The sequence below is a fragment of the Pseudomonas sp. BF-B-26 genome (assembly GCF_019956495.1).
Taxonomy (GTDB): domain Bacteria; phylum Pseudomonadota; class Gammaproteobacteria; order Pseudomonadales; family Pseudomonadaceae; genus Aquipseudomonas.
In genome coordinates, this window is sequence record NZ_JAHBDP010000058.1 from 57093 (window position 1) to 169444 (window position 112352).

At 57.2% G+C, this 112352-nt stretch carries 114 protein-coding genes, 4 tRNA genes and 3 pseudogenes (1 of these 121 only partly in view); 70 read left to right on the top strand and 51 right to left on the bottom strand.

The window, feature by feature from the left end; translation table 11 throughout:
* Positions 1–2671: the 3' portion of a DEAD/DEAH box helicase gene (locus tag KGB03_RS07070; RefSeq protein ID WP_223526766.1), read on the top strand. It extends 635 nt beyond the left edge of the window; the window shows 2671 of its 3306 coding nt (coding positions 636–3306); the start codon falls outside the window, past its left edge; its stop codon occupies positions 2669–2671.
* Positions 2672–2811: 140 nt separating this feature from the next.
* Here KGB03_RS07070 and KGB03_RS07075 read toward each other — a convergent pair whose 3' ends face one another.
* From KGB03_RS07075 to mfd, 3 genes are read right to left on the bottom strand one after another with little or no spacing between them, the layout of a single operon-like run.
* Positions 2812–5502 carry a DEAD/DEAH box helicase gene (locus KGB03_RS07075; RefSeq protein WP_223526654.1) on the bottom strand — a complete coding sequence of 897 codons (2691 nt, stop codon included), beginning with the start codon at positions 5500–5502 and terminating at the stop codon, positions 2812–2814.
* A gap of 10 nt (positions 5503–5512) precedes the next feature.
* Positions 5513–6079, bottom strand: a complete 567-nt coding sequence (locus KGB03_RS07080; protein ID WP_218537369.1) for a CsiV family protein — start codon at positions 6077–6079, stop codon at positions 5513–5515.
* A 10-nt stretch (positions 6080–6089) separates the two neighbouring features.
* Positions 6090–9539 (bottom strand): transcription-repair coupling factor, encoded by a 3450-nt coding sequence (gene mfd / locus KGB03_RS07085; RefSeq protein ID WP_223526655.1) that lies wholly within the window; start codon positions 9537–9539, stop codon positions 6090–6092.
* A 362-nt stretch (positions 9540–9901) separates the two neighbouring features.
* On the opposite strand from mfd, the gene KGB03_RS07090 reads away from it, so the two are divergent.
* Positions 9902–11365 (top strand): glyceraldehyde-3-phosphate dehydrogenase, encoded by a 1464-nt coding sequence (locus tag KGB03_RS07090; RefSeq protein ID WP_218537371.1) that lies wholly within the window; start codon positions 9902–9904, stop codon positions 11363–11365.
* A 171-nt stretch (positions 11366–11536) separates the two neighbouring features.
* On the opposite strand, the gene KGB03_RS07095 is transcribed toward KGB03_RS07090, so the two are convergent.
* Complete coding sequence (locus KGB03_RS07095; RefSeq protein ID WP_218537372.1) at positions 11537–12838, bottom strand: MFS transporter; 1302 nt, start codon at positions 12836–12838, stop codon at positions 11537–11539.
* Between the two features lie 258 nt (positions 12839–13096).
* Here KGB03_RS07095 and KGB03_RS07100 point away from each other — a divergent pair, with 258 nt between their 5' ends.
* On the top strand, positions 13097–14083 hold the full coding sequence (locus KGB03_RS07100; RefSeq protein WP_223526656.1) for an FAD:protein FMN transferase: 987 nt from the start codon (positions 13097–13099) through the stop codon (positions 14081–14083).
* A gap of 207 nt (positions 14084–14290) precedes the next feature.
* Entirely contained in the window at positions 14291–15685 is a 1395-nt protein-coding gene (gene sthA / locus KGB03_RS07105; protein ID WP_074875140.1) for a Si-specific NAD(P)(+) transhydrogenase, read from the top strand.
* A gap of 42 nt (positions 15686–15727) precedes the next feature.
* Here sthA and KGB03_RS07110 read toward each other — a convergent pair whose 3' ends face one another.
* Positions 15728–16450 (bottom strand): glycerophosphodiester phosphodiesterase, encoded by a 723-nt coding sequence (locus tag KGB03_RS07110; protein ID WP_111450580.1) that lies wholly within the window; start codon positions 16448–16450, stop codon positions 15728–15730.
* 14 nt (positions 16451–16464) lie between these two features.
* Complete coding sequence (locus KGB03_RS07115) at positions 16465–17046, bottom strand: PilZ domain-containing protein (protein ID WP_218537374.1); 582 nt, start codon at positions 17044–17046, stop codon at positions 16465–16467.
* A gap of 94 nt (positions 17047–17140) precedes the next feature.
* Between KGB03_RS07115 and KGB03_RS07120 the strand changes: the two genes are divergently transcribed.
* The 3 genes from KGB03_RS07120 to KGB03_RS07130 all read left to right on the top strand — a co-directional run bounded on the left by KGB03_RS07120 (position 17141) and on the right by KGB03_RS07130 (position 20391).
* Positions 17141–18391 carry a lipoprotein-releasing ABC transporter permease subunit gene (locus KGB03_RS07120; RefSeq protein WP_008151382.1) on the top strand — a complete coding sequence of 417 codons (1251 nt, stop codon included), beginning with the start codon at positions 17141–17143 and terminating at the stop codon, positions 18389–18391.
* 7 nt (positions 18392–18398) lie between these two features.
* Complete coding sequence (lolD, locus tag KGB03_RS07125) at positions 18399–19082, top strand: lipoprotein-releasing ABC transporter ATP-binding protein LolD (protein WP_165934003.1); 684 nt, start codon at positions 18399–18401, stop codon at positions 19080–19082.
* Positions 19083–19146: 64 nt separating this feature from the next.
* Entirely contained in the window at positions 19147–20391 is a 1245-nt protein-coding gene (locus KGB03_RS07130) for a lipoprotein-releasing ABC transporter permease subunit (RefSeq protein ID WP_111450576.1), read from the top strand.
* A 123-nt stretch (positions 20392–20514) separates the two neighbouring features.
* Here KGB03_RS07130 and KGB03_RS07135 read toward each other — a convergent pair whose 3' ends face one another.
* Positions 20515–21864 (bottom strand): heavy metal sensor histidine kinase, encoded by a 1350-nt coding sequence (locus KGB03_RS07135; protein WP_218537376.1) that lies wholly within the window; start codon positions 21862–21864, stop codon positions 20515–20517.
* A complete protein-coding gene (locus KGB03_RS07140) occupies positions 21864–22544 on the bottom strand; it encodes a heavy metal response regulator transcription factor (RefSeq protein ID WP_223526657.1) in 681 nt (226 codons plus the stop codon). Before KGB03_RS07140 ends, KGB03_RS07135 begins: the two co-directional genes overlap by 1 nt.
* Positions 22545–22699: 155 nt before the next feature.
* Here KGB03_RS07140 and KGB03_RS07145 point away from each other — a divergent pair, with 155 nt between their 5' ends.
* Entirely contained in the window at positions 22700–23230 is a 531-nt protein-coding gene (locus KGB03_RS07145) for a plastocyanin/azurin family copper-binding protein (protein ID WP_223526658.1), read from the top strand.
* 61 nt (positions 23231–23291) lie between these two features.
* The gene (gene queF / locus KGB03_RS07150) at positions 23292–24122 is read left to right on the top strand and encodes an NADPH-dependent 7-cyano-7-deazaguanine reductase QueF (protein ID WP_218537379.1); all 831 of its coding nucleotides are present in this window, start codon (positions 23292–23294) and stop codon (positions 24120–24122) included.
* A gap of 173 nt (positions 24123–24295) precedes the next feature.
* Here queF and KGB03_RS07155 read toward each other — a convergent pair whose 3' ends face one another.
* Together KGB03_RS07155 and KGB03_RS07160 are read right to left on the bottom strand one after the other, a co-directional pair.
* Positions 24296–24559, bottom strand: coding sequence for a DUF4404 family protein (locus KGB03_RS07155; protein ID WP_008151367.1), 264 nt, complete (start codon positions 24557–24559; stop codon positions 24296–24298).
* 110 nt (positions 24560–24669) lie between these two features.
* Positions 24670–25290 (bottom strand): HAD family phosphatase, encoded by a 621-nt coding sequence (locus KGB03_RS07160; protein WP_218537380.1) that lies wholly within the window; start codon positions 25288–25290, stop codon positions 24670–24672.
* Positions 25291–25492: 202 nt separating this feature from the next.
* Here KGB03_RS07160 and KGB03_RS07165 point away from each other — a divergent pair, with 202 nt between their 5' ends.
* The 3 genes from KGB03_RS07165 (at position 25493) to rssC (ending at position 28200) form a co-directional block, all read left to right on the top strand.
* Positions 25493–26182 (top strand): VacJ family lipoprotein, encoded by a 690-nt coding sequence (locus KGB03_RS07165; protein WP_218537381.1) that lies wholly within the window; start codon positions 25493–25495, stop codon positions 26180–26182.
* A 354-nt stretch (positions 26183–26536) separates the two neighbouring features.
* Positions 26537–27718 carry a two-component system response regulator RssB gene (gene rssB, locus KGB03_RS07170; protein WP_010456296.1) on the top strand — a complete coding sequence of 394 codons (1182 nt, stop codon included), beginning with the start codon at positions 26537–26539 and terminating at the stop codon, positions 27716–27718.
* Positions 27718–28200 carry an anti-sigma factor antagonist RssC gene (gene rssC / locus KGB03_RS07175; protein ID WP_007935262.1) on the top strand — a complete coding sequence of 161 codons (483 nt, stop codon included), beginning with the start codon at positions 27718–27720 and terminating at the stop codon, positions 28198–28200. Before rssB ends, rssC begins: the two co-directional genes overlap by 1 nt.
* Before the next feature lie 237 nt (positions 28201–28437).
* Here the strand turns inward: rssC and tal are convergent, their stop codons facing one another.
* Together tal and dusA are read right to left on the bottom strand one after the other, a co-directional pair.
* Positions 28438–29364 (bottom strand): transaldolase, encoded by a 927-nt coding sequence (tal, locus tag KGB03_RS07180; protein WP_008151357.1) that lies wholly within the window; start codon positions 29362–29364, stop codon positions 28438–28440.
* Between the two features lie 178 nt (positions 29365–29542).
* A complete protein-coding gene (gene dusA / locus KGB03_RS07185) occupies positions 29543–30553 on the bottom strand; it encodes a tRNA dihydrouridine(20/20a) synthase DusA (RefSeq protein ID WP_223526659.1) in 1011 nt (336 codons plus the stop codon).
* A 102-nt stretch (positions 30554–30655) separates the two neighbouring features.
* Between dusA and KGB03_RS07190 the strand changes: the two genes are divergently transcribed.
* Entirely contained in the window at positions 30656–31780 is a 1125-nt protein-coding gene (locus tag KGB03_RS07190) for a site-specific integrase (RefSeq protein WP_223526768.1), read from the top strand.
* A gap of 1 nt (position 31781) precedes the next feature.
* On the opposite strand, the gene KGB03_RS07195 is transcribed toward KGB03_RS07190, so the two are convergent.
* The 10 genes from KGB03_RS07195 to KGB03_RS07240 are packed head-to-tail and all read right to left on the bottom strand — an operon-like array spanning position 31782 to position 35363.
* On the bottom strand, positions 31782–32057 hold the full coding sequence (locus KGB03_RS07195) for a pyocin activator PrtN family protein (RefSeq protein ID WP_223526660.1): 276 nt from the start codon (positions 32055–32057) through the stop codon (positions 31782–31784).
* Positions 32054–32596, bottom strand: a complete 543-nt coding sequence (locus KGB03_RS07200) for a hypothetical protein (RefSeq protein WP_223526661.1) — start codon at positions 32594–32596, stop codon at positions 32054–32056. Before KGB03_RS07200 ends, KGB03_RS07195 begins: the two co-directional genes overlap by 4 nt.
* On the bottom strand, positions 32593–33135 hold the full coding sequence (locus KGB03_RS07205; protein WP_223526662.1) for a phosphohydrolase: 543 nt from the start codon (positions 33133–33135) through the stop codon (positions 32593–32595). Before KGB03_RS07205 ends, KGB03_RS07200 begins: the two co-directional genes overlap by 4 nt.
* Positions 33132–33353, bottom strand: coding sequence for a hypothetical protein (locus KGB03_RS07210; protein WP_223526663.1), 222 nt, complete (start codon positions 33351–33353; stop codon positions 33132–33134). Before KGB03_RS07210 ends, KGB03_RS07205 begins: the two co-directional genes overlap by 4 nt.
* The gene (locus tag KGB03_RS07215; protein ID WP_223526664.1) at positions 33350–33769 is read right to left on the bottom strand and encodes a hypothetical protein; all 420 of its coding nucleotides are present in this window, start codon (positions 33767–33769) and stop codon (positions 33350–33352) included. Before KGB03_RS07215 ends, KGB03_RS07210 begins: the two co-directional genes overlap by 4 nt.
* Before the next feature lie 59 nt (positions 33770–33828).
* Positions 33829–34146: a pyocin activator PrtN family protein gene (locus KGB03_RS07220; RefSeq protein ID WP_223526665.1), complete on the bottom strand. Its 318-nt coding sequence runs from the start codon at positions 34144–34146 to the stop codon at positions 33829–33831.
* On the bottom strand, positions 34139–34279 hold the full coding sequence (locus KGB03_RS07225) for a hypothetical protein (protein ID WP_223526666.1): 141 nt from the start codon (positions 34277–34279) through the stop codon (positions 34139–34141). The genes KGB03_RS07220 and KGB03_RS07225 overlap by 8 nt, the downstream gene beginning before the upstream one ends.
* Positions 34280–34304: 25 nt before the next feature.
* Positions 34305–34589, bottom strand: coding sequence for a phage antirepressor KilAC domain-containing protein (locus tag KGB03_RS07230; RefSeq protein ID WP_223526667.1), 285 nt, complete (start codon positions 34587–34589; stop codon positions 34305–34307).
* Positions 34590–34599: 10 nt separating this feature from the next.
* Positions 34600–35190 carry a hypothetical protein gene (locus tag KGB03_RS07235; RefSeq protein ID WP_223526668.1) on the bottom strand — a complete coding sequence of 197 codons (591 nt, stop codon included), beginning with the start codon at positions 35188–35190 and terminating at the stop codon, positions 34600–34602.
* Positions 35187–35363: a hypothetical protein gene (locus KGB03_RS07240; protein WP_223526669.1), complete on the bottom strand. Its 177-nt coding sequence runs from the start codon at positions 35361–35363 to the stop codon at positions 35187–35189. The genes KGB03_RS07235 and KGB03_RS07240 overlap by 4 nt, the downstream gene beginning before the upstream one ends.
* Before the next feature lie 373 nt (positions 35364–35736).
* On the opposite strand from KGB03_RS07240, the gene KGB03_RS07245 reads away from it, so the two are divergent.
* Positions 35737–36744, top strand: a complete 1008-nt coding sequence (locus tag KGB03_RS07245; RefSeq protein ID WP_223526670.1) for a DUF4917 family protein — start codon at positions 35737–35739, stop codon at positions 36742–36744.
* Between the two features lies 1 nt (position 36745).
* Here the strand turns inward: KGB03_RS07245 and KGB03_RS07250 are convergent, their stop codons facing one another.
* Positions 36746–37477, bottom strand: a complete 732-nt coding sequence (locus KGB03_RS07250; RefSeq protein ID WP_223526770.1) for a LexA family protein — start codon at positions 37475–37477, stop codon at positions 36746–36748.
* A 79-nt stretch (positions 37478–37556) separates the two neighbouring features.
* Between KGB03_RS07250 and KGB03_RS07255 the strand changes: the two genes are divergently transcribed.
* From KGB03_RS07255 to KGB03_RS07435, 37 genes and pseudogenes are all read left to right on the top strand, one after another.
* Positions 37557–37817, top strand: a complete 261-nt coding sequence (locus KGB03_RS07255) for a hypothetical protein (protein ID WP_223526671.1) — start codon at positions 37557–37559, stop codon at positions 37815–37817.
* A gap of 334 nt (positions 37818–38151) precedes the next feature.
* The gene (locus tag KGB03_RS07260; protein WP_223526672.1) at positions 38152–38670 is read left to right on the top strand and encodes a phage regulatory CII family protein; all 519 of its coding nucleotides are present in this window, start codon (positions 38152–38154) and stop codon (positions 38668–38670) included.
* Positions 38663–38890 (top strand): TraR/DksA family transcriptional regulator, encoded by a 228-nt coding sequence (locus tag KGB03_RS07265; protein ID WP_223526673.1) that lies wholly within the window; start codon positions 38663–38665, stop codon positions 38888–38890. Before KGB03_RS07260 ends, KGB03_RS07265 begins: the two co-directional genes overlap by 8 nt.
* Positions 38880–41096, top strand: a complete 2217-nt coding sequence (locus KGB03_RS07270; protein ID WP_223526674.1) for a VapE domain-containing protein — start codon at positions 38880–38882, stop codon at positions 41094–41096. Before KGB03_RS07265 ends, KGB03_RS07270 begins: the two co-directional genes overlap by 11 nt.
* Entirely contained in the window at positions 41089–41451 is a 363-nt protein-coding gene (locus tag KGB03_RS07275) for a hypothetical protein (protein WP_223526675.1), read from the top strand. The genes KGB03_RS07270 and KGB03_RS07275 overlap by 8 nt, the downstream gene beginning before the upstream one ends.
* Positions 41452–41978: 527 nt before the next feature.
* Entirely contained in the window at positions 41979–42323 is a 345-nt protein-coding gene (locus KGB03_RS07280) for a phage holin family protein (RefSeq protein ID WP_223526676.1), read from the top strand.
* 164 nt (positions 42324–42487) lie between these two features.
* Complete coding sequence (locus tag KGB03_RS07285; protein ID WP_223526677.1) at positions 42488–43045, top strand: terminase small subunit; 558 nt, start codon at positions 42488–42490, stop codon at positions 43043–43045.
* A gap of 4 nt (positions 43046–43049) precedes the next feature.
* The gene (locus KGB03_RS07290) at positions 43050–45071 is read left to right on the top strand and encodes a phage terminase large subunit family protein (protein WP_223526678.1); all 2022 of its coding nucleotides are present in this window, start codon (positions 43050–43052) and stop codon (positions 45069–45071) included.
* Between the two features lies 1 nt (position 45072).
* Positions 45073–45279: a phage head-tail joining protein gene (locus KGB03_RS07295; RefSeq protein WP_223526679.1), complete on the top strand. Its 207-nt coding sequence runs from the start codon at positions 45073–45075 to the stop codon at positions 45277–45279.
* The gene (locus KGB03_RS07300; RefSeq protein ID WP_223526680.1) at positions 45279–46760 is read left to right on the top strand and encodes a phage portal protein; all 1482 of its coding nucleotides are present in this window, start codon (positions 45279–45281) and stop codon (positions 46758–46760) included. Before KGB03_RS07295 ends, KGB03_RS07300 begins: the two co-directional genes overlap by 1 nt.
* On the top strand, positions 46757–47911 hold the full coding sequence (locus tag KGB03_RS07305; RefSeq protein WP_223526681.1) for a head maturation protease, ClpP-related: 1155 nt from the start codon (positions 46757–46759) through the stop codon (positions 47909–47911). Before KGB03_RS07300 ends, KGB03_RS07305 begins: the two co-directional genes overlap by 4 nt.
* A 2-nt stretch (positions 47912–47913) precedes the next feature.
* On the top strand, positions 47914–48258 hold the full coding sequence (locus KGB03_RS07310; protein WP_192407230.1) for a head decoration protein: 345 nt from the start codon (positions 47914–47916) through the stop codon (positions 48256–48258).
* Between the two features lie 63 nt (positions 48259–48321).
* Complete coding sequence (locus KGB03_RS07315; protein ID WP_223526682.1) at positions 48322–49317, top strand: major capsid protein; 996 nt, start codon at positions 48322–48324, stop codon at positions 49315–49317.
* 2 nt (positions 49318–49319) lie between these two features.
* Positions 49320–49640 (top strand): hypothetical protein, encoded by a 321-nt coding sequence (locus KGB03_RS07320; protein ID WP_223526683.1) that lies wholly within the window; start codon positions 49320–49322, stop codon positions 49638–49640.
* Positions 49637–50302, top strand: coding sequence for a phage tail protein (locus KGB03_RS07325; RefSeq protein WP_223526684.1), 666 nt, complete (start codon positions 49637–49639; stop codon positions 50300–50302). The genes KGB03_RS07320 and KGB03_RS07325 overlap by 4 nt, the downstream gene beginning before the upstream one ends.
* Positions 50295–50810, top strand: coding sequence for a hypothetical protein (locus KGB03_RS07330; protein ID WP_223526685.1), 516 nt, complete (start codon positions 50295–50297; stop codon positions 50808–50810). The genes KGB03_RS07325 and KGB03_RS07330 overlap by 8 nt, the downstream gene beginning before the upstream one ends.
* Before the next feature lie 29 nt (positions 50811–50839).
* On the top strand, positions 50840–51373 hold the full coding sequence (locus tag KGB03_RS07335; protein ID WP_223526771.1) for a phage baseplate assembly protein V: 534 nt from the start codon (positions 50840–50842) through the stop codon (positions 51371–51373).
* Between the two features lie 54 nt (positions 51374–51427).
* Complete coding sequence (locus KGB03_RS07340) at positions 51428–51679, top strand: hypothetical protein (RefSeq protein ID WP_223526686.1); 252 nt, start codon at positions 51428–51430, stop codon at positions 51677–51679.
* A gap of 5 nt (positions 51680–51684) precedes the next feature.
* On the top strand, positions 51685–52011 hold the full coding sequence (locus KGB03_RS07345) for a GPW/gp25 family protein (protein ID WP_108183283.1): 327 nt from the start codon (positions 51685–51687) through the stop codon (positions 52009–52011).
* Positions 52008–52889: a baseplate J/gp47 family protein gene (locus KGB03_RS07350; RefSeq protein ID WP_223526687.1), complete on the top strand. Its 882-nt coding sequence runs from the start codon at positions 52008–52010 to the stop codon at positions 52887–52889. The genes KGB03_RS07345 and KGB03_RS07350 overlap by 4 nt, the downstream gene beginning before the upstream one ends.
* A gap of 1 nt (position 52890) precedes the next feature.
* Positions 52891–53502: a phage tail protein I gene (locus tag KGB03_RS07355; RefSeq protein WP_223526688.1), complete on the top strand. Its 612-nt coding sequence runs from the start codon at positions 52891–52893 to the stop codon at positions 53500–53502.
* Entirely contained in the window at positions 53495–55861 is a 2367-nt protein-coding gene (locus KGB03_RS07360) for a phage tail protein (protein ID WP_223526689.1), read from the top strand. Before KGB03_RS07355 ends, KGB03_RS07360 begins: the two co-directional genes overlap by 8 nt.
* A 10-nt stretch (positions 55862–55871) precedes the next feature.
* Positions 55872–56486 carry a phage tail assembly chaperone gene (locus KGB03_RS07365; RefSeq protein ID WP_317851228.1) on the top strand — a complete coding sequence of 205 codons (615 nt, stop codon included), beginning with the start codon at positions 55872–55874 and terminating at the stop codon, positions 56484–56486.
* Positions 56487–56590: 104 nt separating this feature from the next.
* Positions 56591–57757 carry a phage tail sheath family protein gene (locus tag KGB03_RS07370; protein WP_223526690.1) on the top strand — a complete coding sequence of 389 codons (1167 nt, stop codon included), beginning with the start codon at positions 56591–56593 and terminating at the stop codon, positions 57755–57757.
* A gap of 12 nt (positions 57758–57769) precedes the next feature.
* Positions 57770–58273, top strand: coding sequence for a phage major tail tube protein (locus KGB03_RS07375; RefSeq protein ID WP_223526691.1), 504 nt, complete (start codon positions 57770–57772; stop codon positions 58271–58273).
* Positions 58274–58287: 14 nt separating this feature from the next.
* Positions 58288–58563: pseudogene (locus tag KGB03_RS07380) on the top strand (phage tail assembly protein); the annotation flags it as partial.
* A 39-nt stretch (positions 58564–58602) separates the two neighbouring features.
* Positions 58603–58887 (top strand): phage tail assembly protein, encoded by a 285-nt coding sequence (locus KGB03_RS07385; RefSeq protein ID WP_223526773.1) that lies wholly within the window; start codon positions 58603–58605, stop codon positions 58885–58887.
* A 150-nt stretch (positions 58888–59037) separates the two neighbouring features.
* Positions 59038–61911: a phage tail tape measure protein gene (locus tag KGB03_RS07390; protein WP_223526692.1), complete on the top strand. Its 2874-nt coding sequence runs from the start codon at positions 59038–59040 to the stop codon at positions 61909–61911.
* Between the two features lie 9 nt (positions 61912–61920).
* Complete coding sequence (locus tag KGB03_RS07395) at positions 61921–62766, top strand: phage tail protein (RefSeq protein WP_223526693.1); 846 nt, start codon at positions 61921–61923, stop codon at positions 62764–62766.
* A complete protein-coding gene (locus KGB03_RS07400; RefSeq protein ID WP_149417768.1) occupies positions 62741–62947 on the top strand; it encodes a tail protein X in 207 nt (68 codons plus the stop codon). The genes KGB03_RS07395 and KGB03_RS07400 overlap by 26 nt, the downstream gene beginning before the upstream one ends.
* 83 nt (positions 62948–63030) lie before the next feature.
* Positions 63031–64074 (top strand): phage late control D family protein, encoded by a 1044-nt coding sequence (locus KGB03_RS07405; RefSeq protein WP_223526694.1) that lies wholly within the window; start codon positions 63031–63033, stop codon positions 64072–64074.
* 49 nt (positions 64075–64123) lie between these two features.
* Positions 64124–64687: a glycoside hydrolase family 19 protein gene (locus tag KGB03_RS07410; protein WP_223526695.1), complete on the top strand. Its 564-nt coding sequence runs from the start codon at positions 64124–64126 to the stop codon at positions 64685–64687.
* The gene (locus KGB03_RS07415) at positions 64669–65211 is read left to right on the top strand and encodes a lysis system i-spanin subunit Rz (RefSeq protein ID WP_223526696.1); all 543 of its coding nucleotides are present in this window, start codon (positions 64669–64671) and stop codon (positions 65209–65211) included. The genes KGB03_RS07410 and KGB03_RS07415 overlap by 19 nt, the downstream gene beginning before the upstream one ends.
* 150 nt (positions 65212–65361) lie before the next feature.
* On the top strand, positions 65362–66156 hold the full coding sequence (locus KGB03_RS07420) for a DNA adenine methylase (protein ID WP_223526697.1): 795 nt from the start codon (positions 65362–65364) through the stop codon (positions 66154–66156).
* A 260-nt stretch (positions 66157–66416) separates the two neighbouring features.
* Complete coding sequence (locus KGB03_RS07425; RefSeq protein ID WP_223526698.1) at positions 66417–68609, top strand: ATP-binding protein; 2193 nt, start codon at positions 66417–66419, stop codon at positions 68607–68609.
* The gene (locus KGB03_RS07430) at positions 68606–69805 is read left to right on the top strand and encodes a hypothetical protein (protein ID WP_223526699.1); all 1200 of its coding nucleotides are present in this window, start codon (positions 68606–68608) and stop codon (positions 69803–69805) included. Before KGB03_RS07425 ends, KGB03_RS07430 begins: the two co-directional genes overlap by 4 nt.
* Before the next feature lie 19 nt (positions 69806–69824).
* The gene (locus tag KGB03_RS07435; RefSeq protein ID WP_223526700.1) at positions 69825–70484 is read left to right on the top strand and encodes a hypothetical protein; all 660 of its coding nucleotides are present in this window, start codon (positions 69825–69827) and stop codon (positions 70482–70484) included.
* A gap of 95 nt (positions 70485–70579) precedes the next feature.
* Here the strand turns inward: KGB03_RS07435 and KGB03_RS07440 are convergent, their stop codons facing one another.
* Together KGB03_RS07440 and KGB03_RS07445 are read right to left on the bottom strand one after the other, a co-directional pair.
* Positions 70580–71647, bottom strand: coding sequence for a DNA cytosine methyltransferase (locus KGB03_RS07440; protein ID WP_223526701.1), 1068 nt, complete (start codon positions 71645–71647; stop codon positions 70580–70582).
* Between the two features lie 60 nt (positions 71648–71707).
* Positions 71708–72025, bottom strand: a complete 318-nt coding sequence (locus KGB03_RS07445; protein WP_223526702.1) for a hypothetical protein — start codon at positions 72023–72025, stop codon at positions 71708–71710.
* 193 nt (positions 72026–72218) lie between these two features.
* Between KGB03_RS07445 and KGB03_RS07450 the strand changes: the two are divergent.
* Positions 72219–72371, top strand: a pseudogene (locus KGB03_RS07450) (LexA family protein); the annotation flags it as partial.
* Between the two features lie 132 nt (positions 72372–72503).
* Here KGB03_RS07450 and KGB03_RS07455 read toward each other — a convergent pair.
* The 6 genes from KGB03_RS07455 to KGB03_RS07480 all read right to left on the bottom strand — a co-directional run bounded on the left by KGB03_RS07455 (position 72504) and on the right by KGB03_RS07480 (position 77027).
* Positions 72504–73334 (bottom strand): DUF3825 domain-containing protein, encoded by an 831-nt coding sequence (locus KGB03_RS07455; RefSeq protein ID WP_223526703.1) that lies wholly within the window; start codon positions 73332–73334, stop codon positions 72504–72506.
* Between the two features lie 57 nt (positions 73335–73391).
* Positions 73392–74177 (bottom strand): hypothetical protein, encoded by a 786-nt coding sequence (locus KGB03_RS07460; protein ID WP_223526704.1) that lies wholly within the window; start codon positions 74175–74177, stop codon positions 73392–73394.
* Positions 74174–74635, bottom strand: coding sequence for a hypothetical protein (locus KGB03_RS07465; protein ID WP_223526705.1), 462 nt, complete (start codon positions 74633–74635; stop codon positions 74174–74176). The genes KGB03_RS07460 and KGB03_RS07465 overlap by 4 nt, the downstream gene beginning before the upstream one ends.
* A 112-nt stretch (positions 74636–74747) precedes the next feature.
* Entirely contained in the window at positions 74748–74957 is a 210-nt protein-coding gene (locus KGB03_RS07470; protein WP_223526706.1) for a hypothetical protein, read from the bottom strand.
* Between the two features lie 278 nt (positions 74958–75235).
* A complete protein-coding gene (locus tag KGB03_RS07475; protein ID WP_223526707.1) occupies positions 75236–75796 on the bottom strand; it encodes a hypothetical protein in 561 nt (186 codons plus the stop codon).
* Between the two features lie 91 nt (positions 75797–75887).
* Complete coding sequence (locus tag KGB03_RS07480; protein ID WP_223526708.1) at positions 75888–77027, bottom strand: PD-(D/E)XK nuclease family protein; 1140 nt, start codon at positions 77025–77027, stop codon at positions 75888–75890.
* A gap of 797 nt (positions 77028–77824) precedes the next feature.
* Here KGB03_RS07480 and KGB03_RS07485 point away from each other — a divergent pair.
* From KGB03_RS07485 to KGB03_RS07495, 3 genes are all read left to right on the top strand, one after another.
* On the top strand, positions 77825–79297 hold the full coding sequence (locus KGB03_RS07485) for a PAAR domain-containing protein (protein WP_223526709.1): 1473 nt from the start codon (positions 77825–77827) through the stop codon (positions 79295–79297).
* Positions 79294–79683 carry a hypothetical protein gene (locus tag KGB03_RS07490; RefSeq protein WP_223526710.1) on the top strand — a complete coding sequence of 130 codons (390 nt, stop codon included), beginning with the start codon at positions 79294–79296 and terminating at the stop codon, positions 79681–79683. The genes KGB03_RS07485 and KGB03_RS07490 overlap by 4 nt, the downstream gene beginning before the upstream one ends.
* 123 nt (positions 79684–79806) lie before the next feature.
* Complete coding sequence (locus KGB03_RS07495) at positions 79807–80205, top strand: hypothetical protein (protein ID WP_223526711.1); 399 nt, start codon at positions 79807–79809, stop codon at positions 80203–80205.
* Between the two features lie 102 nt (positions 80206–80307).
* On the opposite strand, the gene KGB03_RS07500 is transcribed toward KGB03_RS07495, so the two are convergent.
* The 4 genes from KGB03_RS07500 to KGB03_RS07515 all read right to left on the bottom strand — a co-directional run bounded on the left by KGB03_RS07500 (position 80308) and on the right by KGB03_RS07515 (position 83096).
* Entirely contained in the window at positions 80308–81210 is a 903-nt protein-coding gene (locus tag KGB03_RS07500) for a DUF2971 domain-containing protein (RefSeq protein WP_223526712.1), read from the bottom strand.
* 342 nt (positions 81211–81552) lie between these two features.
* Positions 81553–82293 carry a hypothetical protein gene (locus KGB03_RS07505; RefSeq protein WP_223526713.1) on the bottom strand — a complete coding sequence of 247 codons (741 nt, stop codon included), beginning with the start codon at positions 82291–82293 and terminating at the stop codon, positions 81553–81555.
* A gap of 232 nt (positions 82294–82525) precedes the next feature.
* Complete coding sequence (locus tag KGB03_RS07510; RefSeq protein WP_223526714.1) at positions 82526–82672, bottom strand: hypothetical protein; 147 nt, start codon at positions 82670–82672, stop codon at positions 82526–82528.
* Positions 82673–82826: 154 nt separating this feature from the next.
* Positions 82827–83096, bottom strand: coding sequence for a short-chain dehydrogenase (locus KGB03_RS07515; protein ID WP_223526715.1), 270 nt, complete (start codon positions 83094–83096; stop codon positions 82827–82829).
* 474 nt (positions 83097–83570) lie between these two features.
* Between KGB03_RS07515 and KGB03_RS07520 the strand changes: the two genes are divergently transcribed.
* A complete protein-coding gene (locus KGB03_RS07520; protein WP_218537387.1) occupies positions 83571–83789 on the top strand; it encodes a hypothetical protein in 219 nt (72 codons plus the stop codon).
* Between the two features lie 76 nt (positions 83790–83865).
* On the opposite strand, the gene KGB03_RS07525 is transcribed toward KGB03_RS07520, so the two are convergent.
* The 8 genes from KGB03_RS07525 to KGB03_RS07560 form a co-directional block, all read right to left on the bottom strand.
* Positions 83866–84651, bottom strand: a complete 786-nt coding sequence (locus tag KGB03_RS07525; protein WP_223526716.1) for a transporter substrate-binding domain-containing protein — start codon at positions 84649–84651, stop codon at positions 83866–83868.
* Between the two features lie 85 nt (positions 84652–84736).
* A complete protein-coding gene (locus KGB03_RS07530) occupies positions 84737–85006 on the bottom strand; it encodes a heavy-metal-associated domain-containing protein (protein ID WP_111450562.1) in 270 nt (89 codons plus the stop codon).
* 99 nt (positions 85007–85105) lie between these two features.
* Positions 85106–85507, bottom strand: coding sequence for a hypothetical protein (locus KGB03_RS07535; protein ID WP_192407293.1), 402 nt, complete (start codon positions 85505–85507; stop codon positions 85106–85108).
* Positions 85508–85793: 286 nt separating this feature from the next.
* Positions 85794–86729 (bottom strand): copper homeostasis membrane protein CopD, encoded by a 936-nt coding sequence (copD, locus tag KGB03_RS07540; RefSeq protein WP_223526717.1) that lies wholly within the window; start codon positions 86727–86729, stop codon positions 85794–85796.
* 3 nt (positions 86730–86732) lie between these two features.
* Complete coding sequence (gene copC, locus KGB03_RS07545; protein WP_192407297.1) at positions 86733–87104, bottom strand: copper homeostasis periplasmic binding protein CopC; 372 nt, start codon at positions 87102–87104, stop codon at positions 86733–86735.
* 55 nt (positions 87105–87159) lie between these two features.
* Positions 87160–88071, bottom strand: coding sequence for a copper resistance protein B (locus KGB03_RS07550; RefSeq protein WP_223526718.1), 912 nt, complete (start codon positions 88069–88071; stop codon positions 87160–87162).
* 11 nt (positions 88072–88082) lie between these two features.
* Positions 88083–89780, bottom strand: a complete 1698-nt coding sequence (locus KGB03_RS07555) for a copper resistance system multicopper oxidase (RefSeq protein WP_218537392.1) — start codon at positions 89778–89780, stop codon at positions 88083–88085.
* A 113-nt stretch (positions 89781–89893) separates the two neighbouring features.
* On the bottom strand, positions 89894–90595 hold the full coding sequence (locus KGB03_RS07560; protein ID WP_192407302.1) for a murein L,D-transpeptidase catalytic domain family protein: 702 nt from the start codon (positions 90593–90595) through the stop codon (positions 89894–89896).
* Between the two features lie 82 nt (positions 90596–90677).
* Between KGB03_RS07560 and KGB03_RS07565 the strand changes: the two genes are divergently transcribed.
* The 4 genes from KGB03_RS07565 to KGB03_RS07580 all read left to right on the top strand — a co-directional run bounded on the left by KGB03_RS07565 (position 90678) and on the right by KGB03_RS07580 (position 96912).
* Positions 90678–92435 carry a murein L,D-transpeptidase gene (locus KGB03_RS07565; RefSeq protein ID WP_223526719.1) on the top strand — a complete coding sequence of 586 codons (1758 nt, stop codon included), beginning with the start codon at positions 90678–90680 and terminating at the stop codon, positions 92433–92435.
* Positions 92436–92628: 193 nt separating this feature from the next.
* Positions 92629–93420, top strand: coding sequence for a lipopolysaccharide biosynthesis protein (locus tag KGB03_RS07570; protein WP_223526720.1), 792 nt, complete (start codon positions 92629–92631; stop codon positions 93418–93420).
* A gap of 370 nt (positions 93421–93790) precedes the next feature.
* Entirely contained in the window at positions 93791–95362 is a 1572-nt protein-coding gene (locus KGB03_RS07575) for a GGDEF domain-containing protein (RefSeq protein WP_218537393.1), read from the top strand.
* Positions 95363–95505: 143 nt separating this feature from the next.
* A complete protein-coding gene (locus KGB03_RS07580) occupies positions 95506–96912 on the top strand; it encodes a DUF1254 domain-containing protein (RefSeq protein ID WP_218537394.1) in 1407 nt (468 codons plus the stop codon).
* Between the two features lie 32 nt (positions 96913–96944).
* Here the strand turns inward: KGB03_RS07580 and KGB03_RS07585 are convergent, their stop codons facing one another.
* Both KGB03_RS07585 and KGB03_RS07590 read right to left on the bottom strand, forming a co-directional pair.
* The gene (locus tag KGB03_RS07585; protein ID WP_223526721.1) at positions 96945–97283 is read right to left on the bottom strand and encodes a hypothetical protein; all 339 of its coding nucleotides are present in this window, start codon (positions 97281–97283) and stop codon (positions 96945–96947) included.
* Positions 97284–97410: 127 nt separating this feature from the next.
* On the bottom strand, positions 97411–97983 hold the full coding sequence (locus tag KGB03_RS07590) for a GNAT family N-acetyltransferase (RefSeq protein WP_008151313.1): 573 nt from the start codon (positions 97981–97983) through the stop codon (positions 97411–97413).
* A gap of 169 nt (positions 97984–98152) precedes the next feature.
* On the opposite strand from KGB03_RS07590, the pseudogene KGB03_RS07595 reads away from it, so the two are divergent.
* The 3 genes and pseudogenes from KGB03_RS07595 to KGB03_RS07605 form a co-directional block, all read left to right on the top strand.
* A pseudogene (locus KGB03_RS07595) lies at positions 98153–98641 on the top strand (EAL domain-containing protein); the annotation flags it as partial.
* A 99-nt stretch (positions 98642–98740) separates the two neighbouring features.
* A complete protein-coding gene (locus KGB03_RS07600; RefSeq protein ID WP_223526722.1) occupies positions 98741–99535 on the top strand; it encodes an exodeoxyribonuclease III in 795 nt (264 codons plus the stop codon).
* A 110-nt stretch (positions 99536–99645) separates the two neighbouring features.
* Positions 99646–100473, top strand: a complete 828-nt coding sequence (locus KGB03_RS07605; RefSeq protein ID WP_223526723.1) for an arylamine N-acetyltransferase family protein — start codon at positions 99646–99648, stop codon at positions 100471–100473.
* Between the two features lie 3 nt (positions 100474–100476).
* Here the strand turns inward: KGB03_RS07605 and KGB03_RS07610 are convergent, their stop codons facing one another.
* The gene (locus KGB03_RS07610; protein WP_111450550.1) at positions 100477–100962 is read right to left on the bottom strand and encodes a hypothetical protein; all 486 of its coding nucleotides are present in this window, start codon (positions 100960–100962) and stop codon (positions 100477–100479) included.
* A gap of 239 nt (positions 100963–101201) precedes the next feature.
* Between KGB03_RS07610 and KGB03_RS07615 the strand changes: the two genes are divergently transcribed.
* Positions 101202–102719 (top strand): nucleobase:cation symporter-2 family protein, encoded by a 1518-nt coding sequence (locus KGB03_RS07615; protein WP_223526724.1) that lies wholly within the window; start codon positions 101202–101204, stop codon positions 102717–102719.
* 122 nt (positions 102720–102841) lie between these two features.
* On the opposite strand, the gene KGB03_RS07620 is transcribed toward KGB03_RS07615, so the two are convergent.
* Positions 102842–102917: transfer RNA gene (locus KGB03_RS07620), tRNA-Asn, on the bottom strand.
* Positions 102918–103144: 227 nt separating this feature from the next.
* Between KGB03_RS07620 and KGB03_RS07625 the strand changes: the two genes are divergently transcribed.
* Positions 103145–103375 carry a hypothetical protein gene (locus tag KGB03_RS07625; protein WP_008007186.1) on the top strand — a complete coding sequence of 77 codons (231 nt, stop codon included), beginning with the start codon at positions 103145–103147 and terminating at the stop codon, positions 103373–103375.
* On the opposite strand, the gene KGB03_RS07630 is transcribed toward KGB03_RS07625, so the two are convergent.
* Positions 103372–103572, bottom strand: coding sequence for a hypothetical protein (locus KGB03_RS07630; RefSeq protein WP_192407320.1), 201 nt, complete (start codon positions 103570–103572; stop codon positions 103372–103374). The genes KGB03_RS07625 and KGB03_RS07630 overlap by 4 nt on opposite strands.
* Before the next feature lie 231 nt (positions 103573–103803).
* Complete coding sequence (locus KGB03_RS07635; protein ID WP_218537400.1) at positions 103804–105000, bottom strand: amino acid aminotransferase; 1197 nt, start codon at positions 104998–105000, stop codon at positions 103804–103806.
* 351 nt (positions 105001–105351) lie between these two features.
* Here KGB03_RS07635 and uvrB point away from each other — a divergent pair, with 351 nt between their 5' ends.
* Positions 105352–107367 (top strand): excinuclease ABC subunit UvrB, encoded by a 2016-nt coding sequence (gene uvrB, locus KGB03_RS07640; RefSeq protein WP_111450547.1) that lies wholly within the window; start codon positions 105352–105354, stop codon positions 107365–107367.
* A gap of 142 nt (positions 107368–107509) precedes the next feature.
* Here uvrB and KGB03_RS07645 read toward each other — a convergent pair whose 3' ends face one another.
* Positions 107510–109060: an MDR family MFS transporter gene (locus KGB03_RS07645; RefSeq protein WP_223526725.1), complete on the bottom strand. Its 1551-nt coding sequence runs from the start codon at positions 109058–109060 to the stop codon at positions 107510–107512.
* Positions 109050–110099 carry an HlyD family secretion protein gene (locus KGB03_RS07650; protein ID WP_218537402.1) on the bottom strand — a complete coding sequence of 350 codons (1050 nt, stop codon included), beginning with the start codon at positions 110097–110099 and terminating at the stop codon, positions 109050–109052. The genes KGB03_RS07645 and KGB03_RS07650 overlap by 11 nt, the downstream gene beginning before the upstream one ends.
* A gap of 219 nt (positions 110100–110318) precedes the next feature.
* Between KGB03_RS07650 and gltX the strand changes: the two genes are divergently transcribed.
* The 4 genes from gltX to KGB03_RS07670 all read left to right on the top strand — a co-directional run bounded on the left by gltX (position 110319) and on the right by KGB03_RS07670 (position 112350).
* The gene (gltX, locus tag KGB03_RS07655; protein WP_223526726.1) at positions 110319–111800 is read left to right on the top strand and encodes a glutamate--tRNA ligase; all 1482 of its coding nucleotides are present in this window, start codon (positions 110319–110321) and stop codon (positions 111798–111800) included.
* A gap of 190 nt (positions 111801–111990) precedes the next feature.
* A tRNA-Ala gene (locus KGB03_RS07660) sits at positions 111991–112066 on the top strand.
* A gap of 79 nt (positions 112067–112145) precedes the next feature.
* A tRNA-Glu gene (locus KGB03_RS07665) sits at positions 112146–112221 on the top strand.
* Between the two features lie 53 nt (positions 112222–112274).
* Positions 112275–112350: transfer RNA gene (locus KGB03_RS07670), tRNA-Ala, on the top strand.
* The last annotated feature ends 2 nt before the right edge of the window (positions 112351–112352 follow it).

The following is a 112352-nucleotide window of genomic DNA, read 5'->3' on the forward strand; positions in this document are numbered from 1 at the left end:
CCTGCAAGGCAGCAGTGGTGCCGAAGTTCTTCAATTGGCATTGAAAACCTCACGCCTGTATCTCGACTTCGAACAATTGCAGCCGCTGGTGCCTGGAAAGAGCAGGTCTGCGCAGTTTGTCTGGATCGAGCAAGCCAGCGGCAGCTTCCGTCCTCGGTGGTGTAGTGACGATGCTCCTGAAGAAACGATTCTGGCGCTGGAACCTCTGTACTACCTGGATCGCGAACGGATGGAAGTTGGGCCGCTGCTTAGCGAGCTAGACGAAAAGCTAGCCTGCCATCTGTCATTGGTCCCTGACATTCCCGCACGTCAGGCCATGCAATTCAGCCATCGGATGAGTGCGGTGACTCGAGTCGTGCCTCCACCGCATGCATTGATCGAGCGGATCGTCGATGACGTCGAACCCAAAGCCTTCCTGACGCTTGCAAGCACCAACCGTTACAGGAGCTGGAAGCACGAAGTTGAACATCGCGCGGCATTGGCGTTTACCTACAACGGGCACATGGCGGCGGATAAAAAATCCTCAGAAGTACTGATACTGTCCGGCACCGAAACCCTGCGCATTCAACGCAAACCCGCGGCTGAAAAAGCTTTGCGCCAAGCCTTGCAAAAACAGGGCTTCAAAAAGGCCACCCGTAAAAGTGATGCGCTACCCGACAGTGCGGGCGAAATGTTCGATTTGCCGGACGACTCGGCCTGGCTGGCTTTTGTGCAGTCCGTAGTCCCGGCGCTCAGAGAGGCAAATTGGCAGATCCGTATCGATGAGGGCTTTCATTTCAATGTGCAGCCCGTAGATGAATGGTATGCCGATGTCGAGGAGTCTCCGGGGCGCGAGTGGTTCGATCTGCAGTTGGGTGTCGTCGTCAATGGCGAGCGCCACAGTTTGCTGCCCATCCTGCTGCAACTGTTGCGCAGACAACCGCAGCTGCTGAACCCGACTGAGTTGGCCATGCGTGACGATGACGATCAAGTGCTGATCGATCTCAACAGTGGGCAGTTGGGTGCCAAGCCAGGTATGAAAATTGCGCTGTCCCTGGGGCGAATCAAGCCATTGATGGCAACGCTCGGCGAGTTGTATTTGGGGGTGAGCAGCAGTGCCTCGTTACGCTTGAGTGCCCCTGATGCGGCGCGATTGAGTGAGTTGGAGGGGTTACCTCTGGTCTGGCAGGGCGGTGAGCGCTTGCGCAGTTTCGCCAAACGCTTGCGTGAATCGACTCAGGCGAACGTTGCTGTGCCAGAAGGCCTCAACGCCACATTGCGGCCTTATCAGCATGAAGGTCTGAACTGGATGCAGACCCTTCGTGAGCTTGAGGTCGGCGGTATTCTTGGCGACGACATGGGCCTGGGCAAGACCCTGCAAACACTGGCTCATTTACTCGTGGAGAAACAGGCAGGACGACTCGATGTTCCGGCACTTGCGGTGATGCCGACCAGCCTCATCCCCAACTGGCTCGACGAAGCGGCACGCTTCACCCCGCAGCTGAAAGTCTTGGCGCTGCATGGCGCCACTCGCCAAAAGGACTTCATCAACCTTGCCGAATACGATCTGGTGCTGACCACGTATGCGTTATTGCCGCGAGATCTTGAGGTTTTGCAGCCACAGGTCTGGAGCGTGCTGATTCTCGATGAAGCGCAGAACATCAAAAATCCGCTCAGCAAAGCCGCTCAGGCTGCCCGTGATCTGGAGGCCCGGCAGCGATTGTGCCTGTCCGGCACGCCGTTGGAAAATCACCTCGGCGAGCTTTGGTCACTGTTCCACTTCCTGCTGCCCGGCTGGCTAGGCGACAGTAAAACCTTCAATCGTGACTACCGCACCCCGATCGAGAAGCACGGCAATAGCGAACGGATGCAGCACCTGACAGCCCGCATAAAGCCCTTTCTGCTACGCCGCAAGAAAGAACAGGTCGCCACCGAGTTGCCGCCAAAAACCGAGATCGTGCATTGGATCGAACTCAGCGATGGGCAGCGGGATGTTTATGAAACCGTGCGCGTGGCGATGGACAAGAAGGTGCGTGACGAAATTGCCCGCAGCGGTGTTGCGCGTAGCCAGATCATCATCCTCGACGCTTTGCTGAAGTTGCGTCAGGTTTGCTGCGATCTGCGGCTGGTCAAAATGTCCCTGACGGCGAAAGCGCTTCGTGCGGGCAGCGGCAAGTTGATCGGTTTGATGGAGATGCTCGAGGAGTTACTCAGTGAAGGACGCAAGATTTTGTTGTTTTCGCAGTTCACTTCGATGCTTGCATTGATTGAGGAAGAATTGCTGCATCGTGGTGTTGGCTATGCGTTATTGACTGGCGAAACGACTGATCGGCGCACGCCGGTCAAAGACTTCCAGAGCGGCAAGGTGCCGTTGTTCCTGATCAGCCTGAAGGCGGGTGGGACGGGGCTTAATCTGACAGCGGCCGACACGGTGATTCACTTTGATCCATGGTGGAACCCTGCTGTTGAAAATCAGGCCACCGATCGTGCTTACAGGATCGGTCAGGACAAGCCGGTGTTCGTCTACAAGATGATTGCCAAGGGCACGGTGGAAGAGAAAATACAGGCACTGCAACAGGAGAAGGCGGCGCTGGCCGGGGCCGTACTTGAAGGTGGGACGACCGGAGGTTGGAAGCTTGAGCAGAGTGACATTGAAGCGCTGTTTGCGCCGTTGCCTGAACCCAGGTCCTGATAGCTGATTTCTTCAGTCAAATACGATGTGACCCCATCGCGGGCAAGCCACGCTCCCACAGGATTGATGTTAACCCTGTGGGAGCGGCGGTGCGGCGATCCGACTTGCTCGCGAAAGCGATCTACCTGGCGCCGTGGTTCTCAGCGCTTTTCCAGCTTGTCCGGCAATGGCGCAAACAACGCTTCAATATCATCACTCTGCAACTTCCAGTCCCCGGTCTTGCGTCCATCCAGCACGCCAGCCGCCAAGTCGGATTTTTCCTTCTGCAGATGCTGAATCTTTTCTTCCACCGTGCCCCTGGCAATCATCTTGTAGACGAACACCGGTTTCTCCTGACCAATGCGGTACGCCCGGTCAGTCGCCTGATTTTCTGTCGCCGGGTTCCACCACGGATCGTAGTGAATCACCGTGTCGGCTTCGGTCAGGTTCAGGCCGACGCCACCGGCCTTCAAGCTGATCAGAAAGATCTGACGCTTGCCGCTCTGGAAGTCTTTGACCGGTGCGCGCCGGTCGCGGGTCTGTCCGGTCAACAGCGCATAATCGACTCCGCGTTTTTTCAGCTCATCTTCAATCAACTTCAGCATTGAAGTGAACTGCGAGAACAGCAGAATCCGCCGACCTTCATCGAACAATTCCTCAAGCATTTCCATCAGGCTGTCGAGCTTGCCCGATGTGCTGCCGCGAGTGGGCAGGGTGGCATCGTTGACCAGCCGCAAATCGCAGCAAACCTGACGCAGCTTCAGCAGCGCCTCAAGAATGATGATCTGGCTGCGCGCCACACCCTTGCGGGTGATCTCGTCGCGAACTTTCTTGTCCATCGCCAGGCGCATGGTTTCGTACACGTCGCGCTGGGCTTCGTTGAGCTCGACCCAATGGATGATTTCAGTTTTCGGCGGCAGCTCAGTGGCCACTTGTTCCTTGGTTCGACGCAGCAGGAACGGTTTTATCCGACCGTTGAGGTGCTGAAGTCGCACTTCACTGGCGCGCTTTTCGATCGGCACGCGGTAATCGCGGTTGAAGCTTTTTACGTCACCCAGCCAGCCGGGCAGCAGGAAGTGAAACAGCGACCACAGCTCACCCAGGTGGTTTTCCAGCGGCGTGCCGCTCAGGCACAGACGCTGACGGGCATTCAATTCGCGGGCAGCCTGGGCGGCCTTGCTATTGGGGTTCTTGATGTATTGCGCCTCGTCCAGAACCAACACGTGCAAAGGCTGCGCAGCGAGACGTTCGACGTCTTTGGGCAGCAGTGCATAGGTAGTCAGGATCAGGTCGTAATCGGCCAGCGTGTCGAAATGCTTTTTGCGACTGGCGCCGTACAGCGCCAGCACTTTGAGTTGCGGTGTGAAGTGCGCCGCTTCATCAAGCCAGTTGGGGATCAGGCTGGTGGGCATCACCACCATGCACGGCCGATCGAGGCGTCCGGCGTTCTTCTCGCTGAGAATGTGCGCCAGGGTCTGTAGGGTTTTGCCCAGACCCATGTCGTCCGCGAGAATCCCGCCGACTTCCAGCTGTCGCAACGACTGCATCCAGCTCAAGCCTTCCAGCTGATAGGGGCGCAAAGTCGCGTTCAAGCCTTCCGGTGCGGTCGCGGTGAAGTCCTTGATGTCCCGCAGCCGCTGGGCAAAGGTGCGAATTTGCTCGCCGCCCTCCCAAAGCAGCGGCAGGTCTTCCAGCGGATTTAGTCGCGTGGCATCGGCCTTGCTCAGGCGCAGCGTCGTTTCGCCGGGCCCTTGCAGGTAGAACTCGCCGAGGGTCGCCAGTACCGGTTTCAATCGGCCGAAGGGCAGGGCGACTTGCAACGGCCCGTGCTCGGAGTTCGGTCGATTGGGAATATTCACCAGGATCAACTCGTCGTCGCGACGTCGTGCAAGGCGTTCCGGATTGAGGATCTCGGTGTGAGAGCGCATCAGGTTCAGCAGGATCGGCAGCAGGCTCAGCCGCTCGCCGTTGACGATGATTCCCAGCTCCAGATCGAACCAGTCGCGCTCCGGCGCTTGTTCGACGGTGGCGTACCAATCGTCCACGGCAGTCAGGTCGAAACCGAAGTCTTCGTCGATCTGCAACTCCCAACCCTGGGTACGCAGCTTCGGCAGTTCATTGAGGGTGAAGGTCAGCCAGGCGCTGTCGTTGACCATTTCGAAAAGTTCGCCGGCGCTTTCCGGCAAGGCCTTGCTTTGCCGGGTGGCAACCTTGAAACCGAGGATTCGCAGCTGTTCCCTGTAGGTCTGTTCGACTTCCGGGTGGCGTTTTATCCGTAACGTTTGCGTCTCCTGACGAATCAGAATGTCGGCGTTCTTCTGCCCGGAAACGTATTCATCCAGATAGCTGAATGACAGCGCCGCGCGATGCTGAATGTAACGCTGCATTTTGCCATTGCGCGGTTCGAAGGCGCTGAACTCGATGCTCGCCAGCCACAAGCGAGGTACCGGTTGCACGTTATCCACCAGCACTTGCGGGGCCTTCGGGTTACGGTTTTCCAGTACGGCTTGAAGTTTCTCGAGTAGCTCGGCGTCTTGCGCGGCGGCTGGGTAGGCGAGGGTTTCCTGCACTTTCAGGAGCACCGCTGCGCAATGTTTGCAGTTGCTGTGGACCGGACAGGTGCACGAGGCATCGATCATCAGCAAAGTGGCTTTGGCCGACTCGCGCAGGCGAATGGTCTGACGGTAAACGTTACCGCCAGAGCCCTCGCAGGCGGCAATGATCGTGGCGTCGCCGGCCTCGACGATCCTGACGCGGTTCTCCAAAGCGTAGCGACGGCCACGCTCCAGGCTCTGTTCCTTGAATCGGCTGACCCAGGAAGGTGCCAGGGGTTTGCTCAGGGTCGCTGACATAAGGACTCAATCAGTCCGGAATTTCATCGGGGACTGGCCGAGGCGCAGGGGTGGTGAGCGAGGTGATCTTGATCAACATGCCCAAGTGGCCGTTGTCGAGGAAGTTCAGCTGACCGTTCTTGGTGTGGCTTTCCTGGTTCATGCGTTCGCTGGCGGTGACCATGCCGTTGGCGTCGATCTGGTTAACCCAGAAATCCGCGTCTACATCAGTGAAACGTCCCAGTTTCAGGCTCAGGGTGCCCTCGATCGGGAACTGGCCGAACTGTTCCGCGCCGTCGCTGATCGCGATTTTGCTGGTTGTTTCACCGAGCATCTGTTGCCATGCCTTGTGCAGCAGCACGGTGTAGTCGCTGCTGGCGGTGAGTTTTTTCACTTCGTCATTAAGGCTTGGCGTGCGCAGGCTGTCAGGGCTGATGTGTTGGGCGCCGGCCGCCCAGTCTTCCGGTGCGGCGCGGCTGATGATAGCGGGCACGGCGTTTTGGCGGACCAGAATCATTTCTATCTGATAGAGGTCATCGGCAAACGTCGTCGGCGCAACCAGGGTCATCAACAGGATCAGTGAGCGAAACAGGCGCATGCGGCGTCCTTCAAGCAGTTTTCGGAATGAGGTGCTCAAACAGCGCCTCTACAGTATTAAAGCGCTCTTCCGGGCGCTCCATCGGCACCTGGAATTTAAACATCGTGGCGCCTTCGAATTTGTAGCGTTTGGGCTGGCTCTGGATCAGTTTGATCAGCGTCAGCGGGTCGACCGGGGTTTGCGTCGCGAACTCGATTCGGCCACCTTGCGGGCCGCCGTCGACTTTCTTGATGCCCAGTAGCTCGGCCTGCAATTTCAGCGCGGTAATGCGCATCAGGTTCTTGGTCGGTTCCGGCAACAGACCGAAACGATCGATCATCTCCACCTGCAAATCCTTGAGGCCTTCCTCGTCGGAGGCCGAGGCGATGCGTTTGTAGAGAATCAGTCGGGCGTGTACGTCCGGCAGATAGTCCTCGGGAATCAACGCCGGTACCCTCAGATTGACTTCCGGACCACCGCCGAGCGGCTGATCGAGGTTCGGTTGTTCGCCCTTGCGGATCGACTTCACCGCGCGCTCGAGCATTTCCATGTACAGGGTGAAACCGACGGCCTGGATCTGTCCGCTCTGCCCGTCGCCGAGCAATTCACCGGCGCCACGGATTTCCAGGTCGTTGGTGGCGAGCACGAAGCCCGCGCCGAGGTCCTGGGTATTGGCGATCGCTTCCAGACGTTTTTCGGCGTCAGGCGTGATTTGCTGGCGCGGCGGCGTCAGCAAATAAGCGTAAGCCTGGTGGTGGCTGCGACCGACCCGGCCGCGCAACTGGTGCAGCTGCGCCAGGCCGAACTTGTCGGCACGCTCGATGATGATGGTGTTGGCGCTCGGCACGTCAATGCCGGTCTCGATGATGGTCGAGGCGATCAGCACGTTGAAGCGCTTGTGGTAGAAGTCGCTCATCACTTGTTCGAGATCACGTTCGCGCATCTGCCCGTGGCCGATGCCGATCCGTGCTTCCGGCACCAGTTCAGCGAGGTCGGCGGCGCATTTCTCGATGGTCTTCACATCGTTGTGCAGGTAGTAGACCTGACCGCCACGCAGCAGCTCACGGAGCAAGGCTTCTTTGACCGTGCTCTTGTTCTGCTCCATGACGAACGTCCGTACCGACAGGCGACGGGCCGGCGGCGTGGCGATGATCGACAGATCGCGCATGCCCGACACGGCCATGTTCAGCGTGCGCGGAATCGGCGTGGCGGTCAGGGTGAGAATGTCGACTTCACTGCGCAGGGCCTTGAGCTGTTCCTTCTGACGGACACCGAAACGGTGCTCTTCGTCGATGATCACCAGCCCCAGGTTTTTGATTTTTACATCGTCCTGCAGCAGCTTGTGCGTGCCGATGACGATGTCGATCTTGCCTTCGGCCAGGTCCGCAACCGCAGCGTTGACTTCCTTGGTCGACTTGAAGCGGCTCATCACTTCCACGCTCACCGGCCAGTCGGCGAAGCGGTCGCGGAAGCTGTTGTAATGCTGCTGGGCGAGCAGGGTGGTCGGCACCAGAATGGCTACCTGGCGACCGCCGTGTACCGCGATGAACGCGGCGCGCATCGCCACTTCGGTCTTGCCGAAACCGACGTCGCCGCAGACCAGCCGGTCCATCGGTTTCGGCGCGAGCATGTCGGTGCGCACGGCGTCGATGGTGGTTTGCTGGTCCGGTGTTTCTTCGAACGGGAAGCCGGCGCTGAAGGTCGCGTAGTCGGCTTTCGGGTCGGCGAACGCATAACCTTCGCGAGCGGCGCGGCGGGCATAGATGTCGAGCAATTCAGCCGCCACATCGCGCACCTGTTCGGCAGCTTTGCGTTTGGCTTTCTGCCAGGTCTCGGAGCCGAGGCGGTGCAGCGGGGCCAGGGCATCATCGCTGCCGGTGTAGCGGGCGATCAGATGCAGGTTGGCCACCGGCACGTAAAGCTTGGCGTTTTCGGCGTATTCGAGGGTCAGGAATTCAGCGGCCTGACTATCGATTTCCAGGATCGTCAGCCCGAGATAGCGACCGACGCCGTGATCGATATGCACCACCGGCGCGCCTTCGCGCAGCTCGGTAAGGTTTTTGATCACGGCGTCGTTGTTGGCGTCGGCGCGTTTCTCGCGGCGACGGCGCTGCATCACGCGCTGACCGAACAACGGGCTTTCGGCGACCAGGGCTATGGCCGGATCGTCGAGCACCAATCCTTCGTCGAGCGGCGCGATGGTGATCGCCAGGCGCTCCTTGCTCGCGATGAAGTCCGGCCAGCTGTCGACGGTTTTCGGTCGCAGCTTCAAGCGTTCGAGCAATTCCAGCAGTACTTCACGACGACCCGCGGATTCGGCGGTAAACAGCACGCGACCGGGGAACTCGTCGAGGAAACCCGCCAGCGCCGCCAACGGTTGGGTGGCCTTGGCTTCGATGGCCAGGTTCGGCAGCTCCCGAGCGGGGAAGCGCTCGCGGCCGACGCCGGTTTCCACGTCCTGTTGACTGGCAACCACGCGCGGCCAGTTTTTCAGGCGCGCGAAGCAATCTTCCACCGGCAGGAACAACTCGGCCGGCGGCAATAAAGGACGGGCCGGATCGACGCGACGCTCTTCATAGCGATTGCGCACGTCGTTCCAGAAGTTTTCCGCCGCTTGCTCGATGCCCGGCAAGGAAAACACTTGCGTTTCCTGCGGCAGGTAATCGAACAGCGTGGAAGTCTCATCGAAAAACAGCGGCAGGTAGTACTCGATACCGGCCGGTGTAATCCCGCTGCTCAAATCCTGAAAGATCGGGCAGCGACGGAAGTCGACATCGAAACGTTCACGGAAGCGCGCCTTGAAGCGGGTGACGGCATCCTTTTGCAGCGGAAACTCTCTCGCTGGCAGGAGGCGAACCGTTTCAACCTTGTCGATAGAGCGCTGGTTTTCCGGATCGAAGGTACGAAGGGTCTCGATTTCGTCGTCGAACAGGTCGATGCGGAAAGGCAGTTTGCTGCCCATCGGGAACAGATCGATCAACGAACCGCGCACGGTGAATTCGCCATGCTCGTAGACGGTATCGACGTAGCGATAGCCGCTGGCCTCGAGCCGGGTGCGCATTTGCTCGACATCGAGCTTCTGGCCGATGTCCAGCACCAGGCTGCTGCCGAGTAGGAATTTGGTCGGCGCCAGACGATGCAGGGCCGTGGTGATCGGCACGACCAGAACGCCATGACTCAGCTCCGGCAACCGATAGAGGGCGGAGATTCGCTGGGAAATAATGTCCTGGTGCGGTGAAAACAGATCGTAGGGCAGGGTTTCCCAGTCCGGGAAATGCAGCACCGGCAAATCCGGGGCGAAGAAACTCAGCTCCTGTTCCAGCCGTTCGGCACTTTGGCTGTCGGCGGTCAGCAGCAGGGTGAAGCGCTTGGCAGCGCTGGCGGCCTCGGCAATAGCCAGGCTCAGGGCGGCACCGGGCAGGTTGCCCCAGTGCTGTTTACCTGCCGCGGCAGGGAGAAGCGGTAGACGCAGAACGGGCACGGAAGGTTGAGCTCCAAGCGTTGCGACAAAGTCGGTAATTGTAGCGGTCCCGGGTGCCGCCTGTCAGTTGCAGATGTGTCTATTACACAGGTTGGGCGAAATGTAGTGGTAAAGACAAAATCGGCCCGTTTTTTAGTGAAAACGACTGAATATGTAGTGGCAAAACGGTCGAGTGTTACGGAGGGTTACAGACAAGACAGCGATGTCTCCGAAAAAATGACTGCTTTGCAGGCCCCGGTTTTATTGGGCTTGAGCCGTGCGTCATTTTTTTGAAGAGGATTTTGTTACTGGCCGCGCGACAAGCGCGCATTGCTACGGGAGGCACTCGGCGGCATAATGTAGCCCCTTTTTTCTGCCCCTACATGTGGAAGGTTCCCGTGACTCAGAAGCCCGACCAGTGTCTTGGTGAATGGATCGACCGTGAAGCACTCGCAGAAGCGATGATTCCGCTTATCGGTCAGCTCTACCGCAATAACAACGTGGTGAGCTCGATCTATGGCCGCAGCCTGATCAATCGTTCAGTCATTGCGATTCTCAAAGCCCACCGCTTTGCTCGTCATCGTCAATCCGATGACAGCGAATTGTCCGTCCACGAAACATTCCCGCTGCTCAAGGCAATGAGCGAACTCAAGCTCGGCGCTGCTTCGGTAGACCTGGGCAAGCTTGCAGTCAAGTTCAAGGCTGAAGGCAATGGCCGCACTGCCGAGCAGTTCGTCCGTGAAGAACTGGCTGACGTCGTTGGCCAGCAAAATGTTTCCGCGCGCAAAGGCACCGACGTTGTTCTGTACGGCTTCGGTCGTATCGGCCGTCTGCTGGCACGCATCCTGATCGAGAAAACCGGTGGCGGCGACGGCCTGCGTCTGCGCGCCATCGTTGTCCGCAAGGGCGCCGAGAACGATCTGGTCAAACGTGCCAGCCTGCTGCGTCGTGACTCGGTTCATGGTCCGTTCGATGGCACCATCACCATTGATGAAGCCAACAACACCATCACCGCCAACGGCAACCTGATCCAGGTTATCTACGCGAAAAACCCGACTGAAGTGGACTACACCCAGTACGGCATCAAAGACGCGCTGCTGGTGGATAACACCGGTGTATGGCGTGACGCCGACGGCCTGGGCCAGCACCTGGCTTGCCCGGGTATCGATCGCGTTGTTCTGACCGCGCCTGGCAAAGGCAAGCTGAAGAACATCGTTCACGGCATCAACCACGGTGAAATCACCGCTGATGACAAGATCATTTCCGCGGCTTCCTGCACCACCAACGCCATCGTGCCGGTGCTCAAAGCCGTCAACGACAAGTTCGGCATCATCAACGGTCACGTTGAAACGGTTCACTCGTACACCAACGACCAGAACCTGATCGACAACTTCCACAAAGGCGATCGCCGTGGCCGTAGCGCCGCGTTGAACATGGTGATCACCGAGACCGGTGCTGCCACCGCTGCTGCCAAGGCGCTGCCTGAGCTGGCCGGCAAGCTGACCGGTAACGCGATCCGCGTTCCGACGCCTAACGTGTCGATGGCCATTCTCAACCTGAACCTTGAGAAAGCCGCCACCCGTGAAGAGATGAACGAGTACCTGCGCTACATGGCGCTGCACTCCGATCTGCATAAGCAAATCGACTACGTCAATTCGCAGGAAGTGGTTTCCACCGACTTCGTTGGCTCGCGCCACGCAGGCGTAGTGGACGCTGAAGCAACCATCAGCCAAGACAACCGCGTTGTTCTGTACGTTTGGTACGACAACGAATTCGGTTACAGCTGCCAGGTGGTTCGCGTGATGGAAGACATGGCCGGTGTAAACCCGCCTGCATTCCCGCGCTAAGCATTAGCCGCACATGAAAACGCCCCGACTTTGGTCGGGGCGTTTTTGTTTGTGGCGTTTGTCAGTTACAGGTGTGTTGCCTGAATGGGCCTCTTCGCGAGCAAGCCCGCTCCCACATTGGTCCTGCGTACACAGATCCACTGTGGGAGCGGGCTTGCTCGCGAAGGCGATCTATCGAGCGCCGCCTACTACAGCCGCCTGCGCTGTCCGCAATTCATGCTTGTTGCCCCGGAACAACACCAGCGTCGCAATCAGCCCCAACACCGCCGCGCCACTGAGCCAGATCCCCGGCGCAGCCTTGTTGTCCAGCACATGAATCAGGTACGTACACGCCGCCGGCGTAAACCCCCCGAATGTTGCAGTCGCCAGGCTGTAGGCCAAAGAGAATCCAGTTGTACGAACTTCCACCGGCATGATCTCGGTCAGCGCCACTACCATGGCGCCGTTATACGAGCCATACAGGAACGACAGCCACAATTCGACGATCAGCAAGTGGCTGAAGCTCGGGTTTGCTACCAGCCATGACAGGGCAGGGTAGGCGGTGAGGATCGCCAGAATCGTCGCCGCCAGCAGTAAGGGTTTGCGTCCGATCCTGTCGGAAACAGAACCCATGACCGGCAGCCAGAAGAAGTTCGACAGGCCAATGCACACCGTCACCAGCAATGCATCCAGATCCGACAGATGCAGTTCGGCTTTACCGAAGGTCGGGGTGTAGGCGGTGATCAGGTAGAACGACACTGTGGTCATCACCACCAACGCCATGCCGGCGATGACGATGCCAAAGTTCTGTCCAATCGAACGAACGATGTCCCGCAGGGTAGGGCGATGTTTGCGCGCCTGGAATTCCGGCGTTTCTTCCAGCGAACGACGAATCACGAAGATCACCGGCACGATCATGCAGCCGATCAGGAACGGCACGCGCCAGCCCCAATCACCCATTTGTTCGGGGCTGAGCCAGTGGTTCAAGCCAACACCCAGCAGGCCGGCGAATACCACCGCCGCTTGCTGACTGGCGGACTGCCAACTGACAAAGAAGCCTTTGCGGCCCGGGGTGGAAATCTCGGCGAGGTAGACCGACACACCGCCCAGTTCCACCCCGGCCGAGAACCCTTGCAGCAAACGACCGAACAGCACAATCAGCGGCGCCGCAACGCCCAAAGTGGCGTAACCCGGCACACAGGCAATCAGTACCGTGCCGGCCGCCATCATCGCGAGGGTGATGATCAGCCCTTTGCGTCGACCATGGCGGTCGATATAGGCGCCGAGGAAAATCGCCCCCAATGGACGCATCAGGAAGCCGGCCCCGAAGGTGGCCAGGGACAACATCAGGGAGGCGAAAGCGCTATCGGCAGGGAAGAAGGTCTTGGCAATGGCCGTGGCGTAAAAGCCGTAGACCATAAAGTCGAACATCTCGAGAAAGTTACCGCTGACAACGCGAAAAATCGCTTTGCCTTTGCTCGTGTTGGAGGACATGTGTAGGTACTCACGCTGGTAAATCTTGTTTGAAACGCTGCACCTGTGGGAGTGAGCCTGCTCGCGATGGCGTGGGGTCAATCGGCATTGATGTTGGCTGACACACCGCTATCGCGAGCAGGCTCGTTCCCACAGGTTTTGCGTTTGACTGACGGGCGCTGGCAGACCTCGCTCTCGAGCGCTCTGAAGCCCATAATGGCGGGCGCGGTTTTGAGGGGGGATGAAGATTTGTTAACTGGACGGTGGACTTGGATCGTGATGCTGGCCGGTGTTTTGTCCGGTTGTGGCAGCGGCGACAGCCTGGAGCGCTTCGATGGCCCGACCATGGGCAGTCGTTATTCCATTCAATACGTAAGGCATTCCTCCACACCCGGGCCGAAAGCGGTGCAGACCGAAGTGGAAAATATCCTCGCTGAAGTGGATCGACTATTCTCGACCTATCGCAGCGACTCGGTTATCGAACGCTTCAACGCACTGCCGGCCGACCGCTGTCAGGTCATGCCTGGCCCGGTGCTCGAATTGATCCGTGTGGGCGAGCAACTGTCTTCGCAAAGCGAAGGCTCCTACGACCTGACCGTGGAACCGCTGCTCAATCTCTGGGGCTTTGGCCCGCAGGGCCGTAAGGAAAAAGTCCCGACTGCCGAAGCGCTCGCCGAAGTCAGGCAGCGTGTCGGTCACGCGCACCTGCGCATCGATGGCGATAAATTGTGCAAGGACGCCGCGGTCGAGGTCGACTTCAACAGCGTCGCCGCCGGTTACGCAGTCGATACAATTGCCGCAAAACTCGAAGCAATGGGCATCCACAACTACCTCGCCGAAGCCACTGGCGAACTCAAGGCTGCCGGCAAAAAACTCGACGGCTCACCGTGGCGCATCGCCCTGGAAGAACCCCGCGACGACCAACAAGTGGCCGAGCGCATCATCGCCGTCGACGGCTACGGCGTTTCCACTTCTGGCGACTACCGCAACTATTTCGAGCAGGACGGTCGGCGTTATTCCCACACCTTCGATGCCCGCAGCGGGGCGCCGGTCCTACATGCCCTGGCGTCAGTCACGGTGATTCATCCTTCAGCGTTGATGGCCGATGGCTTATCGACGCTGTTGCTGATTCTGGGTCCCGAAAGGGGCTGGGACTATGCCGAAGCGCATGACATCGGTGCATTCTTTGTCATTCGTGCCGATACAGGATTCGTCACACGAACCACGCAGGCTTTTGAGCGCCTGAGTGGCGGAAAAACCGAGTGATCGCGGCGATTCAAGCAGCAAAGACTGGCGTTGTAGTGCAGGCAAAACTAGCCTACGACGCGACCAAGGGTTAATGTGCGCGGCGTTGACGCTTATATAGACTGTGTCCGGGTTCTGCACTGGCCCCAAATTGTTCCTTCACGCCGCAGATCGGCGTGATTTAGCCGCAGGTGCCGAGGGCGCCGCGGCCTGTTCTGAGGAGTATGCATGGCTGTCTACAACTACGACGTGGTGGTGCTGGGTTCCGGCCCGGCGGGAGAAGGCGCGGCAATGAACGCCGCCAAAGCAGGGCGCAAGGTGGCGATGGTCGATAGCCGTCGCCAGGTCGGCGGCAACTGCACCCACCTGGGCACCATCCCGTCCAAGGCACTGCGTCACTCGGTCCGGCAGATCATGCAGTTCAACACCAACCCGATGTTCCGGGCCATTGGTGAGCCGCGCTGGTTCTCGTTCCCGGACGTGTTGAAAAGCGCTGAAAAAGTCATCTCCAAACAAGTCGCATCGCGCACCGGCTACTACGCCCGTAACCGCGTCGACGTGTTCTTCGGCACCGGCAGCTTCGCTGACGAGCAAACCATTGAAGTGGTCTGCGCCAACGGCGTGGTCGAAAAACTGGTGGCCAAGCACATCATCATCGCCACCGGCTCGCGCCCTTATCGCCCGGCGGACATCGATTTCCACCACCCGCGTATCTACGATAGCGACACCATCCTCAGCCTCGGCCACACCCCGCGCAAACTCATCGTTTACGGCGCCGGCGTGATCGGTTGCGAGTACGCGTCGATCTTCAGCGGTCTGGGGGTGTTGGTTGAGCTGGTGGACAACCGCGGTCAGTTGCTGAGCTTCCTCGACTCGGAAATTTCCCAGGCCCTGAGCTATCACTTCAGCAACAACAACATCACGGTTCGCCACAACGAAGACTACGACCGCGTCGAAGGCGTGGACAACGGCGTGATCCTGCACCTCAAGTCCGGCAAGAAGATCAAGGCCGATGCCTTGCTCTGGTGCAACGGCCGTACCGGCAACACCGATCAGTTGGGCCTGGAAAACATCGGCGTGAAGGTCAACAGCCGTGGCCAGATCGAAGTGGACGAGGCCTACCGTACCTGCAAGCCGAACATCTACGGTGCCGGTGACGTGATTGGTTGGCCGAGCCTGGCCAGTGCCGCTCACGACCAGGGTCGTTCGGCCGCTGGCAGCATCGTTGACAACCAAAGCTGGCGCTTCGTCAACGACGTGCCGACCGGCATCTACACCATTCCGGAGATCAGCTCGATCGGCAAGAACGAGCAGGAGCTGACGCAGGCCAAGGTGCCGTATGAAGTGGGCAAGGCGTTCTTCAAGGGCATGGCGCGTGCGCAGATTGCCGGCGAACCGCAAGGCATGCTGAAGATCCTGTTCCACCGCGATACCCTGGAGGTGCTGGGCGTTCACTGCTTCGGTTATCAGGCGTCGGAGATCGTTCACATCGGTCAGGCGATCATGAACCAGCCGGGCGAACAGAACACGCTGAAGTACTTCGTCAACACGACGTTCAACTACCCGACCATGGCCGAAGCCTATCGGGTAGCGGCGTACGATGGCCTCAACCGGCTTTTTTGAGTGGCTCCGGCCGGTGGCCTGAGCCGGCCGGGGAGACCGATTTCAGCAATTCTCGAGCGTGGCGCTGGCCAAACCGGGAAAGTCTGTAATCAGGCTGTCAACGCCGAAGTCGGCGAGCCTGCGCATTAGCGCGGGCTCGTTGACTGTCCATACCGACACATGCAGCCCCTGACGCTGCGCCTTCTGCAGGCGTTCCGGCGTACACAGGGTCCAGTTCAGCGCCAGAATCTCACAGCCATAGCTTTGCGCGACCTTCAACGGATCCAGCCAGGCGTACTCGGCCACCAATCCGCGGGACACGTCCGGCACGAAGTCCAGCGCGGCTTTCAATACTTCCCGCGAACTCGAGGTGATCGTCACCTTGTCGAGCAGGCCGAAACGCTGAGCCATTTCGCGAATCGCCAGCACGGTTGTCGCAGCGCGAGTGCGTGAAGCGCTTTTGACTTCCAGTTGCCAGTGCTCGAAGTCGCATTTCTCGAACAGTTCTTCCAGGGTTGGAATCGGGCACGGTTTGATCCAGCCCGGTCCCCCCTTGCGTGCATCGTAGGTCACCAGCTCGGCCGCCGTGTGCTCGACGACTTTGCCGCGACGGTCGGTGGTGCGCTTGAGTGTCGGGTCGTGGATGACCATCAGCTCGCCGTCCATGGACAGGTGCAGGTCCAGTTCGCAGCGGCGCACGCCGTGCTTGAGGCATTGCTGAAAACTGGTCAGCGTATTTTCCGGTGCTTCGCCCTTGGCGCCGCGATGGCCGTAGATGAGGGTCACGGTTCTTCCTTAAATTAAATGCCTGATTCGTTTTGTTCGCGGGCCAGACGTCGTTCCTGGGCCTGCTTCTGCAAAATGTAGCGGGCCAGCAATTGGCGCTGGGCATCGGTCGGGTACTCGAACTCGGTACCGACGTCGTAGCCGTCGCCTTTACGATCGCAATGGGTGACGCGAGCCCGCAACAAGAGTCCGAGGGCTTGCGGCATCAGCACCAGCTTCACCGACAGGTGCGCGCCCGTGGCAAGTGGCGTCGGATGCTGAAAGTCGATCCCGCCTTCGGAAATGATCACCGGCTGCGGCTCGCCGATCTGCCCGAGTACGGTGATTGCGATCACCTGGCTCAGCAAATCGATGCGTTTATTCTGGGATTTCAGGAATGCAGCGAGGTTGCGGTCGCGCTCACTGATCTGGCGCAACAGGTGCTGTGACTCGAATTCGCTCAGGTGCAGCTCGCTGAGCAAGTTGAACAGGGGGGAAGCATCCTGCAACACTTCCTGGCCTGCGGCTTCGGGAGTGGACAGGGGCCGAATTTCCAGTGCGATCGTGTCCTCGATACGGTAGTATTCGCGGCGATCTTCTTCATCTAATGTCGACATGGCGAACCCATGGTAGCGGCGGTGGTCTGAGTGTAAAGCTGGTTATCGACCCCCGCCACAAGGACGTTCCTTTTCCCTCCGAACAAGCCCCGACATGTTCAGACCTCTCTTCGTATTTATTGGCACGCGTTATACCCGTGCAAAGCGTCGCAATCATTTTGTGTCGTTCATTTCCCTGACCTCGATGATCGGACTCGCCCTCGGCGTGGTCGTGATGATCGTGGTGCTGTCGGTCATGAACGGCTTCGATCATGAGATGCGCACCCGCGTGCTGGGCATGGTGCCCCACGCGACCATCGAGTCCGGTGAACCGATCAGCGACTGGCAAAGCCTGGCTGCCAAGGTCAAACAGAACCCGCAGGTGACGGCCGTTGCGCCGTTTACCCAGATGCAGGGGTTGCTGACCAACAACGGCAAGGTGTCCAAAGTCCTGCTCAATGCCATCGACCCTGCGCTGGAACGGCAGGTCTCGATCATTGATAACTTCATGCAGCAGGGCAAACTCGATGACCTGGCGCCGGGCAGTTTCGGCATCGTCATTGGTGACAAGGCCGCGGCCAAGTTGGGTGCGGCGATCGGCGACAAGCTGACGTTCGTGGCGCCGGAAGTCACCGTGACCCCGGCCGGGATGTTCCCGCGCATGAAACGCTTTACCGTGGTCGGCATCTTCCATGTCGGCGCCGGTGAGCTGGACGGCTACCTGGGCATCACCAATCTGCAGGATCTGGCCAAGCTGCATCGCTGGAAACCGGATCAGGTCCAGGGCATCCGCCTGAAATTCGACGACCTGTTCCAGGCGCCACGCGTCGCGTGGACCATCGCCCAGCAACTTGGCGAAGACCATTTCTATGCCCGCGACTGGACGCGCACCCACGGCAATCTGTATCAGGCGATCCGCATGGAAAAGGCCATGATCGGTTTGCTGTTGCTGCTGATTGTCGCCGTTGCTGCGTTCAATATCATCTCCACGCTGGTGATGGTGGTGAACGACAAGAAGGGCGACATCGCGATTCTGCGCACCCTGGGCGCCACGCCGGGTTCGATCATGGCGATCTTCATGGTGCAGGGCACCGTCATTGGTGTGGTCGGGACGCTGATCGGCGCCGTGGTCGGGATCTTCGCCGCGCTGAACGTCAGCGCCGCGATCTCGGCCCTGGAAGGGCTGATCGGGCACAAATTCCTCAACGCTGACGTGTACTTCATCGATTACCTGCCGTCGCAAGTGCAGAGCCAGGATGTGTTGATGGTCTGCGCCGCCGCGTTGGTCCTGAGTTTCCTCGCCACCCTGTATCCAGCCTGGCGTGCCGCGCGCACCCAGCCTGCGGAGGCGCTACGTTATGAGTGAGTTGGGCATGAGTGATAAAGCAATCTTGAGCTGCCGCAACCTGGGCAAATCCTACGAGGAAGGTCCGGAGTCGGTAGAGGTTCTGGCTGGTCTGCAACTGGAGTTGCATCCGGGCGAACGCGTGGCGATTGTCGGGACCTCGGGCTCGGGCAAAAGTACCTTGCTCAACTTGCTGGGCGGCCTCGATACACCGACCAAGGGCAGCGTCTGGCTGGCCGGTGAAGAGCTGTCGGCGCTGAACGAAAAGGCTCGCGGTTTGCTGCGCAATCGGTCGCTGGGTTTCGTTTACCAGTTCCACCACTTGCTGCCTGAGTTCACCGCGCTGGAAAACGTCTGCATGCCGCTGCTGATCGGCAAGACGGCTATCCCGCAAGCGCGTCAGCGTGCGACTGCATTGCTGGAACGGGTAGGGCTGGGCCATCGCCTGGAACACAAACCGGCCGAATTGTCCGGTGGCGAGCGTCAGCGTGTGGCCATCGCCCGCGCCCTGGTGAACAACCCAGGCCTGGTGATGCTCGACGAGCCGACCGGCAACCTCGATTCCCACACCGCCCAGGGCATTCAGGATTTGATGCTGGAACTCAGCACCTCGATGCGCACGGCGTTCCTGGTGGTGACTCACGACATGAACCTGGCTCGCCAGATGGATCGCGTCCTGCATTTGCAGGAAGGTTACCTGACGCCCATCTGATTGACCGAAACCCGACGTACTGAACAGTACGTTGGGTCTTTTATTTTTATACGGTGCCCAGCGAATGTTCAGACCGTTATCGATCTTTATCGGCGCGCGCTATACCCGCGCCAAGCGCCGCAATCGCTTTGTTTCCTTCATCTCGATGACCTCGATGATCGGCCTCGCCCTGGGCGTGCTGGCGATGATCGTGGTGTTGTCGGTGATGAACGGCTTCCAGCGCGAAATGAGCTCGCGCATCCTCGGCATGGTGCCTCACGCGACTATCGTTGGCGTCAATCCGATCGACGATTGGCAGCCCGTCGCGGCGGCGGCCATGAAGAATCCTGAAGTGACGGCCGCTGTGCCGTTCACCGAGATGGAAGGCATGCTGTCCTACAAGGGGACGATGCAGCCGATCCAGGTCAGCGGTGTTGATCCGGCGCTCGAAGGCAAGGTGTCGATCGTCGCCCAGCACATTGTTCAGGGGCGTCTCGATGCCTTGAAGCCGGGTGAGTTCGGTGTGGTGATCGGTGAGATCACGGCGCGCCGTTTCCGATTGAACGTCGGCGACAAGATCACCCTGATCGTGCCGGAAGTCAGCACCGCACCGGGCGGCATCACCCCGCGCATGCAGCGGTTGAACGTGGTCGGCGTGTTCAAGGTCGGCGCCGAACTGGACGGTTCCATGGCGCTGATCCACGTGGCCGATGCCGCGCAGATGCAGCACTGGGCGCCGAATCAGGTACAGAGCGTGCGCCTGGCGGTGAAGGATTTGTACGCGGCGCCGAAGGTTTCCAGCGATATTGCTGGCGGCCTGGGCACCGCTTACAAGGCTGATGACTGGACTCACACACAGGGCAGTCTGTTCAGTGCGATGAAGATGGAAAAAACCATGATCGGTTTGCTGTTGCTGATGATCGTCGCCGTGGCGGCGTTCAACATCATCGCAACCCTGATCATGGTGGTGAACGACAAAGGTGCGGACATCGCGATCCTGCGGACCATCGGCGCCACGCCGCGGCAGATCATGGCGATCTTCATGGTGCAGGGCACCGTGATCGGGGTTGTCGGTACGTTGATTGGTGGCGTGCTTGGCGTGATTGCGGCGCTGAACGTCAGTGAACTGGTGGGTTGGATGGAGCGGGTCAGCGGGCAGCACATCTTCACTTCAGACGTGTACTTCGTCAGTAACCTGCCTTCCGAACTGCAGGGGGCGGATGTGCTGTTGATCTGCTCCGCCGGGTTCATCCTGAGCTTCCTCGCCACCGTTTACCCGGCATGGCGTGCGGCGAAAGTCGAACCGGCTACTGCGTTGCGGTATTCGTAAGCCTGTAGATCGCTATCGCGAGCAAGCCCACTCCCACAGGGTTTCGAGTCGTTCACACCATTGTGATTCAACTCGGTCACTGTGGGAGCGGGCTTGCCCGCGAAGGGGCCAGACCTGCTGGCCTCAATCCCCCTTGGGCAACTCAATCACAAACCGTGTCCACCCGTTATCCGATTCGCAATGAATCTGCCCACCATGGGCGCGGATGATTGACTGAGTGATCGCCAGCCCCAATCCCGCATGTTCACTACTGCCTTCCTGGCGCGCCGGATCAGCCCGGTAGAAGCGATCAAACAATCGCGGCAGCAACGCCCCGTCAATTCCGTCGCCGCTGTTCTCGACCGTCAGGCTCAATCCCTTGGGCTGATCAACAATCCGCACCCGAACCTCGCCTTCGACCGGCGTAAACCGCAACGCGTTATCCAGCAAATTGGAGAGCGCCCGCCGCAACATGCTGCGATCGCCCTCCATGCGCGCACTGCCTTCACGACTCAACCTGACCTGTGCGTCCTCCGCCAACGGTGCAAAAAACTCCAGCAATAAATCCGCTTCTTCCGCCAGCTCCAGCGGTTCGCGCTTGGGCATCAACAACCCGTGGTCGGCCTTGGCCAGGTACAACATGTCGTTGACCAGTTGCGCCATCCATTGCAGTTCTTCGAGATTGCTGTGCAGTGCTTCGCGGTAATCCTCGATGGGACGTGGGCGGGTGAGGGTGACCTGGGTGTGGGTCAACAGGTTCGACAACGGCGTGCGCAATTCATGGGCGATGTCGGCCGAGAAGGCCGATAGCCGCTGAAAAGAGTCGTCGAGGCGTCCGAGCATGGCGTTGAAGTTGTGGGCCATTTCCGCGAGTTCTGGCGGCATGTTCTTTTCGGGCAAGCGCGCATTGAGCGATTGCGCTGAAACGCCGCAGGCAACCGCACTCATGCGTCGTAACGGCCGCAACCCACTGCGCGCTGCCCAGGCACCGAGCAGGGCAGTGGCCAGTGCCGACAAACCGACGGTCAACCAGATCAGGTGCTGCATGCGTTGCAGAAAGTGCTGGTGATGGGTGATGTCCAGCAGCAAGGTCAACTGCGGCGAATCGGGTTTGTCGAGGTACAACGGAGCGTTGAGGACGCGGTAGTCGGTACCTTCGCTGCTCACCGTGGATAAACCCGCCTGGGTAGGTAATTCCTGGGGCAGGCGCGTCGAACTGTCATACCAGCGCTTGCCGTCGCTGCCGGTGATCCGCAGCGACAGATCAGCCTGTCGGCTCAATTCATCAGCCAGTTTGACTTCGCTTTCACTCGACTGAATGTCATGAAGTGCCCGACGCAACCCAATCAACTTGCCGTCCAGCAACTGTTGATCGAGCTCAACGAAATGCGCTTCACTGGCCCGACTGAACAACACCCCGGCAAACAGCGACACCACGGCGGTGCACGCCGCAAACAGCAGCGCCAGGCGACTGCTTAACGAAAGCCGACGCATCAGGCGGGGCGCTCTTCAAGGACGTAACCCATGCCACGCACGGTGTGAATCAACTTGTTGGGGAATTCATCGTCGATCTTCAGGCGCAAACGACGGATCGCCACTTCGATGACGTTGGTGTCACTGTCGAAGTTCATGTCCCAGACCTGGGACGCGATCAACGACTTGGGCAGGACTTCGCCTTGTCTGCGCAGGAGCATTTCCAGCAGCGCGAATTCCTTGGCCGTCAGGTCGATGCGCTGACCGCTGCGTTCGACCCGACGGCGGATCAGGTCAAGGCGCAAGTCCGCCAGTTGCAGGCTGGTTTCCTGGGGTGTGGCGTTACCACGGCGCAACAGGCTGCGGACCCGGGCCAGCAGCTCGGAGAAGGCGAACGGTTTGACCAGGTAGTCGTCGGCGCCCAGTTCGAGGCCGTGGACCCTGTCCTCCACCGCGTCGCGCGCTGTCAGAAACAGTACCGGCGTGTCGAGGCCGGCACTGCGCACCGCTTGCAGAATCTGCCAGCCATCGCGACCGGGCAGCATCACATCGAGAATCAACAGCGCGTAATCGCCGGACAGCGCCAGTTGCTGGCCGGCGCTGCCGTCCGCCACCAGTTCAGTATTGAAACCGGCCTCGGTCAGGCCTTGGCGCAAGTAGTGGCCAGTTTTCGGTTGGTCTTCGACGATCAGCAGTTTCATGGGCGACTCGAGGTAAATGGAACGGACGCTTTATACCGTGGGCGGCGTTAATACTGGCCAACCTGACAAAGTTGTAATCTGGCTGTCAGGTTGCGGGCAGTCGCAGCAGTTTAGAGTTTTCCACAGGCTGAACCTTATCTTGTTGGAGTACGACTATGTTTTTGCGCATATCACTGGTGCGTGTCGCGTGTTTGCTGGCGCTGAGCTCGCCGGCGTGGGCTGCCCCGGCGCATACCTACGACTTCGGCCAACCGGCCCCGGCGGCCAAGGCGACTCGCAACGTTGAATTCGTCATGGGCGACATGTCGTTCACACCCAAGGCGATTGATATCAAAGCCGGTGAGACGGTTCGTTTTGTATTGGTGAATAAAGGTCAGTTGTTGCATGAATTCAACCTCGGTGACGCGGCAATGCACGCCAAGCATCAGCAGGAAATGATGAAGATGCAGCAGAGCGGCATGCTCATGCCTACAGGCATGAAGGAAATGGACCACGGCACCATGGCCGGTATGGCCGGTATGGAGCATGGAATGAAACACGACGACCCCAACAGTGTGCTCGTCGAGCCGGGCAAAACTGCTGAGTTGACCTGGACCTTCACCAAGGCCACCAACCTGGAATTTGCCTGTAACATCCCCGGTCATTACCAGGCCGGCATGGTCGGCAAGGTGACTGTCAGTCAGTAAGCACTCAAAGGCGGGAGCAAAGGCTGGTAGAATCCGCTGATTCTTCAGTCAGGTTTCCGCCATGCATCCCGCAGCCGAACACTCGCCGCTGGGCAAATCCAGCGAATACATCGCCACCTACACGCCGTCCTTGCTGTTCCCGATCCCGCGCACCGCGAAATGGGCCGAGCTGGGTCTGACGGCTGAAACCCTGCCGTACAAGGGCGTGGATTTCTGGAACTGCTTCGAACTGTCGTGGCTGTTGCCGTCCGGCAAGCCAGTGGTGGCGATTGGCGAATTCAGTATCCCGGCGGATTCGCCGAATATCATCGAATCGAAGTCGTTCAAGCTGTACCTCAACTCCCTGAACCAGACACCGTTTGCCGACACCGCGAGCCTTGAAGCGACATTGGCCAGAGACTTGTCGGCCGCTGCCGGTAAACCGGTCGGCGTGCGGATTCGCAGCCTGAAGGACGTCGAAGCCGAAGGCGTCGTGGCGTTGCCGGGCGTGTGCATTGATGATCTGGACATCAGCGTCAGCAACTATGAGCATCCGCGCCCGGAACTGCTGCGTTGCGATGAATCGCTCATCGTGGAGGAGAGCGTGCACAGCCATTTGCTCAAATCCAATTGCCCGGTTACGAGTCAGCCGGACTGGGGTAGCGTGGCGGTGCAATACCGTGGCGCGGCGCTGGATCACGCGAGTTTGCTGGAATACATCGTGAGCTTTCGGCAGCACTCGGACTTTCATGAACAGTGCGTGGAGCGGATCTTTCTCGACCTGCAACGGTTGTTGAAACCGGAGAAATTGACAGTGTATGCACGGTATGTGCGCCGCGGAGGGTTGGACATCAACCCGTATCGCAGCACTGAAACCATTCAACTGCCAAACCACCGCCTGGTCCGCCAATAAATAACCCCTGTGGGAGCGGGCTTGCTCGCGATGAGTCCAGCACATTCAACATTGATGTTGACTGACACTCAGCCATCGCGAGCAGGCTCGCTCCCACAGGGTATTGCATTGCAAGTCCCGGATATGAAAAAGCCCCGCTATCACTAGCGGGGCTTTTTTTGTATTCGGCGGGTTCAGATCCCCATGTTGGCCAGGGCTTGCACGATGTTGCGCAAGGTGCCAGCAAGGGTCGGGTGTTCGATTTCGAAGCGTTCAACAGCCAGGTTCACATTGTCGGCGAGGCTGGAGTCCTGGGTTTTGGTTTCGAGTTCCAGTTCCAGTTCGATCTGTTGCATCAGCGCGTGCAGGTCTTCGCGCTCGGCTTCGGTCAGCGGTGGATTCTGTTCCAATTGCTCGCGCAGAGTATTGAGTTGTTGTTGCAGTTCGCGGGCAGGCATGGCGTTCTTCCTTTTATCGATAGGCACTGGCATAGACCGCGGCAGCACGCCAAAGGTCTATGGCTTGACCTTTAGATTAATCCACTCGCGCGCAACCTGCATGATCTCGATCAGGGCTTTTCGCCCTTGAGCCGGCGCAGACTGATGTCGGCCAGGCAGGTGTCGAGTTCACCGAGGTGATCGATCACCGAATGCACTCCCAGGCCGAACAGTTGCATCGTTGCCTTGCCGCGTTTGAATTCCCGCTCCTGCTGAGTCAGCGCCTGCCACTCGTTGGGCGCCAGGCCGCAAAGTGAGCCGCAGGACGCCAGCCCAATCGTCCACAATCCGGCATTGAGCCCCGCTTGCAGCAATCGTGGTTCGCCGCTGACCAGCACGCAACCCTCCAGCCGTTCGACATTCAACGTCATCAGGGCTTGCCAACAGGCATGCGGTGCCGGCCATGGATTATTTGTTTCAGGGTGTTGCGAGGGTTTGATCCATGAAGGCAAGGCAGCAGCCAGTGAATGGCTGAGGGCAGGGGGGAGTTCATCGAGCCAGGCACAGGGAATCTGCTGATGTTGCAAGCTGTGCAGGCTATCCAGCGCGCCGGGCGTAGCCTCAGCGTGTATGGCAGAGGGGATGCCCTGTGCGCGTGTGCGGGCACCGAAATCCACCAGGCAACCACTGAGGCCGAACAGGACGGCGGTCAGGCTGGGCGCAATGTGGGGCAAGGTTTCGGCGTGCGGCATATCAACGTCCCTGAAATAGCCTCAAGGCTAGGGCGCGACAGTGACAGTTGAGTGACACTGATGTGAATCGCTCACAATCATCGCGAATGATCCGCAGGCTACCTTGTGCGCGGTGCTGCCTAAAGCGGCTTTTCCGTCTTATACTAGCCCGCTTAACGCTTGGGCCAAGCGCCCGCGCCAGTACAATCCAAGGAGTTTTTCTATGCGCTGGAGCAATCATCTAGCTCAGTTTTGTGTGTTTACCAGCGTATTGCTGGTTCCGTTCGTTGCACAGGCAGCCTCGGAAGACGACCCTTGGGAAAGCATCAACCGCCCGATCTACAAGTTCAACGATGTGCTCGACACCTATGCGCTGAAGCCTTTGGCCCAGGGTTATCAGTTCGTGACGCCGCAGTTCCTTGAAGACGGCATCCACAATATGTTCCGCAACGTCGGTGACGTCACCAACCTTGCCAACGATATCTTGCAGGCCAAACCGGCCGCCGCTGGCGTCGACACCGCACGCTTGATCTTCAACACCACCTTCGGCCTGCTGGGCTTCTTCGATGTGGGCACCAAGATGGGCCTGCAACGCAATGACGAAGATTTCGGCCAGACCCTCGGCTACTGGGGCGTAGGCAGCGGTCCTTACGTGATGTTGCCGTTGTTGGGTCCAAGCACGCTGCGTGACGCGCCGTCCAAGTATGTCGATGGCTACACCGGCCCGTACCCGTACATCAACGACATTCCCGTGCGTAACTCGATCTACGGCCTGAACATCATCGACACCCGCGCCAGCCTGCTGTCGAGCGAGAAGCTGATCACCGGCGACAAGTACACCTTCATCCGCAATGCGTACTTGCAGAACCGCGAATTCAAGGTCAAAGACGGTCAGGTCGAAGACGATTTTTGATCTCGACCGGTAAAACGAAGAAGGCGGCCCAGTGGGCCGCCTTCTTTCGTTTGGCTTTCCTGACCGGTTTGGCTCGTGGGTTTTTAACCTTCCATTACGTTACGGTTTTGCCGGTTCTTATAACTCCCGGTGATTTGAAATGGAAAGACGTCAAGCGACCATCGGCGTGAGCTTGAAACGCCCCGCGGATGGGAGTACCGTCTGCGCCTTAGAAGGGCACCTCTGGTGTACCTGTGTGTAGGGCAAATGCTCGAAAACAGTGCAGTAGAGAGGCTAGAAAGCGAATCCAGTAGTGTGAGCCGGGACAAAGCCCCTGCCTGCTACGCCAACCTAATTCTGGCGCCGTTTGCCCACATGCCAAAAACCAGTGCCACGCTGCTGATAATCGATGATGACGAAGTAGTGCGCGCGAGCCTCGCCGCCTATTTGGAAGACAGTGGTTTCAGCGTCTTGCAGGCCAGCAATGGCCAGCAGGGTCTTCAGGTATTCGAGCAAGACAAGCCCGACTTGGTCATCTGCGATCTGCGCATGCCACAGATGGGCGGACTCGAACTCATTCGCCAGGTCACCGAGCTGTCACCACAAACCCCGGTGATTGTGGTTTCGGGCGCCGGCGTGATGAACGACGCGGTCGAGGCCCTGCGCCTGGGCGCTGCGGATTACCTGATCAAGCCTCTCGAAGATCTGGCTGTGCTCGAGCACTCTGTGCGCCGGGCCCTGGATCGTGCGCGCCTGTTGCTGGAAAACCAGCGCTACCGCGAGAAGCTGGAAAAGGCCAACCGCGAGCTCGCCGCCAGCCTGAACCTGCTCCAGGAAGACCAGAACGCCGGTCGCCAGGTGCAGATGAACATGCTGCCGGTCAGCCCCTGGACCATCGACGAGTTCCAGTTTGCTCACCAGATCATCCCGTCGCTGTACCTGTCGGGTGATTTCGTCGACTACTTTCGGGTCGACGAGCGTCGGGTAGCCTTCTACCTGGCGGACGTTTCCGGTCATGGCGCCTCTTCAGCCTTCGTTACCGTGCTGCTGAAGTTCATGACCACGCGCTTGCTGTTCGAATCCAAGCGCAGCGGTACATTGCCGGAATTCAAACCTTCAGAGGTCCTTGGTCATATCAACCGAGGCCTGATCAGTTGTAAGCTGGGTAAACACGTCACAATGGTCGGTGGAGTCATCGACGAGGAGACAGGTTTGTTGACCTATAGCATCGGTGGTCATTTGCCGTTGCCTGTGTTGTACACGCCAGACAGTGTTCGTTATCTGGAAGGGCGTGGTCTGCCGGTGGGCCTCTTCAATGAAGCCACCTACGAAGATCACGTACTGGAGCTGCCGCCGACGTTCAGCCTGACGCTGATGTCCGATGGCATTCTGGACCTTTTGCCAGAACCTACACTCAAAGAAAAAGAAGCGGCTTTGCCCCAACGGGTCAAGGCAGCGGGCGGCAGCCTGGATGGTCTGCGGCAGGTTTTTGGATTGGCCACGCTAGGGGAGATGCCGGATGATATCGCCCTGTTGGTGTTGAGCAGGAATCTTTAATGAGTACCGGTAGAATCCAGTTCGCCGAGCAGGATGGCACCTTCGTCCTGAAGTTCGTCGGTGAAGTTCGCCTGACCCTGTGTTCGGCGTTGGATGCGACTATTGAGCGGATCTTCACGGCGTTGAACTTCAACGCAATCGTGATCGACCTGACCGAAACCCGCAGCATCGACAGCACCACGTTGGGCCTGCTGGCCAAGCTGTCGATCCTGTCGCGGCAAAAGGTCGGCTTGCTGCCGACCGTCGTCACCACCCACGAAGACATCACCCGTCTGCTGCAGTCCATGGGCTTCGAGCAAGTGTTCAACATCGTTGACCGCCCGATCCCGTGCCCTGAGTGCCTGACCGACCTGCCAGACCAGGATCAGTCCGAAGAAGTGGTGCGGATCAAAGTGCTCGAAGCGCACAAGATCCTCATGGGGCTGAACGACTCTAATCGTGAAGCGTTCCATGATCTGGTGAATGCGCTGGAACGTCATTGATTGCTTGAAGTGATGTGGGTCCGAAGACCCCATCGCGAGCAGGTTCGCTCCCACATTAGTCTTGCGTCGAACACACCATCCCGGCTCCCCAAAAAATCTCCTGTGGGAGCGAGCCTGCTCGCGAAGGCGCCATAACAATCACCACATCTTTCAGCGCGAAGCCACTACCCAAATTCAACGCAAAAAAAGGGCGAACCCACCAAGGTGTTCGCCCTTTTTGCATCAAGCTAAATCAAATCACAGCTTGGCTTGCAGCAACGCCTCAAGCTTTTCCTGATCGCGAGCGAACTGACGAATACCCTCAGCCAGTTTCTCGGTCGCCATCGCGTCCTCGTTGGACAACCAACGGAACTGCGCTTCATTCAAGCTCAAACGCGCTTCACCAGCGTGACCCGGCGCCAATTTGCGTTCCAGCTTGCCAGTGTCTGCCGCCAGCTTATCAATCAGATCCGGGCTGATGGTCAGGCGGTCGCAACCGGCCAGTTGCTCGATCTGATTCAGGTTGCGGAAGCTCGCACCCATGACCACAGTCTTGTAGTCATTGGCCTTGTAGTAGTTGTAGATGCGTGTCACCGACTGCACGCCCGGATCATCCGCGCCGGTGTAGTCGTTGCCGTTGGCCTTCTTGTACCAGTCGTAGATGCGACCTACGAACGGCGAAATCAGGAAAACCCCTGCATCAGCACACGCCGCAGCCTGAGCGAACGAAAACAGCAGCGTCAGGTTGGTCTGAATGCCTTCTTTTTCCAGAATTTCGGCAGCGCGGATGCCTTCCCAGGTGGAAGCGATCTTGATCAGCACGCGGTCACGGCCAATGCCGGCCTTGTCGTACAGGTCGATCAGACGGTGCGCACGCTTCAATACGGCGTCAGTGTCGAACGACAGGCGCGCATCCACTTCGGTGGAAATACGGCCAGGAATCACTTTCAGAATTTCTTGCCCTACCGCAACGCCAAAACGGTCGCTGGCCAGGCCCACATCGCCCTTGCAGTCGCTGACGCAAGCGTTCAGCAACTCGGCATAACCGGGAATGGCCGCCGCTTTGAGCAGCAGGGAAGGGTTGGTGGTAGCGTCCACGGGTTTAACGCGAGCGATAGCTTCGAAGTCGCCGGTGTCGGCAACCACGGTGGTCATTTGTTTGAGTTGTTCCAGCTTGGAAGTCATGGGCGTGCTCTGTCCTATGGGTCTAATGACATTACCCGAGCGCTGACAGCCACTCAAGGGTGCATGTACGTATCGAAGGCCCCAGCGGCAACAACCTGAAAACGGCTGTTTGAATGGCGGGGCGCGGTATCGGTAAATACGATGCCAAATCAGACCACAGGTTCAACCCAAGCGACCGTTAACGCCCCTCAAGCAACTCCGCCGCCTGATCCAGCAACGCCAAAGGCTCTTTAGCCTTGTGAATATCGACCGACAACAACTGCCGAAACTTGCGCGCCCCGGGAAACCCGGTGCCCAGCCCCAGCACATGCCGAGTGATATGGTGCATCGAGCCGCCCGCATCAATGTGCGCGGCTATATAAGGCCGCAACTGCGCCAGCGCCTCGGCACGGCTGATCACCGGCGCCGTGCTGCCGAACAGTTGCTGATCCACCTCGGCCATCACATAAGGGTTGTGATAGGCCTCACGACCCAACATCACACCGTCGAACGTCTGCAAATGCTCGTGACAGGCTTCCAGCGTCTTGATCCCGCCGTTGAGAATAATCTCCAACTCCGGAAAATCCGTCTTCAACCGCGCCGCCACGTCATAACGCAGAGGTGGAATGTCGCGGTTCTCCTTCGGCGACAACCCCTCCAGAATCGCAATCCGCGCATGCACCGTAAAACTCGTGCACCCGGCATCCCGAACCGTGCCGACGAAATCACACAACTCCTCGTAACTGTCCCGCCCATTAATCCCGATGCGGTGCTTCACCGTCACCGGAATCGACACCGCATCGCGCATCGCCTTCACACAATCGGCCACCAACTGCGGATGCCCCATCAGGCACGCTCCGATCATATTGTTCTGCACCCGATCACTCGGGCAGCCGACATTAAGATTCACCTCGTCGTAACCGTGCTCCTGCGCCATTCGCGCGCAGGCGGCCAAGTCCAGCGGCACACTGCCGCCGAGTTGCAGGGCGAGCGGGTGTTCGGCTTCGTTGTGACGCAGAAATCGGTCGTGATCGCCGTTGAGCAACGCGCCGGTGGTGACCATTTCTGTGTAGAGGAGAGCGTGCTTGGAGAGTAGGCGCAGGAAAAAACGGCAGTGACGATCGGTCCAATCCATCATAGGCGCAACGGAAAACCGCCGAGATAGCGCATGGTTTGAGTTTACTGGGCTGGAGTGGGTGTTTGGTACCATTTGGCTCAACGTATTTATAGCGTGTTTTTAGGCGTTTTCAGGCGTTTTTTCGATGGCACTGGTACAATGTACCAATCACTTTCGGAATTGTACCAGTCGACTATGGCAACGATCAGAGCACGAAAACGCACCGATGGCTCAGTCAGTTACACGGCACAGATACGCCTGTTTCGCGATGGAGCGCAAGTCTACCAAGAGAGCCAGACCTTCGCCCGGAAACAGGCGGCACAAGCGTGGGTGCGGCGACGTGAGGCAGAGCTAGATCAGCCTGGTGCGATTGAGCGAGCGAACCGCAAGGGCGTCACCGTACAGGACATGATCAAGCAGTACCTGGATGAAATGGAGAAAGTCCGGCCGCTGGGTAAAACCAAGGAAGCCACTCTAAATGCTATCGCGGCGACGGAGTTTGGCCAGACCGTTGATTCCGCCATCAACAGTCAGCGATTGGTGGATTTTGCACTCTGGCGTATGAGCAAAGAGGGTGGCGGTGTTCAGCCGCAGACGGCCGGCAATGATCTGGCGCACCTTGGGGCTGTCCTATCGATTGCACGGCCAGCTTGGGGGTATGAGGTCGATATCCACGCGATGGCAGACGCTCGAAAGGTGTTGAGAAAACTGGGTTACAACATGAAAAGCCGCGAGCGGGATCGGCGGCCGACCAAGGACGAGCTGGATAAGGTGCTGGAGCACTTTGTAGGTATTCAACAGCGTCGCCCTAGTTCGATCAACATGCTCAAAGTCACCGGCTTCGCGTTGTTCTCCACGCGTAGGCAAGACGAGATCGGCCGAATGCTTTGGGAGGATGTCGATGAAGAGCGTCAGCGGGTGATGGTGCGGGACATGAAAAACCCAGGCCAGAAGCTTGGCAACGATGTTTGGTGTCACCTCCCGGATGAAGCCTGGCGCATTCTGAAAAGCATGCCAAAGGAGCGTGCAGAGATTTTCCCCTATAACTCGTCATCGATCGCCACTGCCTGGGCAAAGGCGTGCAAGTTTCTGATGATTGAAGATCTGCACTTCCACGATCTGCGGCACGACGGCGTGAGCCGGTTGTTTGAAATGGACTGGGATATCCCACGAGTGGCCAGTGTTTCCGGCCATCGGGATTGGAATTCATTGCGCAGATACACCCATCTGCGCGGGCGAGGTGACCATTATGCCGAATGGCCGTGGTTAGAGAGGATCATTCAGGCGCCTGTGAAGCTAGGCGCCTGGGGCAAGCAGTAAGTTAACTGGCTCGGCGGAACCCGTTGAGCTGATTGCATTCCTTCACTGCAGCCTCCCGCTGCAGGTCAAGGTACGTCGCTAGGTCTGTGATATGGATGCCTTTCGCGCTTTTTTGGCTTGGCTCCATACGTGTGATCGGGATCTTGATTTGACCGGCCATGACTTTGCGCTGGAACATATCTGTGGTCAGGTGCGTGAAGTAGTCTTTGCACACCTGCTCCAGTGGGATAATCGCTCGGCCGTTGTATTGGGCCATCAGTATAAAGGCAGTGTTCATGCCTGAGTCTCCTGCTGGGCCACGGTCAGTAGCGGGTTGGCTCCACGTACAGGCTGCGGGTTGTCTAAAACGGTACGCTTCGAAGCACGACGCGACCACGCTCCAAAGCCCGCTCTGTATGCATAGTGCTCGCGGGCGAACTTGTCGGATGTACACGCACCAGGTGACGTAATGTACGTCCCGCGTTGTTTGCAGTACTGCAGTCCTTCAGGTACTGGAAACTCCTTCTCGAACTCGACGCGCTCGTCAATTTGGGCTGCTTTGGCGGCTGATTGTTCTGGAGTCTCCTGATCACGCAGAAGAGGCTTATACCCCACGACAGGCTGCGCGGGCGGGCAATTCTGAGCGATCAGCGTTGCATCGGGTGTGGCTGCCTCGCGCAGCTTTTCGTGGGGTATAAGTGCCTCGGCAGTGGCGCTGATAGAAGCAGTAATGCCTGCTGCTGCGCAGCAGAGACTCTTTGTTTTTTGCGTGTCGACGTCGTTAGCGTTGCAGAGCAAAGCGGTCGATGCTTGGGTGGTGTGCAGATCCATCTTCATGCCGCTTTCCTCCGGTGTTCGATAGCGAGTTGGTCCATCAGGTGCTGGTGATAGCTCAGCCGTGCTTCGGTGGTTGACCATGGACGGATGATTTCGGCCGTGGGTTCTATGTCGATCAGGCAATCCCAGATGGCCGGGTCGGCGGGCATGAGGTCACGGCGTTCGGTTGCGAGTGCAATAAGGTCTGCATGGCGAACGGATGCTGGTAGTTCGAGTTCAAGGTTGAAGCGGGTGCAGATGCGATCCCAGATCCATTGCTCGACGTCCTGGTAGGCATGCATCCATTGTTTCAGCGGCCGCACCATGTCGCCGACATAAGCTTCGGTCGCGTCGTGTAGGAGTGCTGCCAACTTGTCCTCTTCAGGCACCAGGTCGGCGACCATGCAGCAATGCTGTGCCACGCTGTAGAACTCGCGGGTGTGGCCGTTGAAGCGGCACAGATGCGCGAGCGAATGGGAAATATCGCGTGGATCAATCAGGTCCGCATCAGGCTCATACAGATCAAAGCGCTTGCCGGTATAGGTCAGAATCTGGCTCATGCGGCCTCCTTGACCAGATCGGCCAGCAGCAGCGCGTTCTTGGTGTCTTTGTGCAATTTGCGCAGGGTGTCTGTGCCGATTAGCGTGGCCAACTGGCGGTCGAACTCTTTACGGTAACGGGTCAGCTCCAGCAGCTCGGTAGTGGCTTTGCTGCATCGCTGTTGTAGTGCGCCGGCTACCTGTGGGGGCAGGCGCAGCATTGGAGTAGGGCGGCTCATGCTGCATCCTCCTGTGCTACTGGTTCCAGAAGGGCAGCCATGGCAAGCGCTTGATCGCGGAGGGCGAGTGAATCGCGTTCCAGTTTTTTACCGGTGCGAAATGCACTGAATGTCTCGGCAGCGATTCTCAGTTTTTCGGCGATGTCCAACAGGGACTGGTGTTCTTTCGGACCAAAGATCTGGCTGTCCTTCAGTTTTTTGCAGAGGTGCGCAAGCTGCTTATGGTCGGCTCGAATGAACTGAAGGGATGCTTCTAGTTCGCGGACGGTCCTGGCGCTATCGGCGCGTTGCATGTCCTTCCCGTCTTGTATGCCGACGGTCAGGCCATCGCTACGTCCCACCATGTAGCCAAACCAGAAAAGAAGGCCGGCGGTAATGATGAGTCCGATCAATGCGTAGATTTGAATTGCAGTCATGTGGTGTGCTCCTGGTGATTCCAATAGGCCGGTGGTGGCAGCCATTTGGGTTGTTGGTCTTACTCAGTTGGTTCGTCCTGCGGTCGCAGCATCTCTTCATCCGCCTTGTAGGCACGGATGTCGATCAGTGACGCGACATGCCGGATGTGTGCGTACTTCGGCGCCTTGCGGCTGGTGTCCAGCGTGGTGATGGGCAGCTGAATCCGGCCGCTGTTGATCTCCGCTACAAACGATTGCTCGTTGAGGTTGCGGAAGTACTGCTCGCGCACTTTTTCCAGCGGGATCAGCACGTCGCCGAAGGTGCGGTAGAGCAACTCGACGGTGGCCGTATTGGGTGCTGGCAGTAGACGCAATGGGCTCTGGCTGGTGTTAGTCATTGGCTTGTTGAGCCTCCTTGCATTGTGTTTTTGCCGGGTGATTCCAGGCATTCAGGCAGTGACGTTTGGTCAGCTCCCGCAGATGCTCCGGCACTTCGAGGAGCGCGGCATTGCGCTCCTCGCGTGTGCGCATGGCGATGATCTGGCGGGCGTACTCCCTAGGCCACGTCACGGTTGTCTAGCGGGATAGCTGGTAGATCGAGCCCCAGTTGTTCGGCCAGCCAGAGGATGCCGGGTTGTTTCACCCGGGTTGACTGGCTGTACTGCATGCCTAGTTGGTCGTGGTACCAGTTGCTGTCCTTGATCCGCAGGTACTCGCGGTCGCGGGTCGGATAGGCCGGCAGGTTGCGATCGTTGAGTAGGCCTTTTTTACGCATAAGGCTGATCAGTTTGGGCCGGGTGATGCCCAGATGTTTGGCGGCTTGAGCTAAGGTACGTTCCATGACTGTCCCCCTAAGCTGCATGCGCCGCGGGAGTCGCCACGGCAGCCAAGTGGTTGATGGATTCGGCAACCATTTCATACATCTCGACTTCGGTACCGCACACAGTGAAGCACTTGGTGCGCGGGCGTTTCACTCCGATGCTCATGATGGTGGTGATGCCGGTGCGCGTTTGGTTGCGATGGATGGCGACATGGATTGGTAGTTCGAAGCCAAGGTCGAGGCTCAGCGCGCCGCCAGTGCGCACGAGCTCGAATACCTGCTGCCGGTGCTCGACATCAAAGGTGCCATAGCGTCGGCTCGCGTGAGGAAGGATCAGCAGGTCGGCTGGGTTGTTAGGATCGAAGGGGCCATTGACGATCTCTTCGATGAAGTCGGCCAGCTTGAGGTGCATCTTCGGGGTGTTCGGCAGGGTCAACGTGTGGCGCTCGCTGCCCAGTTCTACGGTGAAGAGCGTGTCTGATTTACTGCGCTCAACCTTCAGGCGGAACGACAGCACTTCTCGCTGCGGAGTGGATCGCAGAGTGTGATTGAAGGTTTCGCTCAGATTGACCTGGGCGTTGAGCAATTGCAGGGTGCGGTTATCCAGCTTGAATTTGCTCATGCTGCGTGCCCTCCGCCGTTCGGGTCGAAAGGTGTAGGCGTGGTGCGGGTTTTCAGTTTTGGTTTGGTGGCGATGAACGCGCAGCCTGATTCGCGGGCCAAGCGGCGAATCTCGAAGATGCGGTAGGGGTCAGCAGCGGCCGGGTGGACGTGCAGGGTGGCTGTGGTGTGCATGGTTTTACCTCGCTCTGTGGTGGAAGAGTGAGATAAATATCAACCAATGGTTGATTTGTGTCAACAACCAAAAATTGGTATTCCTTGCTTGGCGTCGTGCGACCTGCTGGGAGGAAGGGACCAAGTGGTTGTATTCAGAAACATACAGGTTCTATGATGGCGATAAGGTGGCTTTTTAGGCCATGTGATACATCTGCTACTTACACATCGTGCTAGGGATTCACATGCGAATTGGCCAAATTGATATTAAGTTAGATAAAAAGTGGGAGCTACAGGCGTTATATCGCAGGGCTGAGCCTCTTCAGAAACAGCAGGCGTCAAGGAATGCTCAGCTTTAATAATTTGACCGTTTGGATAGTGAAGGGAAGCAATTATGGGGCGGCTAGGTGTAGATTCGAGACTGTTAGATTGGGCGGAAGTTAACGATGATGAATGGACATCTTTGTTGTTGGGGAATGGGTTCAGTATAAATATTTGGGGTGAGTTTAATTATCCTAGCTTGTTTCGTGTGGCACAAAGAGTCGAGGTGGTTCCTCACCTGGTTAGAGAGTCGTTGGCTCTTTTCGACCATCTTGGGACGTCAAATTTCGAGGACGTTCTAAGAATTCTTTACCACTCTCACCTAGTGGATAGTCAGTTGGGCTCCCCTCAATCTGATCAGATTGAAGATCTATATGTTAATACCAAGGACTCATTGTCTGCGGCGATAAACTATGCGCACGTCCCCCCTGATTTTCGTGGTTTAAGAAATATAAATACCATTTTGGCTGAGTACAAGGATGTTTTTACTACCAATTATGATCTAATTCCTTACTGGGCAATAATGAAGGATTCGTACGATTTTAGAGACTTTTTTTGGGGAGGGAATAATAGTTTTGATTTGAATGATGTTGGTGTGCCTCGCGACAAAACGGTGATTTACTATCTCCATGGTGCGGTGCATTTGATTGAGAAACCTGATGGAACTACTAAGAAATTGGTGGGCGCGGGTTTTGAGCGTCTGTCGGATTTGTTCGATCTAGATCATCCCGAGCAAATACCTTTAATGATCTCCGAAGGTAGTTCTGCATCAAAGTTCTCAAGAATTAAGAGGAATGATTATCTTCGATTTTGTTATAGTCGTTTAAGCACTTTGGCGGGCAATTTAGTGGTGATGGGGCATTCGCTCCATCAGAACTATGATCAGCATATACTTGATGCGATAAGCGACAGTGATGTTGAAAGAATAGCAGTAAGCGTCTGGCCGCATATGAGTGAGATTGACATAATTTCGTTCAAAACACGTTTGATGCGAGAGCTGGATGGTAAAGACTTATATTTCTTTAATTCTGAAACGCATCCATTGGGAGTGCCCGAATTGTGCGTGAATGAGGATTTTTAAATTATTCTGGAATAAACGACCCAACGACTTTTCCACAAATATGAGTCTCTTCCGTAATATCAATGATTGGGTATTGCGGATTGATGGGCCTTAAAAACTGACGTCCAGCATCTTCGACTAAAATCTTGAACGTGGCTTCATTCGTGCGAGGAACTCTGGCAATAACTCGATCCCCCGTTTTAGTTTCTGCCTCGGGATCAACGAAGATAATACATCCCGTTGGGTAGCTACGGCCTGGCCCAGGGTTAGTCATCGAATCGCCCATAACTTTAAGCGCGTATCCGTTCGAACTAATTGGTACAGGGCAAGAGAGCCAAGTGTCGGCATCGTAAGGCTCAAAATTTGAGATTGCCTCGCACCAGGCGCCAGCTTGAACCCAAGAGATAAGTGGGACCTTGTCAAAGCGTTGCGTGACTTCGCTAATGTTGCTCTGTTCGCGGCCAATGTGCCGATGCAAATTACTTACAATGATCTTCTCTTTAGGCAGCACACCATATTCCAGCCACTCCCGGCGCACCTTCAGCCAGAAGCAGAGCGCAGTCATGCTGTCCGCCTCGGGCATTGCCTCGCCGTTCAGCCACTTGCTGACCGCCTGGGTTGTCTTATCGACCCCCAAAATCTTCAACTGACGTTGGATGTCCACGCCGCGACCCCGGCTGCGTACGCCGGCATCGTCGAGGGCTTCGTGTAAGCGCGAGCTGAAAGCGGCGCGTAGTGCATTTTTATCAACCATAGGTTGAGAGTGCCACGGAGCTTGCGCAATAGTCAGTTGATGTTTAATATCAACTCCGAGTTGATAAATGGAGGTTGCCATGTTGGACCCCGCAGATTTTCCGAACGCCATCGCGTTCGCTTTTGAGGCAGTAGGCGGCATTGGGGCCGCCGCCAAGGTGTGCGACAGGAGTTATCAGGCGCTGAACAAGTGGCGCCTGGCAGCCAGCCTGCCGCGAACCGACTACACCGGTGAAACGAAATACGCAGTGCTGTTGGCGACAGCTGCAAAGCAGAAGGGCAACCCGTTTGAGTCTGCCTGGTTGCTGAATGCATCCGCACCACAGAAGGCTGCTGCATAGCATAGTCAGAAAAAAGGCGACCCAAAGGCCGCCCAGTTCCTCCCGGCACACACCACCACAGTGCTGTCGGGTCGCGATAAAGATAGGCAGGCACACCACATGCGCACCGCCGACCTTTATCGCGCTGCCAAGGCACGGATGCCTTGGAGTTGCTGCCTTCTCCACCACAGATTGGGCAGCTGTTGCGCCAGAGGTGAACGACGGATCGTTTGCCTCGGCACGGTGCCGGTTTTGATCTTGAGGATCTAGCCGGCGTTTGGGCCTCTTCAAGCCACGCGGCAAATGTATCACCACTGCACGCCGCGGGCACTGGCAACCTGTAAGGATTAATGCCATGAGCCGAATCGCTCTGAGTTGTGTAGATCGGGCGCAGCGGGAAGTCCTGCCGCTCGATTTAGCGCTTTACCATGCTGCTCGGGATTACCCCGGTGGCGCTGCTGCAATTGCCGCCACCACCGGCAGAAACCCCACCACGCTGCAGCACAAGCTTTCTCCAACCCACCCCAGTCACACGGTGAACATTCAGGAGTTTGGCGAGATCCTGGAACTGACCAAGGACCGCCGTATTCTCGATGCGGTGCATGCGTTGGTGGGGGATACGACCTGGCAAGAGTTGGCCGAGGCGTACACCAATGACATGCCCGAGACATTGACCACAGGTATTGCCGCGTACTTCCGGCAGGTCGCCGATCTGGCTGATACCTGGGCCAAGAGCATTGGCGATGGTGTAGTGACTGACCACGAACTGGCCGAGATCCGCTTGCAGGTTTTCCGTGGTATTCAGGGGCTGCTGGGGATGTTCAACCGGGCCTCTTACGTCAACCAGACAACTCGGGGGGCGGACCGTGGCTGATATCGCTGATTTTGCGAATGACCTGGTGCAAGAGCGCATCGATCAGGCACTGGCGGCTCGTAACGCGGCCAAACCTGCGTCTGCCCCTCACTCTTTTATGTTCTGCGATAACTGCGATGAGCCGATCCCAGAGGCTCGACGGCTCGCCGTTCAAGGTTGCATTTACTGTGTGTCCTGTCAGGCCGTTGATGAAGTGTTGGAGGCTCGACATGCTCGATGAGGTTCTCGGTCAATTCGCAGACTATGGCCTTGAGCCGGCGCAGCCTCTGATTTTCGGCAAGCTGACCCGCTGCAAGACTTCGCAGGACAAGGGCAAGGAAAAGAACGGCTGGTATGTGGTGCACGAACACCGCACGGAGAAGGGCGAAACGCTGATCTTCGGTAGCTTCGGTGACTGGCGCTCCGGCGAGTCGCAGAAGATCAAGGTCAAGACCGGGCGCATGAGTCCGGAAGAGCGCGAGGTCATGCGTGCTCGTCAGGAGGATGCCAAGCGCCGCGCCGCCGAGATCGCCGCCAATGCGGCACGTCGAGCGGCGAACCGCGCGGCCGGGATGTTCAAGCGTATGCCGGAGAAGGGCCGTAGTGCCTATCTGGATCGAAAGCAAATTGTCGGTTTCGGCGTTCGTTACGCACCGCGCTCAGGCGCGTTTTTGGTGCCTATGTGTAACGCCCGGGATCAGATTGTCGGCTTGCAGGTGATCTATCCCGAGAAGCAGGAAGACACCGGTCGCGACAAATCCTACTGGCCTTACGGCATGTCGAAAGAGGGCGCCTTTCATCTGATCGGACCTCACCCAGAACCGGGCGAACCGGTGCTGGTGTGTGAGGGCTACGCGACAGGCGCTAGCCTGCATATGGCGACCTCGTTGACGGTGGCCGTCGCGTTTGATGCGGGCAACTTGCTCGCTGTCTGCAAGGCCATGCGCGAGCGTTTTCCTGGCTGCCCACTGATAGCCTGCCGCGATGATGACTGGAAAACCAAACGCCCGAATGGCGAGCCTTGGAACCCCGGTGAAGAGAAAGCCAGCAATGCCGCGTTGATTGTCGGTGGCCAGGTTGTCGGCCCGATCTTCTCGGTTGAGCGCGAGGACAAATGGACCGACTTCAATGACCTGCATGTTGCCGAGGGTCTGGAAGCGGTCCGCCGTCAGGTGTTGGCGGTGGTTAAGCCGCCGGCTGCTGGGGGCTGGAAGGATCAGCTGGCCCGCACCGAAAGCGGCGCCTTGATCGCGCACATGCAGAACGTCGAGCTGATTCTTGGCAATGACGAGCGCTGGGCCGGGGTGATCAGCTACAGCGCGTTCAGTTCGAAGCTCGTCAAGCTGCGGTCTGCGCCCTATGGCGGCGGCACTGGCGATTGGGCGGATATTGATGATGTCCGGGTGATGAAGTGGCTCGCGCAGCAATACAACCTGCGGGTGAAGTCGTCCCATGTGATTGAGGCGGTGAGTGTGGTTGCTCATGACCATGCCTTTCATCCGGTGCGTGAGTACCTGGGAAAGCTGGATTGGGACCGTGTCCCTCGGCTGGAGAGTTGGCTGAGCGATGTGATGGGCGTCCAGTCCAGCGACTACTCGGCCAAGGTGGGGAAGCGCTGGATGTTATCGGCGGTGGCTCGGGTGATGAAGCCTGGCTGCAAGGCTGACTCGGTGATGATCCTCGAGGGCGCACAGGGGGCCGGTAAATCAACGGCGATGAGCATCCTCGGCGGCGAGTGGTTCATGGACACGCCTTTTGCTCTCGGCGACAAGGACGGTTTTCAGGCCATTCGGGGCAAATGGATTGTCGAGCTAGGGGAGCTGGACAGCTTCAACAAGGCCGAGAGTACCAAGGCTAAGCAGTTCTTCTCAGCGTCCACCGATACCTATCGCGAGAGCTACGGCCGCAGAACGAACGACGTGCCACGCCAGTGTGTGTTCGTGGGTACCACCAACCAGGATGAATACCTCAAGGATGCCACCGGCAACCGGCGTTATTGGCCGGTGGCTTGTACCAAGGTCGATCTGGAGAAACTGCGCGAGATCCGCGACCAGCTCTGGGCTGAGGCGATGTTTTGCTACGAGGCGGGTGATATCTGGTGGGTGATACCTGATGAAGCTCCGATGTTCGCCGAGGCACAGGACGAGCGCTTTGTGGTGGACGAGTGGGAAGGCCCGATCTTGACCTGGTTAGAGGAGTCGCAGATCGGCGAAACCACATCAGGCAGTGAGGTGCTGACCAACGCCCTGAAGCTCGATTTCGGCCACTGGGGCAAGCCTGAGCAGATGCGTGTTGGGGCGATCATGCACCGTCTCGGCTGGCGGCGTACCCGCATGCCGGCGCTGGTGAAAAGCGGGCAGCGGCCTTGGGCTTACAAGAAACCGGTAGGTTGGGGTGGTGTTCCTGCGCTGCAGCGGATCGAGTTCGAGGAGCCTTGCTTTGATTAAGCGAATCGACGAGATGCTGAAGCTATGGGCCGAGGATCTGCACAGCCAACGCGAAGGCGGGTCGGAATTGGGCGGCGGCAACATGATTGCCATGTTGATGGAGTGCAAGGGGGAGTTGATTCGCGGGACTCGCGGCAGCCGTGTGCTGCTGGATGAGTCGGCGGATATCGAGCTGATTGTGAACAAGCACCTGCCACCGCAGTTGTCGGTGGTCGTGCGTGAGCACTATTGCAATCACGAAAGCTTTTTGTCGCAGAAATACACCCATTGCGGGTGCAGCCGCGATACGTATTACCAGCGTTTGCATGAAGCGCATTTGTGCATTGCCGGCATGTTGATGGGGAAGGCTGCGTGACCCTAGGCATGGTTCCGACTGTTGTTGTCCCACTGGCCCGCCTTGCCCCACTTCGTTTTAACGTAGTGGGACAAGCGCGGGCCTTGTCATTGTTGGGCTGTCCCACCGTCCCACCTGCTGGAGCCTCCCGCCCATGTGAGCGGAGCGGGCACCAGCACGCGCCCGTGGCGCGCACGCGTGTTATTGAATTCCCTTCTTTACACGAGAAAGAAGATAAAAAAGTAGGACAGTGGGGCGACGCCCCGAATTTAGGCGCTCTCAGGCGTCCCACTTCGATTTTGAAAGGTGGGACAAATGGGACAACGCAACAGCAACAGATAGCCGAGGTGGTGTATTCACCGACATTGCCTAGGCGTTCACCCTGCGTTACCCACATATTCACCGGGTGGCATTAAAGTGGGGTTGCTGCCACCGGAATCCACCTGTAAAAAGTAGTCATCTTCGATAGGTGCGACCGCAGAGAGCGGCAGGCACCACACACCAAACCCGGCCATTGCGCCGGGTTTTTGCGTTTATGGGGTAGGGCGATGACGAACGAACAGCAAGCGCTGGCAGAGATGCCGATTTGGTTAGTGATCGCCTTGGCCCTGGTCGGCGGTGTATCTGGCGAGATGTGGCGAGCCGACAAGGATGGGGCGCGGGGCTGGGCGTTGTTACGGCGGTTAGCGCTTCGGTCCGGTGCCTGCGTTGGTTGCGGACTGTCCACCATGATGTTGTTGCACGCCGCCGGGGTTTCGATCTGGACCGCATCAGCGATGGGCTGCCTGACCGCGATGGCGGGGGCCGATGTTGCCATCGGGTTGTACGAACGCTGGGCCGCCAAGCGACTGGGCGTCTGCGAAGTGCCACCCGCAGGTGGCGATCAGGGGTGATGCACCGTTTCGGGGCGCCGAAAACTGCCGGGGACCCTGGGGGCATTCCGGGGGTACGGGGTCGGAAACCCGCGGGAAAGTGTTAGCGGACAGTTCACCAGCTTAGTGAACTGGGGTGAACAGGTGAACCCCCCGTATTCATTAGGTGAACAGGACATTCCATCATGACTGTAATCAGCAAAACGGAGTTTGCAGCACGGCGCGGCTGGGCGAAATCGTATGTGTCCAAGTTGGCGAATCAGGATCGGTTGGTCCTGACTGACGATGGCAAGGTGGAGTTGGAAGCCACCGAAGCATTGCTGGCCGAGTCCGCCGATCCAAGCAAAGCCGCTGTCGCCAACCGACATGAACGGCTTCGCCTTCAAAAGGAGGCTGAAATCGCCGTCGAAGAACCTGCGGTGCTGCCAGTCGGGCAGGCGGTGGACTTCCAAAAGTCTCGGGCTCTGCGCGAGCACTACCTGGCCCTGCAAGAGCAAGCCAACTTCCACAAACAGCAGGGCACCTTGGTCGAGCGTATCGCCGTGGAAACCGGCGCCTTCAACGCCGGCCGCCTGTTGCGGGATCAACTCCTGGGTATGCCCCCGCAACTGGCACCGGAACTGGCCGTCATGACCGACCCCTGGCAGATCGAAAAGCACCTGACCGCCGCTATCCGTCGCTCGCTTGAGGATGCAGAACGCTTGTCCTCGGCGGATCTTGAACACGCCCTGACCACGAGTTAAACCCATGCCCACGGAAATCCCTGACGGTGCTGAGGTGTACCGGGAGGCGTATTTTCGTGGGCTGCATCCTGACCCGGACGTCTGGGTCGATGAGTGGGCCGACGAGTACATGCGTATCCCGCGTGACACTGGTGCCGCTGAGCCAGGCCAGTACCGCACGTCCCGCACGCCCTATGCCCGCGAGCCGATGCGCTGCCTGTCACCGGCTCACCCCTGCAAACGCGTGATCACCATGGTCGCCTCGCAGCTGATGAAAACGCAGATCGCCTTGAACTGGATCGGCGGTCTGATCCACATGGCGCCGTCCAATATCCTGACTCTGCTACCGAGCCTCGGCCTGGCCAAGCGGGTGTCGTCGCGGATCGGTAAAACCATCAAGGCCACGCCGGTATTGCGTGAACGGGTGGCGTCTAGCCGTTCACGAGACTCACGCAACACCATGGACACCAAGGAGTTCGAGGGTGGTTCGCTGTACGTCACCACCGCCGGCTCGGCGGCCAACCTCTCGGAGCTGTCGGCGCGCTACGTTTACGGCGACGAGATCGATCGCTGGGAAGTGGACATCGGCGAAGAGGGCGACCCTATCGAGCTGGCGGAAACCCGAGGCAGTACCTTCGGCCGTAATGCCAAGTTCTACTTCTCCAGCTCACCGACGATCAAGGGCGCCTCGCGGATCTCCGACCTGTTCGAGGGCAGCGACCAGCGTTACTACTACGTGCCATGCCCGAGCTGCGGGCACATGCAAATCCTTGAGTGGGAGCGACTGCATTACTCGAAGGACTTTAGTGTCGTGCATTACCAGTGCGCCGGGCCTGAGTGCGACGTACTGATCGATGAGTACCACAAGGGCGAGATGCTCACCAAAGGCGAGTGGCGTGCCCATGCCGAAGGCGATGGCGAGACGGTGGGCTTCCACCTCAACGCGCTGTATTCGCCGCTGGGCTGGATGGACTGGAAGTCGCTGGCCAAACAATTCGAGAAGGCCAAGAAGGCCCAGGCAAAAGGCGACCTGGAACCGATGCAGGTGTTTTACAACACCCGTCTGGCGAAGGTCTGGGACAGCGCACAAGAGCAAACCAAAGCCGATGTGCTGAGGCAGCGGGCGCGGTTGGAAGGCTTCACCCTCGACTCACTGCCGGCGGCGGTGCTGATGATCACCGGCTCCGTCGACGTCCAGGCCAACCGTCTGGAGTTTATGGCGATGGGTTGGGGCGTCGGCATGGAGCGTTGGGTCGTCGATTACCAGGTGGTCTCGGGGGATCCCGCAGACGAACGCACCTGGGCGGCCTTGGACGAACTGCTCAAAGCTAAGTATCGCCATCCGTGCGGTGTTGGTTTGGGCGTTCTGGCTACCGCTGTCGACTCCGGTGGCCACCACACCGATGAGGTCTATCAGTTCTGCCGCGTCCGCCGCTGGCGGAATGTGTTCGCCATCAAGGGCGCGAGCAAACCCGGGAAACCGGTGATTGCTCAGCGCCCGTCGATGGTTGACGTGACGTGGAAGGGCCAGACCGAACGCAACGGCGCCGAGCTGTGGTTCGTCGGTACCGACACGGCCAAGGACTGGATCTACAACCGTTATTCGTTCCCTTCCGGGCCAGGTGCGTTGCACTTTGCCAATGACCTGCCGGACGACTTTTTCGACCAGTGCGTCGCGGAACGCAAGGTTGCGCGCTACATACGCGGCCACAAGCGCATCGAGTGGGTCAAGGGCAAGGCCGAGCGTAACGAAGCGCTCGACTTAATGGTGTATTGCCTGGCCATGGCGCACTACCTGGGTCTCAACCGCTACAAGGAACACGACTGGGAACGGGTGCGTCAGTCTCTGGCGCAGTCCGGATTGTTTGACGAAGCCCTGGGTATCAAGCCCGTTCAAGGTGAACGCGTCAGCAACACTGGGCAAGCAACCCCCGTTGCTGCACCGCAATTGGCTCCACAACCTACTGCGCCGATCGTGCCATCGCGGCCGGCAGCGCCGCCACCTCAACGCCGCAGCTCCACCAGCGGTTACCTGAAGAGACGCTGATATGTCCTTTACCCAGAAGCACCTCGACGCAGTAGAGGCGGCTATCGCACGCGGTGAAAAAGTCGTGCGCTACACCGACCGCACCGTGGAATACCGCACCATCGACGAACTGCTCAAGGCGCGCGATCAGATCCGCACTTCGCTGGTCAACTCAGCCGGGCCGCGCTCGCGTGTAGTTCGGTTGACCCACGGAGGCAAAGGAGTGTAATGGCCCGCCACTATCCGACGCTGACCCGTAACGGATTCGTGTTGCCGTCGAACATCAAGGCCAGTTACGAAGGTGCTGGAGAGGGCCGACGATCCACTGGCTGGGATGCTCCCGACAACGGGGTCAACAGCATCAACACGCCGGCACTGCGTAACTTGCGTTCGCGCTCCCGGGCGGCGGTTCGCAATGACCCGTATGCCTTCAACGTGATCGATAAGCGCGTCAGCAACCTGATCGGAACCGGCATCACCCCGCGGCCGAAAACTGACGACGAAGTCCTGCGCAAATTGTTGCAGGAACTCTGGGAGGACTGGGTTGATGAATCAGACGCTGATGAACGCACCGACTTCTACGGCCAGCAGGCGCTAGCAGCTCGCACGGTTGAAACCTCGGGCGAGTGTTTTGTGCGGTTGCGTCCGCGCAGTTTGGACGAAGGCCTCGCGGTACCGCTGCAGCTGCAGATACTCGCGCCGGAGTTCGTCCCGCATGACAAGTTTGAGACCACCAAAACCGGCAACCTCATCCGCGCCGGGATCGAGTTCACCCCGGATGGCAAGCGGGTGGCGTACTGGATGTACCTGTCGCATCCGCGTGACTCGTCGTCGCTGAACGCCGGTTACAACCAGTTGGTGCGCGTGCCGGCCTCGCAGGTGCTGCATATCTTTGAACCGGTCGAGCCGGGTCAGTTGCGCGGCGTACCGCGCTTGTCACCGGTGCTCAAGCGCCTGCGCAGTCTCGACAACTACGACGACGCGGTGTTGTTCCGCCAAGAGGTGGCCAACCTGTTTGCCGGCTTCATCAGTCGACCCGCACCGGAATCCGGACCAGTGCCCAGAGATCCGGTTACCGGCCAACCGCTGAGCCTTGATCGCGACGGCTTCACGCCGATGGTCGCGCTGGAACCCGGCACCATGCAGGAGCTGGGGCCGGGTGAAGAGGTCGAGTTCTCCAAACCGCCGGACGCGGGCAACAACTACCCGGACTTCATGCGGCAGCAATTGATGGCTGCAGCGGCGGGGACAGGCACGCCTTACGAGATCCTCACCGGTGACATGCGCGAGGTCAACGACCGGGCGCTGCGTGTGGTGCTCAACGAGTTTCGGCGCCGTCTGGAACAACTGCAATTCGGTGTCTACGTCCACCAACTCTGCCGCCCGGTGCGGGCGGCCTGGATGGACATGGCCGTGTTGTCGGGTGTCCTGGTGCTGAAGGATTACGCACAGCGTCGACGTGAATACCTGCGCACTCGTTGGGTGCCGCAAGGCTGGGCCTACATCCAGCCCGTGCAGGACGTGCAGGCGCGGCGCATGGAAGTCCAAGCGGGCTTTGCCTCGCGTAGTGAGATGGTGCTGCGCACCGGCTACGACGCCGAAACGGTCGACGCGGAAAACGCCGCCGATCTCGCCCGGGCCACGCGTCTGGGCCTCAACTACAACACTCTCGACGCCGTCGAGCCCATCGACGACAAGGAGCAACCATGAGCAAGAAAGCGCGACCGCGCATTTACAACCGCGCTGGTCAGCGGGTGCAGGTGCAGGACAAGACCTGGTACGCCGTGCACGCCAGTGGCGAGGCCACTGAGCGGGTGATTGAAGTATTCGTCTACGGCGAGATCGGTGCCTGGGGTGTGACGGCCAATCAGTTCGTGCAGGATCTGCGCGCCATGGACGACGGCGTCTCGGAGGTGGTCGCAGCGTTCAATAGCGTCGGCGGAGACCTGTTCGACGGCTTGGCCATGCACAACGCGTTGAGGCGCCTGGGCGCGCGTTGCACCGGGCGGATAGATGCCTTGGCCGCCAGTGCCGCCAGCGTCGCGGTGTGCGGCGCGCATAAGGTCGTCATCGCCGAAAGCGCGATATTGATGATCCACAACCCCTGGACCTACGCGGCCGGCGATGCCGAAGACTTCCGCAAGGTGGCCGACGTTCTCGACCAGACGATGGAAGCCATCATCGCGGCCTACAAAGCGAAGGCGCCGAACATTGATGAGGTTGAATTGCGGCGGCTGGTCGCTGCTGAAACCTGGCTCACCGCGAATGAGGCCTTGGCCCTGGGCCTGGCCGATGAAATCGGCGACGGGATCAAGGTTAAGGCCTGTCTCGGTCAGGGTGGCGTGTTGCAGCGTTACCAGCATGCACCGGCTGAGCTGCTGGCCCAGCTTGATGAGCCACCCGAAACGGATCAGGAACTGGAGGTTGAGACTCCACCGCTGGAACCGCCGGTGGTCGACTCGACCAAGTTGGCTCTGATGATCACCCAGCGTTGCACCGAGGCGGGGATCAGCAACCTGGTCGCGCCACTGCTCAGTTCGACCAAGCTTGAAAGCGAAGAGATCGTCCTGGCTGGCCTGGTTCGTGCCAAGGCGGTGAATGATCTTTGCGTGGCTGCACGCTTGCCGGAGTTCAGTGCTGAGTACGTCGCGGCTGGACTGGACGCAGCGGCAGTTCGGGCGCGCCTGTTCGACAAGATTGTCAGCAGCGGCAAAGGCTTTGAAATCGACAACAGCTTGCCACTGGACAGCGACCCAGTGCCGAAGGTGCTGGCTAAACAAACTGATCCCACCTCGATCTGGGCCGCTCGACAAGCGGCTCACTCTGGCACTGCGCACGGCGCGAAAGGAGCAAGACCATGACCATGACCATCAAAAAAGAACCGATCCACGCCGGTGAGTTTCTGCTGTCCGAGGGCGCCGGGAACATTTCGCGTGAGTCGATCAACGTCGCCGCCGGCCCGGCACTGTACCCGGGCCAGGTCCTCGGCTTAGTGACGGCCACCAGCGAATTTGCGCCGTACGCTCCGGCGGCCGAAGACGGTACTCAGGCTGCCGTGGCGATTCTCTTCGGTCCGCTGGGTGAGTCGGATGTGGTGCGCCGTGGTCGCGCCGTCGTGCGATTGGCGGAAGTCAGTGAAGCGCACCTGACCGGACTCGACGCCGACGCCGAAAAAGACTTGGCTGCCCATTTCCTGATCGTCCGATAAGTCGATCAGCCCACTGCATGCACCCCCGCCTTGAGCGGGGTTTTTCATTTCTGGAGAGTACCCATGGCCGATATCGCCATTTTTGACGACGAAGCGTTTACCGTTACCGCGCTCACCGCTGCACTCAACGAACAACCGTACTTGCCGGGCCGCATCAGTGGGCTGGGCCTGTTTCGCGAGGAAGGGGTTACGACCCTGACTGTGCAGATTGAAAAGGACGGCGACACCCTGGCATTGGTACCTGCTGGTGAGCGCGGGAGTTCTGGTCTGGTGGTTGCGGCCAGCAAGCGCAACCTGATTCCGTTCAACACCGTCCACCTGCCAGAGCGTTTCACCATCAAGGCCGACGAGATCCAAGGCATTCGCGCCTTCGGTACCCGCACCGAGTTGCAGGCGGTGCAAGATGTGGTCAATGCCCGCCTGGCCAAAGCGCGTCGGCAGTTGGATGCGACCCATGAGTTCCAGCGCATGGGGGCGCTGAATGGCCTGATCCTCGATGCCGATGGCTCGACGGTGCTGCTGGACCTTTACGACCGTTTCGGTGTGCAGCGTCAGAAGCTGTCCATGGGTTTGGCGGACCCGAGCACTGAGTTGCGGGTTAAATGCGGTGAAGCGCTGGATATGCAGGAAGACGCGCTGGGCAGTGTGACCAGTACCGGCTCTCGCGCCTTCTGCGGCAAGAACTTCTGGAACAAGTTGATCGTTCACAAGGCAGTCAAAGAAACCTACCTCAACAGCCAGCAAGCGGCAGCGTTGCGCGGTGATGCCCGTGAAAGCTTCGAGTTCGGCGGCATTGTCTGGGAGCGCTACCGTGGCAAGGTGGCGGGTGTGTCTTTCGTCCACGATGACAAGGCGTTGCTGATCCCTGAGGGTGTGCCTGATCTGTACATCTCGGTGTTTGCTCCGGCGGACTACATGGAAACGGTCAACACTCAGGGAATCCCTTACTACAGCATGATCGAGCCGCTGCCGTTCAACAAAGGCATGGCCGGGGAAGCGCAGTCCAACCCGCTGCACCTGTGCACCCGACCTCGCGCCCAGATCCTCCTGGAGCTCTGACCATGGGCTTTCGCGATCTGATCGCCGAGGTCGACGCGGTGGTATTCGAAACGCTGGGCGACACCGCGCGGATTGAGGGTCGCGATGAACCGGTGTTCGGTATGTTTGCCGCGCCCTGGTTGCAGCCGAAGTTCGGCAAGCTCAATACCGGGTTACGTGAGCCGCGTTTCGAGATCCGCGTCAACGATTCGCAAGGCCTAGAGCCGGGCCTGTTGGTCAGTATCGATTTGCCCGCCTTGGATGGCGGTGGCGATTACGACCTGTTGCAGCTGGAGCCGAGCGGCGACGGCCTGGTCGCCTTGATCCTGAGGATGCGCCCATGAGTGTCGGTAGCTATTTCAAACCCTCGGCCGGCGGCGGGATGATTTCTATCCAGTCCTCGGCCACGGACCTTCAAGCGTTTCAGGACTTTGCCAAGTTGGTACCTAAGGCTGCGGCAACGGCACACCGACGTGCGATCAACAAGACGTTGGGTTGGTTGCGCACGCACATCGCCCGGGCCGTCAGCCGGCAGGAGCGCATCGCTGTCGCGGCGGTGCGTCAACGCTTGCGCAGTTACCCAGTATCCGGCGGGGCTACGAGCGGCAAGCTGTGGTTCGGTCTGAACGCCATCGAGTCCAGTCGGATCGGTCGAGCACGGCAGACTGGCAGTGGCGTGTCAGTGGCCGGGCGGCGTTACCAGGGGGCGTTCCTGAAGAAGGTCTACGGCAACAAGCCCGACATCTGGATTCGCACGGCGAGCAAGCACTTCAACGCGGACGACTACCCCGACAGCACGGTGTCACCGGGTCGCGGGCCGAGTTCGGGGTGGGTGGCGGAAAATGGCAGTCGCTTTCCGCTGGCCAAGGCGAAAGTCTCGCTGGAACAGGCGCGGCCACACTTCAATAGCTGGGTACAAAAGGCGGATGAGCGCCTGCTGGAGCTCCTGAAACAGGAGCTCAACTTTGAGCTGCAGAAGTACCTCAAGAGGATAGGCAATGTCTGACGAGCCTTTGAGTCTGGACCAGCTTTATCAGGCCGTTGAACAGCATCTGACGACCCATCTACCAGGCGTGCAGGCTGTGACGGTCTGGCCGAACATTTCGAACCGCGTGGCACTGCCAGCAGTGTTTTTGGAGCTGGCCGAGATCGAGCCGGGTACCGACATTGGCACGGGTGAAACCACGTTGGTGTGCAGGTTCGAGGCGCGCATCATCGTCGACCCGATCAAGCCGCATCATCAACGGCAGGCCGTGCAATTGGCGACCCAGCTCGCCGTGTTGCTGCGCGCACAGACGTGGGGGTTGCCGGTCGAACCCGCCGAGTTCGTACAAGCACAGCAGGACTGGACCCAACCGGCGCTTGATGGCTACACCGTCTGGTTGGTGGAGTGGACTCAGCAGGTGTACCTCGGTGTTGAGGAGTGGCCTTGGCCTGATCAGCCGCCGGGCATGCTGCTGATTGGGTTTAACAACGATGTCAAAGAGGACTTTGTCCCAGTGGAGGACATGTGAGCGGCTACGCAAGCGCCCAGCATGACCGCATGATCGCGGGAGTGGTCAAGGATTGTTATGTGGTCGCCCTGGACTTGGTCGCCTCCCCGCCGGTGTGTCGAGTCTCGGATGGCGAGTGGACCAGCGCTTGGGTGCGTTGGCACAGCATCGCCGCCGGCAAGGCCAGGCACTGGCGGGCGCCTTCCATGGGCGAGCAGGGGGCGTTGATCAGTGCCAGCGGTGACGTGTCACAGGGCACGTTTATTCCGGGCCTGTACGGCAACGCCGGCGCACCACCGGATAACCGCGACCATGTTGAGGTCTGGCGCTTTGATGATGGCGGTTCGCTGATCTACGACTGGCAGGCTAAGAGCTACAGCATCACCCTGCCCAGCGGTACGGTCACCATCAAAGTCGCCAGCACGGAGGCGGTCATAACGGACAGTGCTGTGAACGTGACCACCGGCAATATCAACCTGAAAGCGGCGGTGACCATCGACGGCGCATTACACGTCACCAAGGGCATCACCAGTGCCGGCGCGATCATCGACGCCGGTGGCAACAGCAACCACCACACGCATTAATTTCAACCCACGACAGCCCGCCCAGTGCGGGCTTTTTCATGCCTGGAGAAACACATGGCCAAGATCGTCGACATGCTTGTCACCGACGCACAAGTGTCCGCATCACCGATGCGGGAACCGTTACTGCTAACGACACCGGAGCTTTTGAAGTTTCGCGACAAGGTCTACACGTCGCGGCTGCTGATTGTCCCGGACTCCGACCGCACCGTACCGGTGAACAAGGGGGGGGTAGAGGTTTCGGTGTCCGATACCGACGCCGTCAAGTTCCTGAAAGCCAACGAAGAGTTCGAGCTGCTGAAGGAGTGATGTAGATGATCGGAATGGACCGCCACACCGGCCAACCCATTTCCGGCATCGCGCACTTGCGCCAATCCGTTCCAGACATTTTGGGCACGCCGTTGGGCAGCCGCCGTCATCGGCCGGAGTACGGCAGCAAGCTCCGGCGGTTTGTTGACTTGCCCGTTAATGAGGGCTGGAAAAGCGCCGTACAGGCTGAAGTAGCCCGCGCCCTGGGGCGCTGGGAGCCACGTTTGAAACTGGATCAGGTGCGCGTCATTTCCGTTATTGGCGGGCAAATCAACCTGAAGATTGTCGGCGAGTACCTGGGCGACGGCGTCACGTTGGAGGTAGCCGTATGAGTATCGTGGATCTGTCGTCGCTACCGGCGCCGACTGTGTTGGAGCCTCTGGACTTCGAAGAGGTTTATCAGGAAGGGCTGGGCATCTTTCGCGGGTACATGGGCGGCAACTGGACCGCCGCGCTGGAAAGCGATCCGGTGGTGAAGGTGCTGGAGGTCGGCGCGTACATCAAGGTCGGCAACCGTGCCCGGGTGAATGATGCCGGCAAGGCGGTATTGCTAGCGCACGCCATAAAGGGCGACCTCGATCACCTGGGGGCCAACGTCAATCTGAAGCGCCTGGTCATTCAAGCCGAGGATCTGCTGGCGGTGCCGCCGGTGCCGGAGGTCAAGGAGGACGACGATCCGTTTCGCGAGCGTATCCAGTTGGCCTATGAAGGGTTGACCACGGCCGGCCCGCGTAACAGCTACATCCTGCATGCGCGTAACGCCTCGGGGCTGGTGGCGGATGCCACGGCCGAAAGCCCGGCGCCGTGTTGCGTTACGGTAACGGTGTTGGGGTTGGACGGGCAGGGCGTGGCGCCGCCGGAGCTGCTGGCCACGGTGGCCGCCGCGCTGAATGACGACGACGTGCGGCCGGTGTGCGATCGGGTGACGGTGCAGAGCGCCCAGGTAATCCCTTATCAAATTAACGCGATTCTGCACATGGTCAGCGCCGGCCCCGAAGCGGATGCCAGTTTGGCCGAGGCGAAAAGCCGATTGGCGGTCTGGATCAATCCGCGCAAACGGCTGGGCATCGAGGTCGCGCGCTCCGGCGTCGATGCTCAGGTGCACGTTGCTGGCGTTTCTCGGGTTGAGCTGATCGGCTGGCAGGACTTGGCCCCGACCAAGGCTCAGGCGGCGTTCTGTACGGGCTACACCGTGACGCTGGCGGGCTGACATGAAAAGCCTACTGCCGAGCAACAGCACGCAACTGGAACGGGCCATGGAGGCCGCGTTTTTCGAGAAAACGATTGTCCCGCTGCGCGACCTCTACAACGCCGATACCTGTCCGGTGCATCTGCTGCCGCATCTGGCGTGGGCGTGGTCGGTGGATCGCTGGGACTACCGATGGACCGAGGCGACCAAGCGCGCCGCCATTAAGGCCTCTTACTACATCCATGCCCACAAAGGGACCATCGGCGCGTTGCGCCGCGTGGTCGAGCCCCTGGGCTACCTGATCGAAATTATCGAGTGGTTCAACACCGTGCCTGAAGGCGTTCCGGGCACCTTCGCGCTGAAGGTCGGCGTGCTGGACACCGGGATCACCGAGGAAATGTATCAGGAGCTGGAACGCCTGATCGACGACGCCAAGCCCGTCACCCGGCACTTGGTGGGGTTGGACATTGTTCTTGAAAGCCACGTCGATGCTTACGTGGGTGTCGCTGTTTACGACGGCGACGAAATTGACGTTTACCCCTGGAGTAACCCGGATATCGACGTGGTGGTTCAGGGATATACCGGCGTTAGTCATTACATTCTCGATGAAATGGATGTGTACCCTCATGGTTGATAAAAACACCATATTCGGCGGCATGCTGACCTTGCTTGGCGCCGCTAAGAAAACCAATTGCGACGCCTTGGGCATTCCCTGGGAACCACGTTTCATGCTGATCGGCGATGCCAATGGGACTGACCCAGTTCCCGATCCTTCGCAGACGAAGCTAGTTAATCAGGTCTATCGCGCCCAGTTAAATCAGCTTTACGTGTCCCCAACCGACGACAAGGTACTGGTGGCCGAACTAGTGCTACCGCCCGATATCGGAGGTTGGTGGGTTCGCGAATTAGCACTTGAAGACAAGGACGGTGTGTTCTCAGCGGTGTCCAACGTGGCTCCCAGCTACAAGCCGCAGCTGGCCCAGAACTCGGGTCGCAATCAGGTGGTGCGGATGCACATCATCACCAGCAGCACCGCCAATATTCAGTTGAAAATCGATCCTTCGGTAGTGCTTGCGACCCGGGAATACGTCGATACGAAAATTCTGGAAGAGCTGTACAAGCTCGACAACAAGCAGTCGGTGCGGGTGGCCACCACGGCCAACATCGCGCTGGCGGGCCTTCAGGTTCTCGACGGTGTGACGTTGTTGGCCGGCGATAGGGTGCTAGTGAAAAACCAGACCGTGGCCAAGGACAATGGCATTTACATTGCCGGCGCCCCGGCCTGGGTGCGCGCGCCGGATGCCGATACCAATACCGAGGTGACCTCGGCGCTGCTGGTATCGGTTGAGCAAGGCACCACGCTGGCCGATACCCGCTGGCAACTGGTCACGGATGGGGTGATTGTCCTGGGCGCCACGGCGCTGACCTTTCAGAACATCACCCAGGGCTTTGCGCCGATCAACTCCCCGGCTTTTCTGGGCGCTCCAACGGCTCTAACCCCGCCCCAGTTCGACAGCTCGCTCAGGCTGGTGAACACCGCCTTTGCCAAGCGGATGGGCGTTGAGTATTCGGGCTTCGCGCCACTTACGGCCAGCACCGCGTTGGGCGCGTCAAGTATTGGCGGGATTGTGGCCGGCGCATCCGCTACACCGATCAACATCACGTTGCCGCCTACCGCCGGGGTTCCTGAGGGGGCGTCGGTCGAGGTGGTGAGCGCTGGGTCCGGTGCGGTAACTGTACTGGCGGCCGGGCTGGATGTGTTGGCGTCTCAGGTCGCCGGAGTGATACCCGTCGTCTTGGGCATGGGGGATAGCGCCAAGTTCGTGAAAGTGTCGAGCACCTGGCGCTTGCGTGGCGGGTCCATGGCCCTCAAGTATGCCGCCGTTATGTCTGGTCAAAACTGGATAACACAGCCGCAGTTTGACAGCAGCAAGGCGTTTGCAACTACCGAATTCGCAAAGCGAATGGGGGTTGAGTGGTCGAGCTTCAACTCGGTCAACGTCAGTACTGTACTGGCCGCCAATAGCGTTGGCGGCGTTGTTAGCGTGGCGTCTGCGACGGCAACTAACCTTACTCTTCCACCTACCGCGCCAGTGTCACATGGCAGCACGATTCTGGTGCTAAGCGCTGGTAACGGGGCCACCACGCTACTGGGTTCAGGCGCCGACCTCCTAACGAATGCGTTCGGGTCCACGGTTCCGGTTGTTCTGGGGATAGGTGATTCTGCGCTGTTGACCAAGGTGACAGGTGAGTGGCGTTTGATTGGAGGGTCGGTCGCACTCAAGCACGCCAACATGCTGTCTCAAGCTATCGGGACCACACAGCCGCAGTTCGCCAACGACAAGTCGTTTGCCACGACGGAGTTTGTGCAGCGAGCGCTGGGCAGCAGGTCGGGCCGTACCACGTATGGCGCGACGACAGTGCTAACGGTGGCTGATATCGGCAAGCTCGTGATGCTCAATTACAGCGGTTCGGTGACGCTGCCTGCCGTGGCCGGCTTGCCCGCTGGTGCCGCGCTGGAGTTGTTCAACTGGGGCGCATCACCCATTACGGTGAATGCAAGCGCCGGTACGGTCATGAATGCCGGTCTTGGGGGGCTTGCGAGCTTTGTTTTGCTGCCTGGCACCAATGCATACCTCACTCTGGAAAACGCGGCAAGCTGGGTGGCCAAGGGTGGCGACGGGTTACTGTCGTATTCGCCGCTGTTTGCGGCTTCACTGGGGGCGAACGGCTACCAGAAGCTACCGAGCGGGAAGATGGAAATGTGGGGGACTTCCGGCTCAATTCCTAGCGGGGGTAGCTTGGATATAACCCTTCCATCTACTTTCCCTATCGAAGCCCTTGAGGCCTTTGCTACGCCGGTTGGTGGCGGAAACATCACGACCTCTATTAGTTGGGCGGTTTCACTTATCGGTCCATCAACCATCAGGATTTATCACTTTCATGGTGGTGGTGGCGCTGCTAACTACCGCTTTCATGCTATCGGCCGCTAAGGAGACATCTATGTTTGCTTCAAAATCTGCTCGCGGTTTTTACGATACTGAGATCCATGGGGCCCGCCTGACCACTATCCAAGACCCGGCGTGGGTCCGACCGAAGACGGATATTGTCGTACAGCCGGGAGAGTCTTTGCTGGTTGGCGACGAGCTGATGACGAACACCGGGGTCGAGCCGATAACCTGCCGTAATGTTCCCGATATGAGCGCAATTCCGGACATGCTGGAGGTCGCTAACCCGGCCTGCTTGATTCCTGAGGATGCGGTAGAAATCCCTGCCTGGTTCCATGCTGAGCTGCTGGCGGGGCAGTCAGAGGGCAAGGTGATTGCCTGGGGTGATGATGGCTATCCGGTCCTTGTCGATGCACCGCCGCCCAGTGATGAGGAGTTGGCCGCTGTTGAGCGGGTTTGGCGGGATCAGCGCTTGTCTGAAACGGATGGTGTCGTGACGCGCCATCGCGACGAACTGGAGGAAGGCGTTGAGCCTACCTTGACGGCCGCGCAGTACACCGAGCTTCAGGCGTACCGCCGAGCGTTGCGCAACTGGCCGGAAGCGGGCGAGTTCCCCTTGATTGAACACCGGCCGCCGTCGCCTCTCTGGCTGGCTGGTCAACTCCAATAAACGCCCCGCACTGACGGGGCGTTTTCTATTCCGTTACGCGTAACACGAACATCCCTCACAGCCTCGCTTATGCGGGGCTTTTCCGTTTCTGGAGATTGAGCTTTATGAGTTTCTTTCACGGCGTTACGACCACCGATATCAAGACCGGCGCGCGCACCATTTCCTTGCCGTCGTCTTCCATTATCGGACTGTGCGACACCTTCACCCCGGGCGTCCTCGGCGGCGGCACGGCGCTGGCCGGCGAACTGAAGTTGATCACCACCGAGCGCGAAGCCATTGCCGCCTTTGGCGCCGATTCGGCGATCACCAAGGCCTGTCTGGCGATCTACACCAAGGCCAAGGCGGTGATCGTCGCCATCGGTGTGCCGAAGCTGGAAGACGCGGCGCTGCAAACCTCGGCGATCATTGGCGGGGTGCTGGCTTCTGGTAAGCGCACCGGCCTACAGGCCTTGCTCGATGGCAAAAGCCTGTTCAACGCTCAGCCGCGGCTGTTGATCGCACCGGGGCACACCGCCACTCAGGCGGTGGCCACGGCGCTCGATGGCTTGGCGCAGAAGCTGCGCGCCATCGGCATTATCGACGGGCCTGGCACCACGGATGAGGCCGCCATGGCCTACGCCGATAACTTCGGCAGTCGCAACCTGTTCATGGTTGACCCGGGCGTGCAGTACTGGGACACCGGTCTGAGCCAGACGGTCGATGCTCCGGGCTCGGCCTGGGCGGCGGGCTTGTTTGCCTGGACCGATGCGGAGTACGGCTTCTGGGCGTCGCCGTCGAACAAAGAGTTTGTCGGCATCACCGGCACGACCCGAGCGGTCGAGTACCTGGACGGCGACGAGACGTGCCGGGCCAACCTGCTGAACAACGCCAATATCGCGACGATCATCCGTGATGACGGTTATCGCCTGTGGGGCAACCGCACGCTGTCCAGCGATCCGAAATGGGCGTTCGTCACCCGCGTGCGCACGCTGTTCATCCTCATGGATGCCGTGCAGGCCGGCCACAAATGGGCCGTTGACCGCTCGATCACCAAGACCTACGTCAAGGATGTGACCGACGGCCTGGAAGCGTTCATGCGCGACCTGAAAGCCCAGGGCGCAATCATCAACTTCGAGGTGTACCCGGACACCGAGTTGAACACCGCCAGCCAAATCGCTCAGGGCAAAGTGTATTGGCGCATTCGTTTCACCGACGTGCCGCCGGCTGAAAACCCGAATTTCCTTTTCGAAGTCACCGATCAATGGATGACCGAAGTTCTTGAAGCAGCCTAAGGGGCCTAGTCAATGATTCCTCAAACTTTGTTTAACACGAACCTGTTTGTTGACGGCGTGAGTTTTTCCGGCGACGTGCCGAACCTGACCCTGCCCAAGCTGACCAGCAAGACCGACGAGTATCGCGGTGGCGGCATGGCCGGTGCCATCGAGATGGATCAGGGTCTGGAAAAAATGGAGGCGTCCTTTGTCACCAAGGGCGTGCGCCGTGAGTCGTTGAAGTACTTCGGTCTGGCCGATGGCACGGCCTTCAATGCGACGTTCCGGGGTGCCTTCAAGGGGCAAAAGGGCGCAGTGACGGCGGTGGTCGCCACCCTGCGCGGCCGGCTCAAAGAGGTCGACCTGGGAGACTGGAAGGCCGGTGATCCGGCCGAGATCAAACACGCCATTGCCGTCACGTACTACAAACTCGAAATCGACGGGCGCCTGATGTACGAAATCGACATGGTCGCCGGTATTCAGGTGATCGACGGCAAAGACCAGCTCGCTGAAGTACGCACCGCGCTCGGCCTCTAAGGAAATAGATTCAGATGACTCAAGTAAACGATAAGAAGCTGCCGGTCTGGCTGGCAGTCACCGCTGAGAGCGCCGTCGTGACCCTCTCGCGGCCCAGCGATGCCAACGGGGTCAAGGTCGAGACGCTGACCTTGCGGGCCCCGGCCGTGCGCGAAGTGCGGGCGGCCGACCGTGCCTCCAATGGCGATGACGAACAGCGCGAGCTGATGTTGTTCGCGGGCTTGGCCGAGGTCGGTCTCAAGGATCTGGAAGGCCTCAAGCTGGTGGACTATCGCCGTGTACAGGCGGCCTATTCGCGCCTGGCCCCCGATACCGATTACTCGACGTCGATGCCTTCGTGGTTGAAGGTCACCACCGATAACGTGCTGGTCACGCTGTCGTGCCCGAGCGAAATCAACGGCGTTACGGTTGATAAGTTGTCCTTGCGTTCACCGACCGTGCGCGACGTGCGTTCGGCGAATCGTGAGGCGGGCGGCGATGACGAGCAGCGGGAGCTGGTGTTGTTTGCCGAGTTGGCCGGTGCGCCTGTCGCGGATCTGGAGGGCCTGAAGCTGGTGGATTTTAACCGCCTGCAGGCCGGTTATTTTCGTCTGGACCAAGACAACGGGGTTTGACCCCGGCGTCATCAAGATGGCCGCGAAACGTCTGGCGGCGGAAACCGGATTTTCCGCCGCTGAGATTCAGTCAATGCCGTTTGCTGAAATGGTGTGGTGGCTCACGGATTGAGCCGCCTTCGGTAAGGCTGTGCAAATGGGGGCCATGACATGGCGAACAAACTCGCCCTCGGGCTGGTGATCGGTGGTGCCGTCAGTTCTTCGGTCGGTACCGCGTTCAAGGACGTGACGGGGCGGATCAAACGCCTCGAGGCGGAAGGGGCCAAGGCACGCGTGCTGCAGCGTGCGATCGGCGACACCATTCGCCTGCGCGATGAGTGGAAAAAAGCCCACGACAGCGGTTCCGCTGGGGCGTCCAAGCTGCTGGGCCGGTTGAACTCCAATCTGGACAGCTTGAAAAAGCAGGGCGTCGAAGTCGGGCGTCTGGAGAAGTCCTATCGGGCTATGGGGCAGGCGGCCCATAAGGCCGAGCTGAAGGCCAAGGGGCAGCAACAGCTGGACGGCGGCAAGTCCGGCATGAAAAAGGCGGTGGGTGCCGCTGTCGTCGGTGTGGGCTCGATGGCGGTACCGACCAAAGTCAGTGCGGACTTCGGCGCCATTGTGCGAGACATCGCGATCAAGGCCGGCATTGCCAACAAGCCACAAGAAAAGGAGATGTCACAAAAGATCATCGCCACTTCGCGTGACACCGGGATGGCGCGCAACGACGTGGCCGATGTGGTCAACCAGTTGGTTGGCGCCGGTATGGAGTTGAGCAAGGCCCTGGAATATGCGCCGGTCGCGGCCAAGTTTGTCGTGGGGCAGGGGTCCAACGGTGTCGACACGGCGAAGATGATCAACGCGCTGGGGCAAAACGCCAAGATCACCGACCCGAAACAGATGCAGCAAGCGCTGGAAGCGATCGCCTATCAAGGGCAGGCGGGCAGCTTTGAAGCGGCCGACATGGCCAAATGGTTCCCTGAGCTGTTGGCCAACATGGGCAGCCTGGGCATCACCGGCATGGATGCGGTGACGCAGTTGGGCGCCATGCTGCAAGTGCAGATGAAGTCTGCCGGCGGCGCCGATGAGGCGGCCAACAACCTCAAAAACTGGATGGGCAAAATCGGCTCTGGCGATACCGTCAAGGCGTATGAAAAGGCCGGCATCGACTACACGGGTTCGATGCAAACCGGTTTGCAAAACGGGATGTCCACGCTGGAAACCAGCATGGCGTTGGCGCAGAAGTACATTCAGGCCACCGATCCGAAGCGCGCGGCGGCGATGGCCAAAGCGACATCCGAAATCAGCCAGCAAGCCGACCCGGAGAAAGCCAAGGCCATGATGGCCTCCCTGGAAGAGTCGCTGCGCACTGGTGACCTGTTCGCGGACATGCAGGTCAAGGCCGCGCTGTCGGCGTTTATGCAGAACAAGGCGCTGTACAGCCAGCTTAAAAATGATTCGCGCGATGCCACCGGCATTCTCGATAAAAACCTCAGTGAGCGGCGTGAGGCATCGTCGCAGAAGTGGGCCGAAATGGCTCAGTCGATGGATGACGCCATGCGCAGCGTGGGGGACGCTCTGCGCCCGGTCACGGACACGGTGGCCGAGGCGCTGACCAAGGTCACCAAAAGTATTACCTCAATGTCTGACAGCGCGCCCGGGGTAGTGACGGGAATCGCGTTGGTCGGTGGTGGGTTGGTCACGCTTACGGGCCTGTTCAGTTCGTTCAAGATGGGTAAAGGGCTGTTCAACCTGGCGCGCGGCTCGCTGGGTGGTGGCAAGCCCGGTGCGGTGCAAAAGGTTTTTGTCACCAACGCCGATGATGGGGGTGGTGACGGCGAAGGCTCGGAGCCCAAGGGCAAGGCCGGTAAGGCATTGTCGCTGGTGGAAACCGGGCTCAAGGCGGTGGCGGCTTTTACGGGCAAGGGGGCCGAGGGCGCCGACGATGAAGCGGACGGCAAGGACGACAAGAAGCCCGGAAAATTCGATCTGATCGCGACTGGCCTCAAAGTGGTTTCGATGGCGAAGGAAGTCGCCTCAGGCGGCGATGAGAGCGGCGAGTCGGGATCGGATGACGACGGCGTCAAAAAGGTTTTCGTGGTCAACGCGGGAGCCCTGGGCGGTGGCGCTGATGGCCCTGGAGAAACGCGCCGACGTGGACGCGGGTCAAGGCGCAATGCTTCTCGCCGTCGGCCGTTGCCTCGGCCGGGTGGTTCTTCGCGCTCGCCGATTCCGGGGCCACGGCCGCCGGTCCCTGTGCCGCGTCCGCCGATTCCACCGGTGCCGGTTCCGGCCGGGTCGATGGCCCGGCTGGGCGGGGTGGTGCAGGCAGTCGGCAAGATCGGCAAAGCCGCCAAGATGATTCCCGGCGGCTCGCTGATGGAAGCCGGCGCCATGGCCTTTGACACCTATGAGAATGCCAAGACCAAGGACGAAAAGGCCGAGGGTTACGGCGCTGCCGCCGGTTCGTTGGCGGGCACCATGGCTGGCGCTGCGGCCGGCGCGGCCATTGGCTCGGTGGTGCCTATTATCGGCACCGCGATCGGCGGCTTGATTGGTGCCTACCTCGGCAGTCAGGGCGGCCAGATGTTGGGCGGCGCCGTGGGCAAGTCGGTGTTTGGTGGCGAAGAGGAAAAGCCCGCCGCTCCGGTCGCGCCGTTGTTGATGGCGCCGCGCCCTGGTCCGGCCATTCCCAGCTTGGCCAGCATGGGCCAAACGTTCGATGGCGCGAAGGGCTCCGGTGCGTTACTGATGGCCTCGGGGGCAACCCCACAAGGGCCAGCGCTGGGCGATGTTGCTCGCGCCATGGCCGTACAGGCGCCAGTCAAGGCGGCCGTGGCCATTCAGCCCAAGGAGCCGGAGAAGCCGGCACCGACCAAAGTGGATCAGCAGTTTCAGTACTCGCTGAGCATGCCGGTCACGGTGCAGGGGGATGTCAAAGACCCGCAACGCATGGCTCAGGAGCTGATGCCGCACATGCAGCGGATGATGGCGGACGCCGCGAAACAGAACGCTACCAAGCTGTACGACGAACCCCACCTGTAAGGAGGCCGCATGGCGTATATGGAACAGTTGCAAGCGGGGCTCAAGTACTTGGTCGAAGCGGGGGAGGCCGGGCGACGCAGTGCGGACGGCATGCTTGGCCCGGTCAACGGCGCGATCAGTGAAATCACTGGTGCGGCGTCCGAGCTGGAAAACATCCCGTTCGTGGGGCCGGCGATCGGCGCCAAGCTTCAGCGGGTGATGCGCGGCGTCGACGCGGCCCAGGCCAAGGTCGGTCAGGTGGTGGCGGTGTACGGCCGGGCGACCCGGGCGGCCGCCGAAGTACAGGAAAGGCTGGGGACGCTGAAGGAACAGGCGGGCAAGGCGGCGACGGCGATTAACAACATCGCCGGCAAGGTCAGCCCATCGTTGGCCAACATCGTGCCCACCAGTTCCTTTGCCGTGGATGCGACACCGGCGCCGGGAGCGGTGAAGCCGTTCCCGCACCTGCTGATCATTCAGCCGCGCGATCCAAAGCTTCAGCCGTACTTCTTCAATCTGGACACGGCGGCCTTCGACGAGCTGAGTCGCTCGACCGAATTCCGCTGGGCTTCCCAGGAGCGTCTGTCGCGCCGCCCGGCACAGCAGGGCATTGGGATGGGTGAAGAAAAGCTCACGCTCAAAGGCACGATCTACCCGGGTTTCAAGGGTGGTCTCAAACAGCTCGACACGTTGCGCACCATTGGCGCCAGGCTTCAGCCGCTGACCCTGACCACGGGCTATGGTGAGGTGATTGGGACGTGGTGCCTGAAGGTGATCGGCGACGAGCAAGGCGCGTTTTTGCACGGCGGGATTCCGCGTAAACAAGGGTTCACTCTGGAGTTTGTGCGCTATGGCGACGACATGCAGAACGTCTGATGGGGACATGCTCGATGTCATTTGCCATAACGTTTATGGCCATCTGAACGGCAGCACCGAAGCGGTGCTGGATGCTAATCAGGGGTTGGCAGATGAACCCCAGCCCTACCGCACCGGCGTGGTGATCTATCTGCCGGATCTGCCCAGCCCGACCGGGGAGGGGGTGAGCCTGTGGGATTGATGGTCTACACTCGCGCCGCTTGATTCCTCAAGCTCCTTTCTTTTTTTACCCGCCTTGTGCGGGTTTTTTTTTGAGCAAAATCCATGACCCCCATGTTTCGAATCGTGGCCGATGGCGCGGATGTAACGGCGAAGATCAATGATCGGTTGTTGTTGCTGCGCACCTCTGACAAACCCGGGATGGAGTCCGACGAGTTTGAGTTGCGCATTGATGACCGAGACGGCCAGGTGGTGCTGCCTCGGCGTGGCAGCTCGATCGAGATCTACCTGGGCTATGTCGAAACGTCCTTGGCGAGAATGGGGCGTTACGCGGTGGACACGGTCGAGGTGTCGGGTCCGCCGGACACGATCATGATCAAGGGCAAGGCCAGCGACATGCGCGGCAGTGGCAAGACCATTCGCAGCGGTAGCTGGGAAGACGTGCCGCTGTCGACGATCGTGGCCGACATCGCCGCGCGCAATGGCTGGCAGCCGGTGTGCCCGGTGACCACGAAAGTTGCCCGGGTCGATCAGCTCAACGAGTCTGATTTTAATTTCATCACGCGCCTGGCCAAACAGTACGACTGCACGGCCAAGGTGGCCGACGGCAAACTGTTGGTGATGCCCCGTCAAGCGGGCCAGACGGCCAGCGGTAAGGCGTTCGGCGCGATCACCCTGACGCGTAGCGACGTCAGTCGCTGGCAGTTCAGCCTGGGTGATCGCAACTCGCACAAGGCCGTATCCACAAAGCACCAAGACAAGAAGACCGGCAAGCTCGCCATCGTCTCGGTGGATAACGACGACGCCCCGGAGGGCTTGCCGGCGGTGCATACCGATCGGCATATCTACCCGAACAAGACCGCCGCCGAGTCGGCCGCCAAGGCGCGGTTGGCGGCGTTCAATCGCTCGACCGCTGACGTGCGGTTCGAGATGCCCGGCCGGACCGACATCTTTGCCGAACGCTTGATCAACGCCCAGGGCTTCAAGGTCGGCCTTGATGGCGAGTACTTGGCGGACTCAGTGGAGCAGGTGTTTACCCAATCCGGCTGGTCGACCACCGTCGAGTGCAATGCCGGTAAGCAGGGCAAGTCCAAAGGTAAGAAGAAAGCTAAACCGCCGCTCAAGGTCGTGAGCGTCAACGCGACTTAACGCATTCCGTTGCCGCCTGAGGGCGGTTTTTTTATGCCTGGAGTTTTGTATGTCCATCACTGAGCAACAGCTACAACGCATCATGCCCAACGCCCTCCGCCAAGTGGGCGTTTTTGTATCCGCCCTAAACGCGGCCATGGCGCATCGGCAAATCAATACGTCGAAACGTAAGGCGGCGTTCCTGGCTCAAGTTGGTCATGAGTCGGGCCAGCTGCAGTACGTCCGCGAGTTGGGTGGTGATCAGTACCTGAGCAAATACGACACCGGCAATCTGGCCGCGAAACTGGGCAACACTCCTGAAGCTGACGGAGATGGCCAGCGCTATCGCGGTCGCGGCCTGATCCAGATTACGGGCCATAGCAACTACCTGCGCTGCAGCCTGGCGTTGTTCGGTGACGAACGTTTGCTGCGCACCCCGGAGCTGCTCGAGCTTCCGCAATGGGCGGCCGAGTCGGCGGCATGGTTCTGGTGGGTGCGCGAGCTGAATGCACTGGCGGATCGGGATGAGTTCGAGACGATCACCCGCAAGATCAACGGTGGTCTCAACGGCCTGCAAGATCGGCTGCAGCTGTGGAAGCGGGCGAGGGCAGTGCTATGCGTGTCGTCGACCTGATCCCCACGCCGCACCGGCTGTTGGCCATTGGCGTGCTGTTGACCGCATTGGTCGGCGGATCTGCCGCGTCGGCCTGGCAGGTTCAGGACTGGCGCTACGGCGAGCAACTCGCCGAACAAGCCAACCTGCACAAGGACGATCTGATCGCCATCAGCAACGCCGCCGCTGACCAGTTGCGCACGGCACAGGACAAGCGCCTGGCACTGGAGCAGCGGCTGTCGACCAGTGAACAAACCCACTACAAGGAACTGAGCGATGCTCAAACCAACCAGGCTCGCCTACGTGATCGCCTTGCCACTGCTGATCTGCGCCTGTCAGTCCTACTCGACGCCACCGATGCAGCCAGTGGCGACACAGTGTCAGCCGCCACCCCAGCCGGCGGCGTGGTTCATGGCCCCACAAGAGCCCAACTTGACCCAGCGCATGCTCAACGAATTATCGGCATCACCGATGCCGGCGACCAAGGATTGATCGCCCTGGCGGCCTGTCAGGCCTACGCCAAAGAAGTCTCAACAGCGAAGTGAAAAAGAGCGACCGGGCAGGATGCGTCAACATCCAACCCGGTCGCCGTCCCTGCAGATTGCCCCTGCAAGTCCAGCCAAGGCTCTTACTCCGTGCACGAAGCGCGGCGAGCCTAGCACCTGTTTATCCATACAGTAAAGGTCTTGCTCTCTATGTCTACACCCATCATTCCTTGGATGGGCGGCAAACGCCGCCTGGCCGACCGCCTCATCCCGCTCTTCCCACCACACGAGTGCTATGTGGAAGTCTTTGCCGGCGGTGCCGCGCTGTACTTCATGCGACCCCAGGCCGCGCCCGTTGAAGTCCTCAACGACATCAACGGCGACCTGGTCACGCTGTACCGCGTCGTGCAGAACCATCTGGAAGAATTCGTGCGTCAATTCAAATGGGCGCTCAGTTCGCGCCAGGTATTCGAGTGGCAGAAGATGACCCGCCCCGAAACCCTCACCGACATCCAGCGCGCCGCGCGATTCTTCTACCTGCAGCATCATGCCTTCGCCGGCAAGGTCACTGGGCAGACGTTCGGTACCGCGACCACCGGCCCGGCCATCAACCTGCTGCGGATTGAGGAAAACCTCTCGTCCGCCTGGCAGCGCCTGTCCGGCACCTACGTCGAAAACCTCCCCTGGCTTGAATGCGCTGAGCGCTATGACCGTGCCCATACCTTTCACTACATGGACCCGCCTTACTGGCAGACCGCTGGATACGGGGTCGACTTTCCATTTGAAAACTATGAGCGGATGGCTGACTTCATGCGCCGTTGCAAAGGCAAGGTAATGGTCAGCATCAACGACCATCCAGACATCCGACGCGTATTCGAGGGCTTCCATTTCGAGACGCTAGACATCCGCTACTGCAACACCAACCAGCGGCAAGGGAAGGCCGAAGTCAGCGGCGAGCTGGTGATCATGAATTGGGAGCCTGACGCATTAGATGGTCTTTTTTGATATAAAAGGATGATTAGCACACGCTGAAGGGGCAGACCTTTGAATCGCATTTTCACGAACAGTATGAAACGATGAGGTCTGTCGCGAGGGATAGGCGGTACCATTTGACAGGCCAGCAGATAAAAAACCACTCTACAGAGTAACGAAGCGCTCACCTATGGTTGACTGAATGTGAAGAGCGCGCGCTACCGTTTTGTGTGCTTCGAATAAAATATTGGCGAAACAACAGGTGCCACAGTCGACCAAAAAGGACTATGTAAATGCAGATTATAACGGCTGATTCTGGGGTAAAGGCGGAGTTTAAGGAGTTTACGGTTGATGCGGCGTTATTGCGTGAGTTAGGTGAGCGTTTGGTCGGTAAACCACATGTGGCTCTCGCAGAATTAGTTAAAAATAGTTATGACGCAGACGCTACCGAGGTTTTTATAACCTTTGATGATACAAGTATTACGGTTTCCGATAATGGCGATGGAATGTCCCGTGATGAATATGTTGACTATTGGTTGAGAATTGGTACAACACATAAACAAGAACAACTGGAAACAGCGAGAAATCGCACAGTTACTGGATCAAAAGGCATCGGCCGTTTAGCTGTACAGTTTTTGGGTGACGGATTAGAACTTACTTCCCGGAAACTAGGCGCTACTACGTTTCGGGCGGATGTGGATTGGGATGGGGCCAGGAAGTCTGGAGACTTAATTAAGGCGGGAGCGCATATCGCTCCTACAAAGAACATCTCCTTTGGATCTGGATATCCTCATGGTACGTCCGTAAAAATTACAGGTCTGAAACAAGAGTGGGATGCGCCAAAACTCAAAGATCTTGCGCGAGAGTTATGGTTTCTCAAACCTCCTGATAGGTTATTAGATGATCTTGATGAAGAAGATAAATTCGATATCTCCATAGAAGGTCTTCCAGATGAAGCTCTTGAGGCATTCTCCGAGCAAATGGGGAAAGCACTCGACAACTGGATCGCTACAATACATGGCACTTTAAGAAATGGCAGGGCCGGAGGCGCAAATAAAGTTCAAGTTTGTTTCAGGGATGGAGATAAATATAAGGCGGAGTATAAGCAGCCTGGTGGTCTTTTAGATAAGGCTTCGTTTAAGATTTATGTTTTCAAATTGTCAGGTAAACAGGCTGGGGGGGTAGGTGTTCACGAAGCTCGTGAATACTTTAGAAAGTTTGGTGGCATCCATATCTACGATAATGGATTCAGATTGCCATTCTATGGTGGAGATGAACAGGACTGGTTGCAACTAGAAATTGCCCACTCGCACCGACTTAATAAGTCAAATCTATTGCCTGCTGAGCTTCAGGTGCAGAGCGGCTTGAATGATCTGCCTACTAATAGTCGAATTTTTGGTATTGCTAGCATTTCAACTTCTCATGAAAGAAGAACTGCATCAAAGAAAAATATTGATAGTGGCAATTATCTGAATGTGCAGGTTACGCGAGATCGTTTGATTGATAATGATGCCTTCGCCGAGTTGCAAAGTTGCGTTAGATGGGCAATGGATTATTACGCAATGCGTTCGTATGAGCGCAGGCAAAGAACAATCGCTGCAGAAAAGCTAGCTATACCTAGTACAGATGAAAAAATATCTGAAATCAGAGAGCAGATTTTTCAACTGTCTATGCGCGTGCCAGAGCCGTTAAGACAAGATGTAGTCTCTGTTTCGGACAGATTTGAAGAGTTAGAGAGTTTAGAGCGGCAGCGTCAAGAGGGTATTAATGCAGAGCGAATACTACTGGCTACATTAGCGACTACTGGTATGGCTGCAATCGCAATGGAGCACGAGTCAGGAAAAGAAATATCCGCGCTTAATGAAATCAGGTATCAGCTGACAAATGGTTCAAGTGAACTTCGGGATCAGAAGTTGTTGGGCGCTATTGATGCATGGGCAATCCGCTCCGCTAAGGTTCGTAAGTTGTTCTCCCCTTTAATGAATGAATATGATCGGGAGAAAAGAAACAAATATAAAGTTAAAAAAGTAATTGAAAGAATTGTGACGAACTCAGAAGCTCTTTTGCGAAATGTTAATATCGACTGCGCAGGGGTTGATGGGGGGCTTGTTTTTCCTGTGGCAACATTAGCGGCTTGGAACGCGATATTCCAAAACGTATTTATAAATTCTGTTAATGCGATGATTGATTCAGAAGAGAAAACCATCTGTTGTGTTTCACGGGATTATGGCACAACCAAAGCGGTGTATGTTCTAGATACTGGCGTAGGGGTTAGATTGCATGATAGTGATGACCTATTTAAACCCTTTGTGCGTCGCTTGGAAATTCCTGAAGAACGTAAAGCTCTTGGGTTGGGTGGTATGGGTATTGGTTTAACCATTGTGAAAATGGTATCCGACTCGCTAAATTGTGAGATTTCATTTGTGAAGCCATTTAGTGGCTACAATACAGCATTCAAAATTGAGTGGGACTCGGAAGAAAAATGAAGATCTTAATTTTAGATGATGAGACAGGTCGTGCGAAGTCGTGGAAAAATAGAATAGAATCGTATGGTGATTTCGATGTGTTTGTTCCGGAAACCAGCGAGGTCTCTAATATTATCGCTGATCTTCATACCAAGCGTTTAGAATCTAGGAAGCACCAATACCAACCTTCAAGTGTATTCGATGGTTATGATTTGATAATGGTCGATTATGATCTTTTGGGGTTGGAATCTGTGGCCGGTGGCTCCGCATGGTCAACTGGGGCAGAGGTTGCTTATGCAGGAAGGTTAATGTGCGATGTCGGACCAATTGTCGTGATTAATCAATATGGCACTAACTCTTTTGATTTGACTATGTCACGAACTACCTCCTCATATGCAGATCTTGATGTTGGCAGTGAGCAAGTGGCAGAAAATTCACTCTGGTGTGCAAGTGGTTTTACTGGTTTTCGTCCATGGCACTGGCCTAATTTAATCGCTGAGAAAACTAGATATTCCCAGATGCATGAGTATGTATTGGAAAATCTTGATGCACCGATAACACAAGTTCTCGGGTTTGATGTTTCTGAGGTCGAGTCTCCGCGGTTTATAGGGCACGAGATACTGGGTTATTTAGGTATTGAAAGTACTGAGGCAGTAACTTTTCGCCAGTTACTGACTCAGCGAAGAGATATAAGGATTTTCAATGTGTTGGAAAAAGATCTGCCTTTGTTGAATAATATGGATGATCGTTCGCTTTCTCGAGTGTGTTCGGTTGTTGTTTCTCACTGGCTAGAAAAAATAGTGTTGCCTAGCCAGGAGGTAATTGCAGATTTGCCTCACCTAGCCCCTCAATTACCTTGGGTTTTATCGGATTACACAGAAGAGGGGAATTGGGCTGGTTTGTGTGACTTGGCTGGTGAGGTCGCAATACCAGCCTCGTTAGAGGCGTATAGGTTCAAACCTTCTTTTATGTTTAGTAGGCCGGTGTTCTGGGCGGAGGAAGTTAAGGTTGGATTAGAAGGGCAGGGCGAATTTGATATACATCAGATGCCGAGTCTCAGGTTTTGCGAAGATATTTCATCTTTTGTACAGGCGGCTGAAGCAAAAAACTTCCCCAGTGATTTACTTTCGTTCGATAAAGAACGATGGGTTCAAGGCGATCTGAAGTGTGGGAATACTTCTGTGAATTATGAGCCTCAATCTTATCTGTTAATGTAGGCGTCGCCTCGGGGTATATATGGACAGAACCCAAGCTTCAGCGTTAGCTCAGCTTTTAGTTAATTTGCACAATGATAATTTCGGTAAAATATCCACACAGGCAGCGCTTCATAAATATAGCGCGTTGAAGGCGGTAGAAGCGAAAAAGACACACGCTCCTATTTTTTACTCGGATTTGCCAAAGTTAAAGTTGGAAGCGTCGTTAGTTTCTTTTTTTACAAAGCCAAATACTCAGTCGCCATATGTTATTGTAGATATTGATAGAAGGAATGGATGGATAAAGCTTCTTCGGTTTGTTACGACGAAATATGGCGAGATTAATGCAGAGGCGGTTTGTTTGTGTGGGGATGATGTAGATAGTTTGAAGGGCTTTGGATACAGGTTTGAGCATCCAGAGAGATTCCCTGACAATAAGCACGGCTTTTTCCACGTTCAGCCTATCGCTATTACTGAAACTGAAGTTGCGCTTCCGGTTAGGCCTCCTTGGCTGCCAGCAACATTCCCGACATTTTATATGTTTGCCAGTTGTGCATATGAGTTAATTCTGTATGCCATACATGCGCTTTCTGGTTGGGAGGCTCTTAGTAGATATCGCAACAAGAACGTTGATAAAAATCCAGTGTTATCTATGTTGGTGCGTGTTGGGACTCATGCAAGCAACCCGTACCCTGGGTTGTGAACAGAGTGTTAATGAGACCGCTCGCGTGGTACCCAGCTCGTTGAGCTGGGTGAACGAATTTCTGCATTACGGTTATGTTGTCGCACTAGTGTGCTTTAGGCGTGATGGAGTACTTCGAGGTCTTGCTGTTGAAGCCTTTCGTGAGCGACAACATGGCGCATTAGGCTTTCACCGATCACTTCTCCCAAGCGTACCGGAACAGCATTGCCAATCATGCGACCTACTGCTTTGAAGGTGATTTTGCCTGGAGGCATGAAAACATATTCTGGAGGGAAGGACTGTAAGACTGCGGCTTCACGCAACGAGATAGCTCGAGCCTGATCCGGATGTCCAAAACGACCATTCCCGAATCCGTAGCATAACGTAGTCATCGTAGGGCTAGGTTGATCGGCACGCATGCGTCCATAAACGCTAGGGTATGTCCTACCGCTAGGTTTACGATGGCAAGCTGCAACTAAATGTTTTGGCCAGTCATTCCATGTCCCACCTTGGCGAGAATGGATAATTCGCTGCATGTTCAGCGGTGTAAGCGTGGCTGCACGGTGCAATGGATCATTCGGGTCACATTCGCCAGCGGCTAGTCGAGGTAAGTTACCGATAGCCTCCTGAACGGTAAGCGGATTTTTGGCATGTGTTGGTGCGATCAGCTCAATCTCGCCTAGCTTGGATGCGAGTAGTACGTGTCGCCTGCGCTGCTGCGGTAAACCATAATCGACGCATGCGACACGGTCTGCCCAGACAGAATAGCCTTGATCAATCAACCCTTTAACGAAGTCATGATAAACCTCGTGCTTGGTTACATCAGGTACATTTTCCATGGTGACCAGATGGGGCTGAGTTTCTTCAATCAAGCGTCGGAAGGCATACAATAGCGGCCATTTGCGATCGTTGCGTGTATCTTTGCCTTGGTTATAGCTAGAAAATGGCTGGCAAGGGGCGCATCCGGCTAAAAGCCTGTAGCGTCCAGGCCGATACCAAGCTGATAGCTCCTCTGCTGTGACGTCTGTTACGTCTTTAGCGATAAAGGCGGCACCATTATTTTCGCGGAAGGCGTATTCGCATTGTTGCTCAATGTCGTAACCGGCCTGAACTGAAATACCGGTATTGCGCATGCCCGCGGTGAGTCCGCCGGCACCACAGAACAGGTCAACTGCGTCAATCATAGGGAAAGTAGTCTCTTAGTCGAGGCGCATTTTAGCCATTCGCGGCTTCAAGTCTAGGGTTCATTTCCCTGGATTAGCCCATCCATCTTGAAGGCAGAAAGTGACCTCCTCCTTCAAGACGACATCCTCCGGGAACTCTTTGAGGGAATAGCCTAGAAAACTGGTTACACCTAATTGTAGGTATTCAATGATCTCTACTTGCCAGAGGAAAACGCCATGTTCGGTCTCAAGCTGGTAGGGTAAGACGATTTTAGCCCACTCGTTACCTAGCCGCTCTGACTCGTGGCTATCAAGCGCCTCAACGCTTTCAAGGGGCAGACAGTGCTCCTGGCCGTCACGCATGTAGCTGCCATCTGTGCAGATCTCTATCCAGTACATTCTGATCATCCATGTGATTTAGCGAGCCTGATGATTGATGACCTGAGGGGCCGCGTCAATCAGCAACGGAATGACAATTCGTTTTATGCATGGTTGGACTTAGTTTCCAAACCTACCGCCCATCAGGTAATTCTTACGAGAAATTGACCGCAACCAATTCTGAATGTTAGCTGTACATTCGTACAGTGTTTTGTCATCGCAAGTCATGAATCGCGTTCCACATGTCTACCTGGTGTCGCTCGCGGGAGAGAGTATGCAGGGCGCCGGAATTTTTGAGGGGGACTTAGCGCTTGTTGATCGCTCAATCGAACCAGCGCACGGGCACATTGTCATTGCGTTGCTGAACACCATGCTCTGCCAAGCTACCCAATGACTGAATTCGGCCCATCGTGGCCATTGTGGGGGAGCTAAATGGAATTTAGTCTGCCCCCCGTGATAGACATGAATGAAATTGGACCTAAGTTATTGAATAACTGAACTATGGGTTGAGCCACATTCGGTCTGGAGCGCAGATGATTCGTGCGTCCAAATAAGCCATATCCATGGTGAGAATCGTCCTTACCATGTACTTGTTTCGGGCGGGGTCTTTTTCTGCTACCAACGCGACATCTGCTTCGCTATCGTCGGTAATACTTAAGGGCAATAATAGCTGAACTCGCTCATTGTACCAATGTGGAACAGCTAGTTTGTAGTTTCGTTTTAAACGCTCCTTTAATTGTCTGATGGCCCCCTCCACTGCATTTCTCGCCAATGCTGAATTACCTTGAAGAACTTCAGGGAGACGATCAATGTTATCTGTTAGGATGTGTTTAAAGTCAATTTCCAATTCAAGTCGATGGTCGTAAACCAGTTCGCTGGGATCGTCTATGTAAGTTGCAATATCAGGTAGTGGTTCGAACTCGCGAACTTTGTCGGAGTAAGCATCAAAGTATCCAAATAATGTCCAGGTTGGCTGGTTACGGTCAAATGCGTTTGGGTTTTTGTAGAAGGTGGCAAATAAATCTTTGCCTTCAGGCGTTTGAAGGCCGGTATTTAAACAAGCCTTTGTGCCGTCAGCTGATAGTTTTATTTTTAACTGTTGTTGAAGGCGTAAGAAGGTATAGTTCAAGTAGCTGGCGATAATTGGATAATCTACACCTGTTCGTTTGAATTCTGGCTTATCAAAATTCCATTGTTCATGTCTCGCTTTTTCTGCTAATTTTTGAAATGGTGTTTCCCATTTTTCACCAATATCATTTTTCCAACCAAAATGTGCGAATATTGTCTTTGGGTCTTGTTCTTTGTATCGCCGAAATAAACTTTCGTACATAAATATCCTTATTGATGGGTGGTAAGGTGTGAATTTATTGATTGATTGATTGCTTAGCTAATCAATGTCAATGTCGGCTATAACCTGCATGATGCCGGTATAAACATTTTTTTCTTTGGGTTCTAGCAATGGTTCTCGACTAAAAAAATCTATAGAAATCCCTTTGTCATCGAATGTGCTTGTGAAAATACAGCGTCTATCTTTTGGATCTTTAACAATAGCAGCATGATCAGCACGAATTATCTCTCTATTAATTCTTCTGCACAGCCTTCCCATAACTATGTCGCCTTCAGCATGATCGCATTCGTGGAATATTGATCCACATATTGAACAGTTACCAATGCTTTCAATTAAACCAGTGCTATTGTATATTTTTTGTGGTCTGAAGAGGGTGGTTTCAAAGGTTTTGATTCGCCTTCTAATTATATAAAGCCCGTGGGATTGCTCCATCTCGGTCTTCTTTTCGGTTTCTAAGTGTTGACTGTGCATGTCCAGTATTTTGATGGATATGTTTATGTAGTCATATGCATCTATAAGGTTGTGCCAAGAGCCTACGTTGTCTTCCTCTTTGAAGCGTTTTAGCATTGAGTAAGTAGAGCGTATGCATGACAAAGCACATTGCATTAGAAAAAACATATTTGCATCGTACTCGACTTCCCGAGCGATGGCCTGATACCTGAAACCTTTAAATAATTTAATTATGGTTTCTAATTCTTCCTCTCTTTTTGCAAGAATATTTTTGGATGTGGTTGGGTACAAATCGTTGAGAAATTCTCTCACATGTTGTTCGAATTTATCGTCAATCTCTTCAAACTGAATTGATGCTGCAGCGTCTGTAGTCATTTCTGATTCCATAGGTTTTCCAAGGTCTTTAGCAATTCCGGAAAATGCTCAGAGGTTCCGTCGAAGTTAACTACCGTTGACTGGCTTTCTTTGTCTTTGTGTAGAAAAATATCAAATTTTAAATTTGGATTTGAGTCGGTAGGGTAGATATTTTTTACATGACTATAAACTGTTTCTATCAGATCACTAAATATGTTCGGGTTTGTGTTGTACAAATTTGACAGTATGAGCAGTGTGGGGCCAAACCACTCAGCACCACGCTGCTCAAGAAGAGAGGAAGGTGGAATCAGGTATCCACTTTTAAGGCCGTTTCTATTGAGATATTTTATTAATGAAGGTGTAGATGAGTGGTAGGTTGCAGATTCACCTAAGAAGTGATCTAAGGGTAATGCGGTTATTTCATCATGGCTGATACCGAATTCTTTTGGTGGTGTAGTAAAAGCTATAGAGACTGCCATGTTCGACTCCCGATGTGTTCAAGATGTTCGCGACGCATGCCGCGTATAGTTATTCGCCATCATAGTGTAGCGAAATCAGAGGCCTCCCTCGAATGGTTGCTTCAGATAGCAGTCATTCCGGTGTCATCAGCACTGCGAGTGTCATCTTGATGAATTCCTCATTGCGGTCGATAGTAGCTAGGGCGCCGCGAACATTGTCCGCGATTTCGGCGGAACCACGTTGCTCAACCCAATTTGAGAGCTCCAAAATTGCGGCTTCCAGGGCGAGCTGGTTTTCATTGATTTTGTATAGCAGGGAAGGGAGCAGGTCTGTATTCGGCATTGCGATTCCTCCGTGAAAAGGCAAGCGTAGCAGTTTGAAAACTTTACGGATCGAGTGGATTGATGGAGGCATTGGACGCCAATGCATTAAGGCAATTGATAGTCGCGACAGTGCTTGGGATTGGAGCCGAAAACGGTTGCTTAAAATTTGCTACAGGGAATGAGGGGAAAGGTGGGATTTCGTTGTGGTCGACCGGGAGCTGTCGACCCCAAACCGCTCTGTGGTGACGGTCAACAATCGGCCGAGAAAGATGCCAGTCACGATCGCCTAGGAAGTAGTCACGCTAACGCTGATCGAAGTTTAGCGATTCGATTAGTTAAGGAGGGATCACCAGAGCTCATCTTCATAATCCCAAATTTTTTAGAGCGAATTTCTTCAGCTACCCAATCATACTGATCATTACTCGTCCACTCTAAGCTCATAGCCGCTTTCAAATTATCGAAGTCGAACGGGGCTCGATCGTCAGGCATGAACAGCACTTTTTTGGCTCCAACTGCATTTGGGGTCAGATCAATCAGAGTCCCGTGTTCATTTCGCCAAACAGCGTGATGCTGGGCAACGTAGTAATTGTGATTTACCTCCCAAAATAGCCATCCATAAACTATCTGACCATCATTATTCAATGAGTGCTCAATGCAGTTGTACCAACATTGGCCAATTGGGAATCCAGGCAGTGGAAAGACTTCCACTTCGAGCAAGATGGAATCATCGGAATAGGAGGGCCTTGAGATCCCAGGAGGGCAAGCCACACTGGAGAGCATCAAAAAATCCAAGAAATCATGGAATCTCTGCGCAGTATAAATAGGTACTGTTTGGGTTTTGGGGCTTTGAAAACTCATGTTTTTCCTTACTAATCAAAGAGTGCTTGGCCGAGGCCAGCACATCGTCTACGTAGCTTCTTCTCGCCGTTATCTACTGATGTAACCACGGTTAGGCGAACTTCTGGAGAGCGCGCTCCCACAGTTCGTGCATGTCATCGATCAGGCTGACGGCAATCGACTCCCTCGTCTCCGGATCTCGGAGGAGCGCCAGGTCCTCATTGGAAGGGACATGGAGATTCATATTGACCTTAGGGTACTTCCACAACAGGCAGTCCGAGCTGCGATTGCTGGGCGCGATCTCTCGACTCAGCGCAAATAGGCGTTCCCGGTCTTCCGGGAACTGCTCACCGTCACAGTAGTAGCCACAATAGAGACGGTGGTTGAGCTCGATGTACACGCCACCCTTCATAAAGTTGAAGGGGAAGTTGAGGCCGATGAATTTGCTGTTTTTGGCCTTCTTGTAATAGGCAGAAACCGCCTCCTTCGTCGCCGTAATTTCGGGTTTGCCGAGGTCCGGATACTGGCTCGCTTGGTAAGCCATCATGCGATCCCAAATATCGAACTGTAGGTCGGCCAGAACGGACGCGAATGCATGGTTGATGTCGGCGATCACGAAGAGGTTCTCGCCTTGCAGGATCTGTTCTTTAAGCTTGCTCATGTAGATCTCGCCCTGGTCACTGGATGTCAGCTTTTGGAGAAGCTCGATGTACTGGAAAACGCTTTCCCGCACGCCCGGCTCTCGGGCAACCAGTGGGATACAGTCCTTCAGCCAAGTGATGATCTCGGCTTCGTAGCTGAGAAGAATTACAGGCAGGGACTTGCGGCTTTGTTCACTGGGCTCGGCACCATCCAGGGTGAGGTACGTGGTCCAAATTGTGCTGTAGCCTTCCGCCTGCATTCGCTGGTGGTAGTTCCAGAGCTGCTCGTCTTGGTCACCGGCGTAGATCTTGTTCTCGATGATCACTGCCTGCTTGGATTGGTTGCGGACCAGGATGTCGATGTTCTGGTACTCGACCTCGACAATCGCATTCTCTGAATCGAAGTTCTGGATGCCCAGTCGCTTCAACAGGAGATCCAGCAGCGCTGTTCCCTGATTGTGGGTAGCCTTAGGGTTGAGCAGGAAGGCGAGGAAGCGCGAGTGAAGCCGTACTTCGTCACTTGAGCTGCGAAGTACGGAGAAGAGGTTGAAGCCTGCCGGGCGCTGATACCTCGCGCGCAACAGAGCCACGGTTTGCAAAAAATCGTCCATGAGAGAGGATCCCTGATTAAGGCCGAACTACGGTGCGCAGTATCAGGGAAATCACGCTCTGATGTAATGGCTATTTGATGTTTCAGGCGTCATGCAATTCTTGGTTTACAGGTGTTTCGACCGTTGAGTCCTTGCCAATGAAGCGTTTTGCGAAGTCGCATCGCACTGAGTAATCCGGAATCTTTACGCTGTAAATAGCCCCTTCTTTTTGTGGACACTTGGTGAGCGATTTTGGCCGTTAACTACCGGATGTAAACGCAGATAGCCGTAGCGTAAGGGTCAGTTGAGGAATTGGTGGTACAGAACTGGTACGGAGGAAATGGGTTGGTACTGTAAGCCTTTGTGTTAAAGGCTCTTGTCTTTAATCGTTCCAATCCATCATCGGGGCGACGGAGAAGCGGCGGGAGAGCGGGGCGGGTGTGGCGGCGATTAGGGGCATTGGCGGTTCTGAGATGGGTGAGGCTGGGAGGTGGGGAGTTTATCAGGATTGGGGTTGCGGGGCTTAGGCCAGTCTTGCAGCGATGGTTCAGGGCAAGTCGGCTTTTGACCTTGGCTCGAGACCGGCTAATGGGTGTCCCCATTTCCTATCCGATATCCCTAATAAGAGATTGTGATCCACCATGGGCGGAGCGCCATCACTCAACATCTTGTGTTTGAGCTGTTATCTTCCCCCCTGCAATGACATGGAATCGGAACGCGGAGCACAACTCTTAGGATATTTCCTAACGCTTACGCCAGATCTTCCGGTTAACGTTATCTTGCCCACGCCTCGGGCCGGAACTCCTCAAGGACGATGTATGACCCCTTCTGCGCGATTAGGCGATAAACACACCTGCCCAATGCCCGGGCACGGCATTACTCCCATTGCATCGGCCAGCGGTGATACCAACATCGACAGTATGGGGGCTGCCCGTGTCGGTGATACCTGCGGCTGTGGTGCAGTCATTACCACGGGGTTCCCTTCGATTCTAGTGAATGGCCGACCCATGGCTCATTTGGGAAGCCCAACCAGTCACGGTGGAACGATCATCAGCGGGTCAGGTGATGTCGGCGGAGGGTTTGTCTTTAGTGCGAGCCCCGGAGCAGCAATCATCAACTTCGCGGCGCTCGGGGCGATACGCCCGAACGGAACTGTGGACGATGAAAAGATGGCTAGCCTATTGGCCGATCCAAAGCTCAATGAGAAGGCTGCCGCTTCGAATGCACTCGTAGACTCCAATACCCCGAAAGAGTCGAAGACTGAGGAACAATCGGTCTCCAACGATTCGAAAAGCGCTGAGCCGGGATTCCATATCGTCCAACAGCCTATGTCTCGCTCGGCACTTGAAGCGGCACTGTTTGAGCAACCTAGCGCAGCAATCCTGGAAAAATTTCGTACGATCAATCCACAGCTTTCGGCCTATGCCAAACCCGGACAGCTGATCGTTCTGAGCGACCCGAAAAACTTGCAATGCACCCGTGAAGACGCCTTGTTGATGGAAGCGGCTGAGAAAGTGAATTCGGCGCTTGGGCAGATGGCCGATCAAGAAGCCAGTTTTATGGTGCAGCATCGTGAAGAGTTCGAATCCTTTCTCTCTCAGGGGTCTACTTCAGTTGGCGTCGGCGAAGCGATCTTTGCCAAGAACCTGGAGGATGTGAAAACCTCTCTTCGTGACATCGAAACCTTGCATCAGCGGACGTTCGTGCGTGACGGCAATTTGAGCTCGCCGGTTTTCTTTGCTGAGCGCAAAACGTTATTTAACCAACTTGATACCCGACTGACCTATCTGACTAAAAAAGCCATTGGATTCCCAGATCATCCGAAGCTGAAAACCGCGTTGGGTATTTCCAGTACAAGCCTGGTGCATAGTTGGACGTTGGCAGGTGCTCCTTCTCAGATTCCAGGTTATGCCACCCATTTAGACGGCGTGGCCAAGGCGGCAAAATACATTAAGTACGGTGGCTGGTTGGGTACGGCGGTAGGTGGAGGGGCGTCTTATATGAAGGTTCAGGACGTGTGCACTGCCGGAGATGCTGCGGCTTGCAAGCGTGTCAAGTTCACAGAAGGCGGGGGCTTTGCGGGCGGGGTCGCCGGGGGCGCGGTCGGTGGTCTGGCTTTGGGCGGGGCAACAGCGGCTTCTGTTTGTGTTGGTCTCGGAGTACCCACGGCCGGAGTGGGAACGCTGGTGTGTGGTCTTGTCGTTGTCGGGGTAGGTTCTTTTGCTGCTGGCGCCGTCGGTGGGATGGGAGGCGAGATCATGGGTGACGTTATCTACGAGACTGTGAAATGACCAACACTGCGCGCCTCGTTGGTTATCTGTGTGGTGCTGACATTTTGGGGTTATTCATTTTGCTCGGCGTTGCGCTGCATCTGGCTTACACCAAGATGGATACGATGTTAAGTCATTTGAATAACTGTCCTGCGGTGATGGTTCGTGAACCGTTTAAAAACGGAGGACCTTGGGGGCGTTTATTTTTATTGAGCGGAATAATTGGGGTAGTAACCGCTCCTCATATTTATCTCCGTGACGGAGGGGCAAGCGCCGAGGACCTAATGAACTTTCCAGCTCTGCTGAAGCGAAGGCTGATACTGATAAAACGCGGCGCTTGGGGGCTCTTGTGTGCGATGGGCGCATTTGTGTTGCTCTACAAAATTATCGTGGCCTACCAGATTTAACCGTGCCGGGGGTGCCGACATCTGATATTACTGGCGTTTTCACTCTGGGGCTGGCTCTTTGGTAGGGGGCGTTGGTGGGACTGGTGGTGAGGCTTTGGGTGAGTTCATTTATGAGAAAAGCAGATGGATTTAGTTAGCTCCGCATATGATCTTGCCGTCCTTTCGTTTGGCGTTGTTCTTCTTGGTATCTTCATTTGGATCGGAATATGCCTTCATTTGGCATGCGCGCAAATGGACGAGATGTTGGAGCGCCTAAAAAATTGCTCTGCTGTAATGAATCGCTTACCACTCCGGCACGCTGGTCCTTGGGGGAAACTGTTACTGGTAGGAGGTATATCGGGAATTGTTACTTTTCCAAGTATTTACCTTAAGCGCGGCGGGGTGAGCATTGAGGACTTAAATAGTTTTCCCGCACTGCTCAAGAAAAAGCTGGCTGTACTTCAGTGGAGCGTCATCTTGCTTTTAACGGCGATGGTTGTATCTGTTGTGGCTATAAAAATCACAAAGGCCTACAACGTCTAACGACGTCGGTCTATGGCGTCTTATATGAAAGTTCAGGAGTTTAAGGGGGGGATTTATTTTCTATGAGAACAATAGATCCGTCCCCTTTGTTCTTTGTTCTCTTTATATTTTCACATACTCAAGGGTGTATGAGTCTGAGCGCCGCTTAGCTTTGAAAGTTCTAGTGTTCGGGAAATTTTTACGAGTCATTGCAATAATGTTGTTTGTGAATTCTTTTTCCGCTCTGCAACCGATAAATATTGCAGGGAATTCGTTCTGCTGTACGCGTAAATAATCATGATGACCTTCGGTTTTAGAATTTGGATACCAAACCCTCCACTCCTTTTCATAGCTCCAATCTCTGCTCTTATGAAGCACGTATCTTCGTTGTAGCGCCGTATTATCAAAAGGTTTGGTGGCAATGAAATCGTCTAGCCACTCCTGCTTATTGAAAAATGGAGGGGGAGAGTCGACGTATTGAACTTGCTGAGCGACAGAAAGTGCATTGTCATTTTCCGGCCGCGAAAGGAACTCAAAAACCACGCCCGTATGATCTTTTGCGTAGTGTGCCCACATAAGTAAGTTGTCTCGATCCTCTGAGACGCAAAACACCCTCAAGGTCGGCAGGATGGCTTTCCAATAGTTTTGAAAGTCAAACTGTGTTTGCTGAATTATTGGAATAAGATCTTCATTGAGGCTTTGTTTTATCATGTTTAACCAAGCTTTCTTATCAAAGCCGTGAATGGGGAATTTATTCCTCGCTATCAATGCTATTTGCCCGATGGGGTGATCTTTATCTACCGGCGGGACACTCGATGCACTAGCAAATCGCCCGATATGGTCAACGCACTTTTCAAGTAGATCTTCAAGCTTGAAGTCAAAGTGTAAGCCTGTTTGAACGTCAAATGGGTCGTTAAATGTTAGAGGTGAAGAGTATCGAACAGTTTTGTTTTCTAAAATGACTTTCGCCGCTTCAGGGGAAGCGTATTTGTAAAAAGAACGATGGCCAGGATAAATCGCAGTCATTATCTGTTCGAGTCCTGAATCATAAATATGGAATTTTCCCCATTGTGCCAGCAAATATGGGCGCTGGGTTGGAGAGTTGACACGCCCGCCGCGTTAATCGGGTATCTGGCGGTCCACGGGCCTGGATGAATTTTTGTCTGGAGATCGAGCCGAAGGAGGGAGTCTAGACTTGGTGCGCGCAGTCGTCCACCGCCACGCCTGCGGTCTAAATAGGTCGTTTTTTTCTGCATGCCTGCAGGTGGCTCAAGCCGGCCAAAGAAGCTAAAGGGGACGGATTTATTTTCTATGAGAAAAATAGATCCGTCCCCTTTGTTTATTCTTATCAGCTTTTTGCTAGGAGACTTAAAGTCGAGATGGGGCGGGCGATGGAAGTTCGATAGTAGACTTATACGCATGATCAGCAGCTATGTTAGCTTTCCAGATGGTAATTCCGGCATGTATACCTATAGACAAAAGAATTACAAACATCGCTATTGAGCTGCCGATAGACCATTTTTTGGTTAGCTGATAAGCAGGTTCACCTCGTTTTACTGTCTCCCATTCTGTTTTGAGGATGTCCCGAGCATAGCCAGCAATTTCGTTAGCCCCAGTATGAATTTTCTCTCGTATTGTCGCACGCTCAACGTCTTCATTTTCGCGACTGAGGTCAGTTAGGAGCCCCTCAAGGACATCAAATTTCTGCTCAATACGATTGAAACTTAAATCGTTTGGTTTGAAGTGTAAACGTACTAGTGCATAGCTCTCGTATATCGCCTTTTTTGTGTCATGTAGCGCCATCCTATGATCGGCTAGAACCTTGTCTTGATGATCCCTCACTCTTTTGGATTGGGCGTTTTCATCATCATCGTCGGCATGCATTCGGTTAAGTTCATCTCTCACTCCAGCAGCAGCGATAAGCCGTGATGCCTGAGAGTTAATATTGGCTATCAAATCGGCAAATGCCTTCCGGATTGAGTCCGTCCATGCTTGTCTGTAGTCGGTTGTTTTGCTCTCCTTCTCATTGACTAATTTAACAATGCTTATCACTGCTGTAATGAAACCTGCGAGCGCCGAAAGGAACGCAGTTAAGAGGATCTTATCCATGTGCGATTTTCCAAAATTTCCGTGAGGTAATGTTTAATCAGGCTGGCACAATATTATTGTGCCATCATTGTGCGGCAGGCCCAACAAATTCATCACAGGAAATAGGTTTTTCTAAGCCTTTTTGCAGTCGTAACCGTTTCTATGTAGGGCAAGGCTTGCTTGAAGAGCAGTCTTCGGAAGACGCAAGAGTGAGAAAAGGGGACGTTTTTATTTTCGTAACCGGCATTCCGGCCTACTTTGTACTAGGAAACTTGCCAGTGATCACAAACGTATCAAACACTTTCTGCCCCTCACGCGCTGCTTCATGAACATTCATGAACGTCAGTTCTCTATGGGTGAGCTTTCTGCGTGGATTGTCGGTTTTTTTAGTGGTGGCCATCGAAGCCTCCGACAGATGTGTGTTCATACTGACCAGCTCATGTGATTAAAGGTATCCGGGTAAACCGCAGGCGGTACACGGAGCTCCTTTTTGCTGCGAGCTTCCACGAATCATGAGTCCGAAGGGGCGTCCGGGTGGGCGCCCCGTTGTGACGTCAGGACGGTTCAGCATCCATACGTCGCGCAATGACATCCAGCACATCACATCCATCACGCAACGGTATGCAGCAAAGCATTGCGAAGTCGCTGAGTATCACTGAATCCGTGGTGATGTCGCCGCGCATCGCGAGGTTTTCCAGGATCTGTGTCACCGCACCAATTCGGTAGCGTGCGGTGCTAAGCAGTGAATGCAGCGGTTGGGTGGTGTTTACGTACAGCGAGGGGAAGTCGTCGGCGTTGCTGGTTAAAGCCATAAATTCTTTCATGTGAAGCTCCATTAATTTGAGAAGAGCTACTACTCAATCGTCGCCAAACGAATGGGTGGTAGCCGTACGCGGGTTGGCGAACCGGGCAATGGAGAAACCGGCAGACCCTAAGGTCTCCCGCGCACAGCCACCATAAAACAGGCAGCTAAGTGCGTTCCGAAACGCTACGAAAATGCTCGAAGGTTTCAGTTCAATTGCCATCGAGTCGCCAAACCCGACACGCCATTTTGGCGTTGGGTGGACTATAGGCCTCGTGACAAAAGCACAGCAATGGACAAGTGTACGGACAATTCCCAGAGTCGTGTAGGACGTTGCTCTTTTAACAGTTTGTCTGGGAAACACCCATTTTTGCCTAAAACAATCACTACCTGAACCAACGCTGTCGCCCAGCAAAGTTTCATAATCCCTGGCGGCCTCGCGGCATAGGATAACGACCTAAGGTCACCGCGCTTCCCACCCACAGGAAACTGAAAAATGATCTCGAACCTCTTCAAAGTCGCTCTGATCGCCGGTGCATTGCTGTTGAGCGCCTGTTCGGGTGCAAGCACCCATAGCGAATTTTCGGAAGCCACCCTGCCGTCTGCCGGTTTTGGTCCGGGGCCTACCAACAACCCCAATAAGATGAATTTCCATGGCAGTGCCCTCGGCAACAGCTTCGGCGAGTACAGTTCGGGGTTGTTGCACGACGATTAACGGCGGAAGTGTTTCCGCCGTTTTGCGTTTTGCCTGATGTGCCGTGTGCTTTGGGTTGGCGACTGCTGTATAGCGGCTATTTGGGCTCGGGCGTGGCTATCCACTGACCCAAAACTTTCTGGTAGTTGCCTGTCACCTTGGCCAGGTGCAGCCACTGATCGACGTACAACTTCCAGGTCATGTCATCACGCGGCAGCAAGTAAGCCTTCTCGCCGTATTGCATGAATTGCTTCGGGTTCACCGCGCATAAACCAGGTTTGAGTTTCTGCTGATACAGCGCTTCCGAAGCATCGGTGATCATCACGTCAGCCTTCTTGTCCAGCAGCTCCTGGAAGATGGTCACGTTGTCGTGAAGTCGCAATTGCGCTTTGGGTAGAAAGGCGTGAACGAAGGCTTCGTTGGTGCCGCCGGCCGGTTCGACCAGACGAACCGAAGGCTGGTTGATTTGCTCGACGGTCTGGTACAGCGCCTGATCTTCGCAGCGCACCAGCGGGATTTTGCCGTCGACGTCCAGCGTGGTGCTGAAGGAGGCCTTTTTCTGGCGCTCCAGGGTGACCGAGATGCCGCCGACGCCGATGTCGCATTTGCCCGCCAGCATGTCAGGCATCAGGGTTTTCCAGGTGGTCTGCACCCACTCGACCTTGACGCCGAGGCTGTCGGCCAACGAGCGGGCCATGGCGATGTCGATGCCCGAGTATTCGCCGTCTTCGGCTTTGACGGTGTAGGGTTTGTAGTCGCCTGTTGTGCACACGCGCAATTGGCCCTGTTGGATGACGCTGTCCAAGTGCGATTGCTCTGCCTGAGCGGCAAACGATAGAGCGAGCAGGCCACCGAGCATCATTGTGCTTTTCAGGTTGTTCATTGTTTTCCGGCTTCCATGATGGAGAGGGTGCTGAGAGTACTTACTTTCTGCTACACCGCTCAACATCATCCTGACCGGGGTGGACTCAGTGACAGCAGCAACTTGAACCGCCGCAGCCAGATTTCTTCTTTACGCTTTCGTGTTTGTCTTCTGTCAGTACGCTTGCTGGATACCCTGCCTCCTTCAATGCCGATAACAGAACATCGCTCTGGGTATCTCCAGTCACCTTGACCCGACCGGACGCCAGATCGACAGTCACTTCGCCCACTCCTGCGAGCGGTTGCAACGCGGCGTTGATGTGTTTGACGCAACTCCCGCAGCTCATGCCTTCGACTTGCAGTTCAGTGCTGTTCATTACGTAAACCTCTTTGACTGTGAGCGGCAGCTGGTGTGATGAAGTAGATCGATGGTTGACCTTGTCACGATGGCAAGGTCAAGCGCTTCTTAAAGGGCGTTAGTTGTTCATCGGCATCTTCATCATGCTCGACTGCTGATCCATCATTTTCATCATCATGCCCATCATCTGGTCTGAGCGGTCCTTGCCGCCGGACATGCCTTTGCCCATGCCCATGCCTTGGCAGTGGTTGTGCATCATGCCCATGCTGTCCTTCATCGTGGCCATGCCTTCTTGCATGGCGGCCTGGCGTTCGGCCGGGGTTTTGGCGGCGATCATTTTTTCGTGGGCGGCCTGCATTTTTTCCATCTGTTCGCTCATGGCCTTGTCTTGCGCGGTGGCGGTGGCGGCGGTGGTCGGTGCGGTAGGCGGTGTGTCGGGGTGATTTTCCTCGACGGCCAGAGCAGCCAATGGGCTACTGATGAGCAGTGCGGCGACGAGTGCTTTGAAGTGCATATGCATGGCAATCTCCAGTGAGTCAGGGACGTACAGGAACTGTTGGGCCGCGCTAAAGTGGCGAAGCCAAAGGGAGCGTCCGGAATTGCGGACGCCCGGAGGACGGTTTTAATTGTTGAAGCGAACGAAGCGCAGGCGTGCGGGCGGCCACAGTGCGAGCACTTGGCGGATCAACAGCGGTAGGTGAGTGCGGAACCGGAGCATAGTGCGTACTCGATCCGAGGGGTGACTTTGAGCTTAGTCCCGAGCAATGGGCCGTCATTGATCCATATCAAGTAGTGCCCTTTTTACGTTACTCCGCGCTCATTTCCATCTCTGGACTCAACGTCCCCAGCCAGGCCACCAACCCCACAATCAACACCGCCGCTGCCAATTCAACCACCACGCTGCGCCGCAATGCATTCGCCGCTACTTGGTATTGCCTGTCCTGCAGCGAACGCTCTAACAGTGGCCCAAGGTGAAACCGATTCAACGCGGCCAGCACCAGCATTCCGGCAAACAACCCGACTTTGATAAACAGCAAAATCCCGTAGGTGCTGAGAAACACCTCGTCAAGTTCAGGGCCGACAATGAACAGGTAGTTCACGATTCCCGTCACGGTGATCACGATCACAATCACCGCGCCCACCCATTCAAACCGCTTAACAGCACGGACGAGCAGCCGGATGCGTTCTTCGCTTTGCAGTGCGTTGATCCTTGCTAACAAGGCAAATGCGATCAACCCACCCAGCCACGCCCCCGCCGCCAGCAGATGCAAGATGTCGGTGATGAAATGCCAATACCGCCGGCTACCTTCATCCATCGCTCCGTGACCGCTCCAGGCCAGGCTGGCCAAGGCGATAGCACCGGCAATAGACGCGATCAGCAGGCTGAACCCGGGCGCACGTGGATTGAGCATCATCGCCAAACCGCCGACAACCAACGCGACAATGCGCACGACCCAGGCCAGCCCGACATCCGTCTCAAACACCATCATCTCGATATGCGGGCGCAGCTCGGCAAAGTCCGTCTCGCCGCTCATGGCGCTCGCCATCATCACCATGCTGGCGATGGAAAACAGCACAGCCAGCACCGCCGTTCCCACCAACATCGACCGAAACGGCAACGCCGTGCCCGATATCCGTTCCTGTCCTTTAAGGCTATAGAGCCCAAACAGCGCCAGCCCAAACAACAACATCAAATCCACATACAACCCAAAGCGCAGTGCAATGCTGACCGAGTCGCTCATCAATCACTTCACTTTGAACGTAACGTTGCCGGTAATCGGGTGGGTGTCCGATGACACCGCGCGCCATTCGACTTTGTAGGTGCCGGCAGGCAGTGGCGAAAGCGGTGTGATGACCATGGTTTTCGGATCGCTGCCACCAGAGACTTTGGCTTTCATCGGCATGGGGGAGTGCGCCATGCCGGGCATTTCGGTCATGACCAGTTTTGCGCCGGAGAACTGGGTCATGAGGTTTTCCGAGAAGTGCAGTTCGACGGTGCCGGGTGCCGCGCCATCCGCACCTTCGGCCGGGGTGGAAGACAGCAGTTTCGGGTGCGCTTGAGCGAGCGCGCTCATGAGCAGTCCAATGACAACAGCGGTAGTTTTAATCATGCGCATGCAAGGCCTCTTACCGCTTTAAGCGGTTGTTTTTTTGGTTGTTGAGTTAATGCGTTTAGAACCACAGGCGAACACCGAGGACCAGGCGTGCTTCGCTGCGATCCTCACCTTCATCGTTGGCGTAGTCGGCGGTTTTGCCGTAGGTCCGGTTCCAGGTCACGCCGATATAGGGCGCGATTTCCCGGCGGATTTCATAGCGCAGTCGCAGTCCGGCTTCGGTGTTGGATAGCCCGGAACCGATCCCCCGTTGCGGGTCGTTTTTGCCGTAGACGTTGAGCTCGGCGGTCGGCTGCAGGATCAATCGGTTGGTCAGCAGGATGTCGTAGTCGCCTTCCAGTCGTGCGGCGGTTTGGCCGCCTTCACCGATGAAGGCGGTGGCCTCGGTTTCGAAGTTGTACAGCGCCATCCCTTGCACGCCGAGCGCGGCCCAGGTTTGCGGGTCGCCGGGTTTGAAGTCCTGGCGAACGCCGGTCACCACGTCCCACCACGGGGAGATTGCGTGGCCCCACAGGGCCTGGATTTCGGCGTCTTCGGTTTTGCCATTGGTACGTTCGCCTTCGGAGCGCAACCACAGGCGATCGATGTCGCCGCCGATCCAGCCGGAGAGATCCCAGGCCAGGGTGCTGCCGTTGTCAGCGTCCTGCCATTCGAGTTTATCGGCGAGGAAGTAGTAGTTGAGCGCGGTGTCATGCACGTTGTGCCCGGTCGGGCTTGCGTACACGGCGGCGCGGTCGGCATCGGTCAGCGCCGGGATCGGCGTGCGGCTTTCGGTCGGCGCGGCGGGCTGCATCTGGCCGTCGTCCATGCTTTGCATTTGGCTGTGGTCCATGGCCGGCATCTGGCTATGGTCCATGCCCGGCATCTGGCTGTGATCCATGTTCTGCATGTCGTCGGTGGCGGCCATCGCCGAGGAGAGTGTCAGGCTCGCGGTCACGAGTACCAAAGAGAGGGAGGTGAGTCTGGTCATGGATAGGCGCCTCATTCTTCCACCCGAACTTCACGGAACATGCCCATTTCCATGTGGTACAGGAGATGGCAGTGATAGGCCCAACGGCCGAGTGCGTCGGCGGTGACCCGATAGCTGCGTCGGGAACCGGGCGGCATGTCGATGGTGTGTTTGCGCACCATGAATTCACCGTTCTCGTCTTCGAGGTCGCTCCACATGCCGTGCAGATGGATCGGGTGAGTCATCATCGTGTCGTTGACCAGCACCACCCGAACCCGCTCGCCGTATTTGAGGCGCACAGGTTCGGCGTCGGAGAACTTCACGCCGTTGAACGACCAGGCGAATTTCTCCATGTGGCCGGTGAGGTGCAGTTCGATGGTACGGCTGGGGTCGCGGCCGTCCGGGTCTTCGAAGGTGCTGCGCAGGTCGGAATAGGTCAGGACGCGGCGGCCGTTGTTGCGCAGGCCGAGGCCGGGATCGTCGAGTTTGGGGGCGGTGGTCATGGCTTGCATGTCCACCAGCGGGTTGTCTTTTTCCGTCTCGGGATGGGACTGCATGCCGGGCATGGCCATGGTGCTGTGATCCATTCCCGCCATGCTGCCGTGATCCATGCCGCCCATGCCCATGTCATCCATGGTCACCAGCGGCCGTGGGTCCAGCGGCGGTACCGGCGCGGATAAACCCGCCTTCGCTGCCAGCGTGCCGCGTGCAAAGCCGGTCCGATCCATCGACTGGGCGAACAAGGTGTAAGCCGCTTCGGTCGGCTCGACAATCACATCGAAGGTCTCCGCCACCGCAATGCGAAACTCATCGACACTCACCGGTTTGACGTGCAGGCCATCCGCAGCGACCACTGTCATTTTCAGCCCGGGAATGCGCACGTCGAAGTAGGTCATGGCGGAGCCATTGATGAAGCGCAGGCGCAGCTTTTCGCCCGGCCGGAACACGCCCGTCCAGTTCGAGTTCGGCGCCTGGCCGTTCATCAAGTAGGTGTAAGTTGCGCCGCTGACGTCGGCCAGGTCGGTGGGGTTCATCTTCATTTCGGCCCACATCTTTCGGTCGGCGACTGTGGAACCCCAACCTTTTTCGCTGACGTCGTGGATGAAATCACCCACGGTGGGCTTGTTGTAGTTGTAGTAATCGGATTGCTTTTTCAGCGTCTTCATCAGGCTGACCGGATCTTCATCGGTCCAGTCGGTCAGCATCACCACGTAATCGCGGTCGTACTGGAACGGCTCCGGTTCCTTGGCGTCAATCACCAGCGGCCCGTAAACGCCGGACTGCTCCTGAAAACCCGAATGGCTGTGGTACCAGTAAGTGCCGTTCTGCCGGACCTTGAACTGGTAAACGTACATGCCGTCCGGCTCGATGCCGTGAAAGCTCAGCCCTGGCACGCCGTCCATGTTGGCCGGCAGCAAGATGCCGTGCCAGTGAATGGAGGTGTTGGCGTTGAGTTTGTTTTTCACCCGCAGCGTCACCGTGTCACCTTCGCGCCAGCGCAACAGGGGGCCGGGAATACCGCCGTTGATGGTCATTGCGGTGCGCGGGTTGCCGGTGATGTTGACCGGGGTTTCGCCGATGAACAGGTCGAAGTCGGTGCCCGCCAAAACCTGGGGCTCGCCAGGGCTGGTGACCGCCCAGACAGGCGTGCGCCATAACCCGAGCCCGCCGAGGAGCCCGCCCGCGGCCAGCCCCTTCACGAAGGTGCGTCTTGATGTGTTGGAATGCATTCCGTTTTCCCGGTCCGTCAGCGTGGAGAGAGCTTGACGACGAGGCTAACGGGCGGTGCCTTTCAGCAGGCTGAGGCGGGGATTACAGTTTTGTCAGGTTCATGCTGTATTTATTAGCGTGTACCGGGTGTTGACGCTGAGGCCACAGTGCCGCCACCGCAATTGATATACGAAGACGACTTCAACCAGCGCTGATCCGGATAGTAAGAAAACAACAACTGCCCATCTTTCATCGAATCAATCAACTTATGCGCAATCGCCGGCCGCACTGCCGGACAACCCAGGCTTCTACCGATCCGGCCATTCGCTCGGGCAAGAACCGGACTGACATAGGGCGCCCCGTGAATAACGATCGCCCGCTCTAATGCGTTGTCATTGAACCCCGGCTCCAGACCTTCCATGCGCAAGGAATAACCATTCTGGCCGACATAGCTCGATTGGGTCCGATATAAACCAAGACTGGTGGCAAAGCTTTCATTCTGGTTGGAGAACTTGACCGCCATGTTCTCGCCGCTGTTGCGACCGTGGGCGACCAGTTCGTGGAACAGTAATTTGCGTTTCTTCAGATCGAACACCCACAACCGTTGTTCGGTCGAAGGCAGTGAGTAGTCGATGACAGCGAGTCTTTGGACAGGGGCTTTACCTTGGGCCAAGCTGCATTGGGTAGCGCGTACGGCCAGCCCGATGACTTTGGCGTTGGCGTCAGGTGCTGCTTTGAGCAGCGCGGCTTCAAGCGAATCGGCGTAGGCTGCCGGTACTGAAACTGACGTCAGCAGCAGGGCCGTGAATAGGAAGCCAAAGCGGTCTAGCGCCATATGTAAATCTCACATTAATGTTTCGAGTCTAGCAGTGTGCAGAAGTGCTAGCCGTTGAATACGGGGCGATTAAGGATTATCCATGGGGCAGTTAACAAGGTTATTCGTCATAAGCCGCATCTTTTTTATGGGCTTTCTGATCAGCGGCGTAGCGATTGCAGAAACTTCGCCGATTGAGGCGGTATCTGCCGTCATCAGCAGAGCTGGCGCGGCACCTGACGATTACGTCGCTCAAACGATTCAGGCGGCATTTGAGCCATTGAGTTCATCGTTTCCACCCTTGCTCACTTCCCGTGGCTATCGACGGGTGGATCCGAGTCGTGTGGTCATGGATTTTTACATGCATCGGGGTTACCGCTCGGCTTGGGCGAACGACAGCGATGTCATCCAGTTATTGAAAAGCCTGAGCGAGACGCAGGCCGATGGGTTGGACCCTGCGGACTTTCATATTGATGAGTTGGCGAAGGCCAGAGCATCGATGCAGGCAGCAGAGCCGACGGTGGCGCAACGGGCGGCATTCGATATCGCGGCGACCCGGACCTTTGTCACCGCGCTGCTGCAATTGCGGCGCGGCAAGGTTGACCCTTCGCGTCTGGACATCCATTGGAACTTCGACCCCGTCGGCGCCGATCCTCGTGGAGACATGAATAACTTGTTCGCCGCGCTCGATGCTCATGACGTGGCGCGCGCCTTTGCGCAAGCACCGCCACAAGAGGCGGTTTACCGCAGCCTGCGTGTGGGCCTGGCGCAACTGCGCAAGGTTCGGGACGCGGGCGGCTGGCCGAAGATTGCCGAAGGCCAATCGCTCAAGCCAGGCATGGATGACGCCTCTGTCGCGCAGTTGCGAGCACGTTTGGTGGCAGGTGGTTATCTGGCCCCATCAAAAAAGCCACGCACTGATTACGACGACAGCGTCGCCGCGGCGGTGAAAAAGTATCAGGCCGAGCAATACCTGGGGGCGGACGGCGTGGCGGGGGCCGCGACACTGGCGGCGTTGAATGTGCCCGTAGAGGCGCGGATAGACCAGGTTCGGGTGAACATGGAGCGTGCGCGTTGGTTGCTGTACAAACTTCAGGGCACTTTTGTCATCGTTGATATTGCGGGTTACAAGGTGGCGTTTTATCGCGACGGTAAGGCGATATGGCGTTCCCGGGTTCAGGTCGGTAAGCCGTTCCGCAGTACGCCGGTGTTTCAATCCGAGATTACTTATGTGACGTTCAACCCCACCTGGACCGTGCCGCCGACCATCCTCGTCAAAGACATGCTGCCGAAGATTCAAAGAGATCCCGGCTACCTTGCGGCCAACCGGATAAGAGCGCTTGATCGAGAGGGGAATGTGCTCGATCCAGCGACCGTCGACTGGAATAATGCGCGCGGTATCACGCTGCGACAGGATGCAGGCCCGGACGGCTCACTCGGGCAGGTGGCCATTCGGTTTCCCAATGAATATTCGATTTACCTCCACGACACGCCGCATCGCGAACTGTTTGCGCAATCGCGTCGAGCCACCAGTTCAGGCTGCATACGCGTGGAGAACCCACTGCAGTTAGTTGAACTGCTGTTCAACGACCCGGTTCGTTGGAACAGCGCCGGAATACAGGCCCAGTTGGCTAATGGCAAGACCGAAAACATCAGGCTTCCCGTCAAGGTGCCGGTGCTGTTGGCTTACTGGACAGTGGACCTGAGTAGCGATGGTCGAGTGATGTTTAAACCGGATGTATACGGCTACGATTCCGCGGTACTGCGGGGATTGAATCTGCCTTCGGAATTGCCTGTTCTGGATGTGCGACGAGCAGGAACTTCCGCTGTTGCAACGGGGCAAAACCGGCAATGGCCGTGAAGGAAGCGGGACTTGCTATCCGTATGTAACGGTCAGGTCATCGATGCACCAACGATGCAAGCGCTCTGCATCAACCTTTGCGCTCCGTCGCAGATTCCGGGGTTGGCGAAGCCAAAAGGTTGGCTCACCCGTTGAAAACTATCACAATGCCGAATAGTCACCGATCATCGATGTAAGGGATAGGAAATTGAAGATGGATGTTGCGCAAAAAAAACCGGCACTCAACACAGGTATGCTTGATGTGCATGACCTCGATGAGTGCCGCAACATCCAAAAAGGTGCCGTGTTTATCATCGCCTCGGGGGCGTCAGCTAAAGATTTTCCGCTGGAAAAGTTTGCAGATGTTCCGATGATTACAATGAACGGCGCCATTTCCATGTTTTCCGGGACAGGTATCAAGCCGTTCTTTTATGCCTGTACGGATCAAGGCTTTTCCCGACAGCAACCCGAACTGTTTTCAGAGGGCATGCGCATCAGTCAACGGGTTGCACTGTGGCAAGAGCACATTTGGCATACGACAGTAGCGCCTGAGGGCGAGCTGTATTTACTCGGTCGAGCACCCAAGCTCTCCTGGACTGACCTGGTGTTCAGGGCCGATAAAGAACTCGTCAGAAGTCGCAAACTCGGAAATGGCCGCAATAGAACCCTTGGCTTCAGCAAGAACCTTAAACGCGGTTTTTTTGATGCCCGTACCGTGGCTTATCTGGCTTTGCAAATTGCGTATCACGTGGGGTTTACCAAGGTGTTTCTGGTTGGCGTCGACTTGAATCAGTCTGTAAGCCGTTTTTACGAAGGGGCCGACACGGTCGCGTCGCCATGCCTGCTCGATCAGCATTTTTATACGAGAATCCTGCCGTCCTTCGAGATCTTGTCGAAGTACGTTGTGGATGAAGATTTTCAGGTCTACAGCCTGTCCAATTCTTCAAGGATTCCAGATGAACTCATTCCCCGAGTGACGCTGGAAGAGATCGACAAGTTGATCTAAAGGTTGTTCGTACTTTATTGAAATGGGCGCCCTCGAGGCCGCCCTCGAGAATGGGGGCTTGCTGAACCCCCTTATTGATTCCCTACAGTTCCTGATTCCCCCCGCAAAAACTCCACCAACGTCTGTTGCAACCCGGTCAGCGCTCCCTTGCGGCTGATCAATGCCAACTCGGCCGGTGGCAATTCGGACAGGTCGGTGCACACAGTGTGCTAATGCGCCGGGGGGATGCAGAAAGTGTCCGGGCGCATATGCACCGTGCGATGCGGCGGCTAGCCAAAGGACATTTGCCCCATACCCCCCCGTAGACTAAGCTCAAAAAAAATAAGGGTTTTGGGGTGTTACCCATGCCTTACCCTTACAGGACGAGCTTTTGCCTATCCCTGCGCACGATCCGCACAACGCCACCGGCGTCACGTTGAAACGGTTACCTCTGCGCAAAGCAGCGGTACTGTTTATTGCGGTCGTGTGCCTGAGCCTGTGCGGTTTGCTGTACCTGCAACTGGAGCAGTCGCGCCGGCATGATCTGGCCTTGGCGCAAGTGGCGTCATCAAACCTGACGCGGGCCATGGCGCAGCAGGCCGAAGACACCTTCATGCAAGCCGATCTGGTGCTGACCAGTCTGGCCGACTGGATTCAGGCTGACGGTTTCGGCGCGCCCCAAAAGGCACGCTTGCAGAAAACATTCGCCCGGCGGGTGCAGGCGCTGAATCAATTGCACGGGATATTTCTGTTCGACCAAAAAGGGCAGTGGGTCGTTACCTCTTTCGACGAACTGCCACGCGGACCGGGTGTGGGGGATCGCGATTATTTCAAGTTCCACCAGCAGAACGTCTCCTCCCAGGCGCACATCGGGCCGGCGATTCGCAGTCGGGAAAATGGCGAATGGATCATCCCGATATCCAAGCGTGTGAACGACAAGAATGGCAATTTCGAGGGCGTCTTGTTGGCCGGTATCAAGATGGCGTACTTCGATCAGTTCTTCAAAAGCTTCAGCATTGATGACAACGGTTCGATGTTTTTGGGATTGACCGACGGAACGCTGCTGGCGCGACGGCCGTTCGTGGAGTCGCAGATTGGCACATCACTGGCCAAGAGCGAGATCTTCGAGAAATTGCTGCCCGACGCGCCTTCCGGTAACGCGATGTTCAGCTCGCTGGTCGATGGTGTTGTGCGGTTGTATGGCTACCGTCAGCTCGACGCTTATCCGTTGGTCGTGTCTGCCGCCTCGTCCAGGGAAGCGATTCTCAAGGATTGGTACGACACGGCATTTCGCTCCTCAGTCATCGTTGCCCTGGTGGTGTTGGGCGTGGGGCTGTTCGGTTGGATGTTCCTTTATCAGGTGCGTGTCGGCGAACAGGTCGAGGCGGATTTGCGCAAGGCAAAGGAAGCGTTGAAGCTGATCGCGACCCACGACAGCCTGACCGGCCTGGGCAATCGCCGGCTGTTCGAGGGCGCGCTGGACATCGAGTTCAGCCGAGGCGCCCGGCAGTCGAGTTCACTGAGCCTGATCATGCTCGATATCGATTACTTCAAGCGCTACAACGACGCTTACGGCCACGTGGCAGGGGACCATTGCCTGGCTGAAGTGGCGCGGGCGGTGAAGGGGTGCTGCCATCGAAAAGCCGATCTGGCCGTGCGCTACGGCGGAGAGGAGTTTGCGGTGTTGTTGCCCGACACCGATATTCACGGTGCGCTGGTGATTGCCGAGCAGATCCGTCGCAGCGTCATGGACAAGAACATCATCCACAGCGGTTCACCCACGGGCTTCGTGACAGTCAGTCTGGGTTGTTATTCGTTTGTACCGACGGGGCGGGACAGCATGGAAGTATTCATCGAACGTGCGGATGCGGCGCTGTATCAAGCCAAGCATTCGGGGCGAAACCGCTCGGCGGTGCTGTCGATGGAAGGTGGTGTCGATGCACTGCTGCGTTCGGATCGTTGAGGTTTCTATCGAGGGTGTTTCACCCGCGCAACACCCCGGCCAGCCGGCTGTCTGCCTGTCAGATCCCCTTCACTTGATCGTCTAGAGTTGCGGTAACGCTGCCAATCCCGGCAGGTCTCCCCACCGCACGGATGATCGTCAAAATGTTGATTACTCAAGCATTGACAGCCGTTGCTCTAACCGTTGCAGCCTGCGCCATCTTTCCGCTCGCGAGCCATGCCCAATCGAAAGTCACAGCCGAAGAAGCACACGCCATCGGCGTGGATGCCTACGTTTATTTTTACCCACTGTTGACCATGGACATTACCCGTAAGCAATTCACCAACATCGAACCGGGCAAGGAGTTCGGTAAAGGTCCGATGAATATGTTTGTCAGCGTGCCGCAGTATCCACCTGCAAATTTCAAAGGGGTGGTGCGCTCGAACTTCGACACCTTGTATTCCATTGCCTGGCTGGATTTGACCGAAGAACCGCTGGTGATCGCAGCGCCCGATACGGCCGGGCGTTTTTACTTGCTGCCGATGCTCGACATGTGGACCGATGTATTCGCCTCACCGGGCTGGCGCACCACGGGCACCCAGGCGGGGCAGTTTCTGGTGACACCGCCGGGCTGGACCGGGACGGTGCCTGCCGGACTGAACCATCTGCCGGCGCCCACGCCCTTTGTCTGGGTCATTGGCCGCACCAAGACCGACGGCGCTGCGGACTACGCGGCGGTGCACAAAATTCAGGCTGGCTACACCGTGACACCGTTGTCCCGGCTGGGTAAAAGCGCCGAGCCGGTCAGCGTGAACATTGACCCGGCCGTGGACATGAAGACCCCGCCAAAGATCCAGGTCGACGCAATGTCGGCGGCTGACTACTTCGCCTACGCCGCCGAATTGCTCAAGGTGCACCCTGCGCACATCAGCGATCAACCGATCCTGGCGCAGATGACGCGCATCGGTATCGAGCCCGGAAAATCCTTCAACATGGATGCGCTGGACCCTGAAATCAAAGCAGCGCTTCAGACCGTACCCGAGGACGCGCAGGCGCTGATGACGTGGAAGGTTCCCACCCTCGCTCGCGTGGTCAATGGCTGGTCGATGAACACCGACACCATGGGCGTCTACGGCAACTACTACCTCAAACGCGCGATCGTTGCGCAGATCGGGCTCGGCGCCAACTTGCCCGAGGATGCGATTTATCCGCTGAACATCGGCGATGTCGAAGGCAAGCCACTCGATGGCGCGAACAAGTACGTGCTGCATTTCGACAAGGGTGAAACGCCGCCGGTAAACGCTTTCTGGTCGATCACCTTGTACGACCCCGAGGGTTTCCAGGTCGGCAATGCGCTCAACCGCTTTGCACTCAGTAGCTGGATGCCGTTCAAGACCAATGCTGACGGTTCGCTGGATATCTACTTCCAGCACGAAAACCCTGGCAAGGATCTTGAAGCCAATTGGCTGCCGGCACCGAAGGGCGGGTTCAACCTGACCATGCGTTTGTATGGGCCCAAGCCCGAGGTGTTGAACGGCAAGTGGAATCCTCCGCCGGTCAAGCCAACCTAATTCCGCGTTTCAGACCCAAAAGCAGCCGACGATCATCGGCTGCTTTTACGCGTCCAGCTGCCCGTCCCGCCGCCGGCACCACCCGTTCCACCGCCCGCCGCGCCCGTGCCACCCCCCGCGCCAGAGCCACTGTTCCCGGCATTGCCACCATTTCCGCCACCCGACGAGTCCGATCCGCTATTGCTGCCGTTAGCGCTATGGTCGCTCGAGGGTTGGTCAGGGTTATTGTTGGGCGCCATGGTCGAGCCGCCGATTGAACCCGATCGGGTGCCGGTCGCATCAGCGCCATCGCCTGAGGCTGCAAAAACACCGACGGACAGGGTGCACAGCACTCCAGCCAGTAACAGCGAAGTCATTTTGATGCTCATCATGGTGCGTCTCCAAAGATGAGTCGTTACCTGATGTGGGTGTGATGGACAGAGCGCGTGGTGCCGGTTGGTTGACACGTGGCCGGTGTGTGTTTCAGGCGAAAGCCTCGCACAGGTGTCAGCGAAGGTTCTATTCTGCCAGCTTCTGTTCAAGGTTCTGCCGCACCTGCGGCCATTCCTCATCAATGATGCTGAACCGCACCGAATTGCGCTTGCGGCCGTCCGGCATGATCCGCTCGTGGCGCATGATGCCTTCCTGCTGTGCGCCTAGCCTGAGGATCGCATTGCGCGACTTCTGGTTGTTTTCGTCGGTAGTGAATTGCACCCGCACGCAATCCAGCGTCTCGAAAGCGTATTGCAGCATCAGGTATTTGGCTTCGGTGTTGACGAAGGTTTTCTGCCAGCGGGCGCAGATCCAGCTGCTGCCGATTTCGAGCTTGCGGTTGAGTCGGTCGATTTTCCAGAACCGCGTCGAACCGATGACCTCGCCCGTGTCCTTGAGCACGATGACGAAGGGCAGCACAGTGCCAGCGTCGCGGCCGTCGAGGGCTTTCTTGAGGTAGCTGTCGACGGTGGTCGGGGAGGGCACAACGGTGACGGTCAGGTTCCACAGTTCACCGTCTTGCGCGGCATTGACCAGCGCATCAGCATCACTCAATTGCAGGGGGCGCAGGCAGATTCGTTGACCTTCCAGTGTGTCCATGAGCAGGCATTCTCGGCATTAAAAGGTACGCGGGTGTTGCGTGCAATTACAGGGCAGCGGCCGTCGATTGGCAATGGTTATGTCAACTGCCGTTACCACCGTCACCGTCACCGCTCCCCGGTACGCCGATAACCCGTAATCTCAACGAGTTCGTGATGCATACCAGTCTGTTCAATTTGCCCGCAGCGATGTCGTGGAGGACGTCAGGGAGGCCTTGATCCAGAGCCGTTTGCCGGCCAGTCGTCTGGAGCTGGAAATCACCGAAAACGTGATGCTCATCGATGTGGAGGGCGCGTTGGCGACCATGAATGCGCTCAAGGAGCTGGGCGTGCGGTTGAACATGGAGGACTTCGGTGCCGGCTATTCGTCCCTGGGTTACTTGCGCACGTACCCGTTCGACGGGATCAAGATCGACAAGCGTTTCATCTCGTCCATGAGCGGCGGCGGCAATGACCGCGCCGTGGTGCAGGCGATCATCAACCTAGGCAAAGCCATGGGCCTGACCGTGACCGCAGAAGGCGTCGAGCCCCTGGAGCAACTGGACTTCCTGGTCTCGGACCAGTGCCATGAGGTGCAGGGTTTCTACTTGAGTCGGCCTATGGAAAAACTGACGTTGCTGCCGTTGCTCAAGGCATCGCATGACGAGTTTCCCGTGTAGGGGGCGCGCCTTTAGTCGCCTGACTCGCTCGGAGAGGCAACTGCCAGCACGCACCCTGGTCACAACTGGACATCGACCCTGCGTTGCGAGCGTTGGCCCATGAAGAACCTGAAAATCGCGACATTCAACGTCAACGGCATGCGCGCCAGACTGCCGAACTTGCTCGCCTGGCTTGAGCGCGAGCAGCCGGACATTGCGTGTTTGCAGGAACTCAAGTCAGTCGACAGTGCATTCCCCGCCGCCGAGCTTGAGGCCGCAGGATACGGCGCGCTCTGGCAAGGTCAATCTTCGTGGAACGGCGTGGCGATTCTGGCGCGGGATGCGCAGCCGCTGGAGAGTCGTCGAGGTCTGCCGGGCGATGACAGCGACACCCATAGCCGGTATCTGGAGGCTGCCGTGCACGGGATTCTGGTGGGCTGCCTGTACCTGCCCAACGGCAACCCGCAGCCGGGGCCGAAGTTCGATTACAAGCTGGCGTGGTTCGAACGACTGATCCACTACGCGCAGACGCTTCAGGCCAGTGAACATCCCGTGGTGCTGGCCGGTGACTACAACGTGGTGCCCACCGACCTCGACATCTACAACCCGCGATCCTGGCTGAAGGATGCGTTGCTGCAACCTGAAAGCCGCGAGTGTTATCAGCGCATGCTGGCCCAGGGCTGGACCGACTCCTTACGCCATCTGTATCCGGAGGATCGGCTCTATACCTTCTGGGATTATTTTCGCCAGCACTGGCAAAAAAACTCCGGGTTGCGCATCGATCATCTGTTGCTTAACCCGGCACTGAGTCCTTATTTGCAGGAGGCCGGAGTCGATGCCTGGGTTCGCAACGAGCCCCACGCGAGTGATCATGCGCCGGCATGGATTCGATTGAGTTCGCGCAAGCGGCGTTGAGATTGAAGTGGGTGGCGATTGGCTAAATCAATTGTCGGTCGACCCGCTTTTTCCCTTATACATGGCGCCCATCGGCGGAGAAATCCGGCCCCCTGCATAAGGACTGAGCAATGAGCGAGCCACAGCTGAGCAATCTTGCGTTGTATCTGCAGCGCCTGGGCTTCGATGCGCCTCCGGCGCCGACCCTGGACACCCTGCGCCAACTTCAACTGCGCCACACCGGCGCCTTCCCGTTCGAAAACCTCAGCACGTTGTCGGGGCAACCGGTGCTCATCGACCTGCCGTCCATCGAGCAAAAGGTCCTGCACGATGGTCGCGGCGGTTACTGCTACGAACTCAACAACCTGTTCCTGGCCTTGCTCCAGGCGCTGGGCTTCGACGCTCGCGGCCTCTCCGGCCGAGTGGTCATGGGCCAGCCCGAAGGCGCGTGGACTGCCCGTACGCACCGCTTGAGCCTGGTGACCCTGGACGGCGTGCGCTACATCACCGACGTCGGCTTCGGCGGCATGGTGCCCACCGCACCGCTGATGCTCGATACCCCGGCTGAACAGCTCACGCCCCACGAACCCTATCGCATCGAGCAGCACGAGGATGGCTACACCCTGCGCGCCAACGTCGGCGGCGAATGGCGGGCGATGTACATTTTCGATTTGCAGCGCCAGGAAGACATCGATTACGCCGTTGGCAACTGGTACGTCTCGACTCACCCCGAATCGTCGTTCGCCAGACAGTTAATGGTGGCGCGCACCGGGGAAGGGTGGCGCCGCACGCTGAACAACGGCAGTTTTGCGATTCATCGGATCGGTCGTGAGACTGAACGGCGGCAGGTGGCGGATGTGGATGAATTGATGGGTTTGTTGCGCAGCGAATTCGACATTCGGGTGCCGCGGGAGGCGGCGTTGCGCCGAGTTATCGAAGGGCTGATTCAACAGCCCTGAACCTCACAGCTCCAGCCCCTCCTGCACCACCGAAAGCAGGGTGTCTTCGGTCATGGCGATCGCATCCGGTTGTTGCCCGGATTGATCGATCGCCTGCAGCCACCACTGTGTCTCGCCGTGTTCGCTCACGGTTCGCAGCATCGAGAGTGCCTTTCCTTGGGTGCGGATCTCGACCCGCCCGGCACCATCCTCGGTGAAACGAGCGACGGGGTCGAAGGTGATGCTGTGGTGGTTGCCTTCAATCAGTAACTGATCGATGGCGTAGTCGTAGGTCGCCCCGTCAGGATGACGCTCGAAGACGTGCGTCGGCACTCGCCGAATGTTCAGCCCGGCTTCGCTGAGCGGCGCCAGCCAGGCTTCGATGAGGTGGTACAGCTCGTAAACCTGTGCAGGCCAGCTGTCGATCTGCTGATCGGCACAGTGTGTCGTGTCGGCACTGGACTGCTGGGTTTGCTTCAGTTTCGCGACGAGTTGGTCAGCCTTGCTCATGTCGATTTCCTATCGTGGTCTCAGTGAGAGCGTACCTCTATCAAGGTAGTGCACGTCTTGCCTTGCGTCATGTTGCCGGGAGGTTTTGGTTTCAAGGGGCTTGCCGACGATGAGTCTCGCGGGCTTGGAATGGCCATGTGTCCATAATCTGACTGGTTAGTTGTATACAACTCTATAGACATTTGTCCTGAGTCTTGCATACAGTGTGCGCATAACAAAAACCAGGGAACCCCCCAACCATGAAAACGCCCCATGTTTCACACCAACGGCCTGAGGACGAGAATCTCGGGATCGGCGCGAATATGGCTTACGGCCTGCAACACGTTCTGACCATGTACGGCGGCATCGTCGCGGTGCCTTTGATCATCGGCCAGGCGGCCGGGCTCTCGCCAGCGGACATCGGTTTGTTGATTGCTGCTTCATTGTTTGCAGGGGGGCTGGCGACATTGCTGCAAACCCTGGGCTTACCGTTTTTCGGCTGCCAATTGCCGCTGGTACAGGGCGTGTCGTTCTCTGGCGTCGCGACAATGGTGGCGATTGTCAGCAGTGGCGGGGAGGGCGGGTTTCAATCGATTCTCGGGGCGGTGATTGCCGCGTCGTTGATCGGCCTGCTGATCACGCCGGTGTTCTCTCGAATCACCAAGTTTTTCCCGCCGCTGGTCACGGGCATTGTGATCACCACCATCGGCCTGACGCTGATGCCAGTCGCTGCACGCTGGGCCATGGGCGGCAACAGCCATGCCCCGGACTTCGGCAGCATGGCGAACATCGGTCTGGCGGCGGTGACGCTGGTGCTGGTGCTGTTGTTGAGCAAGATCGGCAGCGCGACCATCTCGCGCTTGTCGATCCTGCTGGCGATGGTTATCGGCACGGTGATCGCGGTGTTCCTTGGCATGGCGGACTTCTCGTCCGTCACTCAAGGTCCGATGTTTGGCTTCCCGACGCCGTTCCACTTCGGCATGCCGACCTTCCACTTCGCCGCGATCCTGTCGATGTGCATTGTGGTCATGGTGACCCTGGTGGAAACCTCGGCTGACATTCTGGCGGTGGGTGAAATCATCGGCACCAAGGTCGACTCCAAACGCCTGGGCAACGGCCTGCGCGCCGACATGCTGTCGAGCATGATCGCGCCGATCTTCGGTTCCTTCACCCAAAGCGCGTTCGCCCAGAACGTCGGGCTGGTGGCGGTGACCGGGATCAAGAGTCGCTTCGTGGTGGCGACCGGCGGTTTGTTTCTGGTGATCCTCGGTTTGCTGCCGTTTATGGGCCGGGTCATCGCCGCTGTACCGACTTCAGTCCTCGGCGGCGCCGGTATCGTGCTGTTCGGCACCGTGGCCGCCAGCGGTATTCGTACGCTGTCCAAGGTCGACTACCGCAACAACGTCAACCTGATCATCGTCGCTACCTCCATCGGCTTCGGCATGATCCCCATCGCAGCGCCGAACTTCTACGACCACTTCCCAAGCTGGTTCGCCACGATCTTCCACTCGGGCATCAGCTCGTCGGCGATCATGGCCATCGTGCTTAACCTGACCTTCAACCACCTCACTGCCGGTAACTCCGATCAGCAGTCGGTGTTCGCGGCCGGTACTGAGCGGGTGCTGCGTTATCAGGATCTGGCGGCGCTGCGCGAAGGGGATTATTTCAGCGAAGGCAAGCTGCGTGACTGTGACGGGAATGAGATTCCGGTGGTGGAGGCGGACCATGAGCACGCAGAGCCGCGGACGGTGCATGCGAAAAGTAGTGAGCATGTCTGACGCCGACACTCGCTGAAAAAGGCCGATCTGTTGAAGAGACAGATCGGTTTTTTTTGTTTTTCCGTCAGCCACAAAAAAGCCCCTGAACCTTTCGATTCAGGGGCTTTTCGATATTGCTTGTCTGGCTCCACGACCTGGACTCGAACCAGGGACCCAGTGATTAACAGTCACTTGCTCTACCAACTGAGCTATCGCGGAATGGCGTGTATGTTACTGATTCAAAAAGAGAAGTCAAGCACCTGTTAGTAATTTGACGGGTTCATGGGGACGGGTGGTGGTTTATCGACCGTGGGCGGTTACCAGAATCGCCTCAGAGGTCTACCATGGCCGCCCGGAAGTGGTTACACGCGCTGCCGGCCATTCGCCGAAAAGGTACGCGCCATGAATCACCCAATCACCACACCTCGCCACAACGGGGTGTTCGCATGAGCATCGCTCAAATCAGCCTGCCCAAAGGCGTCGGCCCTCACGCCGAAAAACTGTTCGACGCAATCACTCAGGCCAGTACCGCTGATGAATTGAACCGTGCTGGTGGCAAGGCCGAAGGGTTTGTCCTGGGCCTGGAAAGCACCAAGGCCATCAAAAGCCAGGTCGCCGAATCGCTCTACGTCGCCTATGACGACGCTGCCAGCCAGCGCGCGACCGAATTGGCTTAACCGCCGAAGGTCACTGTAGCGAGCGCCAGTTTGGCGTACAGCATGGTTGCGGCCAGTTGCACCAGCCACAAGGCCAGGCCGCCGAGAAACACGCCGGCAGCGACTTGCATCACCAGATTGTTACTGCGTTTGGCCGGGGTACGAGGCACGAAGTGGTCCAGCTCATCGCGGTCGGCGCGTAGGTCATCGTTTTTCATGTGGGTTCTCGTAAGAATTCGGATGTACATAAAACCTGTGGGAGCGGGCTTGCCCGCGATGAGGCCATCACATTCAGCATTGATGTTGGCTGGCTGGCCGCTATCGCAGGCAAGCCAGCTCCCACATTTAATATGTGTGCAGTCTAGAGCGGTCGTTCGCTGCGCTGGGAATTATCTGAGGCAAATAAAACGGGAAGCCCAAGGGCTTCCCGTTTTTTACCACTCGACGATTCAGATCACCGCAACGATGGCCTTGGTCACGACGTCGATGTTGCTCTGGTTCAACGCGGCCACGCAGATACGACCGGTGTCCAAAGCGTAGATGCCGAACTCGCTGCGCAGGCGCGTCACTTGCTCAACCGTCAGGCCGGAGTAAGAGAACATGCCACGCTGACGACCGACGAAGCTGAAGTCGCGCTGCGGAGCATTTTTCGCCAGCATGTCGACCATCTGAATGCGCATGCCGCGAATCCGCAGACGCATTTCAGCCAGTTCTTCTTCCCACTGGGCACGCAGTTCCGGGCTGTTCAGTACAGCGGCGACGATGCTTGCACCGTGGGTCGGCGGGTTGGAGTAGTTGGTGCGGATCACGCGCTTGACTTGCGACAGCACGCGCGCGCTTTCTTCTTTCGATTCGCTGACGATCGACAGGGCGCCCACGCGCTCGCCGTACAGCGAGAACGATTTGGAGAACGAGCTGGAGACGAAGAAGGTCAGGCCCGATTCAGCGAACAGACGCACGGCAGCGGCGTCTTCATCGATGCCATCGCCAAAGCCCTGGTAGGCCATGTCGAGGAACGGTACGTGACCTTTGGCTTTCACGACTTCCAGCACGTTGTTCCAGTCCGCCGGGCTCAGGTCCACACCGGTCGGGTTATGGCAGCACGCGTGCAGGACAACGATGGAGCCGGACGGCAGGGCGTTCAAGTCTTCCAGCAAGCCAGCACGGTTCACGTCGTGGGTCGCGGCGTCGTAGTAGCGATAGTTCTGCACCGGGAAACCGGCCGTTTCGAACAGCGCGCGGTGGTTTTCCCAGCTCGGGTCGCTGATCGCCACCACGGCATTCGGCAGCAGTTGCTTGAGGAAGTCGGCACCGATTTTCAGCGCCCCAGTACCGCCAACGGCCTGGGTGGTGATGACGCGGCCAGCGGCGATCAGTGGCGAGTCATTGCCAAACAGCAGTTTTTGCACGGCCTGGTCGTAGGCGGCAATACCGTCGATTGGCAAGTAGCCACGGGAAGCGTGTTGAGCGACGCGAATCGTCTCGGCTTCGACAACGGCGCGCAGGAGTGGAATTCGCCCCTCCTCGTTGCAGTAAACACCGACCCCCAGGTTGACCTTGTTGGTACGGGTATCGGCGTTGAATGCTTCGTTGAGGCCCAGGATTGGATCGCGTGGTGCCATTTCGACAGCGGAGAACAGGCTCATTTTGCGGCGGCTCTGAATGGAAAGTGGAGGGACGTGTCGCGCTCCAGCCGAATGCACTAGAGCGGTGCACAAACGGGGAGCTAGTATAGAGGCCATCTGCGATTGATGGCGACAGACGATTCGGCTTTTGCGGTAAGTTTTTCCGATTATTTCTCGACCGTTAGTCGATTGGCATCGTCAGAGGTTTTACCCGATGTAGGACGTTTGCCTTGAAAGCGATGGCAATCGGCTCCACATTGAGCACAATCCAGTTTTTTCCTCGGGCGACATCGGTCGTTTGCGGTCTTTCCCGTTGCTGCCCGGTTCGCCCGGACAGGCGCGACTCCTGCTTCGAAAACCGAGAGGTATTTCATGTCTGAATTCCAGCTAGTCACCCGCTTCGAGCCCGCCGGCGATCAGCCGGAAGCCATCCGCCTGATGGTCGAGGGCATCGAAGCCGGGCTGGCGCACCAGACGTTGCTCGGTGTGACCGGCTCGGGCAAGACTTTCAGCATCGCCAATGTGATCGCCCAGATTCAGCGTCCGACCCTGGTGCTGGCGCCGAACAAAACCCTGGCCGCGCAGTTGTACGGTGAGTTCAAGGCGTTCTTCCCGAACAACGCCGTCGAATACTTCGTTTCGTACTACGACTACTACCAGCCCGAAGCCTACGTGCCGTCATCGGATACGTTCATCGAGAAAGACGCCTCGATCAACGATCACATCGAGCAGATGCGATTGTCCGCGACCAAGGCGCTGCTGGAGCGCAAAGACGCGATCATCGTCACCACGGTGTCGTGCATCTACGGTCTGGGCAGTCCGGAAACTTATTTGAAGATGGTTCTTCACGTGGATCGCGGCGACAAGCTCGATCAGCGTGCGTTGCTGCGTCGCCTGGCAGACTTGCAGTACACGCGCAACGACATGGAGTTTGCCCGTGCGACCTTCCGGGTGCGTGGCGACGTGATCGATATTCATCCGGCGGAATCCGATTTCGAAGCGATCCGCATCGAGCTGTTCGATGACGAAGTGGAGAGCCTGTCGGCCTTCGATCCGCTGACCGGCGAAGTGATTCGTAAGCTGCCGCGTTTCACGTTCTATCCGAAAAGCCACTATGTCACCCCGCGAGAAACCCTGCTGGATGCCGTTGAAGGGATCAAGGTCGAGTTGCAGGAACGCCTGGAATACTTGCGCTCCAACAATAAACTGGTGGAAGCCCAGCGCCTGGAGCAACGCACCCGTTTCGACCTGGAGATGATCCTTGAGCTGGGTTATTGCAACGGTATCGAAAACTACTCGCGCTACTTGTCCGGTCGCGAATCCGGGCAGGCGCCACCGACTCTGTTTGACTACCTGCCGGCCGACGCCTTGCTGGTGATCGACGAATCCCATGTCAGCGTGCCGCAGGTCGGCGCCATGTATAAGGGCGACCGTTCGCGTAAAGAGACGCTGGTGGAATACGGTTTCCGTCTGCCGTCCGCGTTGGATAACCGACCGATGCGTTTCGACGAATTCGAAAACATCAGCCCGCAGACGATCTTTGTCTCGGCAACCCCGGGCAATTACGAAGCAGAGCATGCCGGTCGTGTGGTCGAGCAGCTGGTGCGTCCAACTGGTCTGGTGGACCCGCAAATCGAAATCCGTCCGGCGTTGACCCAGGTCGACGATCTGCTCTCGGAGATCGGCAAGCGCGTGGCGCTGGAAGAGCGGGTGCTGGTCACCACCCTGACCAAACGCATGTCTGAAGACTTGACCGATTACCTGGCCGACCACGGCGTGCGGGTGCGTTACCTGCACTCGGACATCGACACCGTGGAGCGGGTAGAAATCATCCGCGATCTGCGTCTGGGCACTTTCGATGTGCTGGTGGGGATCAACCTGCTGCGTGAAGGCCTGGACATGCCGGAAGTCTCGCTGGTGGCGATCCTCGATGCGGACAAGGAAGGCTTCCTGCGTTCCGAGCGCTCGCTGATCCAGACCATCGGCCGGGCGGCGCGCAACCTCAATGGTCGGGCGATTCTCTATGCCGATCGCATCACCGGTTCCATGGAGCGGGCGATCGGCGAAACCGAGCGTCGTCGCGACAAGCAGATTGCCTTCAACCTGGCCAATGGCATCACGCCCAAGGGCGTGTTCAAGGACGTTGCCGACATCATGGAAGGCGCCACCGTGCCGGGTTCGCGTAGCAAGAAGCGCAAAGGCATGGCCAAGGCCGCCGAGGAAAGCGCCAAGTACGAAGCAGAATTGCGTTCGCCGGGCGAGATCGCCAAGCGTATCAAGGCGCTGGAAGAGAAAATGTACCAGCTCGCCCGCGACCTGGAGTTCGAAGCAGCGGCGCAGATGCGCGACGAGATTGGCAAGTTGCGGGATCGGTTGATCACTGTTTGATTTGCTGCGCCTGAACCGGCCTCTTCGCGAGCAAGCCCGCTCCCACAATGATGAGGGTGGTCACACAATTTGTGTCCACCCACAGACCCTGTGGGAGCGGGCTTGCCCGCGAAGAGGCCAGTACGGGCGCTACAAATATCAATTAGTGTGCTTCGCCAGCCTTCAATCCCGCCGGCAACGCCTTGGTCAGCAACACCGCCAGCATGCTGATCCCCAGCGCGATCCCGACAAAGTGAAACGCATCGTTGTAAGCCATGATCGACGCCTGCTGATGCGCAATTTCGCTGAGCTTGCCCAGCGCGGCCGTCTCACTGCCAAACCGATCCGTCAGCGACGCCATGCGCTCGGCCACCTGCGGGTTGGTCGGCACAAGCGCTTCCCGTAAATAATCAAAGTAAGTCTTGGTTCGCGCATCCAGCAACGTGGCGAGGAGGGCGATGCCAATCGCGCCGCCGAGGTTGCGCAGGATGTTGAACAGGCTCGACGCCGAACCCGCGTCCTGCGGCAGGATGTACGCCGTGGCGATCAACGAGATGGTCACCATGATCAGCGGCTGGCCCAGCGCGCGGATGATCTGGATTTGATTGAACTGCGGCCCGGCGAAGTCCGGGTTCAACACCCCCGATGAAAAACTCGCCAATCCAAATAGCCCGAAACCCAGCGTGCAAAGCCATTTCGGCGAGACGTACTTCATCAGCTTCGGCACCAGCGGTATCAAAAACAGCTGCGGCACGCCCATCCACATGATCACTTCGCCGATCTGCAGGGCGTTGTAGTTCTGGATCTGCGCCAGGTACAGCGGCAACAGGTAGATCGAGCCGTACAATCCGACACCCATCCCGACACTGGAAATACTCGATAAACCAAAGTTGCGATTGCGCAGGATGCCGAGGTTGATCAGCGGGTTGGGCTTGGACGTCTGCACGATCACAAAGGTGATCAGGCTGACCAGCGCGATGCTGCCCAGGGTCACGATCAGGCTCGACTCCAGCCAGTCCTTGCGATGGCCTTCCTCTAGAAACACCTGCAAACAACCGAGGCCGACGCCCAGCGTGAGAATGCCCAGGTAGTCGGTGCTTTTCAGCAGTTCCCAGTGGGCTTCTTTCTTCTCCAGGCCGTACATCAGACCGGCGATCATGATCAGGCCCGGCGGAATGTTGATGTAGAAGATGTATTCCCAGCCCCAATTCTCGGTCAACCAACCACCGAGGGTCGGGCCGATAGAGGGCGCGAACGTTGCGGTCATGGCAAACATCGCCATGCCTTTGGCTCGGTGGTGTTCGGGGAGTTTGATCAGCGTGAGGGTGAACGCCAGCGGGATCAGCGCACCGCCGGTGAAACCCTGCAAGGCGCGGAAGACGATCATGCTTTCCAGGCTCCAGGCCATGGAGCAGAGCAGGGAAGCAGCGAGAAATCCGAGGGACACCCACACCGCCAGTCGCCGCGCCGAGAGCAACTGCACCAGCCACGCCGTCAGCGGGATCATGATGATTTCCGCCACCAGGTACGAGGTGGAAATCCACGAGCCTTCTTCCAGAGTCGCCGACAGCGCGCCCTGAATATCCTTGAGCGACGAGTTGGTGATCTGGATGTCGAGCACTGCCATGAATGCACCGAGCATCACGCTCATGACCGCGATCCAGTCCCGCCGGGTCGGTTCGCCGACCGGGCGGATCAGTTGATCACCGGCCATCGTCAGGGGCGTCTTTGATGTTCACTTTGGCGGTGACCGACATGCCCGGACGAATCTTGCCTTGCAGCGGATTGTTCGCGGCGAAGGTCAGTTTTACCGGAATCCGTTGTACGACTTTGGTGAAGTTGCCGGTGGCATTGTCCGGCGGCAACAGGCTGAACTGCGCGCCCGAAGCGGCGAACAGGCTATCGACTCGTGCTTCGATGGGCGTGTCGCTGTAGGCATCGAACGTCAGTTCGGCTTTTTGGCCAGGCTGCATGTGGCCGATTTGGGTTTCCTTGAAGTTGGCCTGAATCCAGATGTCCTGATCCGGCACGATCGACATCAAGTAAGCACCCGCCTGCACATACTGGCCTTCGCGGGCGGCGCGCTGGCCGATCAGGCCGCTGATGGGTGCATGGATTTCGCTGCGGGTCAGGTTCAGTTCGGCCTGGGCCAGATCGGTTTTGGCGTTGGCGATCATGGCGTCGAGTCGTTTGATCTCGGCGCTCAGTGAGTTGATTTGTTGGCGCTGACTTTGTGCGTCCGCTTGAGCCTTGGTCACTTGCGAGCGGGCGATGTGGTTGTCGGCGGAGAGGGTGGTCACCCGTTCTTCCGAGACATAGCCGGGTTTGCGCAGCGTTTGCGCGCGAGACAAATCGATCTGCGAACGACCGAGGCTGGCCTGGCTGGACGCGACTTGCGCCTCGCTGGCGGCGATCAGACTGGCTTGCTGAGTCAGCTTGCTTCGGGCTTGCAGGCGTTCGGCTTCACGGGTGGCGAGGGTGGCGTTGGCGCGGTCGACGGCGAGGTGGAAATCATCGCCTTCGAGCTTGATCAGTAATTGACCTTTCTCGACGTGCTGGTTGTCCTGCACCAGCACCTGATCGATGCGCGCGCCCAATTGACTCGACACACGGGTGATCTCGCCCTGGACATAAGCGTTGTCGGTGCTTTCATAGAATCGCCCCTTGAAGAACCACTGGGCAAAAAAGCCCCCGGCAACCAGCAGGACGATCAACAGAAAAATAAACAGGCGACGCTTGAGTTGGGCAGGCATGGGCAGACTGTAGTCGAGAATTTGTAAGGAAAGTTATCAGTGGTCAAATCTGGCATACAGCGAATGATGGGTAAATGCCATCGGCCGATAATCGGCCATTCACCAAGGCTGGAGCGCGTTGTAGACGCAACCTTGGCTTAAATGCCCTGCTCACTGGAGCCAGGCGGCCAACGCCTGTTACCATTCGCCCTTTGTTTTATCTTCATTTCGAGACTTGCCATGACCACCGTCCGCACTCGCATCGCGCCATCGCCTACCGGGGATCCCCACGTAGGTACCGCTTACATCGCTTTGTTCAACTACTGCTTTGCCAAGCAGCACGGCGGTGAGTTCATCCTGCGGATCGAAGACACCGACCAATTGCGTTCGACCCGCGAGTCCGAACAACAGATTTTCGACGCCCTGCGCTGGTTGGGTATCGACTGGAGCGAAGGCCCGGATGTTGGCGGCCCGCACGGTCCTTACCGTCAGAGCGAGCGTGGCGATATCTATCAGAAGTACTGCCAGCAGCTGGTCGAAATGGGTCACGCCTTCCCGTGTTTCTGCACCGCCGAAGAGCTGGACCAGATGCGCGCCGAGCAAATGGCCCGCGGCGAAACCCCACGTTACGACGGCCGTGCGCTGTTGCTGTCCAAGGATGAAGTCGCGCGTCGCCTGGCCGCTGGCGAGCCGCATGTGATCCGCATGAAAGTGCCGAGCGAAGGCGTTTGCGTGGTGCCGGACATGCTGCGTGGCGACGTCGAGATCCCGTGGGATCGTATGGACATGCAAGTGCTGATGAAGACCGACGGCCTGCCGACGTACTTCCTGGCCAACGTGGTCGACGACCACCTGATGGGCATCACCCACGTCCTGCGTGGCGAAGAGTGGCTGCCCTCGGCGCCGAAACTGATCCTGCTTTATGAGTACTTCGGCTGGGAACAACCCGAGCTGTGCTACATGCCACTGCTGCGTAACCCGGACAAGAGCAAGCTGTCCAAACGCAAGAACCCGACCTCGGTGACGTTCTACGAGCGCATGGGTTTCATGCCGGAAGCGATGCTCAACTACCTCGGTCGCATGGGCTGGTCGATGCCGGACGAGCGCGAGAAGTTCTCGCTGCAGGAAATGGTCGACAACTTCGACCTGAGCCGCGTCTCCCTCGGCGGGCCGATTTTCGACATCGAGAAACTGTCGTGGCTCAACGGCCAGTGGCTGCGTGATCTGCCGGTGGAAGAGTTCGCTTCGCGCCTGCAAAAATGGGCGTTGAACCCGGAATACATGATGAAGATCGCGCCGCACGTGCAGGGTCGGGTTGAAACCTTCAGCCAGGTTGCACCGCTGGCCGGTTTCTTCTTCGCCGGTGGTGTGAACCCGGACGTCAAGCTGTTTGAATCCAAAAAACTGTCGGGCGATCAGGTGCGTCAGTTGATGCAGTTGATTTTGTGGAAGCTGGAAAGCCTGCGTCAGTGGGAAAAGGACAGCATCACCGCAACGATCCAGGCGGTGGTCGAATCCCTGGAGCTGAAGCTGCGTGACGCCATGCCGCTGATGTTCGCCTCGATCACTGGCCAGGCCAGTTCGGTGTCGGTGCTCGATGCGATGGAAATCCTGGGTCCGGACCTGACCCGTTTCCGTCTGCGCCAGGCGATCGACTTGCTGGGCGGCGTGTCGAAGAAGGAAAACAAGGAGTGGGAAAAACTGCTGGGCAATATCGCCTAAACAGCGTTTGACTCTGTAGGAGTTGCCGAAGGCAGCGATCTTTTGATCTCGATCTTCGGCGCTTCTCCCGAATTTACGGGGGGAGGGCGGTAAGTGATTGTTATGTCGGCAAAAAACTTTGAAATATTTTAAAAATAAGTTTGACAGCTTTCCGATGCGCCATTAAGATTCGCCCCGTCCTCAGCGATGAGGGGCTATAGCTCAGCTGGGAGAGCGCTTGCATGGCATGCAAGAGGTCGACGGTTCGATCCCGTCTAGCTCCACCAATTTACACTTCAAGGTCTGGCCACACCGGCCTTGAAGCGATCACCACTCAGCGGTGATCTGTTGTATAGAAGGGTTTGCGTCCCCTTCGTCTAGTGGCCTAGGACACCGCCCTTTCACGGCGGTAACAGGGGTTCGAGTCCCCTAGGGGACGCCAGTTTTACAGAAGCGATGTTGCAAGATGTCGCTCCGCCGCGAGGCGAAAAATCCGGGGCTATAGCTCAGCTGGGAGAGCGCCTGCATGGCATGCAGGAGGTCAGCGGTTCGATCCCGCTTAGCTCCACCAAT

Coding starts and splice junctions, on each gene's coding strand:
- KGB03_RS07075 (WP_223526654.1), bottom strand. CDS start 5,502: ATGTCAGCGACCCTGAGCAAACCCCTGGCACCTTCCTGGGTCAGCCGA.
- KGB03_RS07080 (WP_218537369.1), bottom strand. CDS start 6,079: ATGCGCCTGTTTCGCTCACTGATCCTGTTGATGACCCTGGTTGCGCCG.
- KGB03_RS07090 (WP_218537371.1), top strand. CDS start 9,902: ATGTGGAAGGTTCCCGTGACTCAGAAGCCCGACCAGTGTCTTGGTGAA.
- KGB03_RS07095 (WP_218537372.1), bottom strand. CDS start 12,838: ATGTCCTCCAACACGAGCAAAGGCAAAGCGATTTTTCGCGTTGTCAGC.
- KGB03_RS07100 (WP_223526656.1), top strand. CDS start 13,097: ATGCTGGCCGGTGTTTTGTCCGGTTGTGGCAGCGGCGACAGCCTGGAG.
- sthA (WP_074875140.1), top strand. CDS start 14,291: ATGGCTGTCTACAACTACGACGTGGTGGTGCTGGGTTCCGGCCCGGCG.
- KGB03_RS07115 (WP_218537374.1), bottom strand. CDS start 17,046: ATGTCGACATTAGATGAAGAAGATCGCCGCGAATACTACCGTATCGAG.
- KGB03_RS07120 (WP_008151382.1), top strand. CDS start 17,141: ATGTTCAGACCTCTCTTCGTATTTATTGGCACGCGTTATACCCGTGCA.
- lolD (WP_165934003.1), top strand. CDS start 18,399: ATGAGTGATAAAGCAATCTTGAGCTGCCGCAACCTGGGCAAATCCTAC.
- KGB03_RS07130 (WP_111450576.1), top strand. CDS start 19,147: ATGTTCAGACCGTTATCGATCTTTATCGGCGCGCGCTATACCCGCGCC.
- KGB03_RS07135 (WP_218537376.1), bottom strand. CDS start 21,864: ATGCGTCGGCTTTCGTTAAGCAGTCGCCTGGCGCTGCTGTTTGCGGCG.
- KGB03_RS07140 (WP_223526657.1), bottom strand. CDS start 22,544: ATGAAACTGCTGATCGTCGAAGACCAACCGAAAACTGGCCACTACTTG.
- KGB03_RS07145 (WP_223526658.1), top strand. CDS start 22,700: ATGTTTTTGCGCATATCACTGGTGCGTGTCGCGTGTTTGCTGGCGCTG.
- queF (WP_218537379.1), top strand. CDS start 23,292: ATGCATCCCGCAGCCGAACACTCGCCGCTGGGCAAATCCAGCGAATAC.
- KGB03_RS07155 (WP_008151367.1), bottom strand. CDS start 24,559: ATGCCTGCCCGCGAACTGCAACAACAACTCAATACTCTGCGCGAGCAA.
- KGB03_RS07160 (WP_218537380.1), bottom strand. CDS start 25,290: ATGCCGCACGCCGAAACCTTGCCCCACATTGCGCCCAGCCTGACCGCC.
- KGB03_RS07165 (WP_218537381.1), top strand. CDS start 25,493: ATGCGCTGGAGCAATCATCTAGCTCAGTTTTGTGTGTTTACCAGCGTA.
- rssB (WP_010456296.1), top strand. CDS start 26,537: ATGCCAAAAACCAGTGCCACGCTGCTGATAATCGATGATGACGAAGTA.
- rssC (WP_007935262.1), top strand. CDS start 27,718: ATGAGTACCGGTAGAATCCAGTTCGCCGAGCAGGATGGCACCTTCGTC.
- tal (WP_008151357.1), bottom strand. CDS start 29,364: ATGACTTCCAAGCTGGAACAACTCAAACAAATGACCACCGTGGTTGCC.
- dusA (WP_223526659.1), bottom strand. CDS start 30,553: ATGGTACCAAACACCCACTCCAGCCCAGTAAACTCAAACCATGCGCTA.
- KGB03_RS07190 (WP_223526768.1), top strand. CDS start 30,656: ATGGCAACGATCAGAGCACGAAAACGCACCGATGGCTCAGTCAGTTAC.
- KGB03_RS07195 (WP_223526660.1), bottom strand. CDS start 32,057: ATGAACACTGCCTTTATACTGATGGCCCAATACAACGGCCGAGCGATT.
- KGB03_RS07200 (WP_223526661.1), bottom strand. CDS start 32,596: ATGAAGATGGATCTGCACACCACCCAAGCATCGACCGCTTTGCTCTGC.
- KGB03_RS07205 (WP_223526662.1), bottom strand. CDS start 33,135: ATGAGCCAGATTCTGACCTATACCGGCAAGCGCTTTGATCTGTATGAG.
- KGB03_RS07210 (WP_223526663.1), bottom strand. CDS start 33,353: ATGAGCCGCCCTACTCCAATGCTGCGCCTGCCCCCACAGGTAGCCGGC.
- KGB03_RS07215 (WP_223526664.1), bottom strand. CDS start 33,769: ATGACTGCAATTCAAATCTACGCATTGATCGGACTCATCATTACCGCC.
- KGB03_RS07220 (WP_223526665.1), bottom strand. CDS start 34,146: ATGACTAACACCAGCCAGAGCCCATTGCGTCTACTGCCAGCACCCAAT.
- KGB03_RS07225 (WP_223526666.1), bottom strand. CDS start 34,279: ATGCGCACACGCGAGGAGCGCAATGCCGCGCTCCTCGAAGTGCCGGAG.
- KGB03_RS07230 (WP_223526667.1), bottom strand. CDS start 34,589: ATGGAACGTACCTTAGCTCAAGCCGCCAAACATCTGGGCATCACCCGG.
- KGB03_RS07235 (WP_223526668.1), bottom strand. CDS start 35,190: ATGAGCAAATTCAAGCTGGATAACCGCACCCTGCAATTGCTCAACGCC.
- KGB03_RS07240 (WP_223526669.1), bottom strand. CDS start 35,363: ATGCACACCACAGCCACCCTGCACGTCCACCCGGCCGCTGCTGACCCC.
- KGB03_RS07245 (WP_223526670.1), top strand. CDS start 35,737: ATGGGGCGGCTAGGTGTAGATTCGAGACTGTTAGATTGGGCGGAAGTT.
- KGB03_RS07250 (WP_223526770.1), bottom strand. CDS start 37,477: ATGGTTGATAAAAATGCACTACGCGCCGCTTTCAGCTCGCGCTTACAC.
- KGB03_RS07255 (WP_223526671.1), top strand. CDS start 37,557: ATGTTGGACCCCGCAGATTTTCCGAACGCCATCGCGTTCGCTTTTGAG.
- KGB03_RS07260 (WP_223526672.1), top strand. CDS start 38,152: ATGAGCCGAATCGCTCTGAGTTGTGTAGATCGGGCGCAGCGGGAAGTC.
- KGB03_RS07270 (WP_223526674.1), top strand. CDS start 38,880: ATGCTCGATGAGGTTCTCGGTCAATTCGCAGACTATGGCCTTGAGCCG.
- KGB03_RS07280 (WP_223526676.1), top strand. CDS start 41,979: ATGACGAACGAACAGCAAGCGCTGGCAGAGATGCCGATTTGGTTAGTG.
- KGB03_RS07285 (WP_223526677.1), top strand. CDS start 42,488: ATGACTGTAATCAGCAAAACGGAGTTTGCAGCACGGCGCGGCTGGGCG.
- KGB03_RS07290 (WP_223526678.1), top strand. CDS start 43,050: ATGCCCACGGAAATCCCTGACGGTGCTGAGGTGTACCGGGAGGCGTAT.
- KGB03_RS07295 (WP_223526679.1), top strand. CDS start 45,073: ATGTCCTTTACCCAGAAGCACCTCGACGCAGTAGAGGCGGCTATCGCA.
- KGB03_RS07300 (WP_223526680.1), top strand. CDS start 45,279: ATGGCCCGCCACTATCCGACGCTGACCCGTAACGGATTCGTGTTGCCG.
- KGB03_RS07305 (WP_223526681.1), top strand. CDS start 46,757: ATGAGCAAGAAAGCGCGACCGCGCATTTACAACCGCGCTGGTCAGCGG.
- KGB03_RS07310 (WP_192407230.1), top strand. CDS start 47,914: ATGACCATCAAAAAAGAACCGATCCACGCCGGTGAGTTTCTGCTGTCC.
- KGB03_RS07315 (WP_223526682.1), top strand. CDS start 48,322: ATGGCCGATATCGCCATTTTTGACGACGAAGCGTTTACCGTTACCGCG.
- KGB03_RS07320 (WP_223526683.1), top strand. CDS start 49,320: ATGGGCTTTCGCGATCTGATCGCCGAGGTCGACGCGGTGGTATTCGAA.
- KGB03_RS07325 (WP_223526684.1), top strand. CDS start 49,637: ATGAGTGTCGGTAGCTATTTCAAACCCTCGGCCGGCGGCGGGATGATT.
- KGB03_RS07330 (WP_223526685.1), top strand. CDS start 50,295: ATGTCTGACGAGCCTTTGAGTCTGGACCAGCTTTATCAGGCCGTTGAA.
- KGB03_RS07335 (WP_223526771.1), top strand. CDS start 50,840: ATGATCGCGGGAGTGGTCAAGGATTGTTATGTGGTCGCCCTGGACTTG.
- KGB03_RS07340 (WP_223526686.1), top strand. CDS start 51,428: ATGGCCAAGATCGTCGACATGCTTGTCACCGACGCACAAGTGTCCGCA.
- KGB03_RS07345 (WP_108183283.1), top strand. CDS start 51,685: ATGATCGGAATGGACCGCCACACCGGCCAACCCATTTCCGGCATCGCG.
- KGB03_RS07350 (WP_223526687.1), top strand. CDS start 52,008: ATGAGTATCGTGGATCTGTCGTCGCTACCGGCGCCGACTGTGTTGGAG.
- KGB03_RS07355 (WP_223526688.1), top strand. CDS start 52,891: ATGAAAAGCCTACTGCCGAGCAACAGCACGCAACTGGAACGGGCCATG.
- KGB03_RS07360 (WP_223526689.1), top strand. CDS start 53,495: ATGGTTGATAAAAACACCATATTCGGCGGCATGCTGACCTTGCTTGGC.
- KGB03_RS07365 (WP_317851228.1), top strand. CDS start 55,872: ATGTTTGCTTCAAAATCTGCTCGCGGTTTTTACGATACTGAGATCCAT.
- KGB03_RS07370 (WP_223526690.1), top strand. CDS start 56,591: ATGAGTTTCTTTCACGGCGTTACGACCACCGATATCAAGACCGGCGCG.
- KGB03_RS07375 (WP_223526691.1), top strand. CDS start 57,770: ATGATTCCTCAAACTTTGTTTAACACGAACCTGTTTGTTGACGGCGTG.
- KGB03_RS07385 (WP_223526773.1), top strand. CDS start 58,603: ATGCCTTCGTGGTTGAAGGTCACCACCGATAACGTGCTGGTCACGCTG.
- KGB03_RS07390 (WP_223526692.1), top strand. CDS start 59,038: ATGGCGAACAAACTCGCCCTCGGGCTGGTGATCGGTGGTGCCGTCAGT.
- KGB03_RS07395 (WP_223526693.1), top strand. CDS start 61,921: ATGGCGTATATGGAACAGTTGCAAGCGGGGCTCAAGTACTTGGTCGAA.
- KGB03_RS07400 (WP_149417768.1), top strand. CDS start 62,741: ATGGCGACGACATGCAGAACGTCTGATGGGGACATGCTCGATGTCATT.
- KGB03_RS07405 (WP_223526694.1), top strand. CDS start 63,031: ATGACCCCCATGTTTCGAATCGTGGCCGATGGCGCGGATGTAACGGCG.
- KGB03_RS07410 (WP_223526695.1), top strand. CDS start 64,124: ATGTCCATCACTGAGCAACAGCTACAACGCATCATGCCCAACGCCCTC.
- KGB03_RS07415 (WP_223526696.1), top strand. CDS start 64,669: ATGCGTGTCGTCGACCTGATCCCCACGCCGCACCGGCTGTTGGCCATT.
- KGB03_RS07420 (WP_223526697.1), top strand. CDS start 65,362: ATGTCTACACCCATCATTCCTTGGATGGGCGGCAAACGCCGCCTGGCC.
- KGB03_RS07425 (WP_223526698.1), top strand. CDS start 66,417: ATGCAGATTATAACGGCTGATTCTGGGGTAAAGGCGGAGTTTAAGGAG.
- KGB03_RS07430 (WP_223526699.1), top strand. CDS start 68,606: ATGAAGATCTTAATTTTAGATGATGAGACAGGTCGTGCGAAGTCGTGG.
- KGB03_RS07435 (WP_223526700.1), top strand. CDS start 69,825: ATGGACAGAACCCAAGCTTCAGCGTTAGCTCAGCTTTTAGTTAATTTG.
- KGB03_RS07440 (WP_223526701.1), bottom strand. CDS start 71,647: ATGATTGACGCAGTTGACCTGTTCTGTGGTGCCGGCGGACTCACCGCG.
- KGB03_RS07445 (WP_223526702.1), bottom strand. CDS start 72,025: ATGTACTGGATAGAGATCTGCACAGATGGCAGCTACATGCGTGACGGC.
- KGB03_RS07455 (WP_223526703.1), bottom strand. CDS start 73,334: ATGTACGAAAGTTTATTTCGGCGATACAAAGAACAAGACCCAAAGACA.
- KGB03_RS07460 (WP_223526704.1), bottom strand. CDS start 74,177: ATGACTACAGACGCTGCAGCATCAATTCAGTTTGAAGAGATTGACGAT.
- KGB03_RS07465 (WP_223526705.1), bottom strand. CDS start 74,635: ATGGCAGTCTCTATAGCTTTTACTACACCACCAAAAGAATTCGGTATC.
- KGB03_RS07470 (WP_223526706.1), bottom strand. CDS start 74,957: ATGCCGAATACAGACCTGCTCCCTTCCCTGCTATACAAAATCAATGAA.
- KGB03_RS07475 (WP_223526707.1), bottom strand. CDS start 75,796: ATGAGTTTTCAAAGCCCCAAAACCCAAACAGTACCTATTTATACTGCG.
- KGB03_RS07480 (WP_223526708.1), bottom strand. CDS start 77,027: ATGGACGATTTTTTGCAAACCGTGGCTCTGTTGCGCGCGAGGTATCAG.
- KGB03_RS07485 (WP_223526709.1), top strand. CDS start 77,825: ATGACCCCTTCTGCGCGATTAGGCGATAAACACACCTGCCCAATGCCC.
- KGB03_RS07490 (WP_223526710.1), top strand. CDS start 79,294: ATGACCAACACTGCGCGCCTCGTTGGTTATCTGTGTGGTGCTGACATT.
- KGB03_RS07495 (WP_223526711.1), top strand. CDS start 79,807: ATGGATTTAGTTAGCTCCGCATATGATCTTGCCGTCCTTTCGTTTGGC.
- KGB03_RS07500 (WP_223526712.1), bottom strand. CDS start 81,210: ATGACTGCGATTTATCCTGGCCATCGTTCTTTTTACAAATACGCTTCC.
- KGB03_RS07505 (WP_223526713.1), bottom strand. CDS start 82,293: ATGGATAAGATCCTCTTAACTGCGTTCCTTTCGGCGCTCGCAGGTTTC.
- KGB03_RS07510 (WP_223526714.1), bottom strand. CDS start 82,672: ATGGCCACCACTAAAAAAACCGACAATCCACGCAGAAAGCTCACCCAT.
- KGB03_RS07515 (WP_223526715.1), bottom strand. CDS start 83,096: ATGAAAGAATTTATGGCTTTAACCAGCAACGCCGACGACTTCCCCTCG.
- KGB03_RS07520 (WP_218537387.1), top strand. CDS start 83,571: ATGATCTCGAACCTCTTCAAAGTCGCTCTGATCGCCGGTGCATTGCTG.
- KGB03_RS07525 (WP_223526716.1), bottom strand. CDS start 84,651: ATGAACAACCTGAAAAGCACAATGATGCTCGGTGGCCTGCTCGCTCTA.
- KGB03_RS07530 (WP_111450562.1), bottom strand. CDS start 85,006: ATGAACAGCACTGAACTGCAAGTCGAAGGCATGAGCTGCGGGAGTTGC.
- KGB03_RS07535 (WP_192407293.1), bottom strand. CDS start 85,507: ATGCATATGCACTTCAAAGCACTCGTCGCCGCACTGCTCATCAGTAGC.
- copD (WP_223526717.1), bottom strand. CDS start 86,729: ATGAGCGACTCGGTCAGCATTGCACTGCGCTTTGGGTTGTATGTGGAT.
- copC (WP_192407297.1), bottom strand. CDS start 87,104: ATGCGCATGATTAAAACTACCGCTGTTGTCATTGGACTGCTCATGAGC.
- KGB03_RS07550 (WP_223526718.1), bottom strand. CDS start 88,071: ATGACCAGACTCACCTCCCTCTCTTTGGTACTCGTGACCGCGAGCCTG.
- KGB03_RS07555 (WP_218537392.1), bottom strand. CDS start 89,780: ATGCATTCCAACACATCAAGACGCACCTTCGTGAAGGGGCTGGCCGCG.
- KGB03_RS07560 (WP_192407302.1), bottom strand. CDS start 90,595: ATGGCGCTAGACCGCTTTGGCTTCCTATTCACGGCCCTGCTGCTGACG.
- KGB03_RS07565 (WP_223526719.1), top strand. CDS start 90,678: ATGGGGCAGTTAACAAGGTTATTCGTCATAAGCCGCATCTTTTTTATG.
- KGB03_RS07570 (WP_223526720.1), top strand. CDS start 92,629: ATGGATGTTGCGCAAAAAAAACCGGCACTCAACACAGGTATGCTTGAT.
- KGB03_RS07580 (WP_218537394.1), top strand. CDS start 95,506: ATGTTGATTACTCAAGCATTGACAGCCGTTGCTCTAACCGTTGCAGCC.
- KGB03_RS07585 (WP_223526721.1), bottom strand. CDS start 97,283: ATGATGAGCATCAAAATGACTTCGCTGTTACTGGCTGGAGTGCTGTGC.
- KGB03_RS07590 (WP_008151313.1), bottom strand. CDS start 97,983: ATGGACACACTGGAAGGTCAACGAATCTGCCTGCGCCCCCTGCAATTG.
- KGB03_RS07600 (WP_223526722.1), top strand. CDS start 98,741: ATGAAGAACCTGAAAATCGCGACATTCAACGTCAACGGCATGCGCGCC.
- KGB03_RS07605 (WP_223526723.1), top strand. CDS start 99,646: ATGAGCGAGCCACAGCTGAGCAATCTTGCGTTGTATCTGCAGCGCCTG.
- KGB03_RS07610 (WP_111450550.1), bottom strand. CDS start 100,962: ATGAGCAAGGCTGACCAACTCGTCGCGAAACTGAAGCAAACCCAGCAG.
- KGB03_RS07615 (WP_223526724.1), top strand. CDS start 101,202: ATGAAAACGCCCCATGTTTCACACCAACGGCCTGAGGACGAGAATCTC.
- KGB03_RS07625 (WP_008007186.1), top strand. CDS start 103,145: ATGAGCATCGCTCAAATCAGCCTGCCCAAAGGCGTCGGCCCTCACGCC.
- KGB03_RS07630 (WP_192407320.1), bottom strand. CDS start 103,572: ATGAAAAACGATGACCTACGCGCCGACCGCGATGAGCTGGACCACTTC.
- KGB03_RS07635 (WP_218537400.1), bottom strand. CDS start 105,000: ATGAGCCTGTTCTCCGCTGTCGAAATGGCACCACGCGATCCAATCCTG.
- uvrB (WP_111450547.1), top strand. CDS start 105,352: ATGTCTGAATTCCAGCTAGTCACCCGCTTCGAGCCCGCCGGCGATCAG.
- KGB03_RS07645 (WP_223526725.1), bottom strand. CDS start 109,060: ATGGCCGGTGATCAACTGATCCGCCCGGTCGGCGAACCGACCCGGCGG.
- KGB03_RS07650 (WP_218537402.1), bottom strand. CDS start 110,099: ATGCCTGCCCAACTCAAGCGTCGCCTGTTTATTTTTCTGTTGATCGTC.
- gltX (WP_223526726.1), top strand. CDS start 110,319: ATGACCACCGTCCGCACTCGCATCGCGCCATCGCCTACCGGGGATCCC.